Origin of the sequence: Capilliphycus salinus ALCB114379, assembly GCF_047276495.1 — a bacterium.
Lineage (GTDB): Bacteria > Cyanobacteriota > Cyanobacteriia > Cyanobacteriales > Microcoleaceae > Capilliphycus > Capilliphycus salinus.
Genome location: NZ_CP178543.1, coordinates 6,039,153 through 6,154,495 on the forward strand (window position 1 = coordinate 6,039,153; position 115,343 = coordinate 6,154,495).

General features: G+C 44.4%; 69 protein-coding genes (2 of these 69 cut by a window edge). 36 read left to right on the forward strand and 33 right to left on the reverse strand.

All coding sequences use genetic code 11. The features are described 5' to 3' along the window. A protein-coding gene (locus ACL6C3_RS24465; RefSeq protein WP_413161953.1) for a M48 family metalloprotease crosses the window boundary here: on the forward strand, positions 1-1,202 show its 3' portion. Its footprint begins 772 nt before the window's first position; the window shows 1,202 of its 1,974 coding nt (coding positions 773-1,974); the start codon falls outside the window, past its left edge; it ends in the stop codon at positions 1,200-1,202. A 21-nt stretch (positions 1,203-1,223) separates the two neighbouring features. On the opposite strand, the gene ACL6C3_RS24470 is transcribed toward ACL6C3_RS24465, so the two are convergent. From ACL6C3_RS24470 to ACL6C3_RS24490, 5 genes are all read right to left on the reverse strand, one after another. Next, a complete protein-coding gene (locus tag ACL6C3_RS24470; protein WP_413161956.1) occupies positions 1,224-1,502 on the reverse strand; it encodes a hypothetical protein in 279 nt (92 codons plus the stop codon). A 72-nt stretch (positions 1,503-1,574) separates the two neighbouring features. Further along, positions 1,575-2,336 (reverse strand): SDR family NAD(P)-dependent oxidoreductase, encoded by a 762-nt coding sequence (locus tag ACL6C3_RS24475; RefSeq protein ID WP_413161958.1) that lies wholly within the window; start codon positions 2,334-2,336, stop codon positions 1,575-1,577. 100 nt (positions 2,337-2,436) lie between these two features. Further along, entirely contained in the window at positions 2,437-5,328 is a 2,892-nt protein-coding gene (locus ACL6C3_RS24480) for a calcium-translocating P-type ATPase, PMCA-type (RefSeq protein ID WP_413161959.1), read from the reverse strand. A gap of 668 nt (positions 5,329-5,996) precedes the next feature. After that, a complete protein-coding gene (locus ACL6C3_RS24485) occupies positions 5,997-6,437 on the reverse strand; it encodes a DoxX family protein (RefSeq protein WP_413161962.1) in 441 nt (146 codons plus the stop codon). Positions 6,438-6,585: 148 nt separating this feature from the next. Beyond that, on the reverse strand, positions 6,586-7,458 hold the full coding sequence (locus tag ACL6C3_RS24490; RefSeq protein ID WP_413161963.1) for a dienelactone hydrolase family protein: 873 nt from the start codon (positions 7,456-7,458) through the stop codon (positions 6,586-6,588). 313 nt (positions 7,459-7,771) lie between these two features. Between ACL6C3_RS24490 and ACL6C3_RS24495 the strand changes: the two genes are divergently transcribed. Then, a complete protein-coding gene (locus tag ACL6C3_RS24495) occupies positions 7,772-8,245 on the forward strand; it encodes a hypothetical protein (RefSeq protein WP_413161965.1) in 474 nt (157 codons plus the stop codon). A gap of 70 nt (positions 8,246-8,315) precedes the next feature. On the opposite strand, the gene ACL6C3_RS24500 is transcribed toward ACL6C3_RS24495, so the two are convergent. Continuing rightward, positions 8,316-9,329 carry a cyanophycinase gene (locus ACL6C3_RS24500; protein WP_413161967.1) on the reverse strand — a complete coding sequence of 338 codons (1,014 nt, stop codon included), beginning with the start codon at positions 9,327-9,329 and terminating at the stop codon, positions 8,316-8,318. A 250-nt stretch (positions 9,330-9,579) separates the two neighbouring features. Then, positions 9,580-10,281 (reverse strand): rhomboid family intramembrane serine protease, encoded by a 702-nt coding sequence (locus ACL6C3_RS24505; protein ID WP_413161970.1) that lies wholly within the window; start codon positions 10,279-10,281, stop codon positions 9,580-9,582. Positions 10,282-10,484: 203 nt separating this feature from the next. Here ACL6C3_RS24505 and ACL6C3_RS24510 point away from each other — a divergent pair, with 203 nt between their 5' ends. Next, complete coding sequence (locus ACL6C3_RS24510) at positions 10,485-14,120, forward strand: peptidase (protein WP_413161972.1); 3,636 nt, start codon at positions 10,485-10,487, stop codon at positions 14,118-14,120. A gap of 66 nt (positions 14,121-14,186) precedes the next feature. Here the strand turns inward: ACL6C3_RS24510 and ACL6C3_RS24515 are convergent, their stop codons facing one another. Beyond that, on the reverse strand, positions 14,187-14,843 hold the full coding sequence (locus tag ACL6C3_RS24515; RefSeq protein ID WP_413161974.1) for a YdcH family protein: 657 nt from the start codon (positions 14,841-14,843) through the stop codon (positions 14,187-14,189). Positions 14,844-15,136: 293 nt separating this feature from the next. On the opposite strand from ACL6C3_RS24515, the gene mgsA reads away from it, so the two are divergent. The 4 genes from mgsA (at position 15,137) to ACL6C3_RS24535 (ending at position 19,280) form a co-directional block, all read left to right on the forward strand. Then, positions 15,137-16,480, forward strand: coding sequence for a methylglyoxal synthase (mgsA, locus tag ACL6C3_RS24520; RefSeq protein ID WP_413161977.1), 1,344 nt, complete (start codon positions 15,137-15,139; stop codon positions 16,478-16,480). A 40-nt stretch (positions 16,481-16,520) separates the two neighbouring features. Further along, positions 16,521-17,903 (forward strand): aminopeptidase P family protein, encoded by a 1,383-nt coding sequence (locus ACL6C3_RS24525; RefSeq protein ID WP_413161980.1) that lies wholly within the window; start codon positions 16,521-16,523, stop codon positions 17,901-17,903. Between the two features lie 206 nt (positions 17,904-18,109). Then, positions 18,110-18,889, forward strand: a complete 780-nt coding sequence (locus tag ACL6C3_RS24530) for a hypothetical protein (protein ID WP_413161983.1) — start codon at positions 18,110-18,112, stop codon at positions 18,887-18,889. 118 nt (positions 18,890-19,007) lie between these two features. Continuing rightward, positions 19,008-19,280 (forward strand): hypothetical protein, encoded by a 273-nt coding sequence (locus ACL6C3_RS24535; RefSeq protein WP_413161986.1) that lies wholly within the window; start codon positions 19,008-19,010, stop codon positions 19,278-19,280. On the opposite strand, the gene ACL6C3_RS24540 is transcribed toward ACL6C3_RS24535, so the two are convergent. Beyond that, positions 19,256-19,732, reverse strand: a complete 477-nt coding sequence (locus tag ACL6C3_RS24540; protein WP_413161987.1) for a TspO/MBR family protein — start codon at positions 19,730-19,732, stop codon at positions 19,256-19,258. The genes ACL6C3_RS24535 and ACL6C3_RS24540 overlap by 25 nt on opposite strands. 150 nt (positions 19,733-19,882) lie before the next feature. Continuing rightward, a complete protein-coding gene (locus ACL6C3_RS24545; protein WP_413161990.1) occupies positions 19,883-20,560 on the reverse strand; it encodes a hypothetical protein in 678 nt (225 codons plus the stop codon). Between the two features lie 337 nt (positions 20,561-20,897). Between ACL6C3_RS24545 and ACL6C3_RS24550 the strand changes: the two genes are divergently transcribed. Continuing rightward, complete coding sequence (locus ACL6C3_RS24550; RefSeq protein WP_413161991.1) at positions 20,898-21,167, forward strand: zinc ribbon domain-containing protein; 270 nt, start codon at positions 20,898-20,900, stop codon at positions 21,165-21,167. A 27-nt stretch (positions 21,168-21,194) separates the two neighbouring features. Then, complete coding sequence (locus tag ACL6C3_RS24555) at positions 21,195-22,718, forward strand: gamma-glutamyltransferase (RefSeq protein WP_413161994.1); 1,524 nt, start codon at positions 21,195-21,197, stop codon at positions 22,716-22,718. Between the two features lie 122 nt (positions 22,719-22,840). On the opposite strand, the gene ACL6C3_RS24560 is transcribed toward ACL6C3_RS24555, so the two are convergent. Next, positions 22,841-23,227: a carboxymuconolactone decarboxylase family protein gene (locus ACL6C3_RS24560; protein ID WP_413161997.1), complete on the reverse strand. Its 387-nt coding sequence runs from the start codon at positions 23,225-23,227 to the stop codon at positions 22,841-22,843. A 240-nt stretch (positions 23,228-23,467) separates the two neighbouring features. Here ACL6C3_RS24560 and ACL6C3_RS24565 point away from each other — a divergent pair, with 240 nt between their 5' ends. From ACL6C3_RS24565 to ACL6C3_RS24575, 3 genes are all read left to right on the forward strand, one after another. Further along, the gene (locus tag ACL6C3_RS24565) at positions 23,468-24,391 is read left to right on the forward strand and encodes a LysR family transcriptional regulator (protein ID WP_413162000.1); all 924 of its coding nucleotides are present in this window, start codon (positions 23,468-23,470) and stop codon (positions 24,389-24,391) included. Between the two features lie 15 nt (positions 24,392-24,406). Next, complete coding sequence (locus tag ACL6C3_RS24570) at positions 24,407-28,060, forward strand: filamentous hemagglutinin N-terminal domain-containing protein (RefSeq protein ID WP_413162001.1); 3,654 nt, start codon at positions 24,407-24,409, stop codon at positions 28,058-28,060. Positions 28,061-28,126: 66 nt separating this feature from the next. Beyond that, positions 28,127-28,828, forward strand: a complete 702-nt coding sequence (locus tag ACL6C3_RS24575) for a calcium-binding protein (RefSeq protein WP_413162003.1) — start codon at positions 28,127-28,129, stop codon at positions 28,826-28,828. A 140-nt stretch (positions 28,829-28,968) separates the two neighbouring features. On the opposite strand, the gene ACL6C3_RS24580 is transcribed toward ACL6C3_RS24575, so the two are convergent. Then, a complete protein-coding gene (locus ACL6C3_RS24580) occupies positions 28,969-29,583 on the reverse strand; it encodes a L,D-transpeptidase (RefSeq protein ID WP_413162005.1) in 615 nt (204 codons plus the stop codon). A 199-nt stretch (positions 29,584-29,782) separates the two neighbouring features. After that, on the reverse strand, positions 29,783-30,919 hold the full coding sequence (locus ACL6C3_RS24585) for a tetratricopeptide repeat protein (RefSeq protein ID WP_413162008.1): 1,137 nt from the start codon (positions 30,917-30,919) through the stop codon (positions 29,783-29,785). 208 nt (positions 30,920-31,127) lie between these two features. On the opposite strand from ACL6C3_RS24585, the gene ACL6C3_RS24590 reads away from it, so the two are divergent. Beyond that, positions 31,128-31,310, forward strand: a complete 183-nt coding sequence (locus ACL6C3_RS24590; RefSeq protein WP_413162010.1) for a hypothetical protein — start codon at positions 31,128-31,130, stop codon at positions 31,308-31,310. Continuing rightward, positions 31,288-31,515 carry a nuclear transport factor 2 family protein gene (locus ACL6C3_RS24595; RefSeq protein ID WP_413162013.1) on the forward strand — a complete coding sequence of 76 codons (228 nt, stop codon included), beginning with the start codon at positions 31,288-31,290 and terminating at the stop codon, positions 31,513-31,515. Before ACL6C3_RS24590 ends, ACL6C3_RS24595 begins: the two co-directional genes overlap by 23 nt. Here ACL6C3_RS24595 and ACL6C3_RS24600 read toward each other — a convergent pair. The 4 genes from ACL6C3_RS24600 to ACL6C3_RS24615 all read right to left on the reverse strand — a co-directional run bounded on the left by ACL6C3_RS24600 (position 31,512) and on the right by ACL6C3_RS24615 (position 34,711). Continuing rightward, on the reverse strand, positions 31,512-32,315 hold the full coding sequence (locus ACL6C3_RS24600; RefSeq protein WP_413162016.1) for a M48 family metallopeptidase: 804 nt from the start codon (positions 32,313-32,315) through the stop codon (positions 31,512-31,514). The genes ACL6C3_RS24595 and ACL6C3_RS24600 overlap by 4 nt on opposite strands. 274 nt (positions 32,316-32,589) lie before the next feature. Then, entirely contained in the window at positions 32,590-33,291 is a 702-nt protein-coding gene (locus tag ACL6C3_RS24605) for a TIGR00266 family protein (RefSeq protein WP_413162018.1), read from the reverse strand. Between the two features lie 49 nt (positions 33,292-33,340). Beyond that, positions 33,341-34,024 carry a TIGR00266 family protein gene (locus ACL6C3_RS24610; protein ID WP_413162020.1) on the reverse strand — a complete coding sequence of 228 codons (684 nt, stop codon included), beginning with the start codon at positions 34,022-34,024 and terminating at the stop codon, positions 33,341-33,343. 21 nt (positions 34,025-34,045) lie between these two features. Next, the gene (locus ACL6C3_RS24615; RefSeq protein WP_413168410.1) at positions 34,046-34,711 is read right to left on the reverse strand and encodes a TIGR00266 family protein; all 666 of its coding nucleotides are present in this window, start codon (positions 34,709-34,711) and stop codon (positions 34,046-34,048) included. 102 nt (positions 34,712-34,813) lie between these two features. On the opposite strand from ACL6C3_RS24615, the gene rsmA reads away from it, so the two are divergent. The 8 genes from rsmA (at position 34,814) to ACL6C3_RS24655 (ending at position 40,602) form a co-directional block, all read left to right on the forward strand. Continuing rightward, positions 34,814-35,644 carry a 16S rRNA (adenine(1518)-N(6)/adenine(1519)-N(6))-dimethyltransferase RsmA gene (rsmA, locus tag ACL6C3_RS24620; protein ID WP_413162023.1) on the forward strand — a complete coding sequence of 277 codons (831 nt, stop codon included), beginning with the start codon at positions 34,814-34,816 and terminating at the stop codon, positions 35,642-35,644. Between the two features lie 9 nt (positions 35,645-35,653). Continuing rightward, positions 35,654-36,595, forward strand: coding sequence for a 4-(cytidine 5'-diphospho)-2-C-methyl-D-erythritol kinase (gene ispE, locus ACL6C3_RS24625; RefSeq protein ID WP_413162024.1), 942 nt, complete (start codon positions 35,654-35,656; stop codon positions 36,593-36,595). 35 nt (positions 36,596-36,630) lie between these two features. Continuing rightward, positions 36,631-36,972 carry a DUF3082 domain-containing protein gene (locus tag ACL6C3_RS24630; RefSeq protein WP_413162025.1) on the forward strand — a complete coding sequence of 114 codons (342 nt, stop codon included), beginning with the start codon at positions 36,631-36,633 and terminating at the stop codon, positions 36,970-36,972. A 304-nt stretch (positions 36,973-37,276) separates the two neighbouring features. Beyond that, a complete protein-coding gene (locus ACL6C3_RS24635) occupies positions 37,277-37,672 on the forward strand; it encodes a hypothetical protein (protein WP_413162028.1) in 396 nt (131 codons plus the stop codon). Between the two features lie 13 nt (positions 37,673-37,685). After that, positions 37,686-38,072, forward strand: a complete 387-nt coding sequence (locus tag ACL6C3_RS24640; protein WP_413162031.1) for a hypothetical protein — start codon at positions 37,686-37,688, stop codon at positions 38,070-38,072. Continuing rightward, complete coding sequence (locus ACL6C3_RS24645; protein ID WP_413162034.1) at positions 38,069-38,431, forward strand: HNH endonuclease; 363 nt, start codon at positions 38,069-38,071, stop codon at positions 38,429-38,431. The genes ACL6C3_RS24640 and ACL6C3_RS24645 overlap by 4 nt, the downstream gene beginning before the upstream one ends. A gap of 623 nt (positions 38,432-39,054) precedes the next feature. Continuing rightward, on the forward strand, positions 39,055-39,525 hold the full coding sequence (locus tag ACL6C3_RS24650) for a pentapeptide repeat-containing protein (RefSeq protein ID WP_413162036.1): 471 nt from the start codon (positions 39,055-39,057) through the stop codon (positions 39,523-39,525). A 135-nt stretch (positions 39,526-39,660) separates the two neighbouring features. Further along, entirely contained in the window at positions 39,661-40,602 is a 942-nt protein-coding gene (locus tag ACL6C3_RS24655) for a spermidine synthase (RefSeq protein WP_413162038.1), read from the forward strand. A gap of 13 nt (positions 40,603-40,615) precedes the next feature. Here ACL6C3_RS24655 and ACL6C3_RS24660 read toward each other — a convergent pair whose 3' ends face one another. Beyond that, positions 40,616-41,239 (reverse strand): acetoacetate decarboxylase family protein, encoded by a 624-nt coding sequence (locus tag ACL6C3_RS24660; RefSeq protein ID WP_413162040.1) that lies wholly within the window; start codon positions 41,237-41,239, stop codon positions 40,616-40,618. Between the two features lie 156 nt (positions 41,240-41,395). Between ACL6C3_RS24660 and ACL6C3_RS24665 the strand changes: the two genes are divergently transcribed. The 11 genes from ACL6C3_RS24665 (at position 41,396) to ACL6C3_RS24715 (ending at position 74,213) form a co-directional block, all read left to right on the forward strand. Continuing rightward, positions 41,396-42,010, forward strand: coding sequence for an NfeD-like protein (locus tag ACL6C3_RS24665; RefSeq protein WP_413162042.1), 615 nt, complete (start codon positions 41,396-41,398; stop codon positions 42,008-42,010). Between the two features lie 254 nt (positions 42,011-42,264). Further along, positions 42,265-43,650, forward strand: a complete 1,386-nt coding sequence (locus ACL6C3_RS24670; protein WP_413162045.1) for a flotillin family protein — start codon at positions 42,265-42,267, stop codon at positions 43,648-43,650. 40 nt (positions 43,651-43,690) lie between these two features. Further along, the gene (locus tag ACL6C3_RS24675; RefSeq protein WP_413162047.1) at positions 43,691-45,253 is read left to right on the forward strand and encodes a flotillin family protein; all 1,563 of its coding nucleotides are present in this window, start codon (positions 43,691-43,693) and stop codon (positions 45,251-45,253) included. Positions 45,254-45,942: 689 nt separating this feature from the next. Beyond that, positions 45,943-52,368, forward strand: a complete 6,426-nt coding sequence (locus ACL6C3_RS24680; RefSeq protein ID WP_413162050.1) for a cadherin domain-containing protein — start codon at positions 45,943-45,945, stop codon at positions 52,366-52,368. A 728-nt stretch (positions 52,369-53,096) separates the two neighbouring features. After that, entirely contained in the window at positions 53,097-60,791 is a 7,695-nt protein-coding gene (locus ACL6C3_RS24685; protein ID WP_413162052.1) for a putative Ig domain-containing protein, read from the forward strand. Positions 60,792-62,077: 1,286 nt separating this feature from the next. Continuing rightward, positions 62,078-68,479 (forward strand): cadherin domain-containing protein, encoded by a 6,402-nt coding sequence (locus ACL6C3_RS24690; RefSeq protein WP_413162054.1) that lies wholly within the window; start codon positions 62,078-62,080, stop codon positions 68,477-68,479. 392 nt (positions 68,480-68,871) lie between these two features. Next, positions 68,872-69,264: a DUF2809 domain-containing protein gene (locus ACL6C3_RS24695; protein WP_413162056.1), complete on the forward strand. Its 393-nt coding sequence runs from the start codon at positions 68,872-68,874 to the stop codon at positions 69,262-69,264. Positions 69,265-69,317: 53 nt separating this feature from the next. Next, positions 69,318-70,631 carry a 30S ribosomal protein S12 methylthiotransferase RimO gene (gene rimO / locus ACL6C3_RS24700; RefSeq protein WP_413162060.1) on the forward strand — a complete coding sequence of 438 codons (1,314 nt, stop codon included), beginning with the start codon at positions 69,318-69,320 and terminating at the stop codon, positions 70,629-70,631. 191 nt (positions 70,632-70,822) lie between these two features. Further along, complete coding sequence (locus tag ACL6C3_RS24705) at positions 70,823-71,614, forward strand: hypothetical protein (protein ID WP_413162062.1); 792 nt, start codon at positions 70,823-70,825, stop codon at positions 71,612-71,614. A 398-nt stretch (positions 71,615-72,012) separates the two neighbouring features. Next, positions 72,013-73,449, forward strand: a complete 1,437-nt coding sequence (locus tag ACL6C3_RS24710; RefSeq protein WP_413162064.1) for a DEAD/DEAH box helicase — start codon at positions 72,013-72,015, stop codon at positions 73,447-73,449. A gap of 311 nt (positions 73,450-73,760) precedes the next feature. Further along, positions 73,761-74,213 carry a DNA-binding protein gene (locus ACL6C3_RS24715; protein WP_413162067.1) on the forward strand — a complete coding sequence of 151 codons (453 nt, stop codon included), beginning with the start codon at positions 73,761-73,763 and terminating at the stop codon, positions 74,211-74,213. 61 nt (positions 74,214-74,274) lie between these two features. Here ACL6C3_RS24715 and ACL6C3_RS24720 read toward each other — a convergent pair whose 3' ends face one another. The 12 genes from ACL6C3_RS24720 to ACL6C3_RS24775 form a co-directional block, all read right to left on the reverse strand. After that, complete coding sequence (locus ACL6C3_RS24720) at positions 74,275-84,360, reverse strand: DUF4347 domain-containing protein (RefSeq protein WP_413162069.1); 10,086 nt, start codon at positions 84,358-84,360, stop codon at positions 74,275-74,277. Positions 84,361-84,579: 219 nt separating this feature from the next. After that, positions 84,580-88,590: a CHAT domain-containing protein gene (locus ACL6C3_RS24725; protein ID WP_413162072.1), complete on the reverse strand. Its 4,011-nt coding sequence runs from the start codon at positions 88,588-88,590 to the stop codon at positions 84,580-84,582. 439 nt (positions 88,591-89,029) lie between these two features. Continuing rightward, positions 89,030-89,713, reverse strand: coding sequence for an HAD family hydrolase (locus tag ACL6C3_RS24730; protein WP_413162075.1), 684 nt, complete (start codon positions 89,711-89,713; stop codon positions 89,030-89,032). 144 nt (positions 89,714-89,857) lie between these two features. Next, positions 89,858-90,307, reverse strand: a complete 450-nt coding sequence (locus ACL6C3_RS24735; RefSeq protein WP_413162078.1) for a pentapeptide repeat-containing protein — start codon at positions 90,305-90,307, stop codon at positions 89,858-89,860. Positions 90,308-90,406: 99 nt separating this feature from the next. Beyond that, positions 90,407-91,864: a dihydrolipoyl dehydrogenase family protein gene (locus tag ACL6C3_RS24740; RefSeq protein WP_413162081.1), complete on the reverse strand. Its 1,458-nt coding sequence runs from the start codon at positions 91,862-91,864 to the stop codon at positions 90,407-90,409. Positions 91,865-91,897: 33 nt separating this feature from the next. Beyond that, positions 91,898-92,983: a threonine-phosphate decarboxylase CobD gene (gene cobD, locus ACL6C3_RS24745; protein WP_413168411.1), complete on the reverse strand. Its 1,086-nt coding sequence runs from the start codon at positions 92,981-92,983 to the stop codon at positions 91,898-91,900. Then, complete coding sequence (locus tag ACL6C3_RS24750) at positions 92,983-93,270, reverse strand: HU family DNA-binding protein (RefSeq protein ID WP_413162083.1); 288 nt, start codon at positions 93,268-93,270, stop codon at positions 92,983-92,985. The genes cobD and ACL6C3_RS24750 overlap by 1 nt, the downstream gene beginning before the upstream one ends. 565 nt (positions 93,271-93,835) lie before the next feature. Continuing rightward, on the reverse strand, positions 93,836-96,214 hold the full coding sequence (locus ACL6C3_RS24755) for an AMIN domain-containing protein (RefSeq protein ID WP_413162085.1): 2,379 nt from the start codon (positions 96,212-96,214) through the stop codon (positions 93,836-93,838). A 323-nt stretch (positions 96,215-96,537) separates the two neighbouring features. After that, the gene (locus ACL6C3_RS24760; RefSeq protein ID WP_413162088.1) at positions 96,538-97,353 is read right to left on the reverse strand and encodes a pilus assembly protein PilO; all 816 of its coding nucleotides are present in this window, start codon (positions 97,351-97,353) and stop codon (positions 96,538-96,540) included. Next, positions 97,350-98,165 carry a PilN domain-containing protein gene (locus tag ACL6C3_RS24765; RefSeq protein WP_413162091.1) on the reverse strand — a complete coding sequence of 272 codons (816 nt, stop codon included), beginning with the start codon at positions 98,163-98,165 and terminating at the stop codon, positions 97,350-97,352. Before ACL6C3_RS24765 ends, ACL6C3_RS24760 begins: the two co-directional genes overlap by 4 nt. A gap of 231 nt (positions 98,166-98,396) precedes the next feature. Beyond that, the gene (gene pilM / locus ACL6C3_RS24770; protein WP_413162094.1) at positions 98,397-99,488 is read right to left on the reverse strand and encodes a type IV pilus biogenesis protein PilM; all 1,092 of its coding nucleotides are present in this window, start codon (positions 99,486-99,488) and stop codon (positions 98,397-98,399) included. Between the two features lie 383 nt (positions 99,489-99,871). Next, the gene (locus ACL6C3_RS24775; protein ID WP_413162096.1) at positions 99,872-101,725 is read right to left on the reverse strand and encodes a S9 family peptidase; all 1,854 of its coding nucleotides are present in this window, start codon (positions 101,723-101,725) and stop codon (positions 99,872-99,874) included. Between the two features lie 210 nt (positions 101,726-101,935). Between ACL6C3_RS24775 and ACL6C3_RS24780 the strand changes: the two genes are divergently transcribed. Together ACL6C3_RS24780 and ppsA are read left to right on the forward strand one after the other, a co-directional pair. Continuing rightward, positions 101,936-102,214, forward strand: a complete 279-nt coding sequence (locus ACL6C3_RS24780; RefSeq protein ID WP_413162098.1) for a helix-turn-helix domain-containing protein — start codon at positions 101,936-101,938, stop codon at positions 102,212-102,214. Positions 102,215-102,382: 168 nt separating this feature from the next. Continuing rightward, positions 102,383-104,779 (forward strand): phosphoenolpyruvate synthase, encoded by a 2,397-nt coding sequence (gene ppsA, locus ACL6C3_RS24785; RefSeq protein ID WP_413162099.1) that lies wholly within the window; start codon positions 102,383-102,385, stop codon positions 104,777-104,779. 692 nt (positions 104,780-105,471) lie between these two features. On the opposite strand, the gene ACL6C3_RS24790 is transcribed toward ppsA, so the two are convergent. The 3 genes from ACL6C3_RS24790 to ACL6C3_RS24800 all read right to left on the reverse strand — a co-directional run bounded on the left by ACL6C3_RS24790 (position 105,472) and on the right by ACL6C3_RS24800 (position 114,840). Further along, a complete protein-coding gene (locus tag ACL6C3_RS24790) occupies positions 105,472-109,617 on the reverse strand; it encodes an AAA-like domain-containing protein (protein WP_413162102.1) in 4,146 nt (1,381 codons plus the stop codon). A gap of 471 nt (positions 109,618-110,088) precedes the next feature. Then, on the reverse strand, positions 110,089-111,102 hold the full coding sequence (locus ACL6C3_RS24795) for a clostripain-related cysteine peptidase (protein WP_413162105.1): 1,014 nt from the start codon (positions 111,100-111,102) through the stop codon (positions 110,089-110,091). A 696-nt stretch (positions 111,103-111,798) separates the two neighbouring features. After that, positions 111,799-114,840, reverse strand: coding sequence for a plasmid replication protein, CyRepA1 family (locus tag ACL6C3_RS24800; protein ID WP_413162106.1), 3,042 nt, complete (start codon positions 114,838-114,840; stop codon positions 111,799-111,801). Positions 114,841-114,949: 109 nt separating this feature from the next. Between ACL6C3_RS24800 and ACL6C3_RS24805 the strand changes: the two genes are divergently transcribed. Beyond that, a protein-coding gene (locus tag ACL6C3_RS24805) for an endonuclease/exonuclease/phosphatase family protein (RefSeq protein WP_413162109.1) crosses the window boundary here: on the forward strand, positions 114,950-115,343 show its 5' portion. Its footprint extends 680 nt past the window's final position; the window shows 394 of its 1,074 coding nt (coding positions 1-394); the start codon lies at positions 114,950-114,952; its stop codon lies off the right edge, out of view.

A 115,343-nucleotide genomic window follows, 5' to 3' on the forward strand; every position in this document is an offset into this window, starting at 1 on the left:
TTAATCAGTTATTCTCAACTCATCCTTCTACGGAGTCACGAATTCAACAGTTACTCGGAATGAAAACGAGACAAAAAACGGTTTCAAAAATGAACAATAATTCTCTCCTTAAACAACATAAACGACTGATAACTTCTACGATTTTGGTGGGTCTTGTTGTGGGTTTAGCTTATGCACCCATTCCCGGACTTGAACAGAAAATTGTTGTGGTGAGTAGTAGCGAACTCGCCGAACCTTTACAACAATTAGAAACAAAATTTGAGCAAAAATATCGTAATATTAACCTCGAACTCAAGTTTCAAGGTTCATCGGATATGGTGAATAATTACATTCATCAAAATAATGATTTTAAGCCTACGGTTTTGATTCCAGCCAGTCAAGAATTTTTAGAGGAATTAAGTGAACGTTGGCAAGCTTCAAATGATGGTGAACTGTTTTATAAACCTCCCCAAGCGATCGCCAAAACCTTTTTAGTCGGAATTGCTTGGCCGGAAAGAGGTAAAATATTGTTTCCCAATAATCAATTTTCTTGGCAACGAATTGAACAAGCAATGCAAGCGAAAACCTGGGATAAAATGGGCGGACAAGAGAATTGGGGAAGTTTTGATTTTGTAATGACCGATCCGACTCGCTCTAATAGCGGTCAAGTTACGCTGAGTTTGTGGCTGAATTCCAAGCAGGGAAATTCGCTAAACTTGAATACTTCCAGCACCGAATCTTTGTTTAAAATGATCGAACAATCTGTTTATCAACCGCCCCGATCCACCGATATTTTATTGCAAGAATTTATCGCACGCGGCCCCAACGATGCTGATGTGACGACTGTTTACGAAAGTATTGCTTTATCTCGTTGGCAACAGGCGGGAATTAATCAAAGCAGACCTTATCAAATCTATTATCTCAATCCAACTATCGAAAGCGTTGCAACGGCTGCAATTTTGCGTCATAATGTTAATTTAAGGACTGCTCATGCTGCCAGTAAGTTTGTAGATTTTCTGAGAGAACCTGAGCAACAAAAGGTATTTGTTCGGTATGGTTTTCGACCTGTTAATTCTAATGTAAATTTAGAATCGGTTGCTAACAGTCCCTGGAATCAAAATATTCCCGGCACTCAAGTCAATCCTCAAATCTCGGTTTTAGATAATCCTCAGCCGAATGAACTGCGAGAAATTCAACGATTATGGCAGCGTGTGAGCAATTAGTGTTAACTAATTTTCAAGCAATTAACAGTACAATGTATCCTCATAAAAATCTTCACAGGAGATGGGAGTTACATCTTGAAACCCCAAACTTTCGAGATAGGATTTCCAACCGGTAGAACTATCTTCAACCTGTAAATTTCCAAGCAAACAGGCAACATTAGCAATCCAAGGCAGGGTAGAAATCCGATATCCCTGCCAATTCACGGCTACCGATAACCAGTCGGGTAGGTGATGAATATCTAAGCCAATTGTAGGTTCGTAACTTGCACGAAAGCAGTAAATTTTGCTACGGTTAGTCATTTTGAATAAATGTGACTCCCAATTAAAGGTTTATCAAGTCAACATTATAAATGACCAACTCTAAATGACAAGTTATCGAACGTAAGAAGCGCCGTTAATATCTATCGTTGTTCCGGTGGTATGGGGGGCTAAACCCGAGGCTAAAAATACCACAACATTAGCAACATCTTCGGGCGATGCCATTTCACCCATCGGAATATCTTTGGTGAGGTTTGCTTCTCCGTAGGCTTGAATTGCCGTCTCAACAATTCGTTCGGTGCGAACAAAACCGGGAGCGATCGCGTAGGCTAAAATATTATCTTGGGCGAATCCTCTGGCGATACTTCGAGTCAGAGAAATTACGCCCCCTTTAGAAGCGGCATAATGAATATAATCGGGTGTATCGCCCCGAAAGGCTGCACGGCTGGCAATATTAATAATGATTCCGCCGTTTTGTTGTTTAAAATAATGAATGGCTTCTCGACACAAATCAGCCACCGCAATTAAATTAACCTGAAGGGTTTGTTGCCAAGTTTGGTTCCAGGTTTCTAACTCATCATTAATACTCGCCGGAATAATTAATCCGGCATTATTGACAATGACATCGATTTTTCCTTGCCATGAAATCGCCTGTTTCCACAACGCGATCGCCGCATTTTTTTCCGCTAAATTAGCCTGCACTAAATAACAAGAATCTTCCCCCAATTCTTGTACAATTTCTGCGGCTTTTTCTCGACTGTTTCCATAGTGCAGAACCACCTTGGCTCCGGCTTGGTGTAAGACTTTAACCGTTGCCGCCCCAATTCCCTGACTTCCCCCCGTGACCAAAATCACTTTCCCGGTTAAATCAATCATTCTTTTTCACTCAAATTTCCTTCATTTTTCCAAGCTTGCGCCTGCGGTTATTTTACAACAACTGCTCGGATTTTGCGGCTAAATTTTAGATTCAATTTATCTAGCTTTGACTCGCGGTGAGGCGATCAAAAAAGCGACGAATTTCGCCCATCCAAAGCACAATAGAAGTGCCGCCAATAATAATCAGCCAGTCGGTTAAACCAAGGGGAACCGTTCTAAAGATTGTCCCGCCAAACTGTACCATCAAAATTTGACCGACTAAAATCACAATTGCAATGGCGAGAAAACTCCGATTTGACCAGAGATTTGTAAAAGCCGACTGCTTCAACCCGAAACATCTGGCATTAAATAAATTCCAAAATTGCAACATCACAAACGTGGTAAAAAACAGCGACAATTCGTAGGGCGTAATCACCTGATCGCGGCGAATATAAACTAAAAATCCAATCAAAAACACCAGAAAAATCGGCGCAACGGTAAAGATACTGGTCGCCATTTGTTTAGAAATAATAAACGCCTCGGGGTCGCGAGGGGGCATTTCCATGACTTTTGGACTGGGGGGTTCTGTTGCCAATGCTAAGGCGGCAAAGGTATCCATAATTAAGTTTACCCAGAGTAATTGAGTCACGGTTAAAGGTAAATCAATTCCAATAAACGGCCCCAACAAAGCAATTCCACAAGCGGCGACATTAATGGTTAGCTGAAACAGAATAAATTTCTGAATATTTTGATACAATGATCGCCCCCACAATACCGCCCGTTCCAGACTGCCAAAAGAATTATCAAGTAAGATAATATCGCTCGCTTCTTTACAGACAAACGTTCCACTTCCCATCGCCAAACCCACTTGAGCTTGGGATAACGCCGCCGCATCATTGGTACCATCTCCGGTTACGGCAACGACTTCACCGATGGTTTGTAAAAGTTGTACAATTCGCTGTTTATCTTGAGGACGAACCCGAGCAATAACTTTCGCATTTTTTAAGACAGATTTTGCGGTTTCATCATCCATCAACCGCAATTGTGAACCCGTAATAAAAGCATCGGGACTTTCATTTTGAGCGGCAATTCCAATTTGTTGGGCAATTTGTTGGGCGGTTAATAAACTATCACCGGTGATCATTTTAACATCAATTCCGGCTTTTAAACATTCTCGCACTGCTTCGGGAACTTCCGGGCGAACGGGGTCGGCAATGGCAACAAACCCCAACCAAATCATGTCTTCATGTTCTTCTAATTTGACATCTTGCTGTTGCATTGTCGGTTCGGAAATATAGGCAAATGCGAGGGTTCGTTTCCCCATTGCTTCGTAAAGTCTTAACTCTTCTAAGAGTTCTTTTCGTTCTTCGGGTCGAATAGAAGTTACGCCTGCGGGAGTTAAGATTTGATCGCAATGGGAAAGTAAAATATCCGGTGCGCCTTTAATATGCAAAACCGAACGACCTGTAGAGGGAGAAATTCCCAATGTGGTCATGTATTTTCGTTCGGAGGTAAAGGCGAGTTGATGGGTGACAACAAACTTTTCGCGAGAGGTGACATAATCAATATTAAAATCGGCTAACCACATCAATAAAGCGCCTTCTGTGGGGTTTCCTAAAGGGTGGGAAACTTGGCCGGGATGACGTTCGAGGTTGGCGGTACTATTGGCGGCAATGGCTTCAACCAGGAGGGGATTTTCTCTGAGCGAACTACTCCACAAACAAGGAAAATCATAATTACTTACCCGCATTTGATTGAGGGTTAATGTTCCGGTTTTATCCGAACAAATAACCGTTGTGGCGCCAATCGTTTCGCAGGCGTGCATTCGACGAACGAGGTTATTTTGTTTCGCCATTTTCTCCATGCTATAACCCAAACTGAGGGTAACGCTGAGAGCTAATCCTTCGGGAACGGCGACCACAATAACGGCAACGGCGATCATAAAATAGGTGAGAAATTCCGCCGCAACTGAACTGGAGATCCATTGGGTGGGAGAACCAGAAATCCAGTTTAATCCATAGCCAATTCCTATGGTTGTGGCAAAAATTAGGAATCCTAAACCCAAGCTTTTTAACCATTCTGTGTTGTTTTCTTCGGATTCTTCCGAAGCGTTTGTCTCGATTCCTGCCAGTTCTAAGCCATCAGAAACTATCGGCATCCAAACGGGAATTAAAGCGATAGTTAGGCTAATAAATAAAGAAGTAATGATGTACCATTGGGAGAAGTTTAGAGCCAGTTCGCCGGTGATAATTCCCCGTACAATTAGAGCAATATCGATTAAAATGGCGATCGCTAATCCCAAGACTCCAATTAAACGACTGAGACGATCCAGTTGTATATTTAAGGGCGTTTCTACATCGTTGGGTGTCGCCACCGAACGGGCTGTTTTTCCAATTTCTGTGTGATCGCCAACGGCAATTACTTCTAAAATTCCATGTCCATCGGTGACATAGGTTCCTCGAAAAACGCGATCGGGAGGATAGGCTAAATCTTCGTGCCAATCATCGGAAGTTGCCACTGCGACCTTATTCACAGAAGCCGATTCTCCGGTTAAATTGGCTTCATTTACTTTCAGAGAAACCGCATCTAAAATTTTAGCATCAGCCGGAATTTCTTCCCCCAATTCAACTAAAACAATATCCCCGACAACTATATCTTTTTTGGGGACGGTGGTAAAGCTATCATCTCGAATGACTTTAATCGGAACTTCATCGTTAATTTGATTGAGGATATTAAATTCTTGATTGGCTTTATATTCATTAAAAAAAGCTACAGTTGTTGCCAGGAAAATTGCTACAATAATACCGAATCCTTCGAGAGCATTTCCTTCAAAAATACCGACGGCAATGGCGATAACCGCAGCAGCAATTAAAATCCGAATAATCGGATCATCAAATTTTTCTAAAAATTGTTTCCAAAGGGGATCGCGTTCGGGGGGTGTGAGAACATTGGAGCCGTGAGCTTGGCGACTCGCCTCAACTTCTACGGATGTTAGTCCTTTGAGGTGGTTCATGTCGGGTGCTGGTGAGTAGGTCGGTGTCTGTTTTCTGAAATTAGCTGTATACCGCTGGCGAGTAAATATAGATACTCATTGGTTCTCAAGTGACAAAACGACTAAACCCAAATCGGGGAGTTGATTTGATGCACAAGCTGAAGGCTCAGTCCGTTGTGAGGGAGTAAAGGGCGGTATAGGAGCATATTTATTTAGCCTAGCAGAATTGCTGAAAAATTGTAACATAGTGAACTTTTTTTTATCGAAAGTCATAGGTATAAATTCCTGATATTGGCGATGAGTTAATCTAAAGGATGAGATGGATGATTTTAACCAGTTTACTGACTCCAAATTCTTCTAGAAAATCGACGATCATTTTAAAAAAATTTAAGATTTTTGCCGGGTTAATCTTTCATCTTTTTTTAGATTGACACTCGCTCGAACAAAATAGACTCGCGCTTTCAATTATTTAATTGTCAGCAAAAAAAAAATGTATCAAAATTATCAGAACAAAATTTTTAATTATGAACAAATATTAATTATTTTTTTTTTGACGATCAAGAGCTTGTCAACTGATTATCAGTCTTCTCAAAACGATTTTAGATGATCGTGCAGAAATTGTTGGTATGCTAAAGAAAAAAGGGAGAGTTTTCTAAGCTTCTCCCTCCATCTTCTTTAATTTTAAGCTTTTAATTCTTCCGAGTTCTCAGCCAGCTATCCACAGAAATTTGATTAAAAGTGTAACCCGATAACAAGATAAAAAATACCACACAGTAAATGAGTTGTGAGGATGCTGTATCCCATTTTTGCAGTAAACACACGCCAAACATTAACGGTAACATCAACGAAAATCCGGCAATAATTGCGTTACGAGTTTTAAAGCCAACAATCATTAAAACCCCCGCAATTAATTCAACAATCGGAATAAAAAAAGCGGGAATTGCAATCATAAATTCAGGTACAGGTAATCCTTCATACAGAGCAACTTGGGAAGCCACAAAGCCTGGAATATCGCCAATTCGGACTAAGCCATGTACCATAAAGTTAATCCCAAATACCAGACGCAACAGGGTATAAGCCAAAACGAGATCCTGACGACGGAGTAGAATTGGAGTTTCGCTGAATTTCATGGTTTTACTGGGGTAAATATTGTCTTGTATGACTATTGACTGACTTGACCTAGAGTCGGTTCAAAACATCAGTATTTTAGAGAATTATCATTCACTCCCGAACAATATTATACCGATCATCTTGACTCTTTTGGTGATTCATACCAAACTATTTTAAATGCTGATTGAAAAAGGTAATCGTTTTTTTCCACGCATCTTCGGCTGCTTCGGCGTTGTAACGAGTACCGGAGGGATTTGCAAAAGCGTGATCCGCATTTTCATAGATGTAAATTTCCGGCGACTTTCCCACATTTTTTAACGCCGTTTCAAACTGACGAACCGTTTCCACAGAAGGATTATTATCCAGTTCTCCAAAAATTCCTAAAATCGGCATTTCTAAAGGTTTAAGCTGGTTGGGATTGGTTTCAATTCCACCGCCATAATAAATTACAGCCGCATCCAGTTCTTTCGGAAAAAGCAACGCCGTATTTAATGACCAAGTTCCCCCAAAACACCAACCAATACTACCAATTTTCGGTGCGTTTTGTTCTTGTTCTAAATATTGATAGGCTTGACGAATATTGTTTTTTAACTGTTGTTCATTATTGCGAGCTTCTGTAACTAATTCTCTCGCTTGTTCGGGAGTATCCCCAACTTTTCCCCCGTACAAATCAACCGCCAAAGCCAGATAGCCTTCCCCGGCGAGTCGTTCGGTCATCATTTTAATATTCTCATTTAATCCCCACCATTCATGGATAACAATTAAACCGGGTAAAGGTTGATCGGCTTGGGTTGGACGGGCGAGATATCCGACTAATTCTTGATTATTTAAGTTTCCATAAGTGACGGATTGGGTTTCAACCGGTTGACTGGGTTCAACAGCAATTATCGGAGAAGAAATGGGAAGATCTTGTTGATGAGATCTCCACATTTGAGTAACTAGATCTGGGGTTTGACTCTCCGTCGCCGAAGTGGAATATTGATTTCCCCATAACAGGATTCCGAGAAAAATGACTAGAGCCAACGGGAACAACTTCCGCATAATTTTTTTGTCCTCAGAGTTTTACTCTTTTGAGTTTACCCCATCTCCTTGATTTTTTCACTCAACACAAATTCATCCCCTCGCCCCACCGCAGGAAATCATCAAAACTGCATATTCATTTGCAGACAAAATAAAATCTTGGTAAAATTAACAACAGTTTTTTCCGAAAATTTGTGTCATTTTTTGATAAAAATAGTTTTAAAAATAACCCGAAGAAATAATCTTTTCAAAAGAATAAGAATAAACACTAGGGCTAGACTTTGGCGGATTTGAATGATAAAATAAAGTTGGACGAATGCTTAGGAAAACTGTGATGATTAAACCTCGTATCCTCTGGGGAACCTTAGCCTTACTGTTCAGCTTTAGTTTACCCGTTAACGCTCAAACTTGTACACCTTTAGCAGTCGTTAAAGGGGAAGGAACATCGGTAACAAAACGAGTCTCTCCCCCCAATGCGGGTATTCTTCCCGTTGTTCCCGTCGGCTATCGGGGAAATTGGGATACAGACTTTGCGATCGCCGGAAATGCGAACTATAATTACTTCGTGGCAACGATAAAATCCGTCTCCGAAGAGTCTGCTCCCTTTAAAGTTCAAATGTTCCTTAAATATAGCGATGGAACAGCAGATAGAGTCTTTGATGAAACGGTTAGATTGCAACCGAATGAATCCCAACAAATGACGGGTCAGCCCCGTTCTGGCGATTTTCCCTATCAAGTAAACTTAAATGTGGGTGGGGGTGATGCCATCGGACATAGTTACACAATCTGGGTGGAGGGCTGTAAATAAAATTGTGTTCAAAAATCAGCAGTTATGCAGTCACTCAAGACGCGCTTTTGCGCGTCTATTCTCTGTCTAATTAATAGGGATCGGATAACAGTTCGCCCCGCTCAACGCTCACCCGTTGATAACCCGTAGTCGGGTAATTTTTGAGGTTAAAAGATTCGCCGCCGCCAATTTTCCAAACCTGATAATCAGTAAAGGTTAGTGGGGTTTGAGGTTCACATTTTTCCGGTTGATGATTTCCCAAAACAAAATAAGCATAACCTTCTCCAAGCACCTCAGCCAAACCGTCTTTATTGATAATCACAGAAGTTTCTTCATCCACCCCAATTCCCAACACCTGTTCGGAATTACCATCTCGAATCAAACGCGCCACAAACGTCATCAAACGACCCATGCGATCGCGTTCATAAAAGTGAGTATCGATGATGGTATTTTCCAAATTTTTCCAAGTCAAAAAATATCGATTCAAATCAATATCTTCGTAGGGATTCGATAAAGCATTTTCAGAAGTCACCGTATTAGAACAAGCATTAAAAACAAAATCACTTTGAATCATCGCTCCCGCACTGGTTCCGCCAACAGCGCCCCCTCGATCAATCACGGATTTAACCGCTTTATCGACATTTGTATTGCGAAAATTGCGAAGATAATTACACTGATCTCCACCCGCAAAAAAGATCACCTCAGCATTTTTGATCGCCGTTATTGCTTGCGGATTATTAGCATCTTGGCGGTTAGAAATCACCAACGTTTCCACCGAATCAACGCCATTCATCTTTAAAATCGCTTCATTATATCCATCATCTCCACTATCTCGAATCACAACAACATCAACCTTTTGATTACAATTTTCGCACCCTCTAACTTGATTAATCATCCACTGAATCGCCGAGTCAACATCCGGCCCACCCCCGCCGATATTATAGGCAAAACCCTGCAATTTTGAATCAATATTTTCAGGATTTCCGCTGATAAAATAATTCACTTTGGCGTGAGTTGGCGGAGTAAATAGAGGAATTACCAGCAACAAAAAAGCTAGGATAACCGATAAAAAAATAATTTTCAGCCGTTTAAATTTGTTGAACATACACCCACCCTAATTTTGTAAGTGTTCGGACTAAAACCATAAAAATACCCAAAATAGAGGCAGAACTATGGCCCTCTAAAAGGGTATATTTTTTAAGTTAAAGTTCCGAAAACGATTAACAAACTCAAGATTATAGCGGATGAGTTCGGAAGAATCTACACAGTTCAAAAAAATTTATTATTTTTAATAATTGCATGAATAAACTTGAGAAACGGTAACTCAAAAATATGAAAACCGTTTCTCTGTGAAATTAACGAGATTGGCGGGAAGAAAATAATCCCAAGAGCGGGCCTAAAATCGCCCCAAACACAAATCCGCCAGCGTGCGCCCAGTATGCGATCCCTCCCGGTTCAGAACCCATAACCGCATCTACATTCAGGCTTGCTACCCCATTCATCAACTGCGTCAAAAACCAAAATCCGAGAAAGAAAATTGCAGGTAAACGCATGGGAATCGGAATCAATAAAAAGGGTAAAAGCGTAATTTTTGCGCGAGGAAAACGAAGAATATAAGCCCCTAAAACCCCGGCAATCGCGCCGCTCGCTCCCAAAGTGGGTATAGCCGAATCGGGTGCAAAAAAGCCTTGTGTGAGTGCGGCCAACATCCCACAAACAATATAAAAAATCAGAAACTTAAAATGACCCAAACAATCTTCAACATTATTCCCAAAAATAGCAAGATAAAGCATATTTCCGATAATATGCGCGAAACTTCCATGCAAAAATTGAGAAGTAATCAAAGTAATCCATTCGGGAAACGGAGAAGCAGAAATCGCAACCGAACAAGAATTCGTAAGTTGACAGGGTACAAAAGCCCAAGTGTAGAAAAAATCTTCAAGCTGTTCGGGTTCTAAACCCAACTCAACAATAAAGAAGATAATATTTGCTACAATCAACGCCCTTGTCACCCAAGGCGTAATATAAACCGGATTTTCGTCATGTATAGGAACCAAGGAACACCTCTGTTGAAAAATTTGTGCTTAGATTAGCTTATTTCTAATATTGCTGACAACTCCCCCCGTACCAAAATTTCTCTAGAAACAACAATTTATAGGCGAGTCTTCACAAAATTTTATTCATTTTCCGGTTCAGAATCGATTAAAATTTGACAAGCCTAACACTCTAAACGACCTGGATCGCTGACTCACTCAAAACAATGGAAACAGCCCTCGATCAATTTTGGACTTTCATCTGGGGATCGCTTACCCTCAATCAAGAAGTTTACACCCAAATCCACACAATTCCCGGAGGAAATACAATCACACTAATGATCGTCATTGCGGCGGGATTATCCCAAGCAATTGGTCAATGCGTTGTTTTATTCATTAACCGAGTCAAACCCCTGCGTTTTTTGTTCAGTCTGGGTATCGCCGCCATTTTATTTGGCTTTGCATACGTTTTTTGGGCGATAAGTGTCTGGTTTGTCAGTCATTTCTTATCGGGAACTCAACTGGGTGAATTTGAATTATTCACCGTTTTACGAACCTTAGGACTCAGCTACGCTCCCTTACTTTTTAGCTTTTTAATTGGCTTACCTTACTTTGGTATACCGATTTTTATTTTATTGTCGCTGTGGAGTTTGTTAACAGAAATTGTCGGATTACAAACCCTGACAAATTTGGGAACTTGGGAAGCATTTGTCTGTGCAGGAATTGGTTGGGTTGTGTTTCAAATTCTTCAACGAACCGTCGGCCGTCCAATTGTCGCTTTGGGACGATGGATACAAAACAAAGTCGCCGGTACAAAACTCGTCACAGACCGTCAAGGACTCGAAGAAATCATTTCAGCCGGAAATCCAATCACCCTGAGCGACGTCAGCAACGAAGTTTTAATCGAAGCCAGCACCACAGTTCAAAAGGGAAATTCACAGCGAAAACTATCTCGGTTGAAACTAATTTTTATCGGGTTTTCCGCTTTTTTAATCGTCATTTTATTATCGATAAACTATCAAATTGGAATTGTGGCTTGGTATCGAACCTTAGGCGTCACCGTCCAACTGATTCTTAACTTAATGGGTATTAGTTTAGTCGCTCTATTTATTTCCATTCTCTTAACTCCGTTAGAAGCATTAGGATGGTGGGCGGGATGGTACGGATCGGAACCTTTAGAATACTTAGGAACTCCAGTCGAAACGATTTCTTCCTCGACTAAAATTGATCGCTATGTCATGTATTTAGACGGCATCAATCAGGGTTCCTATGAATATCTTCCGAGCGTTAAACAGTTACTCAATGAATTGGCATCTGTTCTTCCCCCCAATGTTTTAATTGTCCAGGGAATTATGCCCTATTCCGTCACCAACAGCACCCTCAGCGACAACCCCATCTCCGGTTTTTTGTGGCGAATTATTGAGTCAATTTCTTTAAAAAAACCAGCCAATCCTATCGGTTTAATCATCAATATTCGTAATATTGTCGCCGTCGCAATTTCAGCCGATCCCCGTTACGGCCCGATTCAAAATCAAGGTTTAGCACAGGTTTTATTTAACAGTTTGGTGAGTTTTGGTTATCCCGTTGGCAGTCAAATTCCAGTCACATTAATTGGCTACAGTGGTGGCGGTCAAATGTCGATGGGAGCGGTTTCTTTTCTAAAGCAAACCCTCGATGCACCTGTAGAGGTCATTTCCCTCGCAGGTGTGATCAGTGGAAATACGGGGGCGATGCAAGTTGAACAGCTTTATCACCTTTTTGGCAACAAAGATCGGGTCGAACAATTGGGGCCGATTATGTTTCCCGGACGTTGGCCGCTTTGGTTTCTTTCTAATTGGAATTGTGCCAAACGTCGAGGTAAAATTTCCTTAATTTCTCTCGGATCTGTCGGTCATAACGGCCCAACCGGACCAATGGCGGCCGAGGCGGTTTTACCGGATGGTCGGACTCATCTTCAACAAACTGTCGATATTATCACCGGAATTTTATTAAAAGATTGGGAAAAAACCGGCTTAGATCCGCAAGAATTTATAAGAATTAGCAACTACGAACGTTATAAAACCGCCCTATTTAATCAGCCGAGTTATTATCCTCTCAATCAACGGATTAACCGGGAATATTATCAACCGGTTGGCACTTGGATCGGACGTTTAATTTTACCTTCCGCAGCAGATCGTCAAAACGTGAAAGGGGTTTTGTTAGAAATTTATCATGCTGATGAGCGTCAGAAACATCGTATCGGTCAGATTGTTAATTTACGTTGGAGTAATGAAACTCGCGTACAAACTTACGTTAAATTAGTCACCCAAGATGTTAATTTTATCGATCAAGCTTATCTCAGTCAACGGCAAGGAAATATTCACCCGGAACGAATTAATGGTTGGGAAAAAGTTGATCCCTTAGAGTCCTTAGCCGGGGCTTTACCCGAGGATGATATTATTGTTAAACTGCCCGATCCCGTTGTTGTAAAAGACACCGGTGCCGAACGTCCTACACTTTATATTAATCGCGATCCGATACAAATTACCGGGCGGTTTTATGGGTTCGTTAAAATTGTGCAGTTTCGAGGCGGCGATTTATTTGCAGTTCGTCATTATAACCGTCAATCTCAACAGTTTGATGGTTTAGAAGAAATCGTTTACATTCCCACCGTTATTGCCAATCGAAATGGTATTTTTCCCTCCAGCAATTACGAACTAGAAAAATCCCCCCTCAACCCCTCAGGTTGGTACATTTATGGGGCAAAAAATACAGAAGGAATGTTTGTCGTTACCGCCATTGCACCCCGTTTATTGTTTTCTTTAAAACCGGATCGGGTAATTAGAGGGAAAAAGGCAACCCTCAACTTTATGAACTTCCACGCTTGGGATAATACCGTTGAAAATAAAGGTCACGTTTATACCACGTTCCTTGACCCGGAAATTGATAATAATCTTAACATAAAATTCCCCCATTGGCAAGAGGGAGAACGGGCGTTACTCATGCACGTTTTTGGGGGAATAGGCGGGAAAAAACCCGAGTTTTCGCCCTTCGGAATTTTCTTCGGTCACTTTGCTTTTGGACTCGCCAAAGTGATTCGCGATCCTCTCAGCAATGAACTCCGATTTGATATCGAATATCGCCAAATTTATACCCACAATAGCAGCGGAATTACCTCGGGAACTTTAGACTGGACAAGATATATGGGGGCGCGTCAGTGGGGATGGTTGGGGTGCCGTCCGACTTGCGATGTTTTGGTGAAATTTAGTCCGTTAACCGAAGATTATGATTTTGATGGGTTAACTTTTTCTCCCCTCAATTATGTGATGAATGAACTGGAAATTATGGCGGCGCGATATCGCATTGGAGATGGTACCGGCACGACATTTGTGAGTGCGATTAATTCTTGTGTTCAAGACTCCAGTCAAGCGTTTTATACGGCTTTATTGCGGATGATGGCGGAGATGGAATTGAATCCTCTGATTATGAAATGGCTAAAAGAACATCCTCGCCACGAACAAACTCAGCGGTTTATTTTATTAGTTGATTTGGTTAAAAATTTACAGCGATATCTCACACCCCTCAAAAAAGTTAGACCCGATTGGCGTTATAATATGTCTACATTGGGCAGTTTTCCCATAGAAACGCCCGGAGAAACGCTGTTAAAAGTAGTTGCGAGTTGGCGAACTTTACTTCCCCGTTGGACTTGCGATCAAGTTGCGATGATTTTCTTACAGTTAGGGGCTTCTTTGTGGCTAATTCGGACTAACCAAGTGGGCGGAAATGATCCTAGTATTGCGCCCATCGCACCTACAGATTTTTCTATTGCTGTTCCCAAAATTAAACAATCTAAGCACATTCATAAAGCCATCGGATCGGATTAAATTTCTTCTAGTTTTCTCCCGAAAAGTTATCGGAATATCGGTAGAGTTTTTATTTTGTAAATTCCCTTATAAAACTTGAAACGATTCAAAAAACCGCCGGCTGAATTCTGATAAATCCGAGGGACTTTTTTGATTGACACCCAACACATAAACCCGATTATTGATCAGATAAAATTGCAAATAAATCTTTTCAGTTTCATTCGATAAAATCGTTGAATAACTGGGATATTGTTTTTGAACTTCTGATGGATTACCAATAACTTTAAACTGAGTATCGCTAATAATATAGTTCATAATTTCCTCAAAAACTTGATTAATATTACCGAGATTGGCAGAGTTTACAACCCCAGAATAAGCTACAATAAATCGAGAGTTTGGTTGATTTGTACTCATAACTTCAAACTCTAAAGTCTTATCTAAAATTGGAACCGAACGAACTTCATCCGTTTGAATTCCAGCCGGTATCCACACCGTAAAACCGCCTTCGCGAGAAATCATTTTTTGCCATCTAAGTTCGCCCGTATCGACCGTTAATAAAGAATCATCTTGAGGAGAAGATTGTCTTTCTAACTGTTGAATTTCCCGGTCAAGTTGACGATATCCATCCTCAAAAAAAGTCGGACGATTCGGCTGAATTTGAGCAAAAGCAATAGAATTTAAACCCCACAGACTCAAAAACAAAACCCGCAAAACAAGATAATTTAGCCCGTTCACTCTGTTCATCTCATTCACCCGATCTTTAAAGTAAATAAACTCCCATTATATCAAGTATAAAGCGGATTTAAGCAGAGTTTTATCCCAAAGATGCCCCATATATCTACCTTAAATCAGTTTAACTCAAGCCGCGTTTATGCTATGCTAATGAATATCTGTTGAGCGGTTTAAAGGTTTTCCCTCGAGAAGCCTTTGAGGATTTATTCCCTTGAACCTATCTTAAACAAGCTGTTCCGTTTTCTGAATCCAATCAGAATTCAATCCTAAATATTCCTCTAAACTTACACCCAAATTAGATTAATATGGCTGCTACCCTGGCTTTAATTGCACATGATCGCAAAAAAGACGAACTGGTTGATTTTATCTTACAATATCAAGGTATTTTTGCCCGCTATCATTTGATTGCCACCGAAACAACAGCACAGCGAATTCAACAGGGAACAAACTTACCGGTTGAACAAATGCTTTCCGGGTCCCAAGGGGGAGATGTACAAATTGCAGCCCAAGTTGCCGAGGGAAAAATATTAGCCGTTATTTTCTTAATCGATCCGCTTTTTTCTCAACCCCACGAACCCGATATTCAACTCTTTCAGCGCATTTGTGCGGTTCATAATGTTCCTTTAGCGATTAATATTTCTACCGCAGAAACGATCATCGAAAAACTGCGACAATCTCGAATTGCTCACCTCATTTTTAATCCGGTTGCGGGTCACGGAAACGCCGAACAAGAGTTATCTTTAATTCGCCAATTACTCGAACCGCATATGCACTTGCGAGTTCATCAAACCACGCCCAATGAAAGTGCAGAAGACCTCACAAAACAAGCGATAGAAACCGATCCCGATCTGGTGATTGCCAGCGGAGGAGATGGTACAATTTCAGCAGTAGCCGGAATGTTAATTGGCACTCAAATTCCCTTGGGTGTGATTCCCAGAGGCACCGCCAACGCTTTCGCCGTCGCGTTAGGAATTCCCCTGGCTTTAACGCCCATTAGAAGCGCTTGTCAGGTGATTATTAATGGGAATACGAGGGTTGTAGATGCGGCTTCTTGTAACCAACGACCGATGATTTTACTCGCAGGAATTGGCTACGAAGCCGAAACCATTGACAAAGCAACCCGAGAAATGAAAGAACAATGGGGAGCATTAGCTTATTTAATCGCCGGATGGAAACAACTCAACCAACAAGAATTATTTGAATCAGAAATTGAGGTCGAAAATCAAGTTTATCAAGTCACTTCCTCCGCAGCAATTACCGTCGCAAACGCCGCGCCTCCCACTTCAGTTTTAGCCCAAGGAAAAGGAGAAGTTATCTTTGATGATAATAAACTGGATGTGACGATTGCCACCGTTCAAACTCAGGAAGAAAAACCCCTAATTAATCCCAGATTTAGAGCCGTTGCTACAATGATTAATATGCTCGGTGCCGCCTTGATTAAAACCAATCCCGAACTTCCCGATGTTTATCACTTCAGGACTCAGCGCATCAAACTGACAACAAACCCCCCGCAAAAAATAGTTGTAGACGGGGAAATGATTGGTACAACTCCGGTAGAAATTGAATGTATTCCCGACGCTTTAACCGTCTTTGTTCCCAAAAATAATGGTTCAGAAAAGGGTTGGGATAGGCAAGAATCCCTCAGTTGAATTATCATAAATGAAACCCTGAAATTTTCCGCCAATTCTCATGGAATTACTCACTCAACCCCAACACCTGGCTCAAGCTTTACGTTCGAGACGAGAACAACTCGCCAAACTGATTAATTTTCCCGTTGTTCTCTGGTCGGGCGGTTATCGTTCGCGCAATTTTCCCGCCAATACTTACCCCTTTCGCGCCAGCAGTCACTTTCTCTACTTCGCCGGACTTCCCCTCGAAAATACGGTGATTCGCCTTGAAAACGGTCAACTGCACCTGTTTAAAGACGATCCTCCCGCCAGTTCCGCCCTCTGGCATGGAGAAATGCCGAAACGTGATACAATAGCTGAAATCATCGGCGCCGATGGGGCGTTTCCCCTGAGCGAGTTGGCGTCTCGGGTGGACAATGCGGCGACAATTTTAGTCCAAGACCCGATTACCCAAACCCAACAGGTTCAACTCCTCAACCGTCCGGTTCATCCGCCTAAAACTGCAACGGGCATTGATTTAGAACTGATTCAAGCGGTGATCAAATTGCGCTCGTGTCACGATGAAGCCGCTTTAACAGAACTTCGCCAAGCCGCCCAAATTAGCATCGAAGCCCACAAAGCGGGGATGGCAGCCACAACCCGAGCGAAAACTGAAGCGCAGATTCGGGCAGAAATGGAAAAGGTTATAGTTTCCCACAATACCCAGTGTGCTTATAATAGCATTGTCACGGTTCACGGTCAAGTCCTGCACAACGAAGAATATTTTCACCCCCTACAAACGGGGGATTTACTGTTAGCTGATGTCGGTGCGGAGACCACAACGGGATGGGCGGCAGATATCACCCGAACTTGGCCGGTTTCCGGTCAATTTTCCCCAACGCAACGGGAGATTTATGAACTCGTTTTAGCCGCCCACGATGCTTGTATTGAACAGATGAAACCGGGCGTAGAATATCGGGATATTCATCTGTTGGCGGGTTTAAAAATAGCGGAAGGACTGGTTGATTTAGGGATATTAAACGGCGAACCGAGCGATTTAGTTGAACGGGATGCTCACGCTTTATTTTTCCCGCACGGAATCGGTCATTTGTTGGGGTTAGACGTGCATGATATGGAAGATTTAGGAGATTTAGCCGGATACGAACAAGGAAGAACCCGAAGCGAACGGTTTGGGTTGGGATATTTGCGATTAAATCGTCCGTTAAAAGCCGGAATGCTGGTAACAATTGAACCGGGTTTTTATCAAGTTCCGGCTATTTTGAACGATTCAGAAAATCGGGATAAATATCAAAATGTGGTTAATTGGGAGAAGTTAGAAAAATTTGCAGATGTGCGGGGAATTCGCATCGAAGATGATGTTTTAATTACCGAAACTGGAACCGAAGTGTTAACGGAAGATTTACCCAACCAAGCCAATCAAATTGAAGCCTTAGTTCAAGGTTAATTCAGTCACCCGTCACCAGTTTTAACAGTTATTAGTAATCAGTGTACCTCTGTATGAAGCCAGCCGATTGAAACTCCGAAGTTTATACTTTGGTTGTCTTCTTAAAAGAAAGGCACTCCAAAAAACTTTAAGCGAAAATCAGATAAAATCGGTTAGAGTAGAAATCTAAATTCAGAAAACGAGCTAAACATCGAGAAGCATAAACCATGAATAAAACCCTTAACGCTTCTTTCTTCTCCCTGGCTACAACAATCATTACCTCAGTTTTGATTTCCTTACCCGGAGAAGCCATTACCTTTGTTTCCAGTCGAAGCTCTTTAGACAGTAACGATCAATTAAATTGGTCAAGTTTGGGTCAAATTTTTAATCCTTTCGCACCAAACCCCAGCGCATTTTTACCCAATACTTTCTCAGCAACTTCTGAAAACGGACTTGAACTCACCGTTAATATTCCGACTTCATCTAACCCAGAAATTACCCCTCCTTTTATCTTTCAAACCGCATTCCCCCCCAACGGAATACCGACGAACTTTGCTAGCGGAGACTTTCTATTATTTAGCGGATTTATTCCCGTTCCAACCGGGCCTTTTGTTCCGGCAATTGGCAATTCAGGGCCTATAGAAATTCAGTTTCAAACTCCCGTTAAAGCAGCCGGCACTCAATTCGCTGTAGATGATACGTTTGAGTATACCGCCTTGGTTTCCGCCTTCGATCAAAATAATACCTTGCTCGGCAGTTTTTCTATTCCCGGAACTTCCTCACTCACCCTCGATAATTCAGCCGTTTTCTTAGGGGTAAGTAGCGATACGGCTAATATTGCTAAACTGGTCTTTAACAGTTCCGAACCCCAACGGGCGATCGCCATCAATCAACTGAGTTTTGTAACCGCCAATACAGATATTCCCGAACCAGTTTCTACAGCAAGTTTCATCGGTTTTGGCCTGTTGGGTTTGGGGTTAAAATCAAGCCAAAAATCTCAACCTTGACCGCTAATATTTACAAAACCTCAAAAAGATTGTAAGATAGAAAAGACTGATTTTATCAGAAAAAACGGCTTCAATTTTCGTCAAACGAGTATCTACCTCTACCCCAAATTATCAGTCTGTGGCTTATCGATTTTATAACTTTAAACCCAACGGACAAAGTAACCCCGATGGTTCACCTTGTCAGGGAATTATTTATCGAAGTTTCACGCTGCAATCCTATGCAGATCAAAACTGGCTAGAAACCCATCAATATATTCCAGGTTCAGCAAGATTACAAGGAACATCTACATTCGTTCCCCTCAACTTTTTTGAACCCCAACCCCTTCCCCGAAAAAAATCGGTTATCCGGCAATCTTTCCCACGAATTTACGCATCCGCAGGATTGAGATGAGCCATTTTCCAAGTCACATAAGTTCCGATAGGACTCCAAAGAATATAAGGAAGTAAAAGAATAGCCGCCCATTTCTCAATGGGTAAAACACTAATGGCTAACATTGCACATAAAATCGCCCCCGTCCCGCCAATAATCGTCCCAATTTGTAGACTTCGGGTTTTACACGTCACCGTCGTATAAGAGATAGTCACCACCTCAACTAATAAATACAATCCCATCAATAACCACGTTCCTAACGTTCCCGGTTCTTGTTCCCAAACAATCACCGCAGACCAAGCCAAACCAATAAAAACAACCGTCCAAATCAAAGGAATCAACTTTTCAAAAACCAACCAACTCGGGCGTCGTAACCGTCCAAACCATTTCTGATCCTCAGAATTTAGAAAGACATTTCCCGCCAAAGCAACCACAAAAGCAACCGCTGCGATCACCATCCAAGACTTAATCATTAATACTAACTCCTTGGGGAATAGTGAAGCCGGAATGGGGAAAATAGAACTAGGGAGAAAGCACTCATTGACAAATCCTTAGAAACCATCCGACTGACTCATTTTAATGGGTTTATACTTCTCCCTAGTTCTTCCTTGAGACAGATTTACCTAACCCAAACGGTGGGTATTTTCCATGTGTAAACTCGAATCTTCCGAAGGCGAACCCATGAGCAAGCTCTTATTTTTAGATTGAAATACCCCTTGAATAACCTTCATCAAACGATTCGACCTAACCTGACCGTTAACGGCGAACCGTTGCTGTACCTTTCTGCTGAGGTGTCGCATTACAGAAGCATCCAACTCCTCAATAAATTGGTCGGCAATTTGTTCTCCCATGTAGTCAATTGCTTCGGAATATTGTTCCATCAACATCTCAATCGCGCCGGAAGCTTGTTGAGAAACTTCTTCAGAATTCTCCGGTGGTAAATTGTTCTCAGAAGCATGATTAACCCCATGATTAACCGGGGGTTGAGATGAAACCCTCGGCGGTTCTATCGGTTCAGAATAACGGTTAGAATTCTGAACCGCAGACGACACCGAAGAAGAACGATTAACGCGACGATTCACCAGACTTTTATACTCATCAATGCTCATCCCCAAATTTTGTAAATGATGGTGAACATGATCGATTAACTCCACTTCATCGGGAGAAAAAACCCCGCGATTTCCATTCAAACCGTGCAATTGCGCCCAAGTTCTCAGCGTCGCTTCATCACCAATTCGATAGCGTTCTAACAATTGAGTTGTCGTTAAATTTGTTTCGGGTGTCGGTTTAAAATCGCTCATTAGAACATCCTCATCGCAAATAGTAGATTGCTCCCAAACACAATTCTCAATTCTTCGTGACCCGATCTTTATTTGGAGTTGTCCGTTTCTACAGATGACAATCCCGTACAGGGTTTACTCAACAAGCAAATTAACGCTTCGCGAACAGGTCACTGAAAAAGCGGTCATGTGAGAGGAACGCTTCAGCTTTCGTATTATGCCCCATCTTCCGATTAAATGACCGTTAAATCTTGTTGATCAAATGGGAAAACTCCCCGCTCGGTCCGAATTTAAGGTAAAATCAGCAATTATTATATACAATAGAATCACTCACACCGACTCTATCCTTAGCCATACTATGCCGATCTACGACTATTTCTGTCCGAGCAATAACCGAAAAGTCGAAGTCATCCACAGCATTCACACCCAAGTTCAAACCTGGGGCGAACTGTGTCAGTTAGCCGAATGTGAGGTCGGAGATACTCCCGAAGATGCGCCGGTGCGTCGGGTTTTGTGTGCGCCAATGTTGTCGGTTCCCCTCACCAATAGCGATTATCGCAACGCCGGATTTACTAAACTGGTAAAACGGGATAAAGGCGTCTATGAAAATGTCACCGCCAGCGATTAACTCATCCGATCTTTTCAAAAAGATAACATGATAAAAACCACCCCCGTTGCAATTTCCGCCGACTCTCCTTTAACCACAAAAGCCGGAGTTCAAATTGCCCAACTCGGGGGGAATGCCGTTGATATTGCCGTTGGTGCGGCGCTGGCGGCGAGTTTATCCGAAATTTTAATGTGTTCTCTGGGGGGTTCGGCATTTGTAATGATTCACAAACCCGGACAACCCCCCTCACTCATCGACGGCGCCGACGCCATGCCTAGCGGTCATTTGAAGCTTGACCCCAACAAGGCGGGTGTGCGCGTCGTTGATCTTCCCTACGGAGATGGTATCACAGTCCGAGCCGGAGTTGCCTCGATCGCGGTGCCGGGAATGTTGGCCGCCTTAGAAACCGCTTGGCAACGTGGGGGGTCTCTCCCCTGGTCCGAAATCGTCGCACCTGCGCTAGAATTAGCTCGGAACGGGTTTAGTTTGAGTCCAACTACCGCTCGTTGGCTGTCTCTGGCCGGGAAACCGCTATTTTATCCCCAACAAGCCAGTCGAGACTGTTTTTTCCCGAACGGTTGTCAGGCGGTTGCCGGTGAACGTTTTTACATTCCCGACATGGCGCAAACCCTCGAAGCGATCGCCGAAGTTGGTGCCAAAGCCTTTTATCAAGGGGATATCGCCGCCGCTTTTGTTAAAGAAATGAGGGAAAATGGCGGGTTCGTCACCCGTTCGGACTTGGCAAATTATCGCGCCATTGTCCGCCAACCGCTACAATTAACCTCACTCGGCTTTCAACTGGCTTTAAACCCTCCCCCAGCCGTTGGAGGCGCTGCGGTGGGAAGTTTGATCAAACTGTTGGAACTCACCGCCCAACCCGATTTTACCCCCGCCCAACGCACGTTACAACAGGTGAAAGCGATAAAAGCGTTGTGGGAACTGCGAAGCCAAGAAAACCCCGAAGCCTTCCTCGCCGAAGAAACCCTACGCCGCTATTTACCTGCGATACAGTCCCCCAACACCATGCACTTATCGGTCGCCACAAGTTCGGGGGAACTGGTTTCTGTTACCATGAGTAACGGCTACGGTTCAGGTATTACGATTCCCGGCACCGGAATCACCTGTAACAACAGTTTGGGGGAACCGGAATTAAACCCCAAAGGCTTTTTAGGCGCTGCGGTGGGGGAACGGATGATATCAAATATGGCGCCGAGTTTAGCATGGCATCCCGACGGGCGCTGTTTAGCCTTTGGAACTCCGGGGGCGAGTCGAATCACCACCGCAATGGCCCAGATGTGGACTCGCTACGCCCGAGAAGGGGTTTCCCTCGAAGAAGCGGTCCGGGCGCCGAGGCTACACGTTGAACCGAAAGAGAATAAATGGCGGGTTTTGTGGGAACCGGGAATTGATACAACGCTGTTAGAAACTGAGGAAGAAAATCTAGAACTTTATCCCTTTGAACAGCTTGATATGTTTTTCGGCGCGATTAAAATAGCCGGAATTAATGCTCTAGGAAAATTAGAAGCCGTTGCCGATAATCGCCGAGAAGGTTCTGTGGAAATTATAGCCTAAATTAAGTTAATTTGCAAGCGGCCAAAAAACCCGGTTTCTTTGAGAAACCGGGTTTTTAATCCCAAATTGAGAAACCGGGTTTTTAATCCCTTTAATGCAACCCGCCAAAAAAACCCAAAAACCTAAGACGCATCCCGTTCTTGAAAGACTTCCTGAGCCGCAAAAATCCCATTTAAAGAAGCCGGAAAACCCGCATAAACCGACATTTGAAGAATCGTTTCAATAATTTGTTCGCGAGTACAACCCACATTTAAAGCCCCATTAATATGAACTTTCAATTGCGGTTGAGCATTTCCCAACGCCGTCAAAGCCGCTATTGTCGCAATTTGACGCGACTTTAAATCCAAACCCGGACGAGAAATTACATCTCCATAAGCAAATTCAACAATCCATTTAGCAATATCCGGTGAAATATCGCCCAAACTATCAATAACTTGCTGACCTTCATTACCCGTAATCTGTTGTAAAGCCTCAATTCCTTTATTAAAACGGTCTTCTTGAGATAACATAGACGGTGCCTGACTTATGATTAATGATTGCTCTGCCGTTGGTCTTTTCTCGGAGAAACTGTTTGATTTTGCCATCCCCCAAAAACCAACAAAAATTAATATCAATAGCAAAGCTCCCAATCGTTTCCAATCGGTGGATAGATTCATACAAAACTCCACAAAAATGAATCACCAAGTCTTCTATTGACTATTATTAAATACAAGATTGATACTTGTAAAATACCTATTTGCTATTGAGTAATGCTTAAAAACTATCAATTTAATTTTGAACTCCGCCATCTCCGCTATTTTTGCGTTTTAGCCGAGACACTCCACTTTCATCAAGCCGCCAAACACCTACACATCTCCCAACCGAGTCTAAGCCGGCAAATTCAAGACTTAGAAGCCGCAATGGGTGTACCATTATTCAATCGAACCAATCGCCAAGTCACACTTACAGACGCCGGTCAAGCCTTTTATCAAGACCTTCAGCAACTCCTCGACCAGTTAGACGCCTCCCTGCGCCGAACCCAACGGGCCGCCCGGGGGGAGTGGGGTGAAATCGCGCTAACCTTTACAGAAGTGGGAATTGCCACCGCTTTACCCGCAATTTTGCGAACATTCAAACGCCAATTTCCCCATGTTGACATCAAGCTGACCGAGCGTCCAACCGCCGAACAACTCGAAGCTTTGCTGTCCGGTCAAGTTGATTGTGCGTTTTTGCATCCGGTGGGGAAAATGCCCGATGAAATCGAAATTCGCACCATTTGGCGTGATACACTGGGGATTGTCCTCCCCGCATCTCACCCGCTAGCGGAACGAAAAGAAATCCGACTGGCCGACCTCAAATCCGAAGATTTTATTCTGTTTCCCCGTTCGCTCAATTCTAATCTTTACGATCATATTATTGCGATTTGCCAACAAGCCGGATTTTACCCTAAAATTGTTGCTGAAGTTGCTCGCCGTCAAAATTCTGTTAATTTAGTTGCCGCCGAGATGGGTTTAACTTTTTTAGGAAGTTCTTTAAAACATTTGTGCGGAACAACGACAATTTTCAAACCTCTGGCGGGGGTTAGTCCTCAACTTCAGTTAGCCTATAGTTGGCGAAAAGATAATGATTCTGTGATTTTATCTCAGTTTTTAAAAGTCGTTCAATCCACTTTAGAACAGATAAATCAGACGTAAATTTAGATTATAAAAATGAGGCTTTTCAACCCCATAAATTTAGTCCCCTTGACCCTAATTTTTGCCGCAACTACAGCCACAGCCCAGATTATCCCAGATAACAGCTTAGGTTCAGAAAACTCTGTTGTTACACCTAATGTTAACATTCGCGGGATACCTAGCGATCGCATTGATGGGGGTGCAGTTCGGGGGTCTAACTTATTTCATAGTTTTGAAGAATTTAACGTAGAAGAAGGACGGGGTGCTTATTTTTCAAATCCCGATAATATTATTAATATTCTAACTCGCGTTACAGGTGGGAATATTTCAGAAATTTTAGGAACGTTAGGCGTTTTAGGGAATGCAAATTTATTTTTAATTAATCCTTCGGGGATTGTATTTGGGCCGAACGCACGGTTAGATGTAGGCGGTTCATTTTTTGCGTCTACAGCCGATGGAATATTATTTGAAAATGGTTTTGAATTTGCAGCAAGTAACCCCGAAGCGCCGCCATTATTAACGATAAATATTCCCATCGGATTAAATATTCGAGAAAATCCGGGAACAATTGTTAATCAAGCCACTCTAACAACCTTGGAAGATGGAAGTTCCTTAAGAAATGATGCAGGATTTCTAGTTCCTCAAGGGTTAAATATTCCTCAAAATAAAACATTAGCTTTAGTTGGGGGCGATGTATTATTTAATAACGGAGTTGCTATTTCTCCCGGTAGTCAAATTGAATTGGGAGGATTATCAGAACCGGGAATTATTGAGTTGGCAAATGTAGGGAAAAATGCCAATACGCCCATTCTTCAGTTTCCTAATAATATTCAACGGGGAAATGTAGCGTTAACGAATCAATCTCAGATTAATGTTCGTTCAAATGAGGGGAGAGATATCAATATTAAGGCTCGCAATTTTGAGATGTCAGGCGGAAGCATTATTCGAGCGGGGTTTGATCAAGGATTGGGGGTTGCAGAAGCGCGAGGCGGAGATATTAATATTAATGCTCAGGAAAACGTTCTTTTAGCCGATAATAGCTTTATTTCCAATATCATTGATATAGATTCTTTCGGCGAACCCGGCGATATTAACATCGAAACTAGCTCATTATTGATGGAAAATGGCGCAGAGATCAGCGCTAGCACTTTCGGCCCCGGAAATTCGGGTTCGGTTTCTATTTTAGCAACAAATTCGGTAGAATTATCAAACGCCACTATCTTTAGTTCTGCCGCAGTTGGTGCGGTGGGTAATGGAGGAACAGTTGAAATTATTACAGAAAATTTATTGCTGTCTAACGGTTCTCAAGTGATTACCGACACATCCGGAGAAGGAAATGCGGGTAATATAACCGTACAGGCTAAATCTATCGAAATCACGGGAAGTTCTCCCGATGATAGCGAGATTATCAGCGGTTTTTTTGCGGATGTAATGGAGACGGGAATCGGCAATGGCGGTACAATAACAATTGAGACGGAACAATTATTATTGAGCGATGGAGCGCGAATTTCTAGCAGTACCTTTGGACAAGGAAATGCGGGTTTAGTCTCTATTTTAGCAACAGATTCGGTTGAGTTATTGGGTAGCAGTATTATCAGTAATGTGGTGGAAGGTGGAACTGGAAATGCTAACACTGTAAATATCGAAACTCGAAATTTATTGGTATCTGGGGGGTCACAAATTCAATCTTTAACTTTTGGAAACGGAGACGCAGGTAATATAAATATTAAAGCTGAATCTATCGAACTCACGGGAACTTCAGCAGATGGTTTGGAGAGTAGTATAATCACTGCAAGTTCTAGAAGTGGAGAAGGAAATAGCGGAAATATTATCATAGAAGCCGAACGTCTTCGGATAACCGATGGCAGTGGAATCATAGCCAGTGCCACAGGAAGGGGAAATGCCGGAACCATTTTTATCAAAGCAACTGATATACAATTATTCGGGTTTGCTCCCAATTCCACAAACCCTTCTTTTCTATCTGCAAGTGTCGAAGAACAAGGAACAGGAAACAGCGGAAATATTATCATTGAAACCGCACGTTTACTTCTAGAAGATGGTGGATTAATTAGAGTTAGGAATACCGCAAATACACCCGGAAATTCCGGTCAGGTTTTAATTATTGCCTCCGAATCTGTCAGACTGAATAATGCTGTCGGCATCAATACAGATACAGTTGGCCCCACAAATGCGGCTCCCATTACCATTTTTACTCGCTCTCTGTCGATTGAAGGAAGGTCAGGAATTGCTGCCAATTCAGGTACGCCAGAGAACCCAACAGAAACAGGTCAAGGCGGAGAAATTTCTATATTTGCTTCTGAGGAAGTTCAGTTGAGAGGAGGAAATCAGACCGACGAAACGGCTATAATTTCTTCCGTAACTTTTGGAGGAGGGAGAGCGGGAAAGGTTAGAATAGAAACCGGACAGTTAGTCGTTGACAAGGGATTAATTTCTGTTTTAAGTAACGATACTGCCAGTGGAAATGCGGGTAATATTGAAGTTTTCGCCTCGGATTTCGTTGAATTATCTCGCGTTCAAAGTGGCTTATTAGCAGCAACGGACGGAGTAGGAAATGCCGGAAATATTACGGTAGAAACTCCCGAGTTAGTGCTGAAAGATGAAGCATCCATCGGCGTGGGAAGTTTGTCTGGAAGTGGAAATGCAGGTAATATTAGAATAGAGTCTAATCAGTTGTTTATTCAAGATGAAGCCAATGTATTAGCAGCAACAACAGATGGAGGTGGAGACGCCGGAAATATTAATATTAATAGCTCCGAGTCGGTAGAAATTCGAGGTCGGGGGAGTATAATTGCAACCACTCAAGGGAGTGGAAATGCTGGAAATGTGAGAATAGAAACGGAACAATTTCAACTTCGCGATGGCGGTTCGGTGAATGTAGATTCTACTGCATCAGGAATTCCGGGTAATATTGATATCTCAGCAAATGAAACCCTTTTAAACAATCAAGCTCAACTGAATGCGAGTTCAGAAGCGGGTCAAGGCGGTAATATTAGACTTCAATCTGATGACATTCGCCTGTTGAATGAAAGTAGAATTTTCGCCTCGGGAAGTGACAGCGGTCAAACCTTTGAAGGGAATGTTGACATTGATACTAATCTTTTAGTTTTACTTCAACAAAGTCGTATTTTAACTGATGCTTTCAACCCCACCGGAGGAAGTAATATTACTATTCGTCCTTTGGGAAATTCAGAACTCGGACTTTTACAATCTCAAGATAGTATTATTAATGCGGCCGGAGAACTTTCGATTGATGATACCCTCAATTTTGACCCGCCAGAAACACCCGAAGTAGAATTCATTGACCCGAGGACGTTAATCGCTCAAGACCCCTGCAAACAAGGTCAAGACAGCGAATTTATTATTACAGGACGTGGCGGTATTGCACCCAACCCAACCCAAGCTTTAACCTCAATTGAAGGGTTAGTCGAGTTAGAATCTCCCCTAATTCAACCCGTTACTCCTCAATCCAATTTTTCCTCAGAACCTCCTCAACAACAATCCCAAAACCGAGAAAATAATAGTGAAAATAATACCGTTGATTCGAGAGAAATTATTCCGGCGAGAGGCTGGATAAAAAATGAAAATGGTGATATTATTTTAGTGGGTTATGACCCGACTCAAACCGGAGTCCAACGTCAGCAATATAACCCTTTATCCTGTCAATCTTAGAAGATTAGCTTGTCATATTTAAGACAATATACACCTGTAAATACTGTATTTTAGGAGGATTTGATCATGTCGGAAATTCTAGGAACGGCAGGCAACGATGAATTATTTGGCGGACAAGGAATCGATTCTCTCTTTGGTTTGGAGGGTGATGACACCATTTTGGGTCTGGAAGGAGACGACTTAATTTTCGGGAATCAAGGGTTAGATTTTCTCGGTGGCGGTGAGGGAAATGATACTATTTTTGGAGGGAAAGGAGATGATTTTCTTGGTGATATTGGCGGAGGAGATGACCAATTTTTTGGCAACCTAGACAATGATTTGCTAAACGGAGGAGAGGGTAACGATCAACTATTTGGCGGTCAAGGCGATGATGGTGTATTTGGTAGTGGAGGAAATGATTTAGTCTCAGGAGATAAGGGAGATGACATCTTGTTTGGTATTGACACTGAAAATATCACGAACCCCGGTTTGGGTGAAATTGATACTTTAGTGGGTGGTGAAGGAAGTGATCTCTTTGCTTTGGGGTTCGAGTCTCCCTCTTACTACGTCGGTTCGGGAAATAGTGATTTTGGATTAATCACCGATTTTAACGTAGCGGAAGACACTATTTTTGTGAGCGCAACTGATAATGTAACGATAAGCGATCTCGATCTGGGTGAGTTTGGGTCGGGAGCGGGTATATTTAGTCAAAATGGTGATTTAATTGGGTTAGTTCAGGGTGTAGCTGCAAGTCAACTCAGCTTTGATATTAATATTATTCGCGCCTAGTTAGAAATAATTCATCCCCAAATCTGACCGCAGTTTTTCTGTAAACTCCAGGCGAAAAACCCGGTAACGTTTAAGAAACCGGGTTATTATCCTGATTTTAATTAAAAAAACTTGCCCGACTTGGGTGTTATAATAAAAATCTAGGGTTCGACAACCACAGTCGTTCCCATTTCAATCTGATTAAATAAAGCGACAACATCCTCATTTCGCATCCGCACACAACCATGAGAAGCGGCGCTTCCGATAGAATTAATCGTCGGAGTTCCATGAAAACCAATGGTATCCTTACCATCAGTCCAAAAACCAATCCAACGCAATCCTAACGCACTATTCGGACCCGGCCGGGTCACTTCTCCCGTCCAGGGATTTTCCCAAACCGGATTTTCGACCATTTGAATCACTTGAAACTCACCCGTTGGCGTTTCCCAACCGGGTTTTCCGACAGCCACCGGATAACTCGCGACTTGTTCATCATTGCGATAAACAAAAACTCGCCGCTGACCCAATCGCAAAACGACCCGGATTTCAGGTTTCCCCAACGGTAAAAACGGAGACGGATCATCCAACCCCGGTAAACTCGGATTCAACAAACTTGAAGGAATCACCGCCGCTTGGGACGAGACACCTTGAGCAACTTCAGGACTTTTCGGAGTCGAAGCCCCCACTTCCGCTTGAGCAACAATAGAGACCATTAAAGCGCTCAAACCAATCCGAATCAAGGGTTTAAATCGAGTGTGATCAACTTGAAAAAACATAGAATTGAACTCCTCACCAAAACGGATGGAAAAACAACAACATTGGGAGTTAGGGATTCCTCACGATTGAGGGGTGTCATTAATTTAACCCACTTCTCTCCCCGTTGAAAACTTGTAATCCTTTCTTTTGGTGTGTATTCACGATTCGTGCGATCAAAAATCCCCACTCAAGGCTTCGATCACTTTAACCCGATTCTTTTTACCTTTTCAGTTCCTTTAACGCCTCTTGTGCCTTTTTCACCCCTTCAGTATCGCCCTGTTTTTCAAAAAGTTCGATCGCTTTTTCCAAAGCGGCGATCGCTTGTTGGTTGCGACCTCCCCGGCCTTTAATCGCCATTGCCAAGTTATAATGAGCATTGGCATTTTCCGGAGAGCGATCGATCACCCGTCGAAAACTGACAATCGCCCCAATATATTCCTCTCGCTGTAACTGAATTTCTCCAATCGCCGCATCCGCTTCCACCAAATTCGGATTAAAAGCCAAAGCCCTTTGATAAGCTTCGACCGCCCCATCTAAATCATTTTGAGCCTTCAACACTTCCGCAATTTGAAACTGAATCTCCCCATCGCGAGGACTCAACGCCGCCGCCTGTTCAAACGCCGCAATCGCCCCCGGTTGATCTCCGCTTCGCAGCAACGCCACCCCCAACTTAATTTGAACGCTCGCTTCATTGGGTGCGAGTGTCGCCGCCTGTCGCAGAGTTTCAATGGCTTTAGGCGTATTTTCCTGACGCAACAACGCCATCCCCATCGAAGCGTAAGCCTGCCAATTATTCGGGTCTGAGGCAATCACCATTTCATAGGTTTTAACGGCACTGCTATAATCGCCTTGACGGAAGAAACTCACCGCCAACCCCAAATAGGCATTGAGATTATCCGGTTTGAGACTGATGGCTTTGCGATAGGCATCGGCGGCGCCTTGATAATCTTCTATTTTGACCAAACTATAAGCTAAACCATATTGAAAATCTGCATTCTGCGGATCGAGAATTAAAGCATCTCGATAAAATTTAGCCGCCGCTTCGTAATTCCCTCGCAACGCTTCTAAATAAGCAATTCCCGAGTAAATCTTCGGATCGCTCGGATCGAGTCCCGCCGCTTGCACGTAAACCAGAAGTGCTTCATCAATTTTTCCGGCATCCACTAACTCCCGCCCTTGTTCGAGTAATTGGTTAAGCTGGTCGTTAGATTGAGTGTTGGCTTGAGCAATAACTTCAACCGAGTGAGCCATTTGGGGGGTTGCAGTGGCGACAAATCCGACTAAAATACTACTGACAATCAATCGAATGGGTTTATACACGGCTTGTTTAGTGTGAGTGGTTCTAGAGTTCTGCACGGTTTTGATGACAAACGAGATCGGTCACACAATTATGACTGATGTTGATGATAAAACAGTTCATGCCGATTGGTTACAAATCGGGGGAATGTTCTTAAGTCCAGAAGGCTCGATCCCCCCTGATGCAGAATTCTGACAACGGCTTCGGACTTGAGTGAAGATCGCAAGATTGATTAATCTGTAGAAGTGTTCGCTGGGATGATTGAATATGAGTGATGAACAAGAGGTATTGGCGGCGAATAAAGCTTTTTATCGGGCTTTTGAGAAAAAGGATCTCGAGGCGATGAGCGCTGTCTGGTCAAAAGGAACGGCGAGGCGCGTGTATTCATCCCGGACGGGAGGTGATTTGCGGTTGGGAAGGGGTAAGATTGTCTTGGGAACAAATTTTTAAATCAACTCAGTATTTGGAGATTAATACCAATATTATTTCGACTGAGGTGAATGGGGATTTGGCTTATGTGGTTTTACTCGAAGAAGTGATGCAAGTTTCCGCTCGCCGTCGGATGAAAGCTGAATCAATGGCGACTAATATTTTTACCCGCATGGCGAACAAATGGTATTTGATTCATCATCACGGTAGCCCGATTATCAGTTAATCTATTTTTTTTAAACTCGGGGGTAATGGCGATCGCGTATCGAGTTCATAGCCCCGTTTTTGGATTAATTTTTCCAGCCGTTTAATTCGCGCTTCGGACGGGGGATGAGTTCGTAAAAAGGCGATAGTGTCTCCTTTTTCTAGGGCTTTGATTCGTTCAAAAAAGTCGGTGGCACCGGCGACATGACCGTAGTTTTCCTGTAATAGAGTTAAGCCAAATTCATCGGCTTGTCGTTCTTGGGATTGGGAAAATTGGGCGTTGGAAAGGGCGACGGTTGCGGTTTCTAAACTTCCAATATTTGGGAAAAATAGGGATAAAACCGTTTGGATAAATAAACTGCGACTAATTCCTCGCAAATGGTCCCGATGGGCGAAATGGCCGAGTTCGTGTCCTAAAATCATCATTAACTCGTTTTCTGACTCGACTTGATTTAATAACCCTTTAAAGATTACAATGCGATCGCCGGGAAGGGCGTATGCGTTAATGGTAGAATCGGGAATATATAAAACCCGATAATCTCGGTTTTCAAGTTCGGAGTCTAAATGGGTTTCTAAACCGTCTAAAAGTTGGTTTAATGTCGTTTGAGTGGGCGAAGGTTTAGCCTGACGTTCAAAAGCGGGAACGACTAACCGTCCGAGTTGCTGTTCAAATTGCGGGGGAACGAACCAAACCAACTGTTCAAACAGGAACCATAAAGCCGCGATACTGGCAATGATAAATCCTCCAAAAATTGCCAGTAAAATTAATAGCTGTCGGTTGCTTGGGGGCGGATTTCTTGAACTAAATTCGGGTTCTGACATGGAAATAAAATGATTTTCAATTAATGACAATCTTACCGATAATTCTGTTGTTTGCGGGTTGATTTCAGTCACCCGTCACCAATGTTGTAGGGGCGGGTTCTATCTAAATCTATCTTACCCAGAAATAAGTTAGATAAACCCGCCCCAACCCGTGAACAGTTTTTCCCCGACACCGGGGCGGGTTTATATCAATTATCTGTAGGAAATGATCAATAATTGCGGAACCCGCCCCTACAGGGTAGAATTTTTGAGTGAAATCTAGATAAATATAAAGCTACTCCGAACTACTTTTAATCGGTCGAAATGGGTCTAAAAAGTTTAACAAAGAGATTAATTGACGGGATTGAATCCATAATTTACCCTGACCTCGAAAGCGACAAACTAACCCTTCCCCGCCCAAAATTCCCGTTTTCAAATTCTTAAACGATAAACCGCCAATTAATTCCACATTGTAATCTAGCGTATCTTCAAACGCCACAATATAACCCGTATCCACAACATAATCCCCCTCAACCGGAATCTCCAAAATTCCCCCGTAAGAACTTAACCAAATATCCCCCTCACCGGTCGCCCGAATTAAGAACAAAGATTCCCCGCTAAAAAACCCTTTAAACCCCTGAAAATTTGTATCCAGATTCACCTCAGTTCCCGACGCCACAAACCCCGAAGATTGAATCATCAATCCCCTTCCATTCAAATAATAATGTTGAATATCCCCCGGAATTCCCGGAGAAATAAACAACTGTCCGGGTTTATTTTTAGCGGTAAATTCACTCAGAAAAAGCGACTCCCCACTCAACATTCTTCCCACCCCTTTCATCAGTCCGCCTTTCATTTTAGACTGCATTTGAATACAACTATCCATCGCCGCCATCGCCCCGGATTCAACAATAACGGTTTGATAGGGTTGTAAGTCCAATCTCAACGAAGCATAAGAGGGAGAATGTTCAATTTGATAAGCAATTTGATTTGACATTGTTTCAGTCCCGATTAATTTTATCACCGTCAATTTTTGATTTTAAAACCTAACTTTCTTTCGCAGGTAAACGCGGCCCGACCAACTGTCCAAACGCCGTCGAATTATGGGTTTGACAGTATAATTTTCCCCGTCCTCGAAACCGACAAACCAAACCTTCTCCCCCCAAAAATGCACCCAACCAACTCGAACCCGGTTTGGTAATTTCAAAGTTTAAGGTTTTTTCAAAGGCGACAATATGACCCGTATCAACAATATATTCATCCTCAACATCAACCTCATAAATGCCGCCAAAGGAGTTAATCAAAACATCCCCCTGACCCGTCAAATCTAACCAAAAAATATTTTCGCCCGAAAAGAAAGATTTAAACCCTTGAAACCCCAAATCAATATCAACATCCGAATGGCTGGCTAAATAAGAAGTCGCCTGTACAACCAACCCCGAACCCGTAACTTGATAATGCAAAATATCGCCCAACAACTTCGGGGCTAAAAACACTTCTCCGCCCGAAATGGGAGAACGAAAAACGCTCAAAAACAGCGATTCTCCCCCAACCATTCGTTTTAAGCCGCCTAAAATTCCGCCCCCTTTTCCTTGTCGTAAAGTTGTGCTAGTATTAATAGATTCGCTCATGGCAACCATAGCGCCAGCTTCAGCAACTAATTCTTCGCGAGCGTCTAAAGTTACCCGAGCAATTGCACAGTCGGGCTGTTGTAAAATTTTAATTTTCATAAATTGCGTCCTGTAATGAAATCAACGATATTTGGGACTGAGAAACCTTACCAAACCATCAACACTGCGAGACTGTAAATAGATCACCCCATTTCCCCGAATTTTATTAATAAAACCTTCCCCGGAAGTCAGAGAACCGAACAAACCCCCCGCCAACCCAACACTCATTTTAATTCCGGCTTCGTAGGCGACTAAATGACCGTTATCGACGATAAATTCTTCAGTAATTTGTTTTTGAGTAATGCCGCCATAACCCCCAAAAAAAACCAAACCGGGTCCGGTTACTTTCAGTTTAAACAACCCTTCTCCCGCAAACCAACTGGCAAACCCCGCCCATCCCACACCTAGTTTAACTTTTTTGCTACTGCCAATATAGGCACCCGGTTGAAAACAAAGTTGTTGTCCTGACTGCAATTCTACTGCTACAATATCACCGATAACCGATTGAGACAGAACTACCTGTAAGAGTTGATTCGTATTGTTGGTAAATGTATTGACAAACAGCGATTCTCCGCCAAACATTTTTTTAACGAGGGCAGAGAAAAACCCACCTGAGAAAGTCGTCTTCATGGAGATTTTTCCCTCCATCCCGACCATCGCCCCTGCTTCGGCTGTTAGACTGTCACCCGGTTCTAGTGTCATAAAAATAGTCGCAAAGGCAGGTTTGTAACGAATTTGATATTGCATCACAGCGACTTCCTTTTGTTAAAATTTTAGTCTAACTACAAGTTAGCTAATCCTTTTTCCAGAAAGCTGGAAACTTTACAAAAAAACATACAGAAAAACACCATGTCTCATCCCCGCAAACAGTTCGCCCAACACTGGCTTCGCAGCCCTACCGCTTTGAACCAAATTGTCAACGCCGCCCAATTATCAACCGACGATAACATTTTAGAAATCGGCCCCGGAACCGGAGTCTTAACCGAACGTCTGTTAACATTGGCTAAAACGGTTTTGGCGGTAGAAATTGACCGAGATTTATGTAAAAAGTTAGTTCAAAAATTCGGCAAGCTTGACAATTTTTTACTTTTGCAAGGCGATATCCTGAACCTTCCCCTAGAAGACTATCTGAAAGATTTTCCCAACTTTCAAAACCCCAACAAAGTGGTTGCTAATATTCCCTACAATATTACCGGGCCGATTCTGGAAAAACTCTTGGGAAATATCGCCCAACCCAATTTGAACCCCTACGATTTAATGGTATTATTAGTTCAGAAAGAAGTCGCCGAACGTCTGTGTGCGGGACCGGGTTCTAGAACATTTGGGGCGCTGTCGGTGCGAGTTCAATATTTGGCCGAATGCGAGTTAATTTGTCAGGTGCCAGCGAAAGCCTTTTATCCGCCTCCGAAAGTAGATTCTGCGGTGGTGCGGTTGCGTCCCCGCCCCCTGGAACATCCGGCTGAAAACCCCAAAAATCTGGAAATGGCGGTAAAATTGGGATTCGCCAGCAAACGGAAAATGTTACGAAATAATTTAAAAAGTGTGATAGATCGCGATCGCCTGAGCCAAATTCTGGAACAATTAAAAGTTAATCCCCAAGCTCGTGCCGAAGATTTGAGCGTTGAGCAGTGGGTGAGTCTGAGTAACCAACTGGTTCATTTGACCTCTGAAAACCCCTAATTAATTCTCATGCGTTCTTACTCCCTAATTGCTCCGGCTAAAATTAACCTATACTTAGAAATAATTGGCGATCGCCCCGATGGTTATCACGAACTGGCGATGGTACTTCAAAGTATATCGCTGGCCGATCAAATTGACATTCGGCCGATAGAAATTGATACAATATTCGTTCAATGTGATAGCGCCGCAGTTCCCAACGATAACACCAACTTGGCGTATCGGGCGGCGGCATTGATGGCCCAACAATTCCCCGAGGCGATGGCGCAATATGGCGGCGTGGAAATTACCATCAAAAAACGAATCCCCGTAGCGGCGGGTTTGGCGGGGGGTTCAACCGATGCGGCGGCGGTGTTGGTGGGTTTGGATTTATTATGGCAATTGGGACTGACTCAGGGCGAATTAGAGGACCTCGCCGCCCAAATTGGTTCCGATGTTCCCTTCTGTATCAAAGGCGGCACCGCTTTGGCAACGGGGCGGGGTGAAGTGCTTTCGCCGTTGGTTAATTTGGATAACTTGTACGTGGTGTTGGCAAAATACCGCAGTTTGGCTATTTCGACGCCTTGGGCCTACAAAACCTACCGCACCCAGTTTGGCGATACTTACGTTAGGGAAGCCGAAGATTTACAAAGTCGGCGTCAGCGGGTACATTCGGGGGGAATGGTTTCGGCTATTATGCAGCGAGACGGCGCGAAAATTGGTCAACTTCTGCACAATGATTTAGAAAAAGTCGCGTTACCCGAACATCCGGAAGTTTTGAAACTGCGAGAAGCTTTTGCCTCTCAAAATGTATTGGGTACAATGATGTCAGGTTCCGGGCCGACCGTGTTTGCGTTAACCGAATCCGAACGGCAGGCTTTAGAAGTAGCAGAAACCGTTCGCAAGCAACTGGCAAATCCCGATTTAGACTTCTGGACGGCTAAATTGAGTTCAACGGGAATTACCCTAGCCTAGTTTATTTAGTTTACCATATTTTTTATCAAAAATCAATGAGCGAATCCCCTTCTAAATCTAACGCTGAATCTTCTAAAAACAACCTCGACGGCGTGACTCCCTTTCGCTGTTTAAGTAATGCTGCGGTGTTGGGAAGTATTGCCACAGCCCTGTATTTTTTAACCCGTTCCGTTACCCAAACCTACGCCGCCAAACCCATTCATTCCGATAATATTGCAGTCGTTCAAATGTCTGTAACTGTTAGAACTTTAGTCACGGGTTTATGTATGATGGGAACGGGCGTATTTGCCTTTCTCACGTTCGGGTTAATTTTTGTCGCCATTCAGCTTTCTGTTCAGCGTATTTTCAAAAAAGATACCCCCTCATCTGAGACTTAATTTTAAGGTCATGGAACTGTTGGCGACATGGACTTAAAAATATTTAAGTCTTGTTTTGTAATATCCATATATGAAAGAATAATTACGATTAACACTCAGTATATGGTGCTTTATATTGTGCCGGAATCAATATAACAAACTGTATAAAGTTCAATCTACTGATTTATACTTAGAACGTCTCGAATATTAACAGGTTAATCAAAAAAATTCAGTATATTTCCTGAAAAAAAATAATACATACAATCATATATTGACGCAGATTATAGCTATAAGCTACGATGAATAAAAAGCTTTGGTAATATCTATGAATAAGTCAGAGGCGATTAATTTACTTACGAAGCAAGGATGGACAAAAGCAGATGCCAAGCGAGCTTTGGAGGAGATTGATTTTAGTGAGAATCCTAATCAAGAAACTATTCTCCAAAAAACCGCATCGTTTTCAGGTTATGAACTCAATAAACGTCAGCGGAGTCAAGCTGCTCAGAAGGGTTTAGTTACCAAGAAAAATAATGAGATAGAGCGGATAAAAAAAGAAAACGCTGCAAAGATTAATCAATTTGAAAGAGACGTACAGGAAGAGCGTGGTTTTTGGCAGGGGCTTCTTGAATTCTTGGGTTACAAAGATCAAAAGTCTGCTTTTCAAAATTCAATGAATGAATACGTTATTAATGAGGACGATAACAAAAATGACATTGCATAATCGATCTCAGCAGATGAGTCAAACAGTAACTCGTAAACAATTACAAGCTTACGGGATGTCTAAATATCATACGCAAGCTATAACAAAAGGTTTGACTCCTAAAGGCAAACGGGGGCAAGCGTGCGTTTATAGTTTAATCGAAGTTGTTGCTGCCACTAAAGACTATGTGCAACGGCCTAATGTTAAGCTGTCTACTCGTGAAGCTTTAGAAGGAGTTTTAACTACTTTACTGGAACTTTTAGGAAATGTAGTAGAAGTACCTTTTTCAATAGGAACTGATCCTGAACTGCGTCAATTAGTTACAAAGCTTAATCAAGCAATGGCTAAAACAGATGCTTCTCTAGCTGCGCTCAAAGCCGATGCTGCTGAAATTAATCAGAAATATGATATGATGCCATGACTACTCTACATCAACTGATTGCTAATCTACTATCTGCCATGAAAAGAACGGATACATCCTTATCGGCTTTAAAGGCTGATGTACCTGAAATAGAAGCTAAGTATGACCCTGTGAAGTTAGCTCGTTCCCGATTTAATTCTTGGCGTGACAGCAATGACGGAAAAACCTTCAAAGATCGTCTCTACAGGAAACAGAAAGGGCAATGTGCTAATCCTGACTGTCATAGAGATTTACCCATTGACTACTTGGAAATAGATCATAAATTGCCAATTACGACTCATCATCAATTGGCTTTAAAGAAAAGTAATATGCAGTTACTATGCACTCCTTGTAATCGAAAGAAAAGCTCTAGAATCTAATGTAATAGTGTGAAATCAAACAAATTACCCAAGATGTTAATTTATATCGGGTTCCGGCTGATTTAGAAGAATTGATGAAAATTTTAACGGCGATTCTGCAATCATAAACTCTGCGATCGCCATTTTCTCATCTTATTTTTTCTGTAAATTTTAGTTAAGTATTTTTGCCAAAAAACCTAAGTATCTATACTTAAACTTCCAGATAATATAAAGTTTCATCTCGTAAAGATTAATATAACCTAAAGAAAACCGAACCTCATACAAATAATTTTCTACCCTAACAGAATATCAGGAAGAATATTGACTGAGGAGCATTTAAACAATGGCTCATCAAACCCATACAACAGAACACGACAACAGCGTAATCGGCTTTTTAATGGCTTTTATCCTGTTGTTGTGTGCATTTACCTTTGTCATCTTGATCGGTATCTTTTAGGCTGTGCGTGACAGCATAATCAAAGTTGCAAGCAAAATCGATTGAGCATTTTGACGGATTGAATTTTTCGACTCAGTTTTGACTCAAGCAGATTTCATTGTTGATTCAACCTCAAAAAATGCTCGATGGAATGATGATTTCGAGAACAAATTAGAGAGAACATCTCAAAAAATTGGAGGTTTTAAAAATGGATGCGAGTCAATTTATGAGTTTGCTCGAATCGGGTGAGAAAAACTTTCCGGGGATTTGTTTACATGGAGTTAATTTAAGTGGAGTTAATCTCAGTCAACTGAATTTAACTCGCGCCGATTTAAGTTGTGCGGATCTCAGCGGTGCGAATTTAAGCGGAACCGATTTAAGTCAAGCCAATTTAACTAATGCTGATTTGAATCAAGCCGATTTACGCAGTACAAATCTCAGTCAAGTTAACTTAATTGGAGCGAGTTTAATTGACGCCAATCTGGGACGAGCCAACCTCACCCGTGCGGATGTTCGCAGCGCTAATTTAACCAACGCCGACTTAATTGGTGCCATTTTAACCGATGTAGAATTGAGCGGCGCAGATTTAACCAACGCCAATATTAACGAAGCGGAATTGAAGCAAGAGACGTGTAATGTAGGGGTTTCCCACAATTGGGTTAGCTGGTCGGGTGAATAAAAGATTAAGAAATTTGGCTTAACTTATAATGATAATATTGGGGACGGACAATATTTTCCGTCCTTTTTTGCGGTTTTTATGATAAAAAATAAGGGGTGAATCTCTCAGAACTTATCAATTTAAACAAGGAGTTTCATGGCTGGTAGTCCAATTAACGCCGATCTTTGGTTGAGTGATTATCTCACCCCTTGGGATCTCTACGCTCACGGGATCACTCGCATTCTCACCTACAAACAGACTCCCTATCAACAAATGTATGTTGTCGAAACGAATACTTATGGTAAAGCCTTGGTTTTAGATGGGAAATTACAATCAACCACAGGCGATGAATTTCTCTATCACGAACCCCTGGTTCATCCTGCTATGATTTATCAGGGAGAACCTCGAACCGTTCTGATTTTGGGTGGGGGAGAAGGCGCGACATTGCGGGAAGTTTTGCGCTGGAAAACTGTTGAAAAAGTGACAATGATTGATATTGATGGGGAAGTTGTAGAAGCTTGTCGTCGGTATTTACCCGAAATGAATGCCAATACTTTTGATGATCCTCGGGTTGAATTAATTATCGGAGATGCGTTTGAATATTTGAATGAAATTAAACACCCTTGGGATGTGATTATTTCTGACCTTTCTGAACCCGTAGAATCGGGGCCATCTTTTCGGTTATTTACCCAAGAATATTATCAAAAATTGCGGGATTTGTTAACCCCCGGAGGCGTTTTGGGGGTGCAAGCGGGATCGGCTTGTGTGCTGAGAATGAAGTTTCATGTGCGGTTAGCCAGAACGTTAAATCAAGTGTTTTCGAGTATTCATTCTTATAGCAGTAATGTTCCGAGTTTTGGGGAAGCTTGGGGGTTTATTGTCGCCTCTGGAAGCGAAATTAATCCCCAACCCAACCCGGAAGAAATTGACCGCCTGTTAGCCGAAAAAACCACCCAAGATTTCCAAATGTTAGACGGAATAACCCTTCTTGGAATTCTACAAACACCCGCTCACATTCGTCGGGCGATCGCCAAGGAAAACCAAACCTATACCCTCGCCCATCCCCCCACCGATTTTGAACAAAATTTACTGGATTAATTCCGATTCAAAGTTAGGCTAACGTTTGAGGTTGATCCACAACTAAATTTAGGGATTGTTGATAAAGTGTGAACCAAGGATGATTAACATTGAGATGAGCAAACGGACTTTGTGGGGAAATTTCGACTTGACTGCCGATTAGACTTAGATTAAAATTAAACTGACTTTTAAAGTGCAGAATTCGTCCGGGTTGATAACCAAAAGCCGGAACGTTCAACGATAGGGGTAAACTCAAACTCGGTTGAGAATAAGTTAGCCGACAGAGAACCTTTTCCCCTTGAGAAACGGTAACAGTATCGGTTCCTTCCCAGTGAAATTCTGCCAATTCTTTCGGAAGTCCCCAAATGTTTCTCCCCCCCGCAACCGAATCTTCATCATCAACGTAAATGTGAGAAATCCATCCGCCCCATTCGCCCGAATAACTGACCAAACCCGAAACCACAATCAATTCATTGTATTGTAAAATAGAACCCGATTGATAACTCGAAATATACAGCCCTCCAAGCGTTTGATTCGGCCAAGGAGAAATAATATTAAATTGGGGGGGAATCAGGGGACGAACTTTGGCAACATCAACCCATTGTAGGGTCTGGAGGGCATAACCTTTCAGCGTCCAGGGTGCGGGAGGATAAGGCATAATTTTTAACGGTTTTGCCAGTAGGTTAATCTTATACTTTATTCATAATTTACCAAGTTTTGTTACAAAAGTTTGCTGAATCCGGAAACGAATTTGCGAAAATAGAAATAGACTGACTGAAGCAAATAATAAAGTATCCCATGACTAGGGGCGCCTATGTTTACTCTCTACCTATTCTGTTTAATAGTGGGCGGCGTTTTCGTTGGACTAGCTGCTTTCGCCGGACTGGATGGCGTTGATTTTGATCACGACTTCGATCCCGACATACAACTTCTAGATCAATCGGCTAAAACAGAAGAGGATAAGTCTATCCGCTTGAAAAACAGGCGGCGTCGCCGAGGATTGGGATTACCCTTTTTCAGCTTGCGGTTTTGGACATTTGGCGGATGCTTTTTCGGCTTAACGGGAGTCATCCTCTCCCTGTTGAACCCCGCGATGTCCGGTCAGTTAATCTGGTCGATATCCATTGCGGTGGGGGTTGTCAGCGGTAGCGCGATGGTTTGGGCGTTACGGCTTCTGCAACACCAACAAGCCGACAGTATGGTACGCGCCGATGATTTATTGGGTTTACCGAGTTTAGTCGAAATTCCATTCGATCGCAATAGCAGAGGCAAAGTGCGATTAAATATAAAAGGAAGAACCCTCGAACTTATGGCAATGACAGAAGACTTACAAGAGTTTTCTCAAGGAGATGAAGCCTTTGTGGTGGGAGTGGAAAAAAACAAAGTGTGGGTAGTGAGTGAGGCTAGTTTTAAACAATCTTCAAATTAACAGATTGACAGAAAAGACTCAAAAAAAGTCAGATTAAGCAACAATTGGAATTCATTCTATAGAACCGAAAAATCACCACAACCGATCCGCTATATTGTAGTTATAAACCCAGTCCAATGTACAAACTCTAACCAACTTTCATAAAGTCATCCCAACCCGCCGAGTGTTAATTGAGAACCCATAAACCAATCCCCAATACACTCACAAGATTAACCAACCGGAACTCAACGTTGTATCTATTCAACCCAAACAAAATGAACGATAAATTTATAGCTTATGAAGCTGAAGACGCGATCTTAGTAGAAGTCGCGCAAGTTCAACCGGTCGAATCTATTCCAACAAACCGGAGCGAACTCCCCGCACAAATTAGCACCGCATTACCGATCGCCCTGACTATTTTTGGTAGCATTATCCTAATTTGGTTTCTCAATACCTTTTTACAAATTTGTAAACCCAACGAAATCTTAATTCTCTCCGGTCGCAAACATCGCAGCAAAGACGGCGATGTCGGTTATCGGGTCATCTTTGGCGGACGCACCATCTGCATTCCCATCTTGGAAACGGTCAAAACGATGGACCTGCGAACCATGCCCGTTCCCGTCGAAGTCACCAACGCCTATTCAAAAGGCGGCACCCCCCTGCACATACAAGCGATCGCCAACGTCAAAATCTCCAGCGATCCCGCGATCGTCGGTAATGCGATCGAACGTTTCCTCGATCGCGATCGCTCCGAAATCTCCCGAGTCGCCCGAGAAACCCTAGAAGGCAACCTGCGGGGCGTCGTCAGCACCCTCACCCCCGAACAACTCAACGAAGACCGCCTGCGCTTCGCCGAACGCATCGCCGAAGACGTTTCTCGCGATCTCGCCAAATTGGGTTTACACCTCGATACGCTCAAAATCCAAAGCGTTTCCGATGACGTCGATTATCTCAAATCCATCGGCCGCCGGCAAATTGCTTTAATCATGCGGGACGCCGAAATCGCCGAGTCCAACGCCCTCGCCGAAGCCGAACAAATCGAAGCCGACTGCAAACGACAGGCCGAAGTTGCCAAAACCCAAGCCCTAACCATCGTTCAGCAAAAAGAAAACGAACTGCGGAAAATCAAAGCCGAACTCGAACAGCAGGCCCGCTCCGAAGAAGAACGCACCATCGCCGCCGCCAAAGAAGCCCGCGCCCGAGCCGAACAACTGCTGCAAACCGTTCGCTCCGAGTTGGAACGTCTGCGCCTAGAAGCCGACGAAGTGTTACCCGCAGAAGCCGAACGTCAGGCGAAGGAACTGCTGGCCAAAGGACAGGCCGCACCGTTAACCGAAAATGCCCAAGCCGAAGCCCTTGTTAACGATTTGCTCTCGGAAGTTTGGCAGTCAATGGAGCAAGACGCCTCGGAATTGTTCTACTTGCAGCAAATCGAAATGATCCTCAAAGAAGCCGCAAAAGTTCCGGGTCGCGTCGAACTTCGCAATGTCAACGTGATTGATAACGGCGACGGTAAATCAATCGCAAGTTTGGTGAAAGCCTACCCCGATATCTTCAGCCAGTTCCTCGATAGCGTCGATCAAATTTTAGGGGTAAAAGTTGCCGCCACTCGCGCCCAAAATAACGGACACAAACTCAACGAATTCACCCTGAAAAATTAGGGATTTTTACAGAAAATAAACACATTCATTCAGAAAAACTATGGAAGTTATCATTGCATTACTCGCAACATTGGGTTTAGGAACCGGCGCCGGAGCGTTTATTATTCGCAACCTTTACTATGTTTGTCAGCCGAGCGAAGTTCTCATTTTTGCGGGCGGACATCGGCGCGTAGACGAAAGACGGGAAGTCGGGTATCGGTTGGTCAAAGGCGGAAGTAGCATTCGAGTTCCCCTGCTCGAACAGGCGTTTCGGATGGATTTAACCAACATGATTATTGAGTTAAAAGTGACCAACGCTTACTCAAAAGGGGGGATTCCGCTAACCGTTGAAAGTGTGGCAAACATTAAAATTGCCGGGGAAGAACCGACCATTCACAACGCCATTGAACGTTTGCTCGGCAAAAGCCGCAAAGAAATCGAACAAATGGCAAAAGAGACTTTAGAAGGGAATTTGAGAGGGGTTTTAGCCAGTTTAACGCCCGAACAAGTGAACGGCGATAAGTTGGCTTTTGCTAAGAGTTTATTGGAAGAAGCCGAAGACGATTTGGAACGGTTGGGGTTGATTTTAGATACCCTACAAATTCAGAATATTTCTGATGAAGTCGGTTATCTTGATTCTATCGGACGTCAACAACAGGCCGAACTGCTGCGAGATGCTCGCATGGCAGAAGCCCAAGCCCAAGCCACTTCGGTCATGCGGAATGCAGAAAACCGGAAAAATACCTCGCTCAAACAGTTAGAAACTGACATAGAAGTTGCCAAAGCAGAAGCCGAACGTCGGGTCAAAGATGCGATTACAAAACGCGATGCGGTGATTGCCGAATCCGAGTCCGAAATTGCTTCGGAAGTGGCACGGACTCAGGCGGAACTTGCCGTTCAAAGGGCTAGAATTATCCAGGTTGAACAGAAGTTACAAGCCGATGTTGTTGCTCCGGCGGAGGCACAATGTAAACGCGCTATTGCCCGAGCCAAAGGGGATGCAGCCCGTATTATTGAAGAAGGAAAAGCCAGGGCTGAAGGGACCCAACGCTTGGCGGAATCTTGGAAAGCCGCCGGTGCAAATGCCCGGGAAATTTTCCTCTATCAGAAATTGGAAGGATTGCTGCAAACTTTGGTTTCTACCATTCCCGAAGTTGAGGTGGATAATGTAACCGTAATTAACAGTGAAAACGGTACAACTGCAACTAAAATAGCCGGGTTTTTAGAACAGTTGCGACAAACCACAGGAATTGATGTCGCTGATGCGGTTCGGGGTATCAGTCAGTCGGGTTCACCTGTTAATACCATTGAGAGTTTTGACCCGTTAAAAGAGGGAATGGCTTTACCCGCTTATGGTTCTAATTCAACCGCAAACCCAGAAGAATTTTTAAAGTCGGTTCAATCAGAAGTTCAACAATTCCTCAGTCAAGTTGCTCAAAAAACCCAAACCAATCGAGAAGCGGAACTGGCTTTAGAACAGAAGATTAAAACCGACCCGCAGTTTAAATCCCGCTTACAAAAAGCTGTAAAACTTGGCGGTCCAGACCGTTTAAAAGCCATGTTTAATCATCAGACGGTTTATATTCCGCCAGCGATGGTTCAGTCTTGGTTAGCGCAAGTCTAAACAACCGCTAGAAAACTCTTTTTTTGGCATTTTGTCATAAAATTCTATCAACCCGGTTTCTAAAAAGTTACCGGGTTTTTTTATGCACTCAACAACAAAAGTAGATTTTCTATCGAGTTGGTTTAAAGAAATATAGCGCTTCGGGCTATATTATAGCGCTACTTGAATCGGGAACACCGGATCAGGCAACAGCAGACTATGAAAGGATTCTAGGATGTAGAAATGTCAAAACCGAATTTTGTACTGCTATAATCGCAAACCCCACAGAATCGCGGAAATGTCAAGTCAATAGTTGTCGATTTTACTGAAAATTTACAATTCAACGCATCAACCAACAAAGTTTCTAAAAAGACGGCAAATTTAAAGTTAATTCCGGGAAATTTACCGAAGGTTTACAATTCAAACTCCATGCTTTTCCTGATCTTAACTCTAATCAGTGAAAACTCTGATGGATTGTGAAAATCTGGGATCTAAAAACGCATCCACCCCGGCTCATCTATCGGCAATTAGCTTTCAAGATAAATCGTGGTTATTGACTGCGAGGGGGCAGTTTTGTCCTTTTTGAACCCTCGCCAAAGTTCCTCAATTTTTTTGATTATTTATTTAAACAACGTGGAGTGCTTCCTATGTCCCAATTGATGACTTCCTACTCTCAGTCTTTCAACGCAATAGAAACTCTTCTTTACCCCATGTCTTTGAATTCTACAAAAACCGTCGTTTTTATTGATACTAATGTAGAGGAATACGAACATCTCATCGAAGGGGTAAAACCGGGGATAGAAGTTCAGATTTTAGATGCTCATCGAGACGGTATCGAACAAATAAGCACTTATTTATTTACCCGTCCCGAAATCAAAACCATTCATATTGTTTCTCACGGTTCACCGGGATGCTTATATTTAGGAAACGCCCAACTTAGCCTCGATACTCTCGAACCCTACGCCAACTTACTCCAAACCTGGTCCGCTTCCGACATTTTACTGTACGGCTGTCAGGTAGCCGCAGGAGACGCCGGAATAGAATTTATAGAGAAACTGCACAAACTGACAAATGCCGACATCGCCGCCTCCACAACCCCCACAGGAAACGCCGCCAAAAACGGAGACTGGACGTTAAAGGGGTTCATCAGTCAAACCCCGGCGGAACTGGCATTTTCAGCAGCGACACAAGCCTCCTACAATGGAATCTTAGCCAACGGTAGAGTTAGGATTATAGGCAACCTAGAAGAAGACAGCCCCCTAAACGCCCAAGTCACCGACCCGGACGGCGTTCCAAACAACATCAGCTATCAATGGCAGTCCTCCAGCGATAATACCAACTGGACAAACATCCCCGGCGCCACCACCAACAGCTTTACCCCCACAGATAACGAAGTCGGCAAATCTATCCGAGTCAACGCCTCCTACACCGACAATGGAGGAACATCCGAAACCGTCAGCGCCGTCGCCGGAGAGGGAGTCAATTTTGAAGGCAATATTGATACCGATGGCTATGCCCAAGGTGTCTCAGTCGTCGGAAACTTGGCTTATGTTGCCGATGGTAATAGCGGTTTAGCCATCATCGATATTAGCAACCCCGCCAGTCCGACTGTTAGGGGTAGCTTTAATACTCCTGGAAACGCCAGGGACGTATCAGTAGCGCTTAACTATGCTTATGTTGCCGATGATAGTGGCAATCTGCAAATCATCAATATTAGCAACCCCGCCAATCCCACTTTTGAGACTACAGTTAATACAGGTGGTAAAGCCAACGGCGTAGCCCTAGCGGGAAACTTCGCTTACGTTTCTGATGATAATGGCGGTCTGCGAATTATCGATATCAGTAACCCCACCAGTCCCAGTTCAAGGGGGAGTATTTCTACTCCGGGACGCGCCTGGGATGTAGCCGTAGCGGGAAATTACGCTTATGTTGCCGATGGTAGCGGTAATAGCGCTTTGACTATCTTCAATATCAGCAACCCCAATAGTCCCACTCTAGTCCGCACTTTCAATACAGGTGGTAATGCCAGGGGTATCACTGTAGTCAACAACTTCGCTTATGTTGCCAACGGTGGAAGCGGTTTAGCCATTATCGATATCAGCAACCCCAATAATCCCAGTCAGGTGGGGAATTTGAATACAGCAGGTAATGCCTATGGTGTCTCCGTAGCGGGAAACTTGGCTTATGTTGCCGATGATTCTAACGGTCTGCGAATTATCGATATCAGCGACCCCACCACTCCCACTTTAAAAGATAGTTTTTCTGCGGGTGGCAATGCCAGGGGTGTATTTGCAGGGGAAGACTTCGTTTATGTTGCTGACGGTAATAGCGGTCTGCAAATTCTCGATGTCAACATTATTCCGCCGACGGTTACTAATATTAACGATAATCCCACCGATATTAGTCTGAGCAATAACAGCTTAGACGAAAATCAAGCAGTTGGAACCGTTATCGGAACATTTAGCAGCACAGACGAAGATACAACAGATACCCATACTTACAGTTTAGTTGCGGGGACTGGCGACACCGATAACGATAAATTTGAAATCGTAAACGGTGAACTGAGAACCCAAGAAACCTTAGACTTTGAAAGTCAATCTTCCTACAATATCCGAGTACAAACCAACGACGGAAACGGAGGAACATTTGAGAAACAATTCACCGTTAATCTGGAGAACGTTAACGAAAATCCCAGCGATATTAGTCTGAGCAATAACAGCTTAGACGAAAATCAAACTATCGGAACCGTTATCGGAACATTTAGCAGCACAGACGAAGATACAACAGATACCCATACTTACAGTTTAGTTGCGGGGACTGGCGACACCGATAACGATAAATTTGAAATCGTAAACGGTGAACTAAGAACCAAAGAAACCTTAGACTTTGAAAGTCAATCTTCCTACAATATCCGAGTACAAACCAACGACGGAAACGGAGGAACATTTGAGAAACAATTCACCGTTAATCTTGATAACGTTAACGAAAATCCCAGCGATATTAGTCTGAGCAATAACAGCTTAGACGAAAATCAAGCAGTTGGAACCGTTGTGGGAACATTTAGCAGCACAGACGAAGATACAACAGATACCCATACTTACAGTTTAGTTGCGGGGACTGGCGACACCGATAACGATAAATTTGAAATCGTAAACGGTGAACTAAGAACCAAAGAAACCTTAGACTTTGAAAGTCAATCTTCCTACAATATCCGAGTACAAACCAACGACGGAAACGGGGGAACATTTGAGAAACAATTCACCGTTAACCTGGAGAACGTTAACGAAAATCCCAGCGATATTAGTCTGAGCAATAACAGCTTAGACGAAAATCAAGCAGTTGGAACCGTTGTGGGAACATTTAGCAGCACAGACGAAGATACAACAGATACCCATACTTACAGTTTAGTTGCGGGGACTGGCGACACCGATAACGATAAATTTGAAATCGTAAACGGTGAACTAAGAACCAAAGAAACCTTAGACTTTGAAAGTCAATCTTCCTACAATATCCGAGTACAAACCAACGACGGAAACGGGGGAACATTTGAGAAACAATTCACCGTTAACCTGGAGAACGTTAACGAAAATCCCAGCGATATTAGTCTGAGCAATAACAGCTTAGACGAAAATCAAGCTATCGGAACCGTTATCGGAACATTTAGCAGCACAGACGAAGATACAACAGATACCCATACTTACAGTTTAGTTGCGGGGACAGGAAGCACCGATAACGATAAATTTGAAATCGTAAACGGTGAACTAAGAACCAAAGAAACCTTAGACTTTGAAAGTCAATCTTCCTACAATATCCGAGTACAAACCAACGACGGAAACGGAGGAACATTTGAGAAACAATTCACCGTTAATCTTGATAACGTTAACGAAAACCCCAGCGATATTAGTCTGAGCAATAACAGCTTAGACGAAAATCAAACTATCGGAACCGTTGTGGGAACATTTAGCAGCACAGACGAAGATACAACAGACACCCATACTTACAGTTTAGTTGCGGGGACAGGAAGCACCGATAACGCATGGTTTGAAATCGTAAACGGTGAACTGAGAACCCTAGAAACCTTAGACTTTGAAAGCCAATCTTCCTACAATATCCGAGTACAAACCAACGACGGAAACGGGGGAACATTTGAAAAACAATTCACCATTAACCTTGATAACGTTAACGAAAATCCCAGTATCAATGCTGCCAGCTTCAATATTAATGAGGATGCGGCTAACAATACAACCGTTGGAACTGTTACTGCTAACGATGAAGACGGAAACAGTCTCAGCTACTCAATTAACGCAGGAAATGATGATGGTATTTTTGCTATCGATAACCAAGGCAATATTACCATTGCTGACAACACTAACCTCGACTACGAAACCACAACCCGTTACAACTTAACCGTTGAGGTTAGTGATGGTGAATTCAGCGACACCGCTTCTGTTACTGTCAACGTGGGTGATGTAGAGGAAGCAACTCCCTCACCTGAACCCGAACCTGTTCCTGAACCTGTTCCTGAACCCGAACCTGTTCCTGAACCTGTTCCTGAACCCGAACCTGTTCCTGAACCCGAACCTGTTCCTGAACCTGTTCCTACTCCCTCACCTGAACCTGTTCCCTCACCGCAACCCGAACCTGTTCCTGAACCTGTTCCCTCACCTGAACCTGAACCGCAACCCGAACCTGTTCCCTCACCTGAACCTGAACCGCAACCGGAACCCTCACCTGAACCTGTTGCTGAACCTGTTCCCTCACCTGAACCGGAACCTGTTCCCTCACCTGAACCTGTTCCTGAACCTGTTGCTGAACCTGTTCCCTCACCTGAACCTGTTGCTGAACCTGTTCCCTCACCTGAACCTGTTCCCTCACCTGAACCTGTTCCCTCACCTGTTCCCTCACCTGTTCCCTCACCTGTTCCTGAACCTGTTCCTGAACCCGAACCTGTTCCCTCACCTGAAGCCGAAGCTTTTGAGGAGGCAGCCCAAGTCCAAGATGGTCCCATTGCCGGAGCCACAGTCTACTTTGATGGCAACCTCAACGGCATCCAAGACAGCAGTGAACCCGCAGCAATAACCGATAACTTCGGTGACTTTAACCTAGAAATTCCGAGCAACTTCGACACCAACACCAACGGCACACTTGACCCCGAAGAAGGCGTCTTGGTAGCCGTCGGCGGTATCGATGCAGTCACAGGAGAAGCCTTTACGGGTACGCTCAAAGCACTTCCCGGTTCCACAGTCGTTACACCGCTAACCACCCTAGTTGTCAACCTAGTAGAAGCAGGTCTCACCCCAGAAGCGGCTGAAACCCAAGTCAAAACGGCTTTGGGACTGCCGAGTGAGATTGACTTGGGAACTTTTGACCCCATAGCTGCGGCTCAATCCGGTACAAGCGTGGGTCAAACAGTTTTAGCGGCTCAGGTGGCGGTTCAAACACTGATGAGTTTCATCAGTGAATCCATCCAAACCGTTGCCCCCGGTATCGACGCCGGCACGCTCGCGGATGTGATTACTTCTAGCTTCAGCACAGTTATTCAAGGTGGGAGTTTCAATCTGAGCAACACCAGCCAAATCGAAACTCTGCTGAAAAACACGGTTAATACTTTAACAGAGCAGAACAGCACACTGAACTTGCAAACTGTTATCGACAATGCGGCTCAATTCTCCCAAGTTGTCGCAGCCAGTAACGAGCGAATTCTCAACGCCGGCAGTATTGAGCAACTGTTCAAAGCTCAAAAAGTTGCCCAGACTAGCACCAGCGAAGATTTAGTCGCGGCTTTCAACGGGACCAAATCCTTCAATGAAGTGGTCGCCAACAACACCGGAACGGCTCTGAGCGATAAAATTAATGCAGCCACAATCGACACTTCTACTATTGGCGGGGGCGAACCGACTCCCCAACCGAGTCCGACTCCCCAACCGAGTCCGACTCCCCAACCGAGTCCGACTCCCCAACCGAGTCCGACTCCCCAACCGAGTCCGACTCCCCAACCGACTCCAACTCCCCAACCGGCTCCCCAACTGAATTTGGCTCCCCAACCGAGTTTCACTCCCCAACCGAGTCCGACTCCAACACCGACCGTTACAGAAGGGAATCTTTATGATTTCAGCAGCTTGGTTCCAGGGATAACTAAGCCGGTTAAACCGTCTAACACTGCGGCTAACCTTAGTTCTGCTAATTCTAAAAATGAATCCACTCTCAGTGCAGATGTTCTAGTCGGTGATGGGACAGACAACCAAATTTTTGGTTTCGCAGGCGATGATACTATCAACACCGGAGATGGTAACGACTGGATAAGCGCCAACCAAGGCAATGATACCGTTGATGGCGGTAAAGGTACTGATACCATTTATGGCGGAAAAAATGACGACGCGGCTTTCGGTTCCGATGGCGACGACTGGTTAAACGGAAACTTGGGGACTGACTTCGTTGATGGCGGAGAGGGTTTTGATACCCTGTATGGCGGTCAAAATAACGATACCCTCGACGGTGGAAACGGAGACGACTGGTTAAACGGAAACAAAGGCGATGACTTCGCCGACGGTGGCGAGGGTAACGATATCGTCTATGGCGGTACTGATGGCGATACTCTTACAGGGGGAAGCGGAAATGATACCCTATGGGGTAACGTTGGCAATGATGTTATTGAAGGAAACGACGGAAACGACGTTATTTATGGCGGTCAGGATAACGACACGGTTTCCGGGGGTCAAGGGAATGATAGCCTTTACGGTGACTTGGGGAATGACTTTATTGATGGTAACGAAGGTAATGACCTGTTAGAAGGCGGCGAAGGGAATGATACCCTTTATGGCAATCAAGGCGCGGACGAACTCACGGGGGGTGCGGGTGATGACCTACTCGTCGGCGGTGAGGATAATGATACTTTAACAGGAAACGCCGGAAGCGATCGCTTTTTACTCCGCAGTGGGGAGGGTTCGGACTTGATTACCGATTTTGTCGATAGTGAAGATGTGTTTGTTCTCGATGGTAACTTAACGTTTGCTCAGTTGAGTATTGTAGATGAAAATGGTTCAACTCTGATTAAGTTTGGAGAGGAACTGTTAGCAACAGTTGAGAATCTCAACGCAACTTTAATTACTGCCGAAGATTTCGCCAATCTCTTCTAAGATTTTGAGAACTTTTTAAACTGGTTTTCAACCCGAGTCAGGTAGGTCTTGCTTACCTGACTTTTTTTTGAGTTCTATGAAATCAAAAAATAATGCTACAAAAGGCACGGTAAACCGGGAAGATTCAGAATTTACAATTGAATATTATAACCCGACTGAAATTCTGCCCGATACAAATTTTCTATAGCACCGTTGCTTCGGAGTTACATCCCAAAAAACGGGTTTTTAATGGAACTGTGCCTCTAAAAATTTAAAACCGCTATCCCCTGCTGCTCCTTTTCTGAGAACCCCCTTTTCCAGAAGGGGAAGCCGGATAAAACCGTACTTTCTTTATAAGAATTTGATATAAACATTGAAAATTTTACCGAAAATTTACAATTAAAACTCGCCACAAATCAGCGGCAGAGACTTTCCGTAAAAACACGCAAAACTTTTAAAAATACCTCGTTTTTTCACCGAAAATTCACAATTCCACTTCGGTGTTTTTCCTGATCTGAAAACGAATCCATGAAAACTGAGATAGATTCTGAACATCTGGGATATAAAAACGCATCACAGTTAGCCCATTTATTAGCAATGGCATTGTTTTAGCTTTTCTTTTTAGAAGCAACCACAACGCTTGGAAATAGAAGAATACTTCTTCGCTCCGGTCGGGAGTTCATCTGAACAATTAATCTCAAAATTTCCCGAACTTTTCTGATTATTGACTTCAATTTAGAACGCCAGCTATGTCTTTATTTATGACTTCCAACTTTCAGCCTTTCAATTCGATACAAACTATTCAATCTACCGAAATGTCTCTGAACCCCTCGAAAACTATCGTTTTTATTGATGCTAATGTAGACGACTATAAACATCTCGTCCAAGGCGTAAAACCGGGGATAGAAGTTGAGATTTTAGATGTCGAGCGAGACGGTATCGAACAAATTACCGCTTATGTATGCCATTCTGATTTTGAAGCCATTCATATTGTTTCTCACGGTTCACCGGGATGCTTATATTTAGGAAACGCCCAACTTAACCTCGATACCTTCCAACACTACACCAACCTATTAAAAACGTGGTCGGCATCCGAGATTTTACTGTACGGTTGCAACGTTGCCGCAGGAGATGCCGGAAGCGAATTTATTGAGAAACTGCACAAACTGACCGGCGCCGACATCGCCGCCTCCACCACACCCACCGGAAACGCGGCTTTAGAGGGAGACTGGACGTTAAACCGACTCATCGGTCAAACCCCCGCCGAACTCGCGTTTTCAGCCGCGACACAGGCTTCCTATCGCGGTATTTTAGCCAACGGTCAGGTGAACATCAACGGCGACATTGAAGAAGACGGCATCCTGACGGCCACAGTCAGCGACGCGGACGGCATTTCTGGCGCTATCAACTATCAATGGCAGTCTTCCGAGGATGAAACCACCTGGACGGACATCACCGGCGCGGTCAACAACACCTTCACCCCCGGAGATAACGAAGTCGGGAAATATATCCGAGTCAACGCCTCCTATACCGACAATGGAGGAACAGCCGAAACCGTCAGCGCCGTCGCCGGGGAGGGAGTCTTCTTTCAGGGCAATTTTGATACAGATGACAGCGCCCAAGCGGTATCCATCGTGGGGAACTTGGCTTATATTGCCGATGATAGAAGCGGTCTGCAAATTCTCGATATCAGCAACCCGACTACTCCCACTCGAAGGGGCGGTGTTGATACTCCGGGACGCGCCAAGGACATCGCCGTAGCGGGGAACTACGCTTATATTGCTGATGATGATAGGGGTCTGACCGTCGTTAATATTAGCAACCCCGCCAGTCCCACTGTGACAATCAGTGTAAGTGGGGATACGACCAACAACACAAATAACACAGCCAACGGCATCTCAGTTCAGGGAAATTATGCTTACATCTCCGATGATAGAAACGGTCTGGTTGTCTTCGATATCACCGACCCCACCGCTCCGGTCAAAAGGGCTAATATTGCTACTGGTGGTAGAGCTTGGGATGTAGCGGTACAGGGAGACTACGCTTATGTTGCCGATGGTAGCGGTAATACCGGTCTGACTATCTTCGATATCAGCGACCCCACCAGTCCCACTGAATTATTGAAGGTGAGTACAGGTGGTAATGCCAGGGGTATCACGGTAGTCAACAACTTCGCTTATATTGCCAACGGTGGAAGCGGTTTGGCTGTTATCGATATTACCGACCCCGCTAATCCGGATTCGGTCGGCACTTATAATACTACAGGGAATGCCAGAGGCGTATCGGTGGCGGGGAACTTCGCTTATGTGGCCGATGAAGCCGACGGTCTGCACATTATCAATATTAGCGACCCGACCGCTCCCACTTTAGAATACAGTTTTAATACTCCTGAAGCCGCCTTGGGCGTTTCTGTCGTCGGGAACTCGGTTTATGTTGCCGACGGTAACGGGGGTTTGCAGGTTCTCGATGTTCAGACGACCCCCCCGACGGTTGCCAATATTAACGATAATCCCACTAATCTTAACCTCACCGATAACAGCGTAGACGAAAACCAGGCGGTCGGTACCGTTATCGGAACCTTGGAGACCACCGACGTTGACCCGTCAGACACCCACACTTACAGTTTAGTGGCGGGTGCAGGCGACACCAATAACGCTCAATTTGAAATCGTTGGAAATCAACTGCGAACCGGAGAATCCTTCAATTTTGAAAGCAAAGATTCCTACAATATTCGCATTCAAACTGATGATGGAAACGGGGGAACATTCCAGAAGCAGTTAACAATTAACGTTAATGATGTTAACGAAAATCCCACCGATATTACTCTCGACAATAACGGCGTAGACGAAAACGAAGCAGTCGGAACGGTTATCGGAACATTTGCAACCGTAGATGAGGATACAAACGACACTCATTCTTACCGTTTAGTTGCGGGTGCGGGCGACACCGATAACGCTCAATTTGAAATCGTTAACGGTGAACTGCGAACCGCAGAAACTCTCGATTTTGAAACCAAATCTTCCTACACCATTCGCGTTGAAACTGATGACACAAATGGGGGAACATTCGAGAAGCAGTTAACGATTAACGTTGATAATGTTAACGAAAATCCCACCGATATTACTCTCGATACTAACAGCGTAGACGAAAACCAAGTGATCGGTACGGTTGTCGGAACATTTACCAGCGTAGATGAGGATCTCAACGACAACCATTCTTACACTTTAGTTGCGGGGACCGGAAGCACCGATAACGCTCTTTTTGAAATCGTAGAAGGCGAACTGCGAACCAAAGAATCCTTCAATTTTGAAAGCAAATCTTCCTACAGCGTTCGGGTTCAAACCAACGATGGAAACGGGGGAATTATTTCAAAGCCGTTCACCATTAACGTTAATAATGTTAACGACGCACCCACCGTTGACAGTCCCATCGCCCCCCAAACCGCCGACGAAGATAGCGAGTTTAGCTTGGATATTTCGGGGAATTTTAGCGATGTTGATGCCGGGGATAACCTCAGTTATTCGGCAACATTAGCGGACGGTTCACCCCTGCCGAGTTGGTTAACTTTGGACCCAACAACGGGAGTATTTACTGGTACTCCTCTTAACGAAGATGTTGGGAATATTCAAGTCAAAGTTACCGCAACAGATAGCGGTGATGCTGTTGCAGAAAACACTTTCGGACTGACCGTTAACAACACCAACGACGCCCCCGTTCTCAACAGTCCCATCGGCGCCCAAACCGCCGACGAAGATAGCCCGTTTACGCTGGATATTTCCGATAATTTGAGCGATGTTGATGTGGGCGATAACCTCAGTTATACCGCGACATTAGCCGACGGTTCTCCCTTACCCAGTTGGTTGAGTTTCGACACAACAACGGGCGTATTTAGCGGCACTCCCCTTAACAATGATGTCGGTGCCATTGATATTAAAGTGACCGCCAAAGATGGCAGCAATTTAACCGTTGAAAACAGTTTCCAACTGACGGTTAATAATACCAACGATGCCCCCGTTGTTAACAATCCTATCGCCCCCCAAACCGCCGACGAAGATAGCCCGTTTAGCCTGAATGTTTCGGGGAATTTCAGCGATGTTGATGCAACCGATAACCTCAATTACACCGCGACATTAGCCAACGGTGAACCCTTGCCCAGTTGGTTAACTTTAAACCCAACAACGGGCGTATTTACTGGCACTCCTGCTAACGATGATGTTGGGAATATCGAAGTAAAAGTTACTGCAAAAGATAGCGGTAATGCTGTTGCAGAAAACAGTTTCCAACTGACGGTTAATAATACCAACGATGCCCCGGTTCTCAACAGTGAAATCGGCCCTCAAACCGCCGAGGAAGATAGCCAGTTTAGCCTGGATATTTCGGGCAATTTGAGCGATATTGATGTGGGCGATAACCTCACTTATTCTGCCACCTTAGCCGACGGTTCCCCCTTGCCCAATTGGTTGAGTTTCGACACAACAACGGGCGTATTTAGCGGGGTTCCCCTTAACAATGATGTCGGTGTCATTAATCTCAAAGTTACTGCCAAAGATGGCAGCAATTTAACCGTTGAAAACAGTTTCCAACTGACGGTTAATAATACCAACGATGCCCCGGTTGTTAACAATCCTATCGCCCCCCAAACCGCCGACGAAGATAGCCCGTTTAGTCTGAATGTTTCGGGGAATTTTAGCGATGTGGATGCGGGGGATAGCTTTAATTACACTGCCACATTAGCCGACGGTTCACCCTTGCCGAGTTGGTTAAATTTAAACCCGACAACGGGGGTATTTACTGGCACTCCTGCTAACGATGATGTTGGGAATATCGAAGTAAGAGTTACTGCAAAAGATAGCGGTAATGCTGTTGCTGAAAACACCTTCAAACTGACGGTTAATAATAGCAACGATGCGCCTTTTGTTAACAGTGAAATTGACCCCCAAACTGTTGCGGAAGATAGCCCGTTTAGTCTGAATGTTTCGGGGAATTTTAGCGATGTGGATGCGGGGGATAACTTTAATTACACTGCCACATTAGCCAACGGTGAACCCTTGCCGAGTTGGTTAACTTTAAACCCAACAACGGGCGTATTTACTGGCACTCCAACTAACGATGATGTCGGGAATATTGAGGTAAAAGTTACCGCCAAAGATAGCGGTGAAGCTATTGTTGAAAACACCTTCCAACTCACCGTTAATAATACCAACGACGCACCAGTTTTAGACAACCCTATCGCCCCCCAAACCGCCGAGGAAGATAGCGAGTTCACCCTGGATATTTCCGGCAATTTGAGCGATGTTGATGTGGGCGATAACATCACCTATTCGGCAACATTAGCCAACGGTGAAGCTTTACCCGGTTGGTTAGGTTTCGACACAACAACGGGCGTATTTAGCGGCACTCCAAGCAACGAAGATGTTGGCAATATCGAGGTAAAAGTTACCGCAACAGATGGCAGTAATGCTGTTACTGAAAGCGCATTCCAACTGACGGTTAATAATACCAACGATGCCCCGATTTTAGACAATCCTATCGCCGCCCAAACCGTTGCGGAAGATAGCCCGTTTAGCTTGGATGTTTCGGGGAATTTTAGCGATGTGGATGCGGGGGATAACTTTAACTACACCGCCACATTAGCCAACGGTGAACCCTTGCCGAGTTGGTTAACTTTAAACCCGACAACGGGGGTATTTACTGGCACTCCTGCTAACGATGATGTTGGGAATATTGAGGTAAAAGTTACTGCAAAAGATAGCGGTGAAGCTATTGCTGAAAACACCTTCCAACTGACGGTTAATAATACCAACGACGCACCCATTCTTAACAGTCCTATCGCCCCCCAAACCGCCGACGAAGATAGCGAGTTTAGCTTGGATATTTCCGGCAATTTGAGCGATGTTGATGTGGGCGATAACCTCACCTATTCGGCAACATTAGCCAACGGTGAAGCTTTACCCGGTTGGTTAGGTTTCGACACAACAACGGGCGTATTTAGCGGCACTCCAAGCAACGAAGATGTTGGCAATATCGAGGTAAAAGTTACCGCAACAGATGGCAGTAATTTAACCGTTGAAAACACCTTCCAACTGAGCGTTAATAATACCAACGATGCCCCGATTTTAGACAATCCTATCGCCGCCCAAACTGTTGCGGAAGATAGCCCGTTTAGCTTGGATGTTTCGGGGAATTTTAGCGATGTGGATGCGGGAGATAGCTTTAACTACACCGCCACATTAGCCAACGGTGAACCCTTGCCGAGTTGGTTAACTTTAAACCCAACAACGGGCGTATTTACTGGCACTCCAACTAACGATGATGTCGGGAATATTGAGGTAAAAGTTACCGCCAAAGATAGCGGTGAAGCTATTGTTGAAAACACCTTCCAACTCACCGTTAATAATACCAACGACGCACCCATTCTCAACAACCCTATCGCCCCTCAAACCGCCGACGAAGATAGCGAGTTTAGCTTGGATATTTCCGGCAATTTGAGCGATGTTGATGTGGGCGATAACCTCACCTATTCGGCAACATTAGCCAACGGTGAAGCCCTGCCCAGTTGGTTGGCTTTCGACACAACAACGGGCGTATTTAACGGCACTCCAAGCAACGAAGATGTTGGCAATATCGAGGTAAAAGTTACCGCAACAGACGGCAGTGACTCAACCGTTGAAAACACGTTCCAACTGAGCGTTAACAATACCAACGATGCGCCCTTTGTTAACAGTGAAATCGCCCCTCAGACCGTTGCGGAAGATAGCAATTTTAGCTTGAATATTTCCGGCAATTTTAGCGATGTGGATGCTGGGGATAGCTTTAATTACACCGCCACGTTAGCCAACGGTGACGCCTTGCCGAGTTGGTTAACTTTAAACCCAACAACGGGCGTATTTACTGGCACTCCCGCCAACGATGATGTTGGTCTAATTGAGGTAAAAGTTACCGCAACAGATACGGGTGAGGCGAGCGTTGAAAATAGCTTTGAACTGAGCGTTAATAACATCAACGACGGCCCCGTTGTCAACAGTGGAATCAACCCTCAATTCATCGATGAAAACGGGAATTTAAGCTTGGATATTTCCGGCAATTTCAGCGATGATGATCCCGGAGATCAGCTAAGTTTTACGGCAAAATTAGCCAACGGTTCTCCCTTACCCAGTTGGTTAAAATTAGACCCAAGAACGGGAGTCTTTAGCGGCAGTCCGAAGAACAACGATAGCGGGATATTTGATATCCGAGTATTCGCCACAGATACCAATGCGGCAAGCGTTGAAAACACGTTTCAACTCACCGTTAATAATACGAATACCGAACCCCAACCCTCACCCGGAAATGGTTCCGGAAATGGTTCCGGAAATGGTTCCGGAAATGGTTCCGGAAATGGTTCCGAACCCGACGACTTCGGAAGCGTTATCGATGACCCCAGTAACTTAATTCCTGCAATTATTCAGCCGGTTATACCCGCCAACACTGCGGCTAATATTAGTTCCGATAATTCTAGCAGTGAAGGCGGTTCCGGCGGCGATATTTTACTGGGTGATGCGAACAATAACGAAATTTTCGGTTTCGGAGGCGATGATATCATCAACACCGGAGATGGTAACGACTGGGTAAGCGCCAACGAAGGCGAAGACGTCATTGATGGTGCCGAGGGTAATGATACCATTTACGCCGGAAAAGGTAAGGACGTGGTTTTCGGTTCGGTTGGCGACGACTGGTTAGACGGAAACATCGGTGATGACTTCATTGATGGGGGAGATGGTTTTGATACCCTGTTTGGCGGCGACAATAACGATACTCTCACCGGCGGAGACGGAGACGACTGGTTAAACGGAAACAAGGGTGATGACTTCGTTGACGGGGGCGAGGGTAACGATATGGTTTATGGCGGTACTGATGGGGATACTCTCACCGGGGGAACCGGAGATGATACGCTATTTGGTAATATCGGCAATGATTTAATTGCAGGAAACGACGGAAACGACCTGATCTATGGCGGTAAGGATAACGACTCGGTTTCCGGTAATCAAGGTAATGATACCCTTTACGGCGACTTGGGGGATGATATCGTTGACGGAAACGAAGGTGATGACCTCATTTTCGGGGGTGAAGGAAATGATACCCTCGGTGGCGCTGAAGGGTCGGACGAACTTACCGGGGGTGCCGGAAATGATTTACTTATCGGCGCCGGCGGTAATGATACTTTAACCGGAGATGGGGGAAGCGATCGCTTTTTACTCGCCAGTGGTCAAGGTTCCGACTTCATTACTGATTTTACCGATAACGAAGATTTGTTGATTCTTGATGGCGGTTTAACCTTCGAGCAATTAAATATTGTAGAGGAAAATGGTTCAACTCTGATTCAATTGGGAGAGGAACTGTTAGCAACTCTTGACAATGTTAACGCCGGTTTAATTACTGCTGATGATTTCGTCAGCGTGTTCTAAGATTATGTCCGACTGATCAATAATTATTCTGTAGGGGCGGGTTATACGAGATTTTTACGACTACTCAAAGATTGAGATCAACCCGCCCCCCCGCAACAGAATTAATCAACCGGACATAATATAAGATGCGCGAGAAATCTTTAAAACCGAGTCAGGTCGGCATTGCTTACCTGACTTTTTTTGATTTTATAGTGAGTCTAGATCAATGATATGATGTCCGGTTAATTAATGCCTGTTATGAGGTCGGGGCGGGTTGATCTCAATTTATCAAGTAATGAAAGATATTGTATAACCCGCCCCTACAGAGTGATGATTGATCAGTCGGATATCATATAGCAGTACAAAATTCGTTTATTAAAGTAGCCTTTAAATTCTTCTCAAATTGTCAAAATTTCCTTTCCCCTTTCCCCTTTCCCCTTTTCCCTTTCCCCTTTCCCCTATTCCCTCTTAAACAATTTTCTTTTTCAGTGGGATTTAACAACCGGACTTGATAGAATTGAACGGGGCGATCGCCCTTCGGTATTTACGGAGTTATCGTTCAGGTATCGATTCAATTCTCGTCTGTTGTGAAAAAATTACTCCGTGAAAATACGGTTAACCTGAAATATAAATAATAGTTGATGTAAATTTTAAGTAAAAATACTCAATGTGCTTGTATAAAATTTACAATCAAATTCTTGGAATTTCCTGTTGACAAATGGGGAGAATGTTAAGTTATGATGTCTGTAAGAGATCAGGGAAAGCAAATGGCATTGTCTTGACGCATCTATTAAAAAGCAATGACATTTTCTTGGAAAACTAGACTTTGGGGCGATCGCGGCTCCCAAGTTAGATTCATCTAAAAGATCGGGGATCTATTAAGGGCATCAAATCACGGATTAACTAACACGAGCATTGTTTTCAAGCTTCAAATGAGAAGCGATAACATTGCCATAAAAAATAAGGCTTTGGGGCAAATTATCACCGTTCCCAAGCTAGAATTATCATGGAAATCTGGGAAAAATAAAAGCATCAAATCACATCTAAATAAGCAATAACATTGTTCTGACGCATCTATTGAAAAGCAATGAAATTGTCATATTTAAGCTCGATTTTTCGTAGAAATCGGGGAGAAATAAAAGCATCAAACCACCCCTAAATCAGCACTAAAATCGTTCTTATCCTGAAGAATACCCGGCTTTATCTGGGAAAACCAAAGCTTTTTTTCAAAAGCAATGGTGCCGATTTATTGTGCCGATAAAATTTTACCCCTTGTCGTTTATCTAAAAACTTTCTGATTTTTTACCATGAATTTAACCAGAGTTCTACCCATGTCTCAACTCGCTCTTTCCAACGCTCAGTTTTCCCATTCTTTCCAAACCCTACAGTTTTCACCGATTTCTCTGAATTCCTCAAAAACCCTGGTTTTTATCGATGCTAACGTAGATGACTACGAATACCTCGTTGCCGGGGTCAAATCCGGAATAGAAATTGAGATTTTAAATAGCGATAGAGACGGTATAGAACAAATTACAGCCTGCTTATTTACCCGTCCTAATATTGAAAGCGTTCATATTGTTTCTCACGGTTCACCGGGATGCTTATACATAGGAAATACTCAACTCAACCTCAACACCTTTGAACGGTACGCCAACCTACTGCAAACCTGGTCCGCTTCCGAAATTGTACTGTACGGTTGTCACCTCGCTTGTGGAGACGCCGGGGCCGAATTTATTGAGAAACTGCACAAACTGACCGGCGCCGACATCGCCGCCTCCGCCACTCCCACCGGAAACGCCGCCTTAAACGGAGACTGGACCTTCAAGCGGTTCATCAGTCAAACCCCCGCCGAAGTTGCGTTTTCAGCCGGCACACAAGCCTCCTATCGTGGTATTTTAGCCAACGGTCAGGTCAACATCGACGGCACCCCAGAAGAAGACAGCATCCTAACAGCCACAGTCAGCGACTCGGACGGCCTTCCAAACAACATCACCTATCAGTGGCAGTCTTCGACCGATGAAAACACCTGGACAGACATCACCGGCGCGACCAACAACACCTTCACCCCCGGAGATAACGAAGTCGGCAAATTTATCCGAGTCAACGCCTCCTACACCGACAATGGAGGAACAGCCGAAACCGCCACCGCAGTAGCCGGACAGGGAATCAGGGCCTTGGGCAGTTTTTATCAAGACGGCAGCGCCCAAGCCGTCTCCATCGTCGGAAATTTGGCTTATATCGCCAATGATAGAGAGGGCCTGCAAATCCTCGATATCAGCAACCCCGCCAGTCCCACTTTAAGAGGTAGCATTGATACTCCGGGGCGCGCCAAGGACATCGCGGTTGCGGGGAACTTCGCTTATATTGCCGATGATAACGGAAGTCTGCAAGTCATCGATATTAGCAACCCCGCCACTCCGACCATTGTCGCCAATGCGCCGACCGGTGGAGAAGCCAACGGTGTAGCGGTTGCGGGAAATTTCGCCTACGTTTCCGATAATAATGGCGGCCTGCAAATCATCGATATTACCGACCCGACTCGACCCGCTCCCCGAGGCCAAATTGCTACTCCCGGCCGGGCTTGGGATGTTGCGGTGGCGGGGAACTTTGCCTATGTTGCCGATGCGGGGAACGGGGGCTTACGAATTTTTAATATTACCGACCCGGACAACCCCACAGCGGCCGGCAACGTCAGCACCGGCGCCAATGCTAGGGGTGTCTCCGTCGTCGGGAACTTGGCTTATGTTGCCAATACGGGTAACAATAATTTGTCAATCATCAATGTTAGCAGCCCCGCCAGTCCCCAGGTGGTCGGCGTTTATAATACTGGCGGCGATGCTTTTGGCGTCTCGGTGTCGGGGGACTTTGCTTATGTGGCTTATGAAGCTGACGGTCTGCAAATTGTTAATGTTAGCGACCCGACCAATCCCACTTTAGAGTATGGTTTAGATACCGATGGCAATGCTTTAGGTGTCTCTGTGGTCGGTAACTCGGTTTATCTTGCCGATGGTAATGGCGGTCTAAAAGTTCTTGATGTTCAGACGACGCCCCCAAGGGTTGCCAATATTAACGATATTCCCACTAATATTACTCTCGACAATAACAGCGTAGACGAAAACCAAGCGGTTGGTGCGGTTGTGGGAACTTTGACCAGCGCCGACGCCGACCCGACGGACACCCATTCTTACACGTTGGTTGCGGGTGTTGGCGATACGGATAACGCTCAATTTGAAATTGTTAACGGTCAACTCAGGACTAAGGCTTCTTTCGATTTTGAAACTAAGAATTCCTACAATATTCGAGTTGAAACCAACGACGGAAACGGGGGAACTTTTCAAAAAGAGTTAACCATTAATGTTGATAATGTTAACGAAAATCCCACCGATATTACCCTCAGCAATAATAGCTTAAACGAAAATCAGGCAGTTGGTACGCTTGTGGGAATATTGACCACCGCCGATGTTGACCCGACGGACACCCATTCTTACAGTTTAGTTGAGGGTGCCGGTAGCGCCGATAACGCTCTGTTTGAAATTGTTAACGGTCAACTGAGAACCCAAGCGGTTTTAGATTTTGAAACCAAATCTTCCTACAGTATTCGGGTTCAAACCGACGACGGAAACGGGGGAACTGTTCAGAAACCGTTTACAATTACCGTTGATAATGTTAATGAAAATCCCACCGATATTACTCTCGATACGAACAGCGTCGGTGAAAATCAAGATATTGGTACGGTTGTCGGGACTTTTAGCAGCACGGACTCGGATACAAACGACACCCATACTTACAGTTTAGTTCCGGGTGTTGGTAGCACTGATAACGGTCTGTTTGAAATTGTTAACGGTCAACTGAGAACCACAGCGGTTTTAGATTTTGAAACCAAAACTTCCTACAGTATTCGGGTTAAAACTGATGATGGAAACGGGGGAAGTTTTCAAAAGGCGTTAACCGTTAACGTTGATAATGTTAATGAAAATCCCACCGATATTACTCTCAGTAATAATAGCCTGGAGGAAAATCAAGTTGTCGGTACGGTTGTCGGAATATTTACCACCGCAGATGTTGACCCGACGGACACCCATTCTTACAGTTTGGTTCCGGGTGTTGGTGGCGCCGATAACGCTCTTTTTGAAATTGTAGACGGGGAACTGAGAACCAAAGCGGTTTTAGATTTTGAAACCAAATCTTCCTACAATATCCGGGTCCGAACCAACGACGGAAATGGGGGAACTTTTGACAAGGAATTTACCGTTAATGTCAGCAATGTTAACGAACTTCCCACCGATATTACTCTCAGCAATAACCGGGTCGATGAAAACCAAGCCGCCGGTGCGGTTGTCGGAACATTTAGCACTGCTGATAGCGATCTCAATGAAACCTATTCTTACAGTTTAGTTGCGGGTGTTGGCGACACCGATAACGCTCTGTTTGATATTGTTAATGGCGAACTGAGAACTAAAGCGGTTTTAGATTTTGAAACCCAATCTTCCTATAATATCCGCGTTCAAACCAACGACGGAAATGGGGCAATTTTTGAAAAATCTTTGCTGATTAATGTGGGTAATGTTAACGAAATTCCTACTAATATTACCCTCAGCAATAATAGCCTGGACGAAAATCAAGTTGTCGGTACGGTTGTCGGAACGCTCACCACTGCTGATGTTGACCCGACGGACACCCATTTTTACACGTTAGTTCCGGGTGCGGGCGATACCGATAACGATCTTTTTGAAGTTGTTAACGGGGAACTCAAAACCAAAGCTGTTTTAGATTTTGAAACCAAATCTTCCTACAATATCCGGCTTCAAACCAACGATGGAAATGGGGGAACTTTTGACAAGCAATTTACCGTTAATGTCGGTAATATTAACGAATTTCCCACCGATATTATTTTGGACAATAACACCGTCGATGAAAACCAAGCCGTCGGTGTGGTTGTCGGAACTTTAAGCAGTGTTGATGGAGATTTAAACGACAGCTATACTTACAGTTTAGTGGCGGGTAATGGCGACACCGATAACGATAAATTTGAAATTGTTAACGGTCAACTGCAAACCACTGCTTCCTTTGATTTTGAAAGCCAAAATTCCTACAGTATCCGCGTTCAAACGAATGATGGAAATGGGGGAATTTTTGAAAATTCTTTGCTCATTAATGTCGGTAATGTTAATGAACTTCCCACCGATATTACTCTTAGCAATAACCGTCTTGATGAAAACCAAGCAGCCGGTGCGGTTGTCGGAACTTTTACCACCGCCGACGTTGACCCGACGGACACCCATACTTACACGTTAGTTCCGGGTGTTGGCGACACCGATAACGCTCTTTTTGAAGTTGTTAATGGGGAACTCCAAACCAAAGCCGTCCTCGACTTTGAAACCAAAACTTCCTACAATATTCGGGTGAAAACCGATGATAATAATGGCGGAACTTTTGAAAAAGAATTCACCGTTAATGTTGATAATGTTAACGAAAATCCCACCGATATTACTCTCAGTAATAACAGCTTAGAAGAAAGCCAAGCCGTCGGTACGGTTGTTGGAACTTTTACCAGCACAGACTCCGATATAAACGACACCTATTCTTATCGTTTAGTTGCGGGTGTTGGCGACACCGATAACGCTCTTTTTGATATCGTTAACGGGGAACTCCAAACCAAAGCCGTCCTCGACTTTGAAACCAAAAATTCCTACAATATCCGGGTTGAAACCAATGACGGAAATGGGGGAACTTTTGAAAAGCAATTTACCGTTAATGTCGGTAATATTAACGAAATTCCCACCGATATTACCCTCAGCAATAACGGCGCCGATGAAAACCAAGCCGTCGGTGCGGTTGTCGGAACATTTAGCACCGTTGATGGAGATACAAACGACAGCCATTCTTACAGTTTAGTTGCGGGAGAGGGTGACACCGATAACGCTCTTTTTGAAATTGTTAACGGTGAACTCATTACCAAAGCCGTCCTCGACTTTGAAACCAAAACTTCCTACAGTATCCGGGTTCAAACGAGCGATAATAATGGAGAAACCTTTGAAAAGGCGCTCGCCATCAACGTTAATAATGTTAACGACCCACCCGTTTTAAACAGTAGTATTCCTCCTCAAACTATTTTGGAAGATGGAAATTTTAGGTTGGATATTTCCAGGAATTTCAGCGCTGTTGATGCGGGGGATAACCTCACCTATACGGCTACATTAGCCAACGGTGCCGCCTTACCCAGTTGGTTAATTTTAGACCCAACAACGGGAGTATTTAGCGGCACTCCAAGCAATGAAAATGTTGGTCAACTCGAGGTAAAAGTTACCGCCAAAGATAGTAGCGAAGCCACCGTTGAAAATACGTTCCAACTGATCGTTAATAACGTTAACAACGGCCCCATTCTCCGCAACGGTATCGACCCTCAAACCGTCGAGGAAGACAGCAATTTTACCTTAAATATTGCCGCCAATTTCACCGATACTGATGCCATTGATAGCCTCAGTTTCACAGCCAAATTAGCCGACGGTTCACCCTTACCCAGTTGGTTAAAATTAGACTCAAGAACCGGAGTCTTTAGCGGCACTCCCACCAACGATGATGTCGGCGTATTTGATATCAGAGTGACCGCCACCGATGGAAATCAGGCCACCGTTGAAAACACGTTTCAACTGACCGTTAATGACATCGATAACGATTCTGAAACCGACCCGGGAAATGATTCCGAACCCGACGACTTCGGCGGCGTTATCGATAACCCAACTAACTTAATTCCTGCTATTATTGCGCCGGTTAAACCCGCCAACACTGCGGCTAATATTAGTTCTGATAATTCTAGCAGTGAAGGCGGTTCCGACGCCGATATTTTACTCGGTGATGCGAACAATAACGAAATTTTTGCTTTCGCAGGCGATGATATTGTTAACGGGGGTGATGGTGAAGATGGGATCGCCGCCAACGAAGGAAATGATACTGTTGATGGTGGCAACGGTAATGATACCATTTTCGGCGGAAAAGATAACGACGTTATTTTCGGTTCCGATGGCGATGACTGGTTAAACGGTAACTTGGGTGATGACTTCCTTGATGGGGGTGATAATAACGATACCCTGTTTGGCGGTCAAGATAATGATACCCTGTTTGGCGGAAACGGAGACGACTGGTTAAACGGTAACTTGGGTGATGACTTCCTTGACGGGGGTGAGGGTAATGATATGGTTTATGGCGGTCAAGATGGGGATACTCTCACCGGGGGAACCGGAAATGATAGCCTATTTGGTAATATCGGCAATGATTTAATTGCAGGAAACGACGGTAACGACCTGATCTATGGCGGTAAGAATAACGATACCGTTTCCGGTAATCAAGGTAATGATACCCTTTACGGCGACTTGGGGAATGATGTCGTTGATGGTAGCGAAGGGAATGACCTGATTTTTGGAGGCGAAGGAAATGACATCCTCATCGGCGCCGGCGGTAATGATACTTTAACCGGAAATGAGGGACGCGATCGCTTTTTCCTGGGTATTGGAAATGGTTCCGACTTGATTACTGATTTTACCGATAGTCAAGATTTGTTGGTTCTCGATGAGGATTTAACTTTCGATGACTTAAATATTGTAGAGCAAAATGGTTCGACTCTGATTCAGTTTGGACAGGAATTGTTAGCAACTCTTGAGAATGTTAACCCCAGTCTCATTACTGCGGATGATTTTGTTAGTGTAGCCTAACATACGCGAAAAATCTTTAAAACCGAGTAGGATGGGTAATGCTCATCCTACTTTTTTTGATTTTAGTTGTAGGGTGCCATTGCAGAAACCCGGTTTCTCAACCCAAAATATATGATCTCAACCGATCGCGATCGCAACAAACCCGGTTTCTAATACCTATCTCAACCGATCGCGATCGCAACAAACCCAAGAAACCCGGTTTCTCAACCCAAAATATATGATCTCAACCGATCGCGATCGCAACAAACCCGGTTTCTAATACCTATCTCAACCGATCGCGATCGCAACAAACCCAAGAAACCCGGTTTCTCAACCCAAAATATATGATCTCAACCGATCGCGATCGCTAGAAACCGGGTTTTTGAGACTGATGATTTTTCTGGGTCTAAATTATGAAAACTTATCGCCGGATTGTGTTTGGGATTTTAATTGCTTTAATTCCGATTGGGTTGGCGAGTAAATACTATCAAGGGCCGTTAGAATTTTGGGTGAATAACTCTTTTAGCAGTATTTTCTACGAAATGTTTTGGATGTTTTTGGTCGTGTTAATTTTACCCCGACTCTCGCCGGGATGGGTGGCGTTTTGGGTGTTTGTGGTGACTTCTGCGTTGGAGTTTATGCAGTTGTGGAAACCGCCTTTTTTACAAGCAATTCGAGAAACTTTAATCGGACGGTTAGTCCTGGGGACTACTTTTGTTTGGGGGGATTTTCTCTATTATGTCCTCGGATGTGCGATCGGTTGGTTGGTTCTGCGAACTTTAAAGGCAAAATGGGTAAACAGCTAGATTCTGTGTTAATATATTAAATTCGTAGTTGAATTTTATGATAAAAACTGTTAATGGCAACTCAGCCGACGATCGCAATTTCCCATTTAGGGTGCGAAAAAAATCGCATTGATACCGAACATATGCTAGGCTTGCTCGTACAGGCGGGCTATCAGGTCGATTCTAACGAAGAACTGGCCGATTATGTGATTGTTAATACCTGTAGTTTTATCGAAGCGGCACGGGAAGAATCCGTTCAGACCATTGTAGATCTGGCCGAAGCGAAAAAGAAAGTTGTAATTACCGGTTGCATGGCGCAACACTTCCAAGACGCACTGCTTGAAGAACTTCCCGAAGCGGTGGCGGTTGTGGGAACGGGAGATTATCATAAAATTGTCGATGTGATTCAACGCACCCAAAAGGGGGAACGGGTTCGAGAAATTTCTGCTGAACCCACCTACATCGCCGATGAAACGGTTCCCCGCTATCGCACCACAACCGAAGGGGTAGCCTATCTGCGAGTCGCCGAAGGGTGCAATTATCGCTGTGCCTTTTGTATTATCCCCCATTTGCGCGGAGATCAGCGATCGCGAAGTATTGAGTCCATTGTTACCGAAGCGCAACAACTGGCCGATCAGGGAGTGAAAGAAATTGTACTGATTTCTCAGATTACCACCAATTACGGCCTAGATTTGTACGGCGAACCGAAATTGGCGGAATTGTTAAGAGCGCTCGGAAAAGTCGATATTCCTTGGGTGAGAATGCACTACGCCTATCCGACGGGATTAACGCCGAAAGTGATAGAAGCGATTGGCGAAACCCCCAATATTTTACCCTATTTGGATTTACCGTTACAACATTCTCACCCGGAAATTTTACGGGCGATGAATCGGCCTTGGCAAGGTCGGGTGAATGATGAGATTATTGAGAAGATTAAATTGGCGCTTCCCGATGCGATTTTAAGAACCACATTTATTGTCGGTTTTCCGGGTGAAACCAATAAACATTTTGAACATTTGCTGCAATTTGTGAAACGCCATCACTTCGATCATGTCGGCGTATTTACCTTCTCGGCTGAAGAAGGAACCCCCGCTTGTAATTTACCGAATCAAGTGACCCAGGCGGTGATGGATGCGCGACGGGATGCGTTAATGCAGGTTCAACAGCCGATTTCCTTTCAACAAAATCAAAAGTCTGTCGGAGAAGTAGTCGAGGTTTTAATCGAACAAGAACATCCCGGTACGGGGAAATTGATTGGACGTTCGGGGAGGTTTGCGCCGGATGTTGACGGGGTGGTTTATGTAGAAGGAACGGCGCGTTTGGGGTCAATTGTTCCGGTAAAAATTAGCAGTGCGGATGTTTATGATTTGTACGGTTATACCGTCTGATTTCTGTAAAAATACTTAAAATCCAGGACTTCCGGCTGTTAAATTTCTATGCTAAGGTAGAGATAAAAGCATCAAGAAACCGAGCAATTTTCAGCCGGATTTTTATCGGGGTGTGTGTAAATTCATTTAGCGATCGCCAGACGTTGTAAACAAGGTTTCGGCGTTGATTAAGAACTGTTGTTTTTAAGCCAATGTTACCTTCAAAATCAACTCATGCTTTCCGGGTCAAAGATGAGGTTGAAGGTTTGGTTAGTCAGGTGAATTCTCAGACCCCAGTACCGAAGCTGATTGATGAGGTAGAAATCAAAGTTTTTTTTGATCCGAGTCAGTTCCCGATGCTGGCGAACCGGTTTGACCTTCACGAAAAACCCAACCTCAAACGGGCCAGTTGTTTTTTTGATACAAAAGCGTTACACTTGTTTAAGTCAGGAGTAATTCTGCGAATTCGTCTTCATCGGGATGCTAAGGATTCCCTAACGCTGAAGCTGCGAAACTTCGACTCTCGTTGGATTCATCCAGAATTTTACAGCCAGAGTCGCTTTCGCCTAAAAATCAATCGCACCGGAGCGCATCAAACTCAGATTGCCAAAGTTGAAACGCGCACCTCAAACAGTCGGTTGAAGCAAGTGGTCAAGGGAAAAAAAAAGATCCAACAAGCTCTCAACCCTGTTCAGAAGCAACTGTTTAGGCAATATATGGGATCGGTTGAACTATTAGATCAACTGACTTTGTATAGTAGGGTGGAGGCAGAAATCTGGAAGTGGTATGACAAAACCTTTCCCTACCGTCTGACCTTAGAACAATGGTTTCTTCCGGGTCAGAACGCTTTGCTTGAGTTATCAATCAAGGTGACACCCGGCAAAGCTGAAATCGCTCAAAGGCAATTACATCAATGGCTGGAGCGTCAAGGAATGGTTTACGACCTCTCCCAATACTCAAAAACGGCAATTTGTCTGACCGCTCAGAATCAGACAATCGTGTAGTGATAGTGTAGGATTACCGAAAAGCCAGTCAGCACTGCTCAGGCTGAAAAAAGTTCTCGCATCCCCCAAAGTGAATCTACAACAGGGTTTGATAGCATTGGTACGGGAATTCGGATATAATTTTAAGCAGTTTGTGGTTTTGTTTCTGATTGTTAAGCGTTATCCTATTATTGAATAAGGTTTAGTCGGCTCTGAAAAGCTGGATGCCCCCCAGGGACCAATTGAGTGAGTACAGAGTCTAGAAAAACCTGCAAACAATCTAAATTGGTTCCGCAATGCCCTTAGAACGGTGTATCGCTGGAGCGACGCTCTTTAAGGTGTTGGAGTAGAGCTAAGACCTGAAATCTGAGGAGGGCAATGGAAGGAACCAAGCGAAAACTTGTGATTTAGGAGCATTAATGAGTCTATCCTTTGTAGAACTAGGTATTTCAGAAGCCCGCGCTCAACATCTCGAATCCATCGGTTTTACCGAACCCACTCCCATCCAGGTGCAAGCGATCCCACAAATCCTATCAGGTCGAGACATCGTGGGACAAGCCCAGACCGGAACCGGGAAAACCGCAGCCTTTTCATTGCCAATCCTCGAACAAATCGATCACAAAGCTAAAGATGTTCAGGCTTTGATTTTAACTCCAACCCGAGAACTGGCGATGCAGGTCAAAGACGCCATTCGCAAAATGAGCAACGAACGCTCATTATATGTGTTAACCGTCTATGGAGGTCAGTCGATAGAACGACAAATCCAACGGTTAGACCGGGGCGTCCAGATTGTGGTGGGAACACCCGGACGGGTATTGGATTTGCTCAGTCGGGGCGACCTCAGACTTGATAGCATCAAGTGGTTGGTTCTCGACGAAGCGGACGAGATGCTGAGTATGGGATTTATTCAAGATGTGGAAAAAATCCTAGAAGCGGCTTCAGAAAACCGACAAACGGCTTTCTTCTCGGCAACAATTGAGCCTTCAATTTGGAAATTGGTGCGGAAGTACCTCAATTCTCCCGTCACCGTGAAGGTTGAACAGCCGAAAACCACGCCGAAACGCATCGAACAGGCGGTTTATACGGTGCCGCGTGGTTGGACGAAATCCCGTGCTTTACAACCGATTCTCGAACTCGAAGACCCGGAATCCGCGATTATTTTTGTCCGCACCAAGCAAGCGGCGGCAGATTTGACCAGCTACCTACAAGGGGCCGGTCACAGCGTTGACGAATATCACGGCAACTTGAACCAGTCCCAACGGGAGCGGCTGCTGATGCGGTTCCGCAAGCGTCAGGTGCGCTGGATTGTGGCGACGGATATCGCCGCACGGGGTCTGGATGTGGATCATTTGACCCACGTGATTAACTACGATTTGCCGGATAACGCCGAAAGCTACGTTCACCGCATCGGTCGGACGGGTCGCGCCGGACGGGAAGGGAAGGCGATTACGTTGTTGCAACCGATGGATCGCCGCAAACTGCGCTTGATTGAGCGTCACCTGCGTCACAATTTTACCACGCTGACGATTCCCAAGCGATCGCAAATTGAAGCGCGCTATATCGAACGCTTGAAAGATAAGGTGTTAGAAGCCTTGACCGGCGAGCGGATGGCGTCATTCTTACCCATTGTCGCACAGTTGGGCGAAGAATACGAACCCCACGCGATCGCGGCGGCGGCGTTACAAATGGCTTACGATCAGAATCGTCCCAATTGGGAAGAAACCGATTATCCCCAAGAGGAAGAGGTTAAGCCCATTCCTAAGCCGAAGTTGGTGGGTAAAAAGCGCCGTTCTTCTGATTCTGAACCGCAGAAGAAGTCCTCAGAGAAGAAGTCTTCTGTCGGTAGCGGGAATTAAATAACCCTAACAGAAAAACCCGGTTTCTCAAAAAAACTGGGTTTCTCAAAAAACCCGGTTTCTCAAATAGACCGGGTTTTTGGTTTGCTAAAAAATCCCAAATATTGCGGGTTTTTGCTGTGCTAATATCAAATCCGGTTGTATAATCAACCAATAACAGACACCTTCGCAGTACCAGCGACAGTGAACAGGTTTCGGTCGAACCGCGCTACTCCGCGCCACCGAATAGCAGATCCTTGACTATTGATCCGCAGATCATTTATCATTAGGTATGACAGTTATCAAAACTATTGCGATTTCCTTATAGTTCAATGATAGTCGGTACTACAGAAGCAGCCCGTATTCTAAAAATCTCTACCGCTCGACTGCGAGTTCTCCTAATCGCAGGCCGAGTCGAAGGTGCTTATAAGACCGGGAAGATGTGGCTCATTCCCCTGGTTGACGGCGAACCCACTATTAAGCGAGGTACAAGAGGCCCGGCTCCCCGTTGGTGCAATCTCAAAAAGCCTGCAACAACGATTATTCACGTTAATTCTCAAAGAATTCGGCAAAATCAAAAACACCAGGAACGACTTCCCGTGATTACCGTCAAAACGCGCAACACCAATACTTACGGGCATATTGTCGAAATACCGGGAGGATGTCGTGTTGTCTATCGTCCCGATAAACCTCTCCGTTGTGGTGCCAGGGTTTGGATTGAAACCTTTTATGATGTTAATGTCATCGGTCAGTCAAAATCTCTTGATCTCTCCACAGTTTTATGATGGGTATTCAACCGGACTTGATATAAAAAATCTCGAAGAAATAGGGTTTTTGGTGTTTATATTAAACAAAATCTTGTTCATCAAGCAGACTGGGATTAATACCCGGTAACACTGCTAAAAATTCTCCGGTTGATTGAACTTGAATCACGGTTCCGGTGGAACTTGAGGTAATATTTAACTGTTCAAAGGTTAACGGACTGATTAACTCAATCACATCTTGAGTATCGGTAAAATCAACAATAATATCGGCATTTTCTATGGTATTTCCACCCGTTCCAAACCCGATGACAAACGCATCATTTCCCAAACCGCCTGTTAACGTATCCGCACCTTGATCGCCAACTAAGCGATCGTTTCCAAAGTCTCCAAACAGTTGATCGTTCCCCTCACCTCCCCAAAGGCGATCGCTATCTTTGTCACCATAAATAATATCATTTCCCGCATCTCCTCGGATTTGGTCGTCGCCCTGTCCGCCAAACAAAACATCATCGCCGACCTCTCCGCTTAACCCATCGGCGCCGCTTTGTCCGTAAATTAAATCTAAACTTCCTTCTCCCGATAGGCGATCGTTTCCTCGATTTCCAAATAAAATATCATCCAAATCCGAACCGACACCCGTATCATCTAACTCGCTTAAACTGATAACGGCTGCTTCAGAAAAGTTATTTTTTTGTCCGATATTATCATTGTCACTAATAGTAGCAGAAATTTCATCAACTGTCAAGACATCGTAGCGGGAATCCTCGCTATTTACCGAGTGATAAATCGTTCCGGGGTGGAAACTTTCAACGAGGTTATCATCAACAGCAGTCACCGTTATGGTTTGGGGAAGATTCCAGTTAGACGGGGTAAAGGTGAGGGTGCGTTTGTCGGTTTGGAGTTGAGAATTGGGGTTAATGGTAATCTCAACATTCGCCGTCGGTTCGCTATTTAAAACTATTTTATAAACATCATTTCCAAAGCCTTCAATCACATCGGTTCGACGCACGGGTTGAACCACCGAAATTCCCGGTTCTCCGGGGGGTAAAGGTTCGTCATTTTCGATAATATCAACGGTGAGATTTTCGGCGTTTCTTCCATCTATTTTAATCGGAGTCTCGCGATTATAATTAGAATCGTTACTCGAAACCCGATGATTAATGGTACTGGTATGAATATCGGCTTCGACATCTTCATCATCGACGGCTGCGACGGTAACGGTTTGAGGTTCGTTCCAATTTTCGGGAGTAAAAATCAGTTCAATTTCAGTTTCCGCACCGCTTCCCAAATTGACTTGACTATCGGGAGTAACCGTTACAATAACATTTTCACTCGGTTGGCTATTTAAAACAACTTCGTAGGTATCTGTTAAGCCATCTTCGCTAACTTCGGTGCGGTTAGAAGTTTGGGTAATTAAGACTTCCGCGACATCATTATCGGCGAGATTAACAATAACATTGGAAACCTCTAAACCGTCATAATTTTTATCCGCACTTCTAACGGTGTGGCTAATAATTTCGCTGGTTTCTCCCTGTAGAATATTGTCATCTGTAGCGACAATCGTAACCGTTTGAGGAATATTCCAGTTGGTTTCATCAAATTCAATAGCGGGGATGGAATTAATGCGATTACCCGTGTTAAACTCTATCGTAACCGGAACTGCGGGGGGCGAACTTAAAACAATCTCATAACTGGCGGTTGTTTCTCCTTCGGTTATCGAGAGATTGCGAGTATTTATAATAATTTCCGCATCGACATCATTATCTTCGACTTCCACATTAACCGTCCGAACTTGTAAGTCTCGGTAATTTTCATCTTCGCTGATAATGTTATGAGAAATTCCGATAGTTTCATCGCCTTCGGGGATGACATCATCTATTGCTTCAACGGTGACAGTTTGGGGAATATTCCAATTTATAGAATCAAAGGTAATCGGATTAATCGGATTGAGTTGTTCTTGATTAAATTCAAACTCAATCGTTACGGGTAATTGCGGTTGTCGCGTTAAAACCAGAGAATAAGTATCCGTCTCTCCATCTTCAGAAACGGTGATATTTCGGGGGGCGATAGAAACATCAACAATATCATTTTCCGCAATCTCAATATTGACATCATCGAGGATAAACCCGTTATAATTCGGGTCATTGCTGGTGACAACATGAGTAATTAAACTGTTGTGGGTTCTATCTTCGACCAAATCATCATCAACCGCTTGAATTTCTACAGTTTGGGGAACATTCCAGTTGGTTTCATCAAAGGTAATTTCAGTTAAAGGTTCAATTTGATTATCGGTTTCAAATCGAACCGTAACCGGTGCGGTGGGAACGGTGGTTAAAACTAAATTGTAGCTATCCGTAATTCCCGACTCGGTGACGGATAATTCCGTTTGAGAAATATCAATTCTCGCGACTTCATTATCAAAAATTTCGACAGTCGCAGTATTTTGAGTTCCGATTTCTGTCCCCAAACCGGGGTTAACCAACGCCAAAGAAAAAGTTTCATCTTCTTCGAGTAAATCATCCTCAAAAATCGGAACATTCACCGTCGCCGTTTTTTGATTCGCCGCAAACCGGACCGAAATTAAACTATTATCAAAATCTTCCCCCGCTGTCGCCGTTTCTGCGGTTAATTCCACATCGACGGTAGACGCTTGAGACGTATCTCCGGTACGGTTAAGAGTAATTTCGGCGCCAACAATGGTCCCATCTTCATTAATTTGATAATTGGTTTGGGAAAATTCCACCGTTGGGGGTGTATCATTATCAATAATTGTAAGATTGGCGCTACCCGTACCGATGACAATTCCTTCCGAGGGATTTGATAACGTTAACGTCGCCGTTTCCGGACCTTCAAAAACAACATCATCTAAGATGGTAAAGGTCACACTGGCGGTATTATTTCCGTCGGGAATGGTAATCTGAGGACTCGATAAACTGTAATCATTTGAAGTAATTCCAATTCCCGAAACGTCGAGATTTACAGTTTGTTCCCCTTCCACATTCGCATCGGCGGTAAGGGTAACGGTAATGGCGGTGGTATTGGCTTCTTCCCCTGCGGTTAAATCAACCGATAAATCAACAATCGGAACATCATTATCAAGGTTTGTTAGGGAAACATTTTCCGGGTTAAGATTGTTATAATTGAGGTCATTACTAATCGCCGATTCGGTGAGAATTCTGTACTCAATATCCCCGTCAACAAGATTATCATCAACACCCGTCACCGTGACAATTTGCGGGGTATCCCAGTTATCGGGAGTAAAGATTAAACTGGGTAGAAAAACCGCACCTTCGGCGGGATTATCGCTGCTTAAATTGAGGGTAACACTATCAACGGGTTGGGTATTGAGAACCACTTCAAAGGTTGCGGTTTCTCCCGCTTCACTTGTTACCAGTCCGCTGGTTGGACGAACCGTAATTCCTGGGGTTTCGTTATCGGTATTAACGACAGCGATATTATCGGGTTGAAAGCCGTTATATTTGGCATCATTGCTCACGGCTTCGCCCACAATAATAGTATAATTAATGTTACCGTCGGCGATATTATCATCAACACCCGTAATTGTTACCGTTTGCGGAAGTTCCCAATTTTCCGGCGTAAATGTTACCGTTTCCGTCGAAAGTGTTCCTTCTGCGGTGTTGCTGCTGGCGAGATTTAGGGTAACTTCGGCTAAGGGTTGAGAGGTGAGAACCACATCAAAAGTAGCGGTTCCTCCAACTTCGCTGGTGGTTAATCCTGCGGTGGGAGTGATGACAATTTCCGCCGTATCGTTATCGGTATTTGTAACATTAATATTGGCGGGATTGAAGCCGTTGTAATTGGGGTCAGTGGTGAATAAATCCGGCGTGGTAATGATAGTATAACCGATATCATCATCATCAACATCATCATCAACCCCCGTCACCATTACCATCTGCGGAATATTCCAATTTTCGGGGGTAAATGTTACCGCTTCAACCGAAACAATTCCTTCTGTTGTATCGCTACTATCAATTCCAATCGTAACATCATCAATGGGTTCAGTATTGAGGAAAATTTCAAAAGAATCGCTTCCCTCGGCTTCGTTTGTCACCAAACCGTTAACGGGAGTCACGGTAATTCCAGGCGTTTCATTATCGGCGTTTGTGACGCTAACATCTGCGGGGTTAATTCCGTTATAAACGGGGTCATTACTAACCGCTGTATCCGTAATAATAGAATAGGATAAATTCCCATCGGCGATATTATCATCGACGCCGGTAACAATCACAATTTGAGGAACATCCCAATTTTCCGGGGTAAAAATAACCTCAGAAATAGAAAGGCTTCCTTCGTTGGGGTTGCTGCTATTGAGGTTGAGACTAACCTCTGCGGTGGGTTGGGAAGTTAAGACGATTTCAAAAGTAGCAATATCTCCCGCTTCTGTGGTGGTTAGTCCATCGGTTGGAGTAACAATAATTCCGCCTTCATCGTTGTCAAGATTGGTGAGGTTGATATCGGCTAAGTTAAAATTATTGTAAGTTAAATCATTGCTGGTAACGGTTGTATTAATGCTGTATTCAATATTCCCGTCAACAATATCGTCATCAATTCCGGTAACGGTGAAAATTTGAGAATTACTCCAATTTTCCGGGGTAAAGGTTAAGGTTTCAGCCGAAAGATTTCCCTCGTTGGGGTTGGTGTTTTCGAGTTCAATAATAACGTCTGCTGTCGGTTGAGAATTGAGAAGAATTTCAAAATTAACGCTATCTCCCGCTTCGGTTGTAACGGGTTCAACGGGAGGAATTAAAGTAATTCCAACTTCATCGTTATCGAGGTTGGTTAGGGTAATATTTTCTAAAAGAAACCCGTTGTAGTTAACATCTAAACTACTAACAGTTGGGGTAACAGTATATTCAACATTTTCGTCAACAATATTGTCATCTACTCCGATAACGGTAAAGGTTTGGGGAACGTTCCAATTTTCGGAAGTAAAGGTTATCGCTTCCGGGGAAGTAATTCCTTCGTCGGGGTTATTGCTGTTAAAATTCACCGTAACATCTGCTGTCGGTTGAGAAGAAAGAACCAAATCAAAATCAACACTTTCTCCGTCTTCTGTTGTAATTAATTCAGCAGGAGGGGTTACAACAATTCCGACAACATCATCATTTTGGTTGGTGAGGGTAATATCTTCCAACTCAAAATTATTGTAATTAACATCTTCGCTGTTAACCGTTGTGATAATACTATATTGAATATCCCCGTCAACAATATTGTCATCAACGCCGGTAACGGTAAAGGTTTGGGGAATATTCCAATTTGCGGGGGTAAAAGTTAAGATTTCCGCAGAAAGATTTCCTTCGTCGGGGTTGGTATTTTCTAAGTTAATATTAACGTCTGCTAAAGGTTGAGAAGAAAGAACAAATTCAAAATCAACGCTTTCTCCTGCTTCGGTTGTAATCAGTTCATCGGGAGGGGTTAAAGCAATACCCAAAACATCATCATCTTGGTTGGTGAGGGTAATATCTTCTAATTCCAAATTGTTGTAATTTTCATCTAGGCTATTAACCGTTGGGGTAATAATATAGTTAACATCCCCGTCAACAATATTGTCATCAACTCCGGTAACAGTAACCGCTTGGGGAATATTCCAATTTGCGGGGGTAAAAGTTAAGATTTCCGCAGAAAGATTTCCTTCGTTGGGGTTTTGGTTTTCTAAGTTAATATTAACGTTTGCTAAAGGTTGAGAAGAAAGAACAAATTCAAAAGTTGTTGTTTCTCCGGTTTCTGTTGTAATAGGTAAAACGGGAGGAGTGAACAAAACGCCTGCGTTATCATTATCAGCAATGGTTATCGAGGCGGAATTATTGTCTGTCAGCAGATAGTTTGTACCGGGAACTAGATTGATTTGAACGGTTTCTTCCGGGTCGAAAATATTATCATCGACGGTAACAAGATTTAAAGTTGCTGCGGTGATTCCGGGTGCGATTGTAATTGTATTGGGGGTGATGTTTGTAATTCCATCTCCCGCTTCTAACGTATAATCTTCTAGATTTACTGCACTACTTCCATTGCGATTAAAGTCAAGAATTAAAGCTTGGTCAACGGGTTCATCGAGAGTAATAGTATAGGTGGTGGTTCCTCCTTCAGTTGGGGGAAGATTGGCCGCAATACTGACTTGAACCGTTTTGATTAAATTAATCGTTGTTTCGGCAATATTGCTGTTAGAAGTGCCATCGTTAACGGTAATATTAATGATGCGATCGCTTAAATTGGGGTCAAGTGTGGTATTATTATAAACAACCTGAGAAATTGCGGTTTGATAATCGGCGAGAAACGCATTTCCTCGCAGTTGTAATTGTCCGGTTGCAAAATTATAATCAGTCGCCGTAATTCCTGCGGGAAGTAAACCGTTAACCGCTAAACTTTCGTCATTCCCGTTGAGAGGGTTGGTTAAAGTTAGGGTTGCAGAGGCTAAATTTGGGCTATCTGCATCCAGAATTTGAACATCGGTATCCGCCACCGCTACGGCTTCTCGTCCTTCGGTAAAACGGGTACTATAATTGTTTCCCGTTCTGCCGCTATTATCATCTTTATCTAAGTCTAAAACGGGGGCGATATTGGCAGTAATGGGGGTAGAAAATTCGGAGGTATTATTATTAGCATCCGTCGCAGTTGCGGTAATTGAACGTTGGTTATCCAGCAATTCAATATCAAAGTTGGCGGTAAACGGAATATTGCTGGTTGCTGTAATTTCTCCTAAATAAATTCGTCCCTGACGGTCGTTAACGCCGAGTGCTTCATTGGCAAAAAATTGTAGGGTAAAATTAGCACCGGGCGTACTATCAATAATACCTTCGATTTGAATACTGTCATCTTTTAATGTCGCCGTTAATAAATCGGGATAATTTTGTAAAGTATTCGGCCCGGTATCCCCATCTCCAAAATCATTAATACTGATTCCGTCATTGTTTAAATCTATCCCAATTTCTTCAAACGTCTGACCATTATCAAAGATAGAATTGCCGAGAATAGCATTTCCAACTCCCGAGTTAATTGTCACCCCATCTTCATTATTAAAAGCGATAGTATTTCCCCCTTCTTCACCTCCAACGGTATTATTACTGGCATCATTAAACACCAAAATCCCATTTAAAGTATTTCCCAAAGGTGTATTTCCATCGGAAGCGGTTCCAATCCAATTTCCTTGAATGAGGTTATTTGTCGCCGCCAGACCATTAATTTCAATGCCGTTGGTATCGTTTCCAGAAATTAAATTCCCCGCCCCCGGAACGGTTCCGCCAACTACATTATTTTGCTGTTGAAATATCCCAATTCCCGCCCCAGTATTGCCCAAATCTGCGGTTCCCGAAATATTAGTTCCGATGTAATTTCCTTGAATAATATTATCGGAGGTCGTATCCAATTGTACGCCGTTTCGACCATTTCCAGAAACGAGATTGCGAGTTTGCGGCGTGGTTCCCCCGATTAAATTCCCGCTGGTTCCCTCACTCAGAAAAATCCCATCGACTGTATTTCCGAGATCGATATTTCCGGTAACATCGGTACCAATATAATTCCCTTGAACCGTATTATTTCCGCCATTAATTAACCGAATTCCTTCGGCAAAACGGTTAATAACAAAGCCTTTAATTGTACTATTTCCTGCGGTAACAGTTAACCCGCTTACCAAGTTTACAATATTACTCCCATCGATTTCAATTAAGGGTCTATCTATATATCCCGGTTGAGAAGTTGCATCTAAAATCGCCGCATCGGTAACAGCAGGAAGGGGAGTAAGGGGACTAATAGTAAATGTTCCCGTATTGGGGTTAAAACCGGGGTCAGTTTGGGGAATATTAAAGGTAATAATATCAGTTCCTTCTACCCGGTTGGCGGTGTTAATCACCTGTCGCAATGAACCGACACCATTATCATTGGTATTGGTGACAATTAACGAGCGATCGCCGATAATTAAATTAGCACTATTTAAAGTCGTTAAAGCGTAACCCGTTCCCGGTTGTAAGCTAACTTCTATGGTTTCATTGGCTTCGCTAATATTATCAAAAACGGGAATAACATCTAAGGTTGCTGTTGTCGCTCCCGGTGCAATTGTCAAGCTATTAGCGGTCAAGTTGGTAATATTATTACCCGCCGCAAAACTGTAATCAACGTTATTGGTTGCATCGCCGGCAATATTAAAATTAACCGTCAATCCTTCCGGGGGAGCGGGTTGATTTAAACTGATGTTAAACGTTCCGTTGGTTTGTCCGTCTTCAACGGGATTAACTCCCGCTAAAATGGTAAGTGCCGGATCGATAGTCGAGATAAAAATATCAGCAACGCCGTTGGTATCGCCGGGAATTAAATTGTCAGCAAAAGACTCAAAAGCAACTAAATTCCCATCGCCCGAAACGACCGCTTGAAACGAATTTGCATTTGCTTCTTCACCCGCATCGCTAATTGAAATTCGGGTGGTAATTCCATTCCCCTGATCGAAAATTCCATCTCCATCGGGATCGCGATCGTGAACAAAAATATCTTCGACGCCGTTATTATCACCGATCACAAAATTAGAAGCGCTGGAACTAAACCCAACAAATCGACCATCATCTGATATACTGGGTTGAGAAGAGGCTCGATTTCCACCGAAACCGTTGCCATCTACAGAAACCCGATTTGTGAGTCCGGTTTGGCGATCGTAAACAAAGATATCTAAAGCGTTATTATTGTCTCCTTCGACCAAATTATTCGCCAAAGATTCAAAGACAATAAAGCGATTATTACCGGAAATTTGAGGGTCAAAAGAAGCATTATTCGCCTCAACTCCACCCAGTCCTACCGGTAGACGAATGATGGTACTATTTCCTTGGTCGAAAACCCCATTTCCATCGGGATCGCGATCGTGGAGAAAAATATCTCGAACCCCGTTATTATCGCCACCGACGAGGTTATCGGCGTCGGACTCAAACACCACAAACCGCCCATCGCTAGAAATTGATGGGTCAAAGGAATCGTTATTTCCTCCCAGACCAATTCCATTGATGGACATTTGGAAGGTGCGCTGAGTCCCCAGGTCAAAACTCCCGTTCCCATCGAAGTCGCGGTCGTGAATAAAAATATCCCAGGTCCCCAGACCGTTGTCTCGATCGAGGTTATTCGCCCGGGACTCAAACGCTACAAACCGCCCGTCGGGGGTAATGACGGGGTTTCGCGAGGACGCATTTCCGCCGACCCCATTGTTGTTGACTGAAACCCGTGTCGTCGTCTCCGTCTGGCGATCGCGCACGAAGATATCCCATTCGTCGGCGTTGTTGTCTCCGGGGGCGAGGTTATTGGCTTTGGACTCAAACGCCACAAACCGTCCGTCCGGGGTGAGGGCGGGTAAAATTGCATCGGAAAAAGCGCCGGATTGATTGTTACCTTCCTGTCCGAAATTGTTAACAGAAACTCGGGTGGTAATTCCGGTTTGGCGATCGCGAATGAAGACATCGGAAACGCCGTTATTATCATCAGGAACTAAATTATTTGCATTGGATTCAAAGGCGATAAACTGCCCGTTTGTTGAAATTATACCATCTTGCGACCCAAAATTCTGAGGATCGGCTGCGGCCTGTTCCCCTTGAGAATTAATCGAAACTCGTTCAATCGTTAACAGACCCGGATAGTTTTTTTGAACGTTATCCAGCAAGAAAATATCTGAATTAATCCGGCCGATTTTAACGTCTAGTTGCCAATTTCCGCCCCGTTTTAAACAGCCGACGGGGGTACTGGAAGCGGCGATATTGGCGTTTGTGAGTTGATGTAAACGTTGGATAAAGTTTGTATTGTGTTGGGCAAGATTACAACCATACAGCAGAATTTCGGGAACCTTCCACCGTTGAAATAAAGCTTGATATTGTTCTAAATTCTCCGGGCAGAAGTGACGGTTTCCAAAGTGTAAAGTATTCGCCGAACCGTGAGTGATTAAATGGAGACTTTTTACCGAAGTTTTAGCAAGTTTTAGGGCGGTAGTAATTTGTTCAATGGCGTCTTGGTGGGGGTGAAGCACTAAGATTTCCGCACCGGGTTTAACCCCAGAAATCAAGGTGGAAAGATCCAACAAATCCGGCGCAAATATTACTAACATTCCCGCCCCGACCTCGGAGTTCGTTCTCTTTGATTGTTGCAGGTTATGATGATTAATTGTATCGAGAGTAGTCCCTTTCATTTTTTTACTTTCTTTAATTATTTGTTTGATTCTCTATCGATGCAATTCCCTGAACTCCGAATCGATATGACTTTGCTTTTCCGGTATCAAGCTCTATAACTATGTTAGCAAATCCTCCGCGTAAACACCGCAAATTGAGATGTTTTTTAACCTAATTTTGACGGATGAAGTTTCCAACTCATTTCAATTTTTTTTGGTAAAAGTTTCTGAAAATAGAGCTTACCAAGGACTACCAATCACGGTAAAACCCGCCCAATAATAGGGATGACTAAAGATAATATTTCCTTGGTTCATCAGTTCGCTCGGAAGGGAAATTTTCTCATCCATAGTTGCACTCAGCAAATAACCCGACTCAATGGTAATTTCCCCTCTTAACATCGCCAGTTGAGCGGATCGAAACGCCTGAGAAACTGCGGATTTATTGCGGAGTTGATTATAAAATTCGACCATTAATCCTAAAGTTCCCTGATCGGAAACATACCACAAACTGGCTAAAGCAGAAGGCACCCCCGCCTGTACCGCCAATCCCGCAAAACCCAACTCTGCATTTTCATCGCCCACCGCAGTCCGACAAGCGCTTAAAACAAATAATTCAGCCGGGGGAGTCTCCCATTTCCATCCAAAACTTTTTAAGTTATTAATGGTGAGTTGGGTATCCCAAAATTGGATGTAAGAATTGGTCGGATCGCCGGAACTAAATTCGCTATGAGTGGCGAGGTGAATAATATTGTAAGGCTGACTTGTGCGTTGTTTCCTAAAGTTTTTAATGGTAAAATCTTCATTAATAAAGTAATTGCCGCTAATCTCTTGGGTAATAGATTGGACTTCAATGGGAACCGCAGGGAGGGGGGGCTGAGAGAGAAATTTAGAAGCACCCATTGCTAAGACTCGCGGATCGTTGAGGGGGCGATCGCGAATATCCATTAAAGTAAAACTGGGAATCAAACTAAAATTATATTTTTCAACCAAAAACTGTTCGCCATCGTGCAAAGCCGCCAGAGGTAGACTGCGTAAACCCCGATCCATGACAAACAACAAAGTATCGATCTTTTGAGATTCAAAAGCATCTTGTAAAGGAGAAATTATCCACTGATAAAGTTGTTGAGCGAGAGGTTTATAACTCTGGGTATAGCGTTTGCGAGCGTCGGTAATTTCCAATCGAAATTGATTGGTCATCTCGATCAAGTCATCACGATTAACATTTTCAATTGTTTTTTCGATCACATCTCCTTGGGGTGCAATGGCGATTAAAATCAAGTCATTTTGCCGAGAAAAAACATAGACAACTGCGGCTTTTGTTCCGTACTTTTTATCAACTTCGCTGAGATCATTTTGAATCTCACTCACCGAAATCTCCGTTTCAAAAGTGGCGATATTCTTACCCAAATAATTGAGATAATCCAAACTATAAGCCTGTTCAATTTCAGATACAGCTTGTTCAACATTCTCAACATCCAAACTCTCAGTAACATCAGCACGAGCCAATTCAATCCTCTCTTGAGGATTAAACTCAGAAGTTGCCGTTGGACTGATTGGAACCAAATTCTCTCCGGGGTCACTGCGAACTAAAGCAATAGTACCATCTGAATTTTGTTGAACCGTCATTGTACTATTCTCGTCTGCAATTCCACTAATATCTAAAATCGAATTATTGCTAAGAATTCCCCGATTTTCTACGCCTTCGACGGATGAAACCGAGGGATTTTTCCGGTCAACTAATTCGGCTTCTATCACAGTCGTCACCTCCTCCTGTTGTGCGGGAGTTAAAGCCTCACTTTCGGAGGTTCTCGGAACAACAGGCGCCGGATTTTCAGGAGGTTCAACCACCGGAGGCTCAACTACCGGAGGCTGAACCGGGGGCGGCTCAATCGGCGGATTATTAAAATTATTAAAAGGATTTCTTGGGAATTCATTCCCGGGATTATTGGGATTATTAGGAGGATTTACAGGGGTTTCATTCCCCGGAGTATTGGGCGGATTTACAGGGGTTTCATTCCCCGGATTATTGGGCGGATTTACAGGGGTTTCATTCCCCGGATTATTGGGATTATTAGGATTATTAGGATTATTGGGATTATTGGGCGGATTTTCTCCTCTAGGAATATTAGTCGGAGGATTATTAGGCGGATTTATTCCGGGTTCGGTGGGAGGTTCAACGGTCGGCGGTTCAACGGGTTCAGTGGGGGGTTGTTCTGAGGGTAAAGGAGTCGTGCGAATGGTAATATTTCCCTGGGTAAAAACCCCGTCTGTGCTGCGAGGAACTTCAAACCGAGGTGTAATTTGAGCCGAACTACTATTAATACTTTTTGCAGTACCATTCCGGGTGGAATCGCCAATAATAAACGGCGTTTCCCCGCCCCCGTGTTCAATCGTAATTGAACCATCTGTTGAACCATTCTGTGAAGAAATACTGGGGGTATTATCATTAGCAGAAGTTGAGGTTCCCACCCGCAACAAATTATCGGTAATAATCTCAATATTTCCGCCGTCAGAATTAATATTCCGGCTGACAATAATATTATCAACCGCTTGTAAATTAACTTCTCCCCCTTGGCTGTTAATTTGATCGACAACAATGCGACCGGTAGAGTTAAGAATAATCGGCCCGCCTGCGGTGGTCACGCTACCAACCGTGAGATTATTATTACCCGATGCCGGTCGTTCTAAGAAAAACGTCCCTTCAACCGGAGTATTAGAATTAATATTGGGAGAATTGCCCAAATTTCGCACTCCCGAACGTAAAATTAACGCCGGACTACTGCTGAGAATTTCCGCTTCCGGGTCGGCAGAATCAGCCAGATTAACATCGGGAGTGGTAATATTAATATCACCCCCAATAATTGCCCCCGTCGCTTCCACTTTCAACGAGGCACCTTCATAACTTCCAAAAACCACATCGCCGTCGGAATAAATAATCGGGTCGTACAAACTAATAAACGTTCCACCCGCACCCGTCGAGTTGAGAATGCTAAAATTTCCACCCGCATTAAAATGACTATCGCCGGAAATAATTCCATCGCTGGCTAAAGTTAAATTTCCGGTCGCTTGAAAGGGAGCCGACCCCAAAATATTAATCGAATCTAAAGCGAGAATATCAATATTTTGCTGACCAATAATCGTTAAATTTCCCCCCGAAAATGCCGAGAACGGACGGGTCAAACTATCGCGAATTTGCACCGTATTTCCGGCGAGTAAATTCAAGTCGCCTGTGGTTTCTAAAGACCGTTCGGCCAGAATCAGATTATTCGCCGCATTTAAAGTAACCGTTTCCCCCGTTACCGCCAAATTATTATTATTGTTATTGTTGTTATTGTTATTATAATTTCCATTGGTTTGAGGAGCAACAGCCACATCTCCCGCTTGTACAGTTTGACCGGAAGTTAGCACAATTTCACCCCCGGAATTCACGGTCATTCCCGTCGCGGTTGTCGCGCCTCCACCGGTTAAAAGTTCGGGTAAAGATAAAGGAGTTATAGTCGCTTGTTCGCCGATAGAATTGGCGGGAAGCGCCGCAACTTCCAGATTTAATAAATGTCCGGTTTGAGCAATTCGCACCAAATTTTCACCGGGAACCGCTTGTACAGAAATCGTTCCTTCCGGGGCGGCGAGAGTGCCGGTATTAATAACAGTTCCGGCGACAAGCGTTAGCTGTTGTCCCGAATTAACGGCGAGGGAACCGAGATTAACAATAGAGCCTGGATTTTGAGTATCAAACCGAAAACTGTTGGGAGTTCCGACCAAGTTTGACCAATTGGAATTTGAGCTAGTATTAAACCAATTATTCGCCCCAAATCCGATTCCGTTAGCCGTCGTTGCGGTAAAAGAAGCGGGAACATTTAAACTCGCATTTGCACCGAAAATAATCCCCGCCGGATTCATCAAAAACAGGTTAGAATTTCCGCCTGTAACTTGAATTAAACCGTGAATAATAGAAGCATCGCCCCCAACCACTCGCCCTAAAATGTTGCGAATATTAGGATTAGATAAAAAATTGGCAACTTCGCCTTCGGAAAGGTTAAACTGCTCGAAGCTATGAAAGAGATTTTGACCGTCTCCGCTTAGAGAACCCCCGTTAATTTCAAACTGGTTTCCTTGGCGGTTAATAACGGTTCCGGTTCCATCTTGGGCGGGAGTAATTGTACGAGTTTGAGCGTCAGCGCCAGAGAGGTTCACGCTCACGAGAGTGAAACTTGTCAATAGCAAAGTTAAGCGATTAAAATTCGCTTTCATCGGTAGACCTCCTGGTTGATCAGTGTTAAATGCCCTAGACGCTCCCGATCTATCCTCATCCCTCTACCATTCTATCTATCCTGTCGGAAGATGGCGGATTTTTTCATATAAATATGATCTTCGGTTGATTAATTTTCTGATAGGGGCGAACAACAGTCAACAAGTACCGTGCAGTTATCACCTGACCAATGACCAGTGACCAGTGAAAACAGTGAACAGTTCTACTGTTACCAGTGATAAGTGATAAATGTAAACTGTAAAAACTGGTGACTCTCTTGCAAACTTTGCTCTCGACGGAAACCGCCGGGCCGCAAGTTTGCGCTGGTGACGGGTTCGCTGCTTGCTGACTTGGCGGTTTCCGTATCGGAGCAACTGCCTCACCCGGAGGGTGACTGGTGACTGAAAAACCCGCCCCTACATCATTACGAATAAGTGACTGTTAATCTGTCATTTCTAACACTTCTTCGGTTCCCAACAGCGATTTTATTTTTGCCCACATTTGCAAGTCGTTAAAATCGTTAATAATCTGGGAAGCACCAATGGCTTTTAAAACGGCCGGTTCGTGGGTTGAAGCCACTCCAAACGTATAAATTCCCGCCGCCACCGCCGAACGAATTCCCGAGGGTGAATCTTCAAAAACAATCGCTTCTGAGGGTTGAATTTTCAACTGTTCTAAGGCATATTGATAGGGGGCGGGGTCAGGTTTTCCGGCAATCATATCTTCCCCCAAAACCACAAATTCAAATCGTTCGGTTAAGTTCAAAACTTCCAACATAAATCGAGCGTTTTCGCGGGGTGCGTTGGTGACAACGGCTTTTCTTAGACCTTCTGTTTCGATCCAAGTTAGCATCTCCATTAAACCCGCTAACGCTTCTAATTCTAAGGCGATTTCACGAAAACGAGCTTCTTTATATTCGGCGAGTTCTTCGCCTTCGGTTACGGAAAGTTGGGGAATTAAATCTTGAATAATTTCCGGATTTTGCCGACCGCTAATGTATGTTTTATAGAAGGGATGGTCGATTTCTTGATTGTAAGTTTTTAAGATTTCTTGCCAAATTTTAAAGTGCAGTGGGTCGGTATTAGCTAAAGTTCCATCTAAATCAAATAAAATCGCTTTCAGCATGGTTTGAGTGTGAGGTTGATTGATTTTTATAGTAGGCAACAGCGAACAGGAAATTCTGTCTTTGTCCTAAGCTTCTGGCGACTGCGGCTGACAGTTTACCGTTTAATTCTAGTACAAATTGAACAAATTTAACGGCTTATAGACCTATTTTTGAACCGAACCATCGGGCATAATTGCCTCTTTAAAATCGGCCCCTTTAATTTCGGCTCCTTCGAGTTTAGCAGCATTTAAGTCGGCTTTATTCAAACTGGCATTATTCAGTTTAGCATTGGTCAAAATAGCCCCCCTTAAAAAGGCTCCGGTGAGGTCAGCTTCCGTTAAATTGGCATCGGTTAAATTGGCTTGAGTTAACGCCGCCGAACTCAAATTTGCACCGCTTAAATTGGCTTGACTTAAATCTACATTATCCAATAATGCACCGCTTAAATTCGCCCCTTGTAAGTTAACACCGCTGAGATTAGATCCGTTTAATTTCGCCCCGGATAAGTCCGCCCCTTCCAAGTTTTCTCCGGTTAAATCACAGTCAAAACATTCTTTGGTTTCAGCCAATTTCTCGGCGGGGTTTTCCGATGCGGTTTGACATCCAGTTGCCAAAAAAAGAACACCGATGAATAAAACCGAGAAAAGTTTAAAATTGAACTTTATTTTCAACATGAGAATGCAATCAAAATGTTGTTAGAAATGAACATCTACTCACGATGACCAAGATCGCCGCCAGTGAAACAGATTTTCGATCCAATCTGTTAACAGGGTATTGCACCGACGCCGTTGTTGCAACCAAGCGATCGCCGTTTGTTGGCTCATTTGGGAAAAAGTCGGCCAAACTTGGGGAAGTTGAGCGATCGCGTTGACTTTTAGACCTTGACGAATCGCCAAAGCTATGATATTAATCATCTCGCCGGCTTGCGATCCGACAATAGAAGCCCCTAAAATTTGACCATTTTGATGTCCGATCAACTTACAAAAGCCGACCTTTTCATCTTCAACGATCGCTTTCGGTAAATCTTTAAAATACTCCCGATAAACTAATATTTTATCACCGTAGCGACGTTGAGCTTGAGTTTCCGTTAACCCAACCCTAGCCAACTGCGGTTCAGAAAAAATTGCCCAAGGAACCCCTTGATAATTGACTTTAAAGATCGGCAAGTATAAAGCATTTTTAATCGCAATTTCCGCTTCATAGTTTGCCAGATGAGGATAGGAATATCCGCCCGATAAATTCCCACAAGCATAGATGCGGGAATGGCTCGTTTGCAGTTTTTCATTCAGGCGTAAATATTGACGGTTGAACTCGACTCCAACCCCGTCTAAATTGAAACAATTGAGTTGGGGCTGTTGTCCGGCTGCCAAAATAATTTCATCAACTTCAAGGGCTTTATTTCCGGCTTGAATCCATTTTTTACCCTGAATTTGTCGGGTTTGAGTAACTTCAGTTTGAGTTAAAACTGTAATGCCTTCTGCTTCTAATTGAGCTTGAACTAAAGCCGCAGCTTCGGAATCTTCTTTGGCTAAAATCTGATTATTTTTCACAATCATTGTCACCTTTGAACCGAGTCGCGCAAACGTTTGAGCCAGTTCAGTCCCGCTCGGGTCGCCGCCAACGATCGCCAAATGTTCGGGAATTTCAGGAAGTTTATTAATACTTTCGGCTGTCAAAAATCCCGTTAAAAGCAATCCTTCGATGTCGGGAATTTTCGCTTGAGAACCGGTGGCGAGCAAATAAGTTCGCGCCCGCAAAACTCGCTCGTTAACCACAAAAGCCAGATGAGGCTTGCAGACAAACTCCCCCTGTCCGAAAATCACATCAACCCCCGCATAAGCTAAAATCGGCGGAGAATATTGCTGTTCGAGGTTAGAAACCACAGTATCAACCCACTGCTGAGTTTGTCGCCAGTCGAGGGAAAAAGTCGGCTCACACTCGGGGTTGTCCGCTGTCGGGTCGATACCAAACTGGGGCGCACGCTCAATGTGTCGCACCGCTTGGCTAACAGACCGCAAAGCGTTACTGTGAGCCAAACGCCAACAATAGTCCGTAAAAGAGGGGTTTTGGGGTTCAACGAGGGCAACACGGGCTTGGTTTTGAGTGGCTAAAGCCGCAGCATAGCGTCCGGTTGGACTCCCACCAATTATTACCACGTCGTAGTCAATCATAGGGGAAAAGGGCAAAAGGAGAAGCAGGTGAAATTAGACTGGTGACAAGATATCCGTCAAAGCGGTGAGTAGGCGTTGATTTTCCGCTTCGGTGCGGATAGCGACTCGAAAATAGTGTTGACCGAGTTCGGCAAAGCTGAGACAATCTCGAATTAAAATCCGATGACGTTGCAATAGAGAAAGTTGCAGTTGAGGAACCGGTTGAGAGCAATAGACCAGCAGAAAATTAGCAGCACCCGGATAAGGGCGCAGTCCGGGTAATTCGGCCAAACCCGTCAGCAGTTGAGAACGAGCTTTAATTAACCAGTCCCAAGTGTGCTGTTGAAAAGCGCGATCGCCAAGCACCGCCGCACCGACGGCCGCCGCTAAGACATTAACCGGCCAAGGATCGCGCCACCGTTGCCAGCGATGGAGTCTCGACGGGTGAGCGATGGCGTAACCCAAACGCAGCCCGGGGATACTGTAAAACTTGGTCAGCGATCGCAAAATCACGAGATTTTTGTATTCAGGTACAAGGTCAACGAGGCTTTGTTGATCTTGGGGGGGGAGAAAGTCCATAAACGCTTCATCAACCACCACCAGATCAAACTGTTCGAGGAAAGGAATAAGAACATCCCGCTCAAACAGCCGACCTGTGGGGTTGTGAGGATTGTTGATCAGTAGCCCCCCTCGCTTGTCCAGTCCCGGCGCTGTTAATAACCACTGTCCCTCCCGTTCTGATAAAGGCCATTCAATCACAGAAGCTTGAAAAGCACTCAGCGATCGCCTGTAGTCTCCAAAAGCCGGGGTGGGCAGATAGGTCGCCTGGTGTTGAGCCAGATCCCATCCGGCCCAGGTGAGTAACTCCGCCGCCCCATTCCCCGGTAAAATCCAGTCCGGTTCTAGAGGGGAATGAATTTGACTCAAAGCCTCTCGTAAGACCCGATATTGAGGATCGGGATAGGCTTTCAGATCGCCCAGATGAGTTTGAATGGCTTCTAAGGCTGATTGGGGCGGTCCCCAAGGATTGATACTGGCGGAAAAATCAAGAACGTCCGAGACCGAGCAGCCTGCAATAGAGGCCGCCCAGGAGAGATTTCCACCATGTCCGGGTCTGGCAAGCGATTGGGCCGACACGATTATTCCTCTTTGTGGGGAGCTACCTTTTCTTTAAACAGTTTACCTGCTGAGAAGGCAGGAACCCGAGTGGCGGGAATTTCCATTTTTTCTCCCGTTTTGGGATTTCGGCCTTCGCGAGCTTTGCGTTCGCGAGACTCAAAGGAACCAAAACCCACTAGGGTTACTTTATCGTTGCGCGATACCGCTTCCATAATGGTATCGAGGGCCGCCGTGAGAACCGCATCAGCCTGTTTTTTGGTTACGCTGGCTCGTTCAGCAACAGCATCAACTAAGTCACCTTTATTCATAGAACCTCCTTGTCTGGAAACCCCGCATCACAAGGGATCGGGGCGAAAAATTGATGGCATTTCAAGTGATCAATTGAAATGCAGGACAAAAGAATTATTGCTTCTGTCCCGCCGGACTCTTGACAAAGACTGCCAATCTGCTATTAACTTGTCAAGTGATTCTGATCGCGGATACTCTTTGGATCAAAATTTAACTTCTGATCGCTGTAAGCCTGACAGTATCTCACTTGCAATGACTTATTCTAATGTTTTTAAGCCGAATGTGGATCGATCAAATCTTTAAATTTATATAGATTTCACGTTATTTTCTTATTTTGATCGGATTTGGGCCAAAAAAAACATCCCCAATACCGCACTTGGGGACCGGAGATGGGGTTATCAGTCACCAGTCACCCTCCGGGAACGTCCGTTGCTTCTCGACTATTCCGCCAAGTCAGCACTGCAACACCTGTCACCAGTTATTAGAGTTGTCAGTTTTTAGTGACCAGTACCATGCTACTGATAACTGGTCACTGATAACTGATAACTGATAACTGGTCACTGATCACTGGTCACTGATCACTGTTTATCGGTTGCGTTGTAGCATTTCTCGGGCATCGGGGCTAACGTTGTATTCGTAGCCAAACGGTGCGCGATCGGATTCATCCATAATCATCGGAGTCACCAATACCACCACTTCGGCGCGTCCGGTTTCGCGAGTAGAACTTCTAAATAAAGCCCCAACAATCGGCAAATCGCCCAAGAAGGGAATTTTACTGGCAATCACCCGATCTTGTTCTTGAATAATCCCCGAAACAATTAAAGTCTGACCATCCCGCAACCGAATATTTCCTGAGTCAAAGGAACGTCGGGCGGTTTCTGTGGCAAAGCTACCATCATCGGGTTCAGCTAAGGGAATCCGTTCGGTGATTGCCGTTACCGATGGATTGACTTGCATCGTCACAAATCCGTTATCATCAATCCGGTCAACCAGAATGGTCAGTTCCAAACCCACATCTTCAAAGGTCGGCTGTCTTTCAGTTCGCTGACCGCCATCGGTTTCAATGGTATCAGTATCAATTCGTTTAACGATGTTCTCCACCAGTGAAACCGTCGCTCTTTCCCCTTCCTGCACCAACAAGGTCGGATCGGTGAGAATCTTGGCGTTTTGGTTTTGAATCTGGAACTGTAGGGTTTGCAGGAAACGACGGGGATATTGGAACAGGGGGAAGGTATCAAATTCAACTTCACCCGCATCAAAGGTGCCATCATCATTGCGATCGAACGGATCAAAATCACTAATCCCGACCCGCTCCGAACGACTGGTCACAGGAGAAATCGGTCGTAATGATACCCCTCCTCCGGGTGCGGTTAACGGGGTGGTTGTGGTTCCATCGCGATCGAAGAAAGGTTCTTGGTTTCCAACCGGGAGATTGGGAATAATCGGTCGAGCGTTAATTCCTTGGGTAGACGTCTGGCGATTGGGAGGGTTATAAGACCCAAAGTTGAGAGCGGCGGCCCCCCCGTCATTGACGAAGAAGGTTTGATCGATCCCAAAGGAAAAACTGCTGTTAAACGAATCTTCTCCATTGAGGGTGATATCAATCACCTTCACGTTAACCGCCACTTGACGTCTGCGGAGATCGAGTTGAATCAGTTGAGACGATGCCAGTTCCACCAAGTTGGGCGGCCCGACTAAGGTCAGACTGTTGAGACGGTCATCGACAACCACCTGTAATCCTCGCAGCAGCGGCACGGAGTCCTGAGTTTCCACCCGCAAGGTTTCAACAACCGTTGTCACCTGAGTATCTGTTGTGGTGACGGCTTGGGTGGTTCCGGGAATATTAACCGAGTTGGTACGGGTGACCTGTTGTTCCCGAGTAATCGCCCGTTCTGCCCCCATACTGACCAGGAAAGCCGCAGCTTCTCCGGCGGGAATTTGATTCATTCTGTAGGAACGAACCACCACATCCCGAGCGGTATTGGGCAATTCGCGGCCGACAAAAATGGTATTGCCTTGACGGTTGGCTTCCAGTCCGCTGAGGCGCAAAACGTAGTTAAAAACGTCTTGAACCGATTCATTTTCAATATCGAGGGAAATGGTCAGTTCTTCGACATTGACCTGGTTGCCTCCCCGCCCGGTGGTTTCTCCGACACTCGGGGCAAAAGCAACGTTAAGTCCGGCGGTGCGAGCCAACAATGAAAGAACATCTCGCACTAAAGCATCCCGCAACACCAAACGGGGAATGACTTCTGTTGTGTTTAAGTTAACGGTTTGCAGGGCGGGATTGACGTTAGAAACGGCAATATCTCCGACGGGCGGCGCCACAGCCCGAGGCAGGAAGGGAGGGGTCGGATCGACAGTGCGAGGTATATTGGGAGTCAGTTGGGGATCGGTACTTCTAATCCCCGCATCCGGGATAATTGGCTCTTGTGGAGGTGGAGTGGGTTGTTGGGCTAACGGACTCGGCTCGATCTCGACTTCGGGGTTCGGCACTAAGACATTTGGAGAAGCAGACGAACCCTGAGGCGTCGGAGAACTGGGGGGGACGTTCGCTGTTGTTCCTCCCGAGAGCATACTGATCACAATCCCGCCCGACGCCCCCTGAACGACTCGGGCATCCGGGGAACTGTTGGTTCCGGTGACGATCACCCGCACGCTGGTTGGATCGAGTTGAGTCACCACAATCGAAGCGATTCCTGGGGCGGGATTGTTTTGTTGGAACATCTCCTGACCCATATTTAGCTGCGTGTTGATCACATCAGCGACAAAATCGTTGCCCCGTCTGACAACGAAGACTTCCGGACGTCCGCCCCCTTCTGTTACCAGAACGAGATTCGTCTCACCGTTGTTTTCTACGAGTTGAATGTCTCGAATCACGGTAAATGCAATGGCGGGGGCTTGTACGCTGAGAATAACGGCAGCTACCGAGACTCCTGCTCCCCATCCTAGAACTTGTTTCACGTTCCCTCCTCAACTGGACTGTGGTTATTGCTTAGGATATAAAGGTTCTTGCGTTTATGGTCAATTGTTTATCGTTTAGACTTGATCGGGTGGTGAATTGATTGTATGCGATCGCCATGCACAAGTTACTGGGTCAAAGGTTTTTTTTACTCGATAGAGAATTTAATTAAAGCTAAACTAGCTTGACAGATTAGAACATTTGTCGTAACCTGTCAAGCTTCATCTGTCGAATGGGTATTAAAAATTAATAACCGCGTTCGATGGCGATCGCGGTTAACTGATTAAATCTTGTTAAATCGGATTGAATTTTTCTAGCCTGAGAATTACTGAGCAGGATTTTCGGGATTGGCTGTCGTAGTGTCTGCTGCGGTTGCCGCATCTCGCTGTTCTTGACTTAATGGCATCAACGCACTCAGGGTAAAAGAAGTGGTCAGACGGCGTTGAGGTTGCTCGGTTGCCGGGATAAATTTACCTTGCTTATATTCTCCTTGCCAAACGGGTTTTGATTCCACCAACTCCGTTGATAAGTTTCTCACGACTAACATCGGTTGCATTCGTTCGAGAATAATCAAAAACTGGCGGGTTTGGGCAAAACTCCCTTCAAACTCAACCTCATATCGCCGCCGTCTCAGCTTGCCATCAACCGCCGTCCCTAAAGAACCGTCTTCAACCTTTTCGATACCGGAGGCCGATCCCTGCCCATCTTCGGGTAAAATCGGTTGAAACATAGTAATTCTGGCTTTTTGGTTATCATCTGTTATCCCGGCGTTAATAGTATTGACTTGTTCTTCGATGTCAAACATCAACGTTTCTAGGGTGGCTTCGTCGGCAAACAAAGCCGTTACCGCGGCCCGTCTTTGCTGGGCTTCTGCTAACTCTTGTTCGGCTTCGGCTTTCTTACTGAGCCGTTCTTCTTGCTGTTCAATTTCTGTCTGAGTCGAGGTGATTTGACTGTTAAGTTCATTCCCCTGGGCGATGGTGGGCATGACCAACTTAAAAACCCCAAATCCCGCCAGCAAAATTCCGGCTACGGCAATACCGATACCAATATTTTTCGGCGTGAGGGGAACGCCCATAACGACCGGGCTTGAATCCTCAATTCCTTCTTCGACTACGATAAATTCGTTTGCTGCTGTCATGGTTGAATCACTCCTTTTTGCTGAAGGGTTTGAATCCGATTGACTAATCCAACCGCTCCTTTACTCTTTAACTGGGGAAGCAACTCGGAAGCTTTCGCCTGACTTAAATTCGTTTCAATGGTGTACTCGACGACGGGTTGCAAATCGGGTAATTCGTTGTTGCTGTTGGAAGAATCCGGCACATCCAATTCGGTGGGATTATCTTCCAAGCTAGCCGAGAGCAGTTTGGTTGTGCTGCCATCAAAGAACGGCGATTGATTAATCAACAAAATAAAATCATTCAGTTGAGTAAATGAATTAGCATTTCCGGTAATTTCGAGTTTGGCGGTTTCTTGAGCGGGAGCGGCGGCGGCATCTTCGCCTTTGGCAGAAGTTGCTGGTTTGGCCGGCTCGGGTTCGGTTTGCTCAATGCTGTTAATCTTCACCCCGGCAATTTGCATCAATTCGGCCAGTTCTTGAGTCAAGGCTGACCAGGGTTTGATTTCATTAAAGACGGTGGCCAAGGCATCGGCTTCAGAGTTGGTTTGCTTGGCTTCAGCTTCAATTTTCTCCAGTTCGGCAACCAAGTCATTTTTTTCACCGAGTTGGGCCTGTAAGGCGGTTAACTCGGTTTGTAACTGAGCATTGCGCTGATTAAAGACCAACCACACTCCCCCAACCAAAGCGTTGGCGGCCAAAGCCACCGCCGTACCGATCAGAATGGGGGTGCGATCGACAGCGCTCGTCCGTCCTCCTGCTGAGGCCGGTGTTTTTCGCTCTGCGGGTTTATAGTCGGGACGATCGTTAAGAAAATTAATATCAAGACTGTACATTTCATCAAACCTCTGTGAGGATTTGTTTAGGGCTTGAGGGCATCATTATAAATGTATATTCTAGAGGGGTTTTTCAAAGATTACCTTAGCTCTATGGTAACAACGGCAAGCAATTTTCAGCTTGAGCTAATCGGTCTGCCGACTGTCTATTTTGAGTCCGAATTTCTCTAGCCCGAACAATTGGTCGCTTGTCCATGATAGCGAAATCTCCCACGACTCCCCCACCTGAGATTAACTGACTCGCATTCCCAACCCCAAAGCTACTCCTAAGCTAGCACGTTGTTCGGGCGGAATCTCCTGATCGATTTGTAATGAGAGCATTTCCACCGGATCGACTTGCAGGGCGGGCATGGCTAACCGTTGCATGAAAAAGTCATCGAGTTGTCCAATTGCTGCCCCCGGGCCTGTGAGTAACAGTTGTGCGATCTCTAAACCGTCGCTTTGATTAATATAAAAATCAATGGAACGGCGCAGTTCATCGGCGAGTTCGGAGAGAATTTTAATAATTGCATTCGTCCCCGGATTGGGATCGCTCAATGCTCCCATTGTATCAGTCACGGGCAGGGTCATGGCTTGCAGTTCGCTGACGTCTCTCGACGGGGGCAAATTCATCGCATTGTTGAGGGCGGTTTGTACTTGAAATAACCCGATCGGAATGGTGCGATTAAATTGGGGAACCCCATCGACAACGATCGCCAGTTCTGTACTGTCAAATTCGAGGTCGGCTATGATCGCAGCTTCCGATGACGAAAACTGTTGAAGTTGATTTTTTAAAGTGCGAATCAGCGCAAAACTACTCACTTCTATAACATCTATTTTCAGTTCGGCTTGTTCAAACGTTTCTAAATAAGTATTGGTAACTTCTTTGCGGGTTGCCACTAACAACACCTGCATTTTTTCGATGCCGTCTTCATCAACAAACATCCCCAATTTCTGATAGTCAACGTCGGCTTCTTCCCGAGAAAAAGGCAAATAAAGTCCGGCTTCGGCATTCATATAATCTTTGAGTTCTTCTTCGTTGAGTTCGGCCGGAACTGAAATTAAACGGGTGACGGCTTCCCGTCCGGGGATGGCGGTTGCGACCCGTTTTGTTTTAATATTTTTATCGGCTAACGTAGACTGAATTAACTCCGCCATTGTCGGCGTATCAATAATCTGCCCGTCTTGAACCACATCTTCCGGCACGGGAGTTGAGGCAATATTCACTAATTTTAAATCATTCCCTTTTTTTCGCAGTTCAACGATATGAATTCGTTCCGATGCCAACTCAATCCCAATCCCTGGTTTTTTCCCGGAAAAAAGACCCTTAAAAAAGCTGACCATAGTTGTTATTTTGAACCGTTTTTTTGAGTTTAAATTGGACAAGACGCGCGGGGGCGCGTCTACAGAGAAGTTTTGTAGGAGCGGGTTCTGCGGAAATCTATGTTTCCTACAAATAACCGTGCATTTCCCGCCCCTTTTCAGTCACCGCCTCACCCGTTTTTTCAGTTTTCAGTTATCAGTAACCTCACAATTTATTCTGAGGAGGGGGAGGGTTTATATCAGTTATTTGTGAGTAACAAACATCATTACAGAACCCGCCCCTACCAACCCGACTCTTGAACTTTTGAAGATGATCTCACGACTTCATAAACCCGCCCTCTTTGCCCTTAAATTAAGTAAAAGATTGAACGATACCGGAATGACCGGAAATTTCATTAATCGGTTCAAACCGACCGCCCAAATACTTGGCGAGAAATTCTTCGGCGATCGCATAGAAATGTAACCGATTTTCCGGGGCGGGCGAACCCATGCCCTTCATCGGTATACAAAACGTATTCTACAGGCTTTCCGGCTTGTTTCATCGCTTCAACAATTTGTTCGCTTTCGGGTTGTTTCACCCGAGGATCGTTCGCCCCTTGTCCGATCAACAGAGGTTTTTCAATTCGATCGACAAAAAATAAAGGCGATCGCGACTTCAAAAACTCCTCCTCTGTCTCCAGATTACCCACCCGATGATAAAAATTAGCACGAATGGGTTCCCAATAAGGCGGAATACTCTGCATCAGGGTAATCAAATTACTCGGGCCAACAATATCCACCCCACAAGCAAACACATCGGGGGTAAACGTCAACCCCACCAGCGTGGCATAACCGCCATAAGATCCGCCCATAATCGCTATTTTATCCCGTTGGGCGATATTATTTTCGATCAACCAATTGACGCCATCAATTAAATCATCGTGCATTTTCCCCGCCCATTCCCGGTTGGCCGCATTCACAAAGGCTTTCCCGTAGCCGGTAGACCCCCGGAAATTTAGCTGCAACACCGCATAACCCCGGTTGGCCAACCACTGCGCCTCGGAGTCGTAGCCCCAAACATCTCGCGCCCAGGGTCCGCCATGCACTAACATCACGGCGGGAACCGGTGTAGAAACCCCAACGGGTTTGGTGAGGTAGCCGTGAATGGTTAACCCATCTCGCGCCGCGAAAGACATCGGTTCCATCGGGGCGAGTTGCAAGCCTTCTAACTGGGGTTTGTTGGTAAATAGAAACGTATGACTTTTTGAAGCGCGATCGTAAACGTAATAAGAAACCGGACCGTCATCATCGACAAAACTCACCAACCATTTCTCATCGCTTAAAATGCGGCGAATGCCAAACTCGCCGGGACGAATGGCTTTAATGGCTTCGATGTCGGCTTCAATGTCGGGGTCGAGAATGCGCCACTCTTGCTTATCTTTATAAAAAGAAACCGCTTGCAGTTTGAGTGTAGTCGGGTGGGCGAGGACTCCGCCGACATCATACTCGGGATCTTCGGCGATCGCGGTTTCGGTGCGTGTTGCTAGGTCAAATGCAATTAAACGTTCGGCGTTGGCGTCGTGATTTCCGACAATATACAGGGTGTTGCCGTCGTTGGAAAAGAAATAGGCCCCGCCTTCTTCGTCCGGTCCCCAGTGGCGCAGGGTTTCCCAAGCGCGATCGGGGGTTTCCCGATACAACAAATCATAACCGCCGTCGGGGGTTGTTGCGGTGGCGGCGCGAATTTGTAACTGGCTGTCTGCGGTCCAACTGACTATATTTCCGGGGTTTTCGGTGTAAAATTCGACGGCGCCGGTGTTGAGGTTAACCCGATAAACGTCGAAGACTTGGGGGTTTTTCAGGTTCATCCCCACTAAGATTTCTTCGGGGAAGTTATGATCGAGATCGACGACTTGCGCCAGCACGCCTTGAAATGGCGTTAAGTCGCGGACGATATTAGATTGAATGTCTACTAGATAGAGGTGCCAGTTTTCGTCCCCGTCTGAGTCTTGCGCGTAGATCAGTTTATCGGGGCTATAGGTCCAGAAAAAGGCGCGAATCCCCCGTTTTTTGTCTGCGGTGAGTTGGCGCGCGTCTTCTTGGCCGACGGTTTGCAACCACACCTGAAGCACGTTTTTTTCGTCCGGGGCGATGTAGGCGAGATATTTGCCATCGGGCGATAAAGACGGGCTGGTGCGTTCGGGGTTCCCAAAGAGTATATCGCGGGAAATTAAAGGCGGAAGTTGGGTTTCTGTCTGTTGGGCTGTTGCTGTGGTCATAGGTTTTCTTGGTTGTCACTTTCTCTATTGTGCCTTGAAATACAGTTTCGGGGCGAACGTTGACGGGTTTGGCCAATTTTGGAGGACGGACGGGCGATCGCTTTGAAATTCATCCATTTAGAGGAAGTCACAACCGGAGTCAAGATTAATAATACGAATAGATGGTGTTATACCATTTGTTGATTTTTCGTTTTTGAGGTGGGATTTGTTATGGAAATGATCTGTGCAAATATGAAAGAAAATATTCCTTTTCTGATTTTAACGTTGCGCCAACGTTTGGGTCTTTCTCAAGAAAAATTGGCGGCAAAACTGGGGGTTTCTTTTCAAACCGTTAACCGTTGGGAGCGGGGTCATACTCAACCGTCTCAATTGGCGCTTCATGCGATCAAACAAAAGTTGATTGAGATGGACGAGGACGGGGCTGATTTATTGGATTTGTATTTTCAGCCGGAATCTCATAAAATCTCCGATCATAATTTTAACAATTAAAACGGTAAAATTTGAGGGTGAGTATGATATTTTTTTGGCTTTTTATCGGCATCGGTTCTAAAATGGGTCGGTACCGGCTATTTTTGGAAAAAGCAAAAATTTTTTCAGACGACTCTTGAATGAGATTTGTCATAATTAAACAAAATAGTTAAAACCCAGGATAAAAAAATGACAACCACTCCGGAAAACTCCTATATTCGTTGGTTTGAAACCATTGGCGTTAATGATGTTCCCATTGTGGGCGGGAAAAATGCTTCTTTGGGAGAGATGGTCAAGTCACTCAAATCTAAAGGGATTCGAGTCCCCGATGGGTTTGCGATTACCGCTCAAACTTACTGGCAATTTGTAGAGGCTAACAATCTTCAATCTAAAATTCTGTATCAAATAGAACAGTTTCAAAAGGGAGAAATTCCCTTAGAAAAAGCGGGAAAAACCATTCGCCGTTTGTTAGTTCGATCCCGGTTTCCCGATGAAATTGCCGAGGCAATTCGCGAAGGTTATCGCCAACTTTCCGACCGCTATAACGTCGAAGAAGTTGACGTGGCGGTTCGCAGCAGTGCCACCGCCGAAGATTTACCCGATGCCAGTTTTGCCGGACAGCAAGAAACCTATCTTAATATTACCGGAACTGAGGAAGTTTTGGAAGCTTGCCGCAAATGTTATGCGTCTTTATTTACGGATCGGGCGATTAGTTATCGGGAAACAAAAGGCTACAATCATATGGATGTTGCCCTATCTATTGTCATCCAAAAAATGGTGCGATCGGATAAGGCGGGTTCTGGGGTGATGTTTTCAATTGACCCGGAAACGGGTTTTCCCAATGATATTTTAATTACTTCCGCTTGGGGTTTGGGTGAATTGGTGGTTCAAGGTTCGGTAACTCCCGATCAATATCGGGTATTTAAACCGCTGTTGAAAGAACCGAATTTTAAACCGATTATTGAGAAAAGTTTGGGCAATAAACAGGAAAAAATGATCTATGCGATCGGCACGACTAAAACCACGCGCAACGTGCCGACTTCTCTTTATGAATTACAGTCGTTTGTGTTGGATGATGATGAGGTTTTACAGCTTGCAAAATGGGCGACGGTGATTGAAGATCACTATAAATGTCCGATGGATATTGAATGGGCAAAAGATGGCGATACCGGCGAATTATACGTGGTTCAAGCCCGCCCCGAAACGGTACAATCTCAAAAACAGGCGGGTACTTTAAAAACTTATTCTTTGACTCAACAAAGCGATCGCTTATTGGTGGGGTTGAGTGTTGGGGATGCTATAGCCAGCGGAAAGGTTTGTTTAATTCGTAATGTTACTGATATTGAAAAGTTTGTCGAGGGAACAATTTTGGTAACAGAAATGACCGATCCCGATTGGGTTCCGATTATGAAAAAAGCGGCGGGAATTGTTACCGATCACGGCGGAAGAACTTGTCACGCCGCTATTATCAGTCGGGAATTAGGAATTCCGGCAATTGTTGGCACCGGAAAAGCAACGGAACTGTTAGAAGCCGGACAAGAAGTGACCGTTTCTTGTGCCGAAGGTGAGGAAGGATATATTTATAAAGGGCTGTTAGAATTCGAGTCAAAAGAAGTAAGTTTGTTGGATGTTCCGCCGACAAAAACTAAGATTATGATGAATATTGGTAGCCCTTCTGCGGCGTTTCGCTGGTGGCAATTACCCGCCGATGGAATTGGGTTAGCCCGGATGGAGTTTTTGATTAATAATATCATTAAAATTCACCCGATGGCGTTGATTCATTTTGATAAAATTAGCAATTATTCCATTCGCCACGAAATCTCACAGATGACGCACGGCTACGAAGATAAAACCGATTATTTTGTCGATTTATTATCGCGTGGAATTGCAAAAATTGCCGCTTCTCAACATCCCAAACCTGTAATTGTGCGGATGAGCGATTTTAAAACTAACGAATATGCGGACTTAATTGGCGGTCAACAATTTGAAAAGGTAGAAGCAAATCCGATGTTGGGTTTTCGGGGCGCTTCTCGGTATTATAGCGATCGCTATCGGGAAGGGTTTGCGTTAGAATGCAAGGCGATCAAGTACGTGCGAGAAGTGATCGGGATGGATAATGTGATTATTATGATTCCCTTTTGTCGCACGTTAAAAGAGGCGGATCGGGTGTTGGAAGTGTTAGAAAGTAATGGGTTAAAACGGGGAGAAAAGGGGTTACAGGTTTATGTGATGTGTGAACTTCCTTCTAATGTTGAATTAGCCGATGAGTTTGCTAAACGGTTTGATGGGTTTTCCATTGGAAGTAATGATTTGACGCAGTTGGTGTTGGGAGTTGATCGGGATTCTGGCGATTTGGCGGATTTATTTGATGAACGGGATTTGGCGGTTAAACGGATGATTCAACGGTTAATTAAAACCGCCCAAGCAGCCAATCGAAAAGTCGGTATTTGCGGTCAGGCGCCAAGCGATCACCCCGATTTTGCCGATTTTTTAGTTGAAGCGGGAATTGATTCGATTTCGTTGAATCCTGACAGTATTGTTAAGGTGAAAAAACGGGTTGCTGAAGTCGAAAGCAAAATGATTTAACCTCAACATTTGGGTGGGTGACAGCCAAAAATTGATCCACAAGTCAAAAACCCGGTTTATTCGAGAAACCGGGTTTTTTAGTAACACCCACCAAACAATTGAAGTGAGGTCAACAAATATCATTTAAAGGTTAGTGGGAAAAGGTGTCCCGTCAGGGACTATTTATTAATTGATCGGGATTGGGAAAAAGGTCAACGCAACCCCCTCAACACCTCATCGGTCAACGGATTTTCACCCTTTTTCAGAGACTCTATCCAACCTTTTCGCTGTGCTTTATTCTCCTCATTATTCGTCAATTCATTGAGATCCCCCCGCGAACGCCACCCCCCTTATTAAGGGGGGAAGGGGGGGATCAACCCTAACGCAACCCTTCCAACACCTCATCGGTAAACGGATTTTCACCCTTTTTCAGAGACTCTATCCAACCTTTTCGTTGTGCTTTATTCTCCTCATCATTCGTCAATTCATTGAGATCCCCCCGCGAACGCCACCCCCCTTATTAAGGGGGGAAGGGGGGGATCAACCCTAACGCAACCCCCTCAACACCTCATCGGTAAACGGATTTTCACCTTTTTTCAGAGACTCTATCCAACCTTTTCGCCGTGCTTTATCCTCCTCATCATTCGTCAATTCATTGAGATCCCCCCGCGAACGCCACCCCCCTTATTAAGGGGGGAAGGGGGGGATCAACCCTAACGCAACCCTTCCAACACCTCATCGGTAAACGGATTTTTACCCTTTTTCAGAGACTCTATCCAACCTTTTCGTTGTGCTTTATCCTCCTCATCATTCGTCCATTCAACGAACTTTTCAAAATCCTTAATCGCCCCCTCAAAATCACCCGTTAACGCCCTGGCAACACCCCGACTATTGATAAAACGTTCATCTTTAGGCGTGAGTTTAACGGCATTTTCACAGGCAAACATCACCTTCTCAGCTTGTTTATTCAGGCTACCATTCCAACAGAGTGTATTCCAAGAACTAGCAGAAATTTCATTAGCATCTAATTTTTGAGCCTTTTCAAACTGAGCTAATGCCTCATCTATTTTACCCTTTTCTGCTAAATCCCTTCCTTCCGAAATCGAAGCGATCGCATTGGCTTTATTCTCCGGGTTAAACGTTAAACTGGGGTCAAATTCTAACGCCGTTTGAAACGCTAAAATTGCTTCATCAACTTTATCATTCCATGCCAACGACTCTCCTCTTTCGACTAAAATTTTTGCCGAACTTAAACTAAAGTTAGGGTCAAGTTTAACGGCCTGTTTAAACCGATCAACCACATCTTTAATATCATCGTCTTCTGCTGACTGTTCGCCCTGCAAAAACCAAGCCGTTGCCGAAGCTTCTACCCCACAAAGACGTCGGTCTTCTTCGGTGACATTGGGGTTATTTTTCAGGTAGTCACTCACCACTGTACAACCTTCTGCGATCAGGTCATCCAGATGAACGTTCCACAGTTTCACCGTCTTGTCACTACTCGCGGAGGCAATCAATTCCCCATTCGGGCTGAATGCCACAGCGTTGACAGAACTCTCATGCCCCTCCAAAGTCTTCACCAATGTGCCATCGGGCTTCCACAGTTTCACCGTCTTGTCAAAACTCGCGGAGGCAATCATTTCCCCGTCTCTGCTGAATGCCACAGCGTTGACCCTATCCTCATGCCCCTGCAAAGTCTTCACCAAGATGCCCTCGGGCTTCCACAGTTTCACGGTGTTGTCAAAACTCGCGGAGGCAATCATATCCCCATTCGGGCTGAATGCCACAGCGTAGACAGTATTCTCATGCCCCTCCAAAGTCTTCACCAATGTGCCATCGGGCTTCCACAGTTTCACGGTGTTGTCAAAACTCGCGGAGGCAATCATTTCCCCGTCTCTGCTGAATGCCACAGCGTTGACCCTATCCTCATGCCCCTGCAAAGTCTTCACCAAGATGCCCTCGGGCTTCCACAGTTTCACGGTGTTGTCAAAACTCGCGGAGGCAATCATTTCCCCGTCTCTGCTGAATGCCACACCGAAGACCTCATTCTCATGCCCCTCCAAAGTCTTCACCAAGATGCCCTCGGGCTTCCACAGTTTCACCGTGTTGTCAAAACTCGCGGAGGCAATCATTTCCCCGTCTCTGCTGAATGCCACACCGAAGACCTCATTCTCATGCCCCTCCAAAGTCTTCACCAAGATGCCCTCGGGCTTCCACAGTTTCACCGTCTTGTCAACACTCGCGGAGGCAATCATTTCCCCGTCTCTGCTGAATGCCACACCGAAGACCTCATTCTCATGCCCCTCCAAAGTCTTCACCAATGTGCCATCGGGCTTCCACAGTTTCACCGTCTTGTCAAAACTCGCGGAGGCAATCATTTCCCCGTCTCTGCTGAATGCCACAGCGTTGACCCTATCCTCATGCCCCTGCAAAGTCTTCACCAAAGTGCCATCGGGCTTCCACAGTTTCACGGTGTTGTCAAAACTCGCGGAGGCAATCATATCCCCGTCTCTGCTGAATGCCACACCATTGACATCATACCGATGCCCCGGCAAAGTCTTCACCAAAGTGCCATCGGGCTTCCACAGTTTCACCGTCTTGTCATCACTCGCGGAGGCAATCATTTCCCCGTCTCTGCTGAATGCCACAGCGTTGACCCTATCCTCATGCCCCTCCAAAGTCTTCACCAAAGTGCCATCGGGCTTCCACAGTTTCACCGTCTTGTCATCACTCGCGGAGGCAATCATTTCCCCATTCGGGCTGAATGCCACACCGAAGACCTCATTCTCATGCCCCTCCAAAGTCTTCACCAATGTGCCATCGGGCTTCCACAGTTTCACCGTCTTGTCAAAACTCGCGGAGGCAATCATATCCCCATTCGGGCTGAATGCCACACCGAAGACCCCACTCTCATGCCCCACGAAAGTCTTCACCAAAGTGCCATCGGGCTTCCACAGTTTCACCGTCTTGTCAACACTCGCGGAGGCAATCATTTCCCCATTCGGGCTGAATGCCACACCCCAGACCCAATCCTCATGCCCCACGAAAGTCTTCACCAAAGTGCCATCGGGCTTCCACAGTTTCACCGTCTTGTCATCACTCGCAGAGGCAATCATATCCCCATTCGGGCTGAATGCCACACCCCAGACCCAATCCTCATGCCCGTTAATGCTATTCTGCTCTTGGGATCGGTCGAGAACTTCGTGAAAGACATTCATCACCGCCTCCTCTGTATTCTCTTTTGACCAGAGAGAAGTCGGTACTTTTTTCAACTCTTGGCTTGCTTTCAGTGCTTCTACAATTGATTTAAGTCCTTGCTTAGAGGAGAGTAATTCCTTTGCGATCGCACTGGTGAGACGAGCTTCTGCTAAGTTGAGATCGTTATGTGCTTGTTTTAAATTTTCATGGGCTTGTTTTAAATAAAGACCCGCGATCGCCGAAGATAAACCCAATATTCCTATCGAAATCAAAACCGAAATAATAGTGGCACGTTTTTTGGCTTTCGTTAAAACATCATTAGCTTGTTTTAAAATCTCATTGGCTTGTTTTTCTGCGGCCAATGTCGCCTGAATTTCACGTTTATCCAGTTGTTCGCTGGCCGCCAAATACTGATAATCTTGGTCGCTCAAACTTTTTCCCGTTGCCCAGGTTTTCGCCTCGGTTAACGCTTCCCCTTTCAACAACCGGGACTCATCGGTTCGACCGGATTTTTCCCAAGCGTTAATGGCTGAGGCGTAGGGTCGCAATTTTGCCAGTTGTTCTTCTACCCAATTTGAGTTAAAAACCGCCCGATAAACCGAGTTATAAACCCGCAATTTCCCCCCGCTTTGCACCACCAACCCCGTCAGTCTCAATATCATTTGTTCCGGGCTATTATCGGCGGGAATTTCTTTGTTTTGCAGGATTTGTTGATAGAGTCCTAATAAACGTCCGGTGCGTTTTTCTTCCGCTTTCAACAGGCGATCGCGCAGCGTCCTCAAATGTTCGGGATTATCCTGATATTCCCACTGATTAATAATTTTTTCCCGCACCAATTCCGCCACCCAGTCCGCCTCATTTCCCGGCGTTATTTCGGTTGAAGATTCCCGAATCAATTTACAAACTTTCTGGGTTAAAAAGGGCTGTCCGTTCGTCCAATATAACACCGCTTCTAACACCGCTTGGGGATTTTCAGTTAATGAAATAAACCCATTTTTGAGCGGTTCGGCTTCGTGAAGTTGAAAGCCGTCGAGTTCGATCGCGTGACCAATATTAAAAGGGGTTCGTCGTTGGTCTTGTATTAAATCGGCGGGTGTTGTTACCCCCAATAACGCAAAGGTTAGACGTTTATAAATCGGTTCGTCGGCGCGTTTGTTGTAGCAGTCTCGAATAACGGCAAAAAAGTCATCAATATTAAACGGTAAGCTGAGAATACTATCAATTTCGTCAATAAAAATAACAATATTTTGAGAAACCCGTTCTAAAAGTTGATCGCTAAAAAATTTACTAAATCTGCGGATAATAGACAGAGAATTGAGACTTTCCCACCATTCCTCTAAATCAAAGATTTCGTAGAGGTCTAAACTATCTATTATCGCATCTATCACGCTCAAATACCACTGTTCCGGCGTAATATCTAACGTTCCTATTCCGGTAATATCGATCGACACACAAGCAACATCTTCGCTTTGGAGTCGCTGCATTGTCCGCACTCTTAAGCTAGATTTCCCCATCTGACGACAGTTAAAAACGTAGCAAAAATCACCCGCTTTGAGTCTCTCATAAAAGCGTTCATCGGCTTGTCTTTTTACATAGGTTGGGGCGTCTGGGGGTAGACTCCCACCCACCTGGTAGCTAAAATTAGACTTAGATGAATCGCTCATTATTCACTGAATTAACACTCTAAAAAAACTTCTGACATCCCGACTTCCGACCTCTGACTTCATAACCCCCGCCCCTACATGACGACTGACATCACGACTTCTGACCTCACGACTTCCGACTTCTGACCTCACGACTGGGTTCTCGATTCGTTAACGATTTTATCACGTTCGATGAATTAACGCTCTAAAAAAATGTTGAAGACTGTTTGATTGAAAGAGAAAGGATTATTTTGAGTTGGAATTAGGAATCCCAACTCGCCCCATAAGCTGGAATTTTTCGCTCTAAGCACGCCTTGACGACTGCCCAGTCCCCATCATAAAGTTGAGTCTTTAACTGATGTTTGTGCGGGGAGAAAACCTATCCTTTTGGCTAGGTACAAGCTAAACTATTAATGAACTCAACTTCTGAGAGTTTCTCATCAAAACCATTGGAAACTCTCAAGATCCCCCTCGGTTAGCAACGCCAATCTATTAAATATTAAACAGTTTTCGGTACAAGTTAACCCAATCGACTTCTCGATATAAAGCCAACGAACTGTAACGAGAAATATCTTCGGAAGTTTCTGGAAAATATAAACCCAAACCCCGCAATTTTTCGGAGTTAGCACGATTGAGAAAGCGACGACCATAAAATTCTCCACCTGTTTTGTAATGGGAAATAACCGATGACTGTAGAAACTCAGTAAATTGAGTAAACTCATCGCTCGCTTGACTATTCCTACTAGAAAGGTAATCCAGTAAACCGAGCGCATCGCAATGTCGTTTATTAGAATAAGTATAGGTTGAAAATTCGGGTTGTTCAATTGTGGGTAAACGGGTGTTAAGAATCAACTGAACCAATGGCGAAAGTTTTTCTGGAATTTGTCTGACCGCTTGGTTATCGACCAAAGTCAGTGTATGATACATATCCGCCCGTTCGGAATTCATAATAGAAATAGCGGCTTCACGTCCATCTACAGAAGGTTCTTTTAAGCGACTGAGGAAACCTTCGTAATAGTAATTCGGTGCGCCCAGATTAAGCTGAGAGGCGAGGGTATATCGGGCGCAATTTCGAGCTTCATAGACGACTTCTAGGGTAGCTTTATTACAATTTTGAAAGAACAGCAATTCCACCCGTCCGTCGGTAGCCCGATTAAAAGAGCTAACGGCTTGGGCGAACTGGTCAACTCCCATCCAAGTTCTTGTTTGCCAATTCCCACCGCCATCGTCGGGGCTAATTTCATTAATTTTACCACCGTGACCAACAACAATAACAGCCCAGTGTTCTGCCGTAATTGTTTGATGCGACCAATCTAAATAAGCTGAAAAAGTAGAGACATCGCTACTGTCTTGTTCTAATAATTCTATCTCATGTATTGTTCCATTTTTAAGCAGACGGCGACGCATTTTTGTATCACTCCAATAGTCTGATTGAACGACAACCAGAGTTTCACTGTCCCGTGTTCCGCTCGTGAGCATTTCAAGAATTGGCTCACCAAAACGCATGACTTCATTATCCTATGGCATCCAATACAAAACAACCCAATTATGATGGACTTTGATTGGAGAAGATTTAGAACTTGAAGCAGAGGCAAAATCTTGTCCGAAAATCCTCATAAAACAAGCCAAACTAATTGCTACATGGCAGAACTGTCTTCGTTTCATACTCCTCAAATACGGCAAAACAAAACTTTAAATGACAAACAAAAAAAATAGCCCCAACCGAAGCTGAGACTTTTATTAAAATTGACCACAGAAAACTCAAGCTTTAAACAAATCACACACAGAAAACATTGAACACAGGAGAATTGACCACAGGAAACTTAAATGATGTTCTTGAGAGAAACGTTTAAGATCTTTTCAGAAAATTTCTGAAATTTTAGCTCTCAAGGTTAACACCTATATGCCCTAAAAAATCAATCCATTCAGCAATTTATCGAGAGCCGCTCCCTTCTCTTGGAGGTCTTCGGTATTGCTATTTATTATCATTGCATTTTATTTGAAAGTTGTCAGTGGTTTTACTGAAGTTTTACACAGGCTTTACAAATTACGGCTATTTTTAAAGGTTTATCCTCTCAAAAATCCGGTTAATCCTGTGAGTAATATCCTCTAGATCACTTGCTGAATACCAGACGAACAGTTTACCCATAAACCCACTTTTTCAACCACTCTCTGTATTGCTCCTGTAATTTTCATATTATCTTAGAATTGCAAACAGAGTTGTGTAAATTCTGATTCGACGGGGTTAAGTTTTGCGATCGCATCTCTGGATTTTTCTGCTTGGAGGGGTAACTGTCCCGGAGATTGATCTTCAAACGCCAGCCATTTTTGAAACACTTCTAAGCGATTGTCGTCGGGTTCAACGACGCGATAAACCCGAATTCGCTTTTTCTGATAGGATTCTAACCGCAAACATTCTAACCCATATCCTATTTTATCAAGAAATCGTCTAATCACCACAATCGGAGTCGAATTCTTCGCCAAACCAATCCCGGTAATTGATTTGATCGCTAACCGATCTCGCAGGGCAATTTCTGTTACGTTTTGTAAATCCGGGTCGGTATTTTTTAACTCTCGTTGGGGATGTTGAATTAAAGCGGGAATTCCCACTAATTCCAGAATTCCAATCATCGCCCCCAGTTGGGAACGGTTAAAATCGGGAACAAATATATTCCCCTGACCCCGTTCAATGAACTGATAAGCGATCGCCGCATCTCGATGACCTAAATAAGGACGACCAACGGTTAGAAAATAATGGATTCTAAGTTGATCATACCATCCTTTATCATCTTTTTCAATCAAATCGCCGGTCACGGGAATTCCATATTTTAAGTTTAACTCATATTTGCGCTGAGAACGCCGTTCTGCTGCGGTTTTGACCAATTTTTTTTGGAGGTCGTGATATTGGCGATCGCCAATAATTTTGGCTTGAGAAATCGCCTGACATTCGGCTTGGTAGTTTTGATCGCGGACTGCGGAAATCATCTCCGATAAACTCGGACGGGCTGAATTTTTAGGTTCGGTATTTTTAGCGCCATTTGAGGATTTATTGAGTGAAGAACTCTTTTCTAAAGACACCTGAAAAATTTGATGACCTTCGGCTTCTAAAGCGGCTAAAATCGACTCTCGATAGCGACTCATCGCCGCATTAAACCGCACCGCCATTTTTCCCCAACAGAGTAAAGATTCGGCTTGAAATCCCATTTCCAAATCATCCAAACCCGCAAAATCCGATTGTTGCAGTAGACGAATATTCAAACGAGTTAAACGATGATTACAACTAAGTAAACTCGCCAGAGAAATCGAACCATTTCCCACCTGATTAAACCCGTGACTCGCCACCCACAAATAACGGGGTAAATTTTCCCTAATTCGCCCCAAAGCTTGACGCACAGAATTTTCGCCTTGAATGCCTTGAGCAATACCCCAAACTGAGGTAAAATGGTGTTTGATATCTATACTGACTCCGGTTTCCAGACAGGGCGAAGCTAAAACAATATCGTAGTTTTTTAGAATAGAATTAAGTTCGGAAATACACCCGTAAGCGGGATGAGTCGGATCGGCGAGAGATTCCGAATCAATTCGCATAATTTTTTGGTCTGGGAATTGGGTTTTTAAATAGGTTTCTAGGGTGCGAGTTCCCCACTGACTGGCTAATTTTTGCGCCGACAAAAACACAAACGGTTTACCGCCTTTAGCAATATGTTCTTCTAAATCTTTAACCAGTTGTTTCGGCGTATTTCCGCTATAACTATAAACAGACCAAGCATCTTTTGTTTGGGGTTTCCATTCGTTGTGAATAATAAAAGGCGTTTGTTCGACTCCGGCTAAAGAGAGAAGATAATCAATCGAAATATCGCTTAAATCTGCATCCGCAACCACAACTTTACCCCGTCCTCCGATAACATTTTGCATCAGAGTTTTGAGAGATTGCAAAATAGAAACCCGTTGGTGGCGACAGGTATCAGAATTTAATCCGTGCCATAAAACTTGTTCAATTTCATCAATAATTACCACCCCATCCGACCAATTTTCAGCGTTAAAATTCGCACGGGAACCGGGATGGAGAGAATCAATACAAAGACCGTAGCCGGGATTTTGTTCTCGGGGGAAATTTGCTTCGGTTTCCTGTAGATATTTTAACCCAAAACGCTGACACAAAGCTTCAACTAAACGAATGCGATGACCGATGACTAACACCCATTTTCCCTGTTGTTTCGCCCGTTGAACGATATCTTGAATCAATTGGGTTTTACCCGTTCCTTTCGGAGATTTTATCCCGATTAATTGGGCTGTTTCAGGAATTTCTAGATTTGATAAATACCGCTGATTCACTTGAATATCAGCCGGATAAGTCAGACGATTAAACGATAGCGCCCGCCAATTTTCTAAAGAAATAGCGGTTTCATAAGCCCGCTCAAAAGCCGCTTGAGATTGGGTTAAAATTAAATCATCAACCCCTTTCCCCAGTTGAGAATTCCAAGTCACAACTTTAACCAAACATCCCTGTTTACCGAGTAAATAACCCGTTTGTTTAATCGCAGTATTAACGGCTTTTATCGTGTTGGGTTTGCTATCTTGATCGAAAACAATATAAACTTCTCGCTTGGGTGTCGCTAATTTTTCTAACTGGGGAATTAAACGAGAAATTCCTTTCCGTTTTCCCCAATCATTTCTGGGTACGCGATAGCCTCCGTGAATACCCGGAAGGGCGATGGCGACATATCCCGCAGTTAATAACGCGCCGGCTTTTTTGGCGCCTTCGGTAATACATAAAGGAATTTGAGGATGAACAAGCACCCACTCCCAAAACCCCAGATCGCTTTGATCGGGTTTAATATCTTTTTCAGAAAGAGTTAAATGATAACGTTGGGCGATGCGTTCCCAGATGGGTTTAGAGACTCTTAACGCAAAAATTCCGGTGGGAGTTTGGGGGGGATGTTCATATTTAATAATTTTGTTATGTTCGCCAATAATACGCGGATGAACGGGTTTAAAACAGCCCCAGACGTCATCTTTTCCGGTGAGAATATCAATCCCGGAACACCACCAACCGCCATCGTAGAGGTGTTGATAACGGTTGAGAATGCGATCGCTAATTCGACCATCATTTCGTCGGGGTAAGGTCTCAGAATAGAGGAGATAATCAAATGGACGGTAGCCTTCTAAGGGGGTAACATTGAGTTGAGTCAGTTGTTCGTCAACGCAGCTTGCGTTCCACTCGATCAGATGATTCACAGCCATTAGGGGAATTGGAATTCAACAGGGATTAACCATCATACACTACATCTAGGGTTTTGGCTATCAAATTTGATAAAGCCACGCTAAATCTATTTGAGCGGAGATAATTTTTATGTCTGTTTTTCGGGTTTATTCATCATTCTCTCCAATATTTCAGCGATTAACTCAAGGATTTGTTTACACTTATGCTGGTTTTTTGCTGGTTTATTTTCTACTCAGATTCCTGTTTTGGGATGAATTTTGGGTGGTGGGTTTTGTGAGTACCTTTATCCCCTGGATTTTATTCCCTTTACTGATCTTACCTCCGTTGAGTTTTGTAATAATTAAACAGCGAAAATTAACGATTTTATCGAGTTTAGCTTGTTTATTACTGATCGGTTGGTTACATCAAAACTATGCCTCTCCCAATCCCAGTACAATCAACTCCAATCCAATCAAAGTTTTATGTTTAAACAACAGTTGGAACAAAACATCACCGGAAACATTAGTTGAACTGCTTTTAAATC

Excerpts from the sequence above, each read along its gene's own strand:
- ACL6C3_RS24470 (WP_413161956.1), bottom strand. The coding sequence starts at position 1,502 with ATGACTAACCGTAGCAAAATTTACTGCTTTCGTGCAAGTTACGAACCT.
- ACL6C3_RS24475 (WP_413161958.1), bottom strand. The coding sequence starts at position 2,336 with ATGATTGATTTAACCGGGAAAGTGATTTTGGTCACGGGGGGAAGTCAG.
- ACL6C3_RS24480 (WP_413161959.1), bottom strand. The coding sequence starts at position 5,328 with ATGAACCACCTCAAAGGACTAACATCCGTAGAAGTTGAGGCGAGTCGC.
- ACL6C3_RS24485 (WP_413161962.1), bottom strand. The coding sequence starts at position 6,437 with ATGAAATTCAGCGAAACTCCAATTCTACTCCGTCGTCAGGATCTCGTT.
- ACL6C3_RS24490 (WP_413161963.1), bottom strand. The coding sequence starts at position 7,458 with ATGCGGAAGTTGTTCCCGTTGGCTCTAGTCATTTTTCTCGGAATCCTG.
- ACL6C3_RS24495 (WP_413161965.1), top strand. The coding sequence starts at position 7,772 with ATGATTAAACCTCGTATCCTCTGGGGAACCTTAGCCTTACTGTTCAGC.
- ACL6C3_RS24500 (WP_413161967.1), bottom strand. The coding sequence starts at position 9,329 with ATGTTCAACAAATTTAAACGGCTGAAAATTATTTTTTTATCGGTTATC.
- ACL6C3_RS24510 (WP_413161972.1), top strand. The coding sequence starts at position 10,485 with ATGGAAACAGCCCTCGATCAATTTTGGACTTTCATCTGGGGATCGCTT.
- ACL6C3_RS24515 (WP_413161974.1), bottom strand. The coding sequence starts at position 14,843 with ATGAACAGAGTGAACGGGCTAAATTATCTTGTTTTGCGGGTTTTGTTT.
- mgsA (WP_413161977.1), top strand. The coding sequence starts at position 15,137 with ATGGCTGCTACCCTGGCTTTAATTGCACATGATCGCAAAAAAGACGAA.
- ACL6C3_RS24525 (WP_413161980.1), top strand. The coding sequence starts at position 16,521 with ATGGAATTACTCACTCAACCCCAACACCTGGCTCAAGCTTTACGTTCG.
- ACL6C3_RS24530 (WP_413161983.1), top strand. The coding sequence starts at position 18,110 with ATGAATAAAACCCTTAACGCTTCTTTCTTCTCCCTGGCTACAACAATC.
- ACL6C3_RS24540 (WP_413161987.1), bottom strand. The coding sequence starts at position 19,732 with ATGATTAAGTCTTGGATGGTGATCGCAGCGGTTGCTTTTGTGGTTGCT.
- ACL6C3_RS24545 (WP_413161990.1), bottom strand. The coding sequence starts at position 20,560 with ATGAGCGATTTTAAACCGACACCCGAAACAAATTTAACGACAACTCAA.
- ACL6C3_RS24550 (WP_413161991.1), top strand. The coding sequence starts at position 20,898 with ATGCCGATCTACGACTATTTCTGTCCGAGCAATAACCGAAAAGTCGAA.
- ACL6C3_RS24555 (WP_413161994.1), top strand. The coding sequence starts at position 21,195 with ATGATAAAAACCACCCCCGTTGCAATTTCCGCCGACTCTCCTTTAACC.
- ACL6C3_RS24560 (WP_413161997.1), bottom strand. The coding sequence starts at position 23,227 with ATGTTATCTCAAGAAGACCGTTTTAATAAAGGAATTGAGGCTTTACAA.
- ACL6C3_RS24565 (WP_413162000.1), top strand. The coding sequence starts at position 23,468 with ATGCTTAAAAACTATCAATTTAATTTTGAACTCCGCCATCTCCGCTAT.
- ACL6C3_RS24570 (WP_413162001.1), top strand. The coding sequence starts at position 24,407 with ATGAGGCTTTTCAACCCCATAAATTTAGTCCCCTTGACCCTAATTTTT.
- ACL6C3_RS24575 (WP_413162003.1), top strand. The coding sequence starts at position 28,127 with ATGTCGGAAATTCTAGGAACGGCAGGCAACGATGAATTATTTGGCGGA.
- ACL6C3_RS24580 (WP_413162005.1), bottom strand. The coding sequence starts at position 29,583 with ATGTTTTTTCAAGTTGATCACACTCGATTTAAACCCTTGATTCGGATT.
- ACL6C3_RS24590 (WP_413162010.1), top strand. The coding sequence starts at position 31,128 with ATGAGTGATGAACAAGAGGTATTGGCGGCGAATAAAGCTTTTTATCGG.
- ACL6C3_RS24600 (WP_413162016.1), bottom strand. The coding sequence starts at position 32,315 with ATGTCAGAACCCGAATTTAGTTCAAGAAATCCGCCCCCAAGCAACCGA.
- ACL6C3_RS24605 (WP_413162018.1), bottom strand. The coding sequence starts at position 33,291 with ATGTCAAATCAAATTGCTTATCAAATTGAACATTCTCCCTCTTATGCT.
- ACL6C3_RS24610 (WP_413162020.1), bottom strand. The coding sequence starts at position 34,024 with ATGAAAATTAAAATTTTACAACAGCCCGACTGTGCAATTGCTCGGGTA.
- ACL6C3_RS24615 (WP_413168410.1), bottom strand. The coding sequence starts at position 34,711 with ATGCAATATCAAATTCGTTACAAACCTGCCTTTGCGACTATTTTTATG.
- rsmA (WP_413162023.1), top strand. The coding sequence starts at position 34,814 with ATGTCTCATCCCCGCAAACAGTTCGCCCAACACTGGCTTCGCAGCCCT.
- ispE (WP_413162024.1), top strand. The coding sequence starts at position 35,654 with ATGCGTTCTTACTCCCTAATTGCTCCGGCTAAAATTAACCTATACTTA.
- ACL6C3_RS24630 (WP_413162025.1), top strand. The coding sequence starts at position 36,631 with ATGAGCGAATCCCCTTCTAAATCTAACGCTGAATCTTCTAAAAACAAC.
- ACL6C3_RS24635 (WP_413162028.1), top strand. The coding sequence starts at position 37,277 with ATGAATAAGTCAGAGGCGATTAATTTACTTACGAAGCAAGGATGGACA.
- ACL6C3_RS24640 (WP_413162031.1), top strand. The coding sequence starts at position 37,686 with ATGAGTCAAACAGTAACTCGTAAACAATTACAAGCTTACGGGATGTCT.
- ACL6C3_RS24645 (WP_413162034.1), top strand. The coding sequence starts at position 38,069 with ATGACTACTCTACATCAACTGATTGCTAATCTACTATCTGCCATGAAA.
- ACL6C3_RS24650 (WP_413162036.1), top strand. The coding sequence starts at position 39,055 with ATGGATGCGAGTCAATTTATGAGTTTGCTCGAATCGGGTGAGAAAAAC.
- ACL6C3_RS24655 (WP_413162038.1), top strand. The coding sequence starts at position 39,661 with ATGGCTGGTAGTCCAATTAACGCCGATCTTTGGTTGAGTGATTATCTC.
- ACL6C3_RS24660 (WP_413162040.1), bottom strand. The coding sequence starts at position 41,239 with ATGCCTTATCCTCCCGCACCCTGGACGCTGAAAGGTTATGCCCTCCAG.
- ACL6C3_RS24665 (WP_413162042.1), top strand. The coding sequence starts at position 41,396 with ATGTTTACTCTCTACCTATTCTGTTTAATAGTGGGCGGCGTTTTCGTT.
- ACL6C3_RS24670 (WP_413162045.1), top strand. The coding sequence starts at position 42,265 with ATGAACGATAAATTTATAGCTTATGAAGCTGAAGACGCGATCTTAGTA.
- ACL6C3_RS24675 (WP_413162047.1), top strand. The coding sequence starts at position 43,691 with ATGGAAGTTATCATTGCATTACTCGCAACATTGGGTTTAGGAACCGGC.
- ACL6C3_RS24680 (WP_413162050.1), top strand. The coding sequence starts at position 45,943 with ATGTCTTTGAATTCTACAAAAACCGTCGTTTTTATTGATACTAATGTA.
- ACL6C3_RS24685 (WP_413162052.1), top strand. The coding sequence starts at position 53,097 with ATGTCTTTATTTATGACTTCCAACTTTCAGCCTTTCAATTCGATACAA.
- ACL6C3_RS24690 (WP_413162054.1), top strand. The coding sequence starts at position 62,078 with ATGAATTTAACCAGAGTTCTACCCATGTCTCAACTCGCTCTTTCCAAC.
- ACL6C3_RS24695 (WP_413162056.1), top strand. The coding sequence starts at position 68,872 with ATGAAAACTTATCGCCGGATTGTGTTTGGGATTTTAATTGCTTTAATT.
- rimO (WP_413162060.1), top strand. The coding sequence starts at position 69,318 with ATGGCAACTCAGCCGACGATCGCAATTTCCCATTTAGGGTGCGAAAAA.
- ACL6C3_RS24705 (WP_413162062.1), top strand. The coding sequence starts at position 70,823 with ATGTTACCTTCAAAATCAACTCATGCTTTCCGGGTCAAAGATGAGGTT.
- ACL6C3_RS24710 (WP_413162064.1), top strand. The coding sequence starts at position 72,013 with ATGAGTCTATCCTTTGTAGAACTAGGTATTTCAGAAGCCCGCGCTCAA.
- ACL6C3_RS24715 (WP_413162067.1), top strand. The coding sequence starts at position 73,761 with ATGATAGTCGGTACTACAGAAGCAGCCCGTATTCTAAAAATCTCTACC.
- ACL6C3_RS24720 (WP_413162069.1), bottom strand. The coding sequence starts at position 84,360 with ATGAAAGGGACTACTCTCGATACAATTAATCATCATAACCTGCAACAA.
- ACL6C3_RS24725 (WP_413162072.1), bottom strand. The coding sequence starts at position 88,590 with ATGAAAGCGAATTTTAATCGCTTAACTTTGCTATTGACAAGTTTCACT.
- ACL6C3_RS24730 (WP_413162075.1), bottom strand. The coding sequence starts at position 89,713 with ATGCTGAAAGCGATTTTATTTGATTTAGATGGAACTTTAGCTAATACC.
- ACL6C3_RS24740 (WP_413162081.1), bottom strand. The coding sequence starts at position 91,864 with ATGATTGACTACGACGTGGTAATAATTGGTGGGAGTCCAACCGGACGC.
- ACL6C3_RS24750 (WP_413162083.1), bottom strand. The coding sequence starts at position 93,270 with ATGAATAAAGGTGACTTAGTTGATGCTGTTGCTGAACGAGCCAGCGTA.
- ACL6C3_RS24760 (WP_413162088.1), bottom strand. The coding sequence starts at position 97,353 with ATGACAGCAGCAAACGAATTTATCGTAGTCGAAGAAGGAATTGAGGAT.
- ACL6C3_RS24765 (WP_413162091.1), bottom strand. The coding sequence starts at position 98,165 with ATGTACAGTCTTGATATTAATTTTCTTAACGATCGTCCCGACTATAAA.
- pilM (WP_413162094.1), bottom strand. The coding sequence starts at position 99,488 with ATGGTCAGCTTTTTTAAGGGTCTTTTTTCCGGGAAAAAACCAGGGATT.
- ACL6C3_RS24775 (WP_413162096.1), bottom strand. The coding sequence starts at position 101,725 with ATGACCACAGCAACAGCCCAACAGACAGAAACCCAACTTCCGCCTTTA.
- ACL6C3_RS24780 (WP_413162098.1), top strand. The coding sequence starts at position 101,936 with ATGGAAATGATCTGTGCAAATATGAAAGAAAATATTCCTTTTCTGATT.
- ppsA (WP_413162099.1), top strand. The coding sequence starts at position 102,383 with ATGACAACCACTCCGGAAAACTCCTATATTCGTTGGTTTGAAACCATT.
- ACL6C3_RS24790 (WP_413162102.1), bottom strand. The coding sequence starts at position 109,617 with ATGAGCGATTCATCTAAGTCTAATTTTAGCTACCAGGTGGGTGGGAGT.
- ACL6C3_RS24795 (WP_413162105.1), bottom strand. The coding sequence starts at position 111,102 with ATGCGTTTTGGTGAGCCAATTCTTGAAATGCTCACGAGCGGAACACGG.
- ACL6C3_RS24800 (WP_413162106.1), bottom strand. The coding sequence starts at position 114,840 with ATGGCTGTGAATCATCTGATCGAGTGGAACGCAAGCTGCGTTGACGAA.